The organism is Pontibacter sp. LHS2 (assembly GCF_058932845.1).
The window spans coordinates 1-115,343 of record NZ_JBZYWG010000004.1; the positions used below are offsets into that span (position 1 = coordinate 1).

Sequence of the window (115,343 nt, forward strand, 5' to 3'; positions counted from 1 at the left end):
TCTGTTTCCCCGTCCCGTTGTGCCGGGTGGGGAGTGCAAAGGTCCACAAAAATTCCGGACCCGCAAGGGGGTACATTACTCTTTAACCTAGGTTTTAGAATGGTTTCGCTTAACTATCTGAGTTGCACCATCAAAACTTTCAAAATATTTTAAAAGTTTCTGTCCTATGTTATTGTAAACTAGCCTTTGGATTTACTTTCGCTATCTGTAAGCTTCCTATGGGGCATTTCCCTCCCCCTGTTTAAAGCAAATAAGGTATAGCCTTCTATTAAGACTATACCTTATTTGCATCTATACTATTATAGTGTACTTCTATACTGTTGTTATCTCCGCATACTCCTGCAGGTACTTATACTTATCAGTTAACTCTCCTCCTTTCGCTATTGTGGCTCTTTCTAACATACCTCCTTCATCCTTATTAAAGAACTGCGGGAATACGTTATCTATAAGGTGACGTCCGAAGTCGCGGGAAGCGTTGCGCGGTAATTCGCATGGCAAGTTGTCTACGGCCATTACGGTGATGTTGTCCTTTCTACTGTAGGCAGCTTCCAACTCCCCAGTTTCTGGGTTATAGTCATAGTTAGGATCAGTGATAGTTGTTGATCGCTTGGTAGTAGGTATAGAGCCATCCACGTCGCAGGTGATGTCGGCGATGGTGTCGATCTTGAAATCCGGTTGGCGGGTGTCTTCTTCAGTGAACAGCTTCGGGGCGCGTGGGTCCCAGTAGGCGCAGGCCATCAGCAGGTCGGTTACTTTGGTAAACTTTCGGAACGTGGACTGGTATAGCTCCGGGTGCGCATAGAAATCCGGAGAGTCCCATACCTCCACGTCGGGGCGATTGTTGTAGTCGCCCGAATGCAGCTGAGCGTATACGGGTTCTTTGAATTGCTTGTACAGGTAATCGAACACGCTAACCTTTTTAATGCCCATTTTATCGAGCACTTCCATAGCGCCACCTGCTACACGGCCGCCGCCTGTCACGGCGATCTTGATCGGCGGAAGTTTCACCTTAAAGTATTCTTCCTGCATGTCTTCCATCTCGTGGCAAAGGTAAGCAGGCTTTAAGTCGAAGAGTTTCCACTTTTTTCCATAAGTAAGGATGCCATTATACGCCCCTACTATACCTGCATACCTGCCAAATGCGACTACCCGCTGTCCCTGTGCATTGGTCAGGAGTTCGTAATCTATCAGGGTGATGTTCTTATCAAGCACAGCCCGCAGGAGTTTGGCGTTGTGCGGCTGCTTCTTTATAGTATGCGAGAAGAAGAAATACGTCTTGTCCGGAATCAGCTGGTCGATGGGTACTTCCTTCACGCCCATCAGCACATCGCAATCATTCAAGTCCTGCTGCAGGTTAATCCCTAGTTCGGCATATTCTTCGTCGGTAAAACAGCGCACGTCGCTGGGCTGTATCACTACCTCTGCGCCCGGAAACTCCTGTATGGCTTCCACGCATTTTTTTGGAGTGAGCGGAACGCGTTTATCAACTGGTATTTTGCCTTCCTTGATGATCCCGATCTTAACTTTTTCCATAGGTGCGTGTTTGTGAATTGTTCTACTGGCATTTGTGTTTGAAAGACTGGGGAAAGGTGGCACTATACCTTATATATAGGCACACCTTATCTTATAGTATATAAGGCGATTGCTACCCCGAACTATTTAGCTTTCATGCTTCAATATAATAAACAATTACTATTACTTTTGTAGAAATTACTGAAAGAGAGGCTTTGGCTTGTCTTCCATAGGATTGTAAAAACCCAAATTCCCAATCAATACTTCATCGTTATGATACTTAAAACAAAACCTGCTGATACTTTTAAGGAGCGCCACAACGGTCCGGACAAAGAGCAAATGCAGGACATGCTTAAAACCATCGGGGTAGACTCGCTGGATCAACTGATTGAGGAGACCGTACCGGCCGCCATTAGACTAAAAAAGCCACTGAACCTGCCAAAGGCGCTTTCTGAAACTAACTTCCTGAAGCAATTCGGTCAGATCGCCAGAAAGAATAAGGTATACAAGTCGTATATCGGTCTGGGTTACAACGACACCATTATGCCTCCAGTGATTCTTCGTAACATTATGGAGAACCCAGGCTGGTATACCGCTTATACCCCTTACCAGGCTGAGATCGCGCAGGGCCGTTTGGAGGCGCTGATCAATTACCAAACCATGGTAATGGACCTGACAGGTATGGAGATTGCCAACGCCTCTTTACTCGACGAAGGTACTGCCGCCGCCGAGGCCATGGGTATGTTCTACGCGCAGCGCAAAGGCTCCCGCAAAATTGCGAACCGTTTCTTCGTGTCGAACCTGGTATTGCCGCAAACATTGGATATTCTGCTATCGCGTGCTATTCCGATCGGCATTGAGCTGGTAATCGGCGACCACCGCGAAGTGGATTTCAATGACGAGACTTTATTTGGTGCCCTGGTGCAGTACCCTGCTGCTGACGGTGCCATTTTTGATTATACAGACTTCATCAGCAAAGCTCACGCACAGGATATTCTGGTAGCTGTAGCTGCTGACATTCTTTCTTTGACGCTGCTGACACCTCCGGGCGAAATGGGCGCCGACGTGGTAGTGGGTACTACCCAGCGCTTCGGTGTACCGATGGGCTTTGGTGGTCCGCACGCGGCTTACTTTGCTACAAAAGACGCTTTCAAGCGTGTGATCCCGGGCCGTATCATCGGTATTTCGGTGGACGCCGCCGGTGACAGAGCTTATCGTATGGCTTTGCAGACACGTGAGCAGCACATCCGCCGCGAGAAAGCGACTTCAAACATCTGTACGGCACAGGTATTGCTGGCAGTAATTGCCGGAATGTATACCGTATACCATGGCCCACGTCGCCTGAAGTACATCGGTCTGAACACACATGCTCTTGCACAGCAACTCGAGAAAGGCCTGAAGGCACTTGGCTTCGAGCAACTGAACGAAGCTTATTTCGACACGCTGAAAATTGCGGTTGAAAGTGCTGACATGAAGAATGCCATCCGCACAGAAGCGGAAGCGGCGGGCATCAACTTCCGTTATTTCGAAGAGAACTTCATTGGTATCTCCCTGCACCAGAACACAGAATTGGAAGATGTGAAAGCGATTCTGACGGTATTCGCGAAAGTGGCTGGCAAATCGGCTGACGTGCTAGGTATAGAAGAACTGCCGGAGGAGACTGAGATCACTTGGTCAGACAAGCTGATTCGTACCAGCGACTACCTGACGCACGAGGTGTTCAACAAGCACCACTCGGAGCACGAGATCCTGCGCTACATGAAGCACCTGGAGAACAAAGACATTTCTTTGGTTCACTCGATGATTTCGTTGGGCTCTTGCACCATGAAACTGAACGCTACGGCGGAGATGATCCCGGTAACCTGGCCAGAAATTGGTCAGCTGCACCCATTCGCACCTGCCGACCAGACACAAGGCTATGCTGAGATCTTCAAGAACCTAGAAGCCTGGCTTTGCGAGATCACCCGTTTCGACGCGGTGTCGCTGCAGCCTAACTCAGGTGCGCAGGGCGAATACGCCGGTCTGATGGTAATCCGTGCCTATCACGAGTCACGCGGCGATCATCACCGCACCGTATCACTTATTCCTTCTTCTGCACACGGCACCAACCCAGCTTCGGCGGTAATGGCCGGCATGAAAGTGGTAATTGTGAAGTGCGACGAAAAAGGTAACATTGATGTGGCTGACTTGAAAGCGAAAGCCGAGCAATATAAAAATGAGCTGTCTTGCCTGATGGTAACCTACCCATCTACACACGGTGTATATGAGGAGTCTATCATCGAGATCTGTCAGATCATTCACGACAACGGCGGCCGTGTATACATGGACGGTGCCAACATGAACGCTCAGGTAGGTCTTACTTCGCCTGCGCACATCGGTGCTGACGTGTGTCACCTGAACCTGCACAAGACTTTCTGTATCCCTCACGGTGGCGGTGGTCCTGGCATGGGCCCAATCGGTGTGGTAAAAGATCTGGCTCCATTCCTGCCGGGTCACGCTGTAGTTGACTTAGGTCGCAAAGAGGCCATCAACGCAATTTCGGCTGCTCCTTGGGGTTCTGCTTCTATCCTACCTATCTCTTATGCTTACATCGCGATGATGGGTGGCGAGGGTCTGACGGAAGCGACGAAAGTGGCGATCCTGAACGCCAACTACATCAAGGCGCGTCTGGAGCAACACTACCCAGTGCTATATGTAGGCGCTAATGGCCGCTGCGCTCACGAGATGATCCTGGATTGCCGCGAGTTCAAGAAGTTCGGCGTAGAGGTAGAGGATATCGCGAAGCGTCTGATGGACTACGGTTTCCACGCGCCAACGGTATCATTCCCAGTAGCGGGTACTTTGATGGTGGAGCCAACTGAGTCTGAGGCACAGGAAGAACTGGATAGATTCTGCGAGGTGATGATTTCGATCCGTGAGGAGATTCGTGAGATCGAAGCGGGAAAGGCTGACCAGAAAAACAACGTGCTGAAGAACGCGCCGCATACCCTGAAAGTGGTGATGGTGGAGAACTGGGATCGTCCTTACTCTCGCGAGAAGGCAGTATTCCCGATGTCCTTCCTGCGCGACAACAAGGTATGGCCAACGGTAAGCCGTATCGACAGCGCTTACGGCGACCGTAACCTGGTTTGCTCTTGCGCTCCGATTGAAGCCTACAACGAAAATGAAAATGAGATGGTAGCCATCGGCTAATCCGTCCTTTCGCTTATACCTGAAAAGCCTGACCACAACGGTCAGGCTTTTTTGTTTTTGGTGGTGCAGGTATTAAGTTTATCCAGATATCTCCATTCTTTCGAGATGACAGTATAGCTATTCGCTTCTTAGGTTGATGACATTGCCCCTAGCCCTGTTCCTATACCTACTAGTTGCGTCATACCGTATACCTGTTGTAGCAACGATTCCATACCTAAACCGACAACTTTATGCGAAACGCTATACCTAACCTAAAGCATTTACTATACCTTATACCTGTTTTGCTGATCGGCCTGAGCGGTTGTATACCTTCCATGGTGGCTGACAGCACTTATGACAACAGCATCGATTTTCAGATATACCGCACCTTTGCTTTGCTGGAGCCGGAAATGGCCAATACCTCTGCAGACCCTAACCTGTACGAGCCACTTCTGGACAGGAGGATACGTGATGCTATCGCGGCTGAGTTAGTTAAGAAAGGTATGTTACTCGACGTGGAAAACCCAGACCTGCTGGTGGCTTATGATGTATCGGTGGCACAGGATGCCGCGACTGCTTCGCCTGACTTTGGCTACGCTTACTGGTTTGGGTACCGCTTTAATTATAATACGGCTGATTTCCCCGACTTTAGACCTGTCGGCCAATACATACCCGGCACGATGCTGATCGATCTGATATCGGCCAGCACCAACCAACTGGTTTGGCGCGGTGTGGCAGAAGGTAACATCATTGTAACACAGACAGACGAAAGCAGAATCAGAAGATCGATCATCAGTATCCTGTCATTATACCCACCCAACAGACCTCCCAGAAGGTAGACTATAAGCGATAAGACATACTAAAGCCACCGTAGTAGTTTCGGGGAGAAGCCGGTTGAAAGTAACGACCGCCAAATGCGTTAAGGTCATTGCCCAGGCTGTACTTCTGGTCCGTCAGGTTTTCGGATCCGGTAAAAATATCCAGCATGAAATGCTGACCGAGTTCACGTCTCAACCCAAGTCGTGTTCCTGCTACCAGGTAAGCATCGGCATACACCGTGTTCTCGTCTGTCAGCGGGATCTCGTCCACATAGTTAGCCGTCAAATTCAGGTATAGCCCGAAACGGGTAGCCAGGTCAAGGCCAGCAGTCAGTGTATGCGGGGCCACGCCGGTGAGTTGGTTGCCGCTCAAATCAGTGTCGTCTTTCTGATAATCACGGAAACGGAAGTGGCTGTAGGTATAGCTACCCCAGACTTTGAGCAAAGTCACCGGCTGGGTGATATCCTCCAGCAAAGTATAGCCCAATGCTGTTTCAAGTCCGCTTTGTGAAGTAGCCCCCACGTTTTGGAACACGGCTATGCTCGACAAATCCTGCCGACTCACAATCGTTTCGCGCAACCTGAAATGAAAAGCCACTACATCAAAGCTGAGCTTTCTGCCCAAGGTATAGCCGCGTATACCTGCCTCATAGTTTATACCTTTCTCTGCTTCCAATTCCTGATTAAGTGCGCCATCGGAAGTAAGCAACTCCTCCTCGGAAGGTGGTGAGAAGCCTGCACTCACACTGCCATGCACCGATACCTGATCAGTTAAGCGTTTCAATAAAGCCACTCGTGGCGAAAGCACTGCACTGAAATCCCGGGTATACTGATAAGGGCCGCCGCTCGGAGCCTGGTGCAGGCGTGTGATCTCATACCGGGTATCGTTCAGACTCAAAGCGGCAGTTGCGATCCAATTGCCGGGCAGCTCGAACTCAGCCTGCGTGAAGAGCAAACCGGTTTTGGCCAGTACTTCGTCATCGGTACGGAGCGAGTCGGTGCGCCCCCTGTTGTTATCGTAGGTACGGGCTGCCTCAAAACCGCGCTGGTATTCCCCTCCAAAAGTAATCGTAGTGGCTGCGGCACCGAGCTGTGTATGATAAACAAAGCGGCTCCGGGCACCATACTCCTGGTTGGTGTTACGCTCGTAGTCGGTATTGAAGGGATGATCTCTATATCGGAACAGGCCATACAGGGCAGTCGTGTTTTTCCAACTATCGCTGAAGCGGTACTCCTGCGACAAGCCGATGTTGATACCTTGCTGGTTCATCGAAGCATTTTGGGCCACACTCCCGAACATGCCGCCCCGGGCCTGCTGCGGATCCTGCTCGAATTGCTCCCGCGTCAGTCCGCCGGGCAGTTGGTAAAACAGGTCAGAATATACAAGGTTAGCCCGGATGGTGCTTTTGTCAGATGGGTTGAAGGTGGCGGTGAGCAGAAGCGTTTCGCGGTCCATACCCGACTGCTCGCGGTAGCCATCGATTTGCTGGCGGGTGTACTGCAGGTATAGGCTCTGCTTCTCACCGCCCACACTGGCACTGGCGGTATAGCGCTGCAACCCAAAGGACCCGAACGTAGTGCCCACCTGCAATACCTTCTCTCCAAGAATTGCTCTGCGAGGTTCGAGTAGCACCGTACCGCCTGTGCCTGCTCCGTAAATGCTACCTGTCGGACCTTTCAGTATTTCCATACTGCTGAAGTTGGCTGCATCGAGCAAATTGAGGTTTGTAATGCCGTTCGATTCAGTGAGCGGGATCTCCCCCAGGTATAGCTTCACATTGCGGATGCCATAAGGCGAACGCAAACTGCTGCCTCTGATCGATAGTCGATAGCTAGCCGTGGCCCGCTCCTCCATGCGCACTCCCGGCACCGTATTAACGGCCCGCACCAGCGAACTCTCATCGAAGCGCTGCATCACTTCCCGATCTATCACACTCAAGGCTCCGGCTGTTTCCAGCAAAGGTCGGTTGCTCTCATATCCTGTAACGACAACTTCTGAAAGGCTTTCTGTCAGTGGCTGCAGGTATACCTGTAGTGCCATACCTGATTGTAATCGCTGCAAGTATACAGTGTCTGGTTTGTACCCGATGTGTGAAACAAGGACGAAGGTCGCACGATCAGGTATAGACAGCGCAAAGCGTCCGGAAGGGTTGGTCAGGGTTTGTTCGCCGGTATTGGCTGTAACTGTTACGCCTTCCAACGACTGTCGGGTTTGGGCATGGAATACCTGGCCTGCCACTTGTTGCTGGGCATGACTTAGTAGTGGAAGTAGGGTCAGGATGATCAGAAAGCAGGGGCAAAAGAAGCGTATTGTATGATTCATGTGGGCAAGTTAGCTGCTATCAAAACGGGTTATACCTGGCTAGGGTTAGATTTATGCAGGAATTACTATGTTCTGCTGGTTTGTAACAATCATCGTTGGCATTCGGTTAAATCAAAATAGAATTAATCTCTGAGAACTAAACCGAACCAAAACTATGAAGAAAATACTTACGACCTCTGCTTCGCTGGCCTTAGCACTGACGCTTATCGGAGCGCCAGCCTTTGCGCAGGAAGATAAAAAACCGGTGACCGCTTCCGTAGAAGGCCACATCTTTAAGCCCGCCCGGGTGGATGCCACTGACGCACGCGTGAAGCAGCTCAAAGTGCCGGCCGGCTTCCAGATCACGAAGTTTGCCGAAAACCTGAATAAGCCCCGCATGATCGCGGTGAGTAATGATGGTGTGGTCTATGTAACCGACCGTGACAAAGGTACCGTGACCATGCTCCGCGACACGAATAAAGACGGCAAGGCCGATGAACAAAAAGTAGTTGCTACCAAAGAGCAAATGCATGGCATTGCCATTAAGGACAACAAAATATGGCTGGCGACTGTCAAGGAGCTCTACACCGCCAATATTAATAAAGACGGCAGTCTGTCGGAGCTGCAACTGCTCGCGGATGACCTGCCAGACGGTGGTCAGCACCCGAACCGTACACTGCGCATCGGTCAGGATAATAAGCTTTACATTTCCATTGGCAGTACCTGTAACTCCTGCGACGAACCTAATAAGGAGCACGCCACTATTTTACAGTCCGACTTAGATGGCAAAAACCGCAAGGTATACGCCAAAGGCCTGCGCAACACCCTCGGCTTCGACTGGCACCCGCAAACCAAAGAAATGTTCGGCATGGACCACGGCATAGACTGGCTAGGCGATGACGAGCAACGCGAAGAGCTCAATAAAATTGAGGAAGGGGCAGATTATGGCTGGCCTTACATCTATGGCGAGGGCAAAGAAAACCCCGGCGACCAACCCAAGGACATGACTTATGCGGAGTATAAAAAGAAAACCAAGTATCCGCTCCTTACCTATACCGCTCATGCCTCTGGTCTCGATATGATCTTTTACCGTGGCAACCAGTTCCCAAAAGAATATACCGGCGACGCCTTCGTAGCTTTCCACGGATCCTGGAACCGCTCTAAACCTGCCGGCTATAAAGTGTCTCGCATTCGCTTTGAAAACGGACAGCCAAAAGAGTTTGTGGATTTTGTGACTGGGTTTTTGGTAGACGATAATAAAGCGCAGTTTGGTCGTGTGGTAGGACTGGTTACTCACACAGATGGCTCACTGCTTATCACCGACGACTCTAACGGGGTAGTATACCGTGTGTCCCATGCAGCAGGCAATCAGCAGAACAACCAGCGCCAAAAGCGTTAAGATTGCCCGATACTGATACAAATAAAAAAGGCTCCGTAGAATCTGCGGAGCCTTTCCAATCTATGAAAGCTAATGAAATTTTTAAGTCTTCTTAAGGGAGTTCTTACTTGATACGGAACTCTGTTCTTCTGTTTTGCTGGTGCATCTCCTCTGGGCAGGACACGCCATCGGTACACTTGTTCACCAGCCTTGTCTTACCATAGCCTTTCGCAGTCAGCCTGTCTTTGTCTATGCCTTTCTCGATCAGGTAATTTACGGCGGCCTGTGCTCTACGCTCTGAAAGTACCTGGTTGTACTTTAGACTCTCACGGCTATCGGTATGCGAACTCAGCTCGATTTTGATCGTCGGGTTAGCCACTAGTACTTCGGCCAGTTTGTCCAGCTCTTTGGCTGCGTCCGAACGGATATCCCACTTGTCCAGGTCGTAGTAGATGTTCTCCAGCACAATGGCTACATCCTTTTCATCCCGATCAAATACCATGGCTACCTGCACCGTATCAGTAGCTGTTTTTGGCACTTCCACCTGCACGTTCTGGTTCAGGTAGCCTTGTTTGGTTCCCTGCAGCGCATAGGTGTTGCCTTTACGACCATCCATAAAGTACTGGCCCCTTGCATTGGTAGTTACCACGCTGGTATCTTTCAGGTTCAGTTGCGAAATCACAAGCTGTACCTGCGACAGCGGAAGCTGCACATTTTTCTTCTGCTCGTTCTGCTTGCGCTCCAGCGTAGTCACAGCCAGCACAACAGGCTTTTGCAGTACTTTAAAACTGTAGATGTCATCAGTCCCGTTGCTGCTTTCGCGGTTAGACGAGAGCAGACCTGTTTCTTCATCTTCGTTGAACATGATCCCATAGTCATTCTTCGATGAGTTGATCGGGTGGCCCATGTTGTTCACAGCCGTCCAGGCAGCATGTTTGCCCTCGGCAGCGAAGATATCCAGTCCGCCCATCCCCATGTGTCCGTCAGAAGAGAAGTACAGCTTGCCGTTCTGATCAACATAAGGGAAACTCTCGCGGCCCGGTGTGTTGATCAGGATACCCGCATTCACCGGCTCTCCCCAACTTCCATCAGGCTGACGCAGCGTATAGTAAATATCCGTTTCACCCACACCGCCTGGCATATCCGACACGAAGTACATGATCTTACCGTCAGGTGACAGGGCCGGATGGCCTACCGAGTATTCTTCTACATTGTTAAAAGTGAAAGGCTTGATCTCTGTCCAGGTAGCACCGCGCTTTTGGGAGGAGTAAATCTCCAGGCGGTTGATATACTCCTGCACCTGCGACTTGTCTACCCAGCTTGTCGGGTCAGCATTGCCGGACTTGCGCTTCTGCACCAATTGTGTGCGGGTGAAGTAGAGGGTCTGTCCGTCTTCCGTAGCCGATGCTGTGGCATTGTGGTATTGGTCATTGATCATCTCATGCAACGCAGTGGGTTTGCCCCAGTTGCCATTGCCGTCGCGGCTGGCCATAAAGAGCTGCAGGTATGGGCGACCAGTCCAGCCATAGGTGCCGGCGGTTTTTCCTTCCTGCGTTACGCCACGGTCTGAAGTGAAGATAATCGCATCCTTGCCATAGTTCATCGGGCTAAAATCAGAGAACCCCTGGGCGTTCAGTCCGTTCAGGCGCTGTACTTCTGCCAATGGCATTTTCTGGTTCATCCAGTTGATGGCTTTGTCACAAGACGCCATCAGGTGCTGGGCACGCTCCTCCACATCCGGCACTTCCTCGGCCCACTGCATGTACTGCTGCTTGGCCTCCTCGTACTTGCCGTTGCTGCGCAGTGCTTCAGCATAGTGGTAAATATTCTGCGGATCGCGGCCCGGCATGGCCACCACCTGCGCATACCAGCGCTCTGCCTCCTCGGTCTGACGTGTCAGGCGGTAAGAGTCGGCTATGCGCTCGGCTGTCTTGACATCCGGCTTGCGTTTCTCCGACGCTTTTTTGTACTGCTCCAAAGCCAGCGCAAACTCAAACTTTTCGTAGTGCTTGTTTGCTTTGCGAAGCTCCTGTTGTGCCTCGGCCACAGGGGCTGCGCCTAACATCAGAGCAGCAGTAAGGTATAAGGGTATATGTCTGAAATTCATATGCGGTAAGAGCTAATATTAAAAGTATTGCGGCGTCAGCATTTTCGTGTCCTGCTTCTTGAAGAAGTAGTAACCTACCGAGATCTCGTGTGATTGGAAGCCACTCAGGTCGTTGAGCATGCGGTCGTAAGAGTAACCCAGGCGCAACGCATTGGTCACTTGCAGTTCAGCGATCAGAGCCAGCGCAGTGCGCTTCGTTACAGGATCTGCCTCTTCGTTTTTGTTGAACAGGTTCATGCTCGTACGGTATGAGCTACCCAGCCACAGACGGTCGCCCAATAGCACGAATCCATTCAGGTCCACATTGGCAGGCGCATTGAAATCTTCTTTCACCAATATGCTTGGCTTCAGCTTCACGAAGTTGCTCACCTCAAACACATAACCTGTTGTGAAGTAGTAGTGGCGGATCGGCTCGATCTGGAAAACATCTTTGTACTGGATCAGGTCAGAGGCAGATACACCAGCATAGAAGCGCGGCGTGTTAAAGTAGATACCCAGTTTCACATCCGGACGGTAAAACACGTCTCTGCCTGAAGGAATGCTTGGATCATCCGGCACACCCAGTTCCGAACCGTCCAGCACACTCTGTACTACACCTGCCGCTATACCCAGGCTAAGCGTTCCGCGGGCACTCACGGATATACGTGCAGCCGCATTGGCATAAGCTGAAGTAGTAGAGTAAGCACCGATCTTATCGCGGGTAAAGTTCAGGCCCAGGCCCAAACGTTCATGACTTGTCAGGCCATCCACGCTCAGTGCCTGTGTGGTTGGTGCTCCGTCTATACCTGTCCACTGCGAACGGTGGAAGGCGTTGATGTTGAGCACACCTTTGGTGCCGGTATAGGCCGGGTTGATGGCCATACTGTTGAAGATGTACTGCGAGTACTGCGGATTTTGCTGCGCATTTGCTGCAAAGGTGAAAAGCAGCGCCAGCAGGGTATAAAGTATTCTCATGGTAATAAAATTTTCAAATGAATGCACTCGCTTATCGGAAGATGGTCACGTAGCCGCTGTAGTCCTGGTACTTACCATCGCATAGCTTCACCCTTACCTTGTAGAAGTAAGTACCTTGTTCCAGCCCTTTGGCGGCCCAATCGTTTTTGTAGTTCTTCTGCTTGAACACCTCAGATCCCCAACGGTTAAACATCACCATTTCATTATCAGGGAACTTGTCCAGGTTCTTCACCAGCCAGGTATCGTTCTTACCATCGCCGTTCGGGCTAAAGGCTTTCGGGAATTCCAGTTGTCCGTCTGCTAATCTGGCGTCCATGTCGATGCTGTATTCAGCAGAGCCTATGCAGCTGCCATTGTAGGCAATCACACTCACGCGACCTGTGGCAGTTGGACTGTTGGCTTTCACCTTGATAGTCGTAGTACCTTGTCCAGACTCGATTGTGAAGCCCTCTGTTACTGTCCAGGTATAAGATGTTGCGCCTTGCACCGGATCGGCTGTGTAGATCAGGCCTTCGCACACGCTGCTGTTATCGGTGATGCGGGTCACAGGAGCAGGAGGCATGGTAATATCAACCTGAAGCACTGACCAGTCACTGTTACCGCAACCGTTGATAGCTCTTACACGCACGGTACCGCCTGTTTCAGCAGCAGCCACTGTGATGCTTGTGCCATTGTTGGCTCCTTCTATTGTCAGGCCACCCGTCGCTTCCCACTCGTAGGCAGTAGCGCCAGGTATAGCCTGAATACTGAAGGCATTGCCTGTGCTGTTAAGGCACACATTCAGGTTACTGTTGATCGCACCAGGAGTTGCTGGCTTCAGAGAAGGTGATACAGCCAGTTTGGCTACAGCGCCCGCACCGCAGTTTTTCACGGTGTTGGTGGCGTATACTTCAATGTCACCGCTTGTCTCACCTACTGTCACGGTAATGCTGGTACCTGTCAGCGTGTTAGCACTCCAGCCCTGTGGCACCGCCCAGGTATAGGTCATGCCCGCTTCCGGCGACTGTATGCTGAATGTGAGAGTAGCTCCGATACAGCCTGTTGTTGCCGTGCTGGCAATAGATGGAGCTGCAGGTTTGCCGGTCACTTTCACTTCTCGGCTTAATGCTGCACTTGCATTACAGTCATTGGCCGCTTTCACACTGATCTGACCTCCTGTCTTACCAACTTTCACTCTGATGATTCTGCCATTTTCCTCTTCGCTAACCACTGTCCAGTCAGCTGCAGGGAAGGTCCAGGTATAGCTGCCAGCATTTGCTATTGCTGTTGTGCTGAAGGTTGTTTCCTCGCCTTCACACAGATCCAGATTACCGGTGATTTCCTGTGGTACTACTGGAGTATTGGTAATGATGATTACTTTCTCAGTTGTTTTGCTAAAGCCGCATGCATTGGTCACTGTCAGGTATACCTTGCCGCCTAGCAGACTCTGGTTTTTAGGACGAACACTCACACTTGTACCGGCATCGTTTGTTCCTTCTACAAACTCGAGGTTGCTATCCAATGTCCACTTATAAGTAAGTCCCTCTACAGAAGCTGCAGTCAGAGCTATACCTGTGCTGCTGTTGAAGCACACGTTGGCGTTACCTGATATAGCTAATCTATCTGGTTCGCCAGTTACATTCACAGTAGTTTCCTTAGTCGCTTTCACGTCCTTGCACTGCGTGTTCACAGTAACTTTAACTACCTGATTGCCCAGTGCAGTGCCAGCTTGAACCGTTATGATGCTGCCATCATCTGATTTGCTTACAGTTCTCCAGCCTGCTGGCAGTGTCCAGATATAAGTACCACCTATCACATCCGAGGTTACCTTGAACGAGAGCTCACCCGCACGGCAAACGGTGGACGGCGCCTCTACGAATGAAAGCTCAATATTCGGATTACACTTCACATCCGGAATCACAACTATATCTTCGTCGTTATCTGGGTCAGTGTCCGTGTAGTCACCTGGATCTTTTGGATCAGTCGGGTCGGTTGGATCAGTTGGATCTGTCGGATCGGTTGGGTCAGTTGGATCGGTCGGATCGGTTGGGTCAGTTGGATCGGTCGGATCGGTTGGGTCGGTTGGGTCGGTTGGGGTTGAAGAGTCTTTGCTGATGATGCGCGCAATGTTGCGTACACGGCCCGCCTTCACTAACTGTGCATTGATCACAAGTTCAGCTGTTGCTTTTGCCTCTAGCAAAGGAATTTTGAATGCTCCGGTAGCCGGATCGTAGGAAGCGCCATTGCTTACGTTGAAGTCCACCAAGCGAAGACCTTCCGGCAACTTCTCGCCTACTACTATATTCTTCTCTGATGCAGCGCCATTGTTGGTGACTACAATGCGGTATTGCACCATCTCACCGATCACATACTCTTCCTTGGCATTCACCAGTACTTTCGTCACACCCAGATCTGGCAGCAGGATTACTACTTCCTCCTCATTGTTGTCCGGATCTTTGTCATTGTCTGGTGTTCGGTCAATGATAGTAGCCACGTTGCGGATAGCACCCGTGCGCACGATTTTGGCATAGACAACGAGCGTAGCAGAAGTGTTTCCAGCCAATGTCGGGATATTGAATATACCTGTAGCGGCATTGTAAGTAGTTCCAGTAGTTGCAGTATGCCTTACATACTCCAGTTCCTGTGGCAGCTGCTCACGTACGTTTATATTGGTCTGAGGCGTAGAGGCGTTGTTTGAAACCTTGATCTCAAAAGCTATTACATCCTGCAGCTTATACTCATTCTTAGGGTCAATGAGCTTCTTTGTCACACCCAGATCAGGCAGGATGATCTCCACCTCTTCTTCATTGTCATCCGGATCTTTATCATCAGGGCGATCAATGATAGTGGCCACGTTACGGATATTGCCTGTACCAACAATCTCAGCATACACAATAAGGGTCGCAGACTTATTACCTTCCAGTGTTGGGATGTTATAGATGCCTGTAGTTGGGTTAAAGGTAGTGCCTGGGGTTTCTTCGTGACGCACATATCTAAGCCCGCTCGCCAGTTGTTCGCTAACGTTAATGTTGGTTTCTGTTTTCGATGACTTATTGTCGACTTTGATCTCGTAGGCAATTATATCTCCCAGGTTATAGCTCGACTTGGGATCTATAATGCGTTTTGTCAGACTAAGGTTTGGCAGGATTATCTCTTCATCGTCCTTATCGTCGTCCGGGTTAGGATCCGGATTATCTCCGATGATGATCACTTCGTTTAGGATATTCCCGGTTCCGGTCACTTCAAATACAAGGCGGATGCTCTGCTCCTCGAACACATCCATGTCGCCAATTACCCACTCGTTTTTCTCCTGGTCGTAATTACCTCTTGTCGCTGGCTTTACTTCCAATAGTTTCAAGCCGGATGGAATGTACTCTTTTACAACCACATTGCGGGCAATACCCGGTCCATTGTTAATAGCCGTAATGGTGTAGGTCACACGCGACCCTAGCTTTACATCTTTGTTGTCAACGTTTTTCTTTACTGTCAGGTCGGCGTTCGTCACGTTCTGCAGTACCGTTGGGTTGTTGTCAAAATAAATAGTGCCTCCTATTGAGATTGCCCGCCCGTATAAAGACACGCCTTTTCCAAAGGTGATATTGCCGGTAGCTATGATGTTACCGTACAGGCTACTCGGTGCCTGAATCTCTACGTCACCGTCTACGACCCAGTAAATATTTTTGGTTTCAACGCCTACGCCAGAAAGGCTAAGGGCACCAGGGTTTACATTGAGGTTACCCTTGATTTTGAATACGAAGATAGGAGAGCTTCCGCCTTGAGTCACCAACAGTGAAATACCACTGATAGTGGCATTGCCTGTGATGCTATATATACCGGGATAAATTTCGCGGCCATTTCCCAGATTAGGGTTTAGGTTTTCAGTTTCCTGAAGGGCCATAAACTCCTGGTAGAGTCTGTTGGCGTCAGCCATTGCTTCTGCTGCCAGCTCAGTCCCTTTTTCTTTCTTGCCTGTTACTTCCAAGTATTCTTCTCCGATTATGACCTTGCCAGGGCTGATGCCAATGTCACCGCGGATCCAGGTAGTACCCGGGCCTTTAACGACAATCTGTTCGTTGGCTAAAGCAATGAACCTATTTACGCGGCCTAAGTTGATTTCTGTCTGTGCGAAACTGAGGGTGAAGTTTGCAGTCAGAAGAAGGGTGAGAAGCAGTAAAATTCTACTCATAGGGAATATGTAAAAAAGCGTAATAAATCAGGCATAAATATAAATGTATTTTCATAATCTTTTACTATATCCTGATACTTATATATTCAAGATAAGTTTAATACAATATAAAAAATACAATATATATCTTTAAATAAAATGTTATAACAGTAATCGTATAAGATTATTCTAATGTGATTCTATCTAATTTTTTTTCTGTTAGTGTGATGATTTGGTGCAAACTTTTGAATATGGGCATATATGATTGTTATTGTACCTAAATATTTGAATATACTAATTTTAACACCCTTGAGTTGCGCAAATGCTTATTTTATACATCTTTTGTTATATCGGAGGGCAAAGGAAATGAAAAAATTCTGAATAGAATAGGGAAATTTAGGGAAGAGAAGTTGTGCAATAAAAAAGTGCTCTATTAGCCTTTTCGTACTAATAGAGCACCTCAATTACAGGTATAAACTTTCTAAATATTCTTTAAATGTTTATACAGGGTATGTATTTACACATGCACATGGCGCTCAGCGTGATAAGAAGAGCGTACTAATGGACCGGACTCCACATATTTGATTCCACGCTTTAATCCTTCCTCCCTGTAATGGTCAAATAAGTCAGGGTGAATGAATTCAGCTACCTCAATATGAAGCTTGGTTGGCTGCAAATATTGGCCCAGCGTGAGTATATCACAACCATTGGCAGCCAGGTCATCCATCGCCTGGTATACCTGCTCGCGGGTTTCGCCCAGGCCCAGCATAATGCCAGTCTTAGTGCGTTTGCCGTACTCCTTTGTGCGTCGGATTTGCTCCAGGCTGCGGTCATACTTAGCCTGTGGTCGTACACGGCGGTACAGTTCTTTTACTGTTTCCATGTTATGCGATACCACTTCCTGGCCCGGCGAGATCATGGTGATCAGTGCGTCCCAGTTGGCTTTCACGTCAGGTATAAGTGTTTCGATTGTAGTGGCAGGAGAAAGTTCTTTAACCATCCGCACGGTTTCGTGCCAGATGGCGGCACCGCGGTCTTTTAACTCATCGCGGTTCACAGAGGTGATCACAGCGTGCTTTACGCCCATCAGCTGAATTGCCTCGGCAACACGGCGCGGCTCGTCTTCGTCGTATTCATTCGGGCGACCCGTAGCCACTGCACAGAAAGAACAGCTGCGCGTACACACATTGCCCAGAATCATGAAAGTAGCTGTGCCGGCACCCCAGCACTCACCCATGTTAGGGCAGTTTCCGCTTTCACAGATGGTATGCAGCTTATACTCGTCTACTATGCTTCTTACCTTTGCATACTCTTTCCCTACCGGCAGCTTAACGCGCAGCCAATTTGGCTTGCGTGGCTGACCCAAAGCATTGAGCCCCTCGGGCTGCGCGTTGGGTTGTATTACCGGAAGTGTCATCAGTTCATCCATGCTGCAAAGATAGGTATAATGCGTTAAGACTTCAGCAAAAGCACCCGGAAATTAAGGAGATACCCCCTTATGGCCGGGTGTAGTCTTCTCAACAAAAAACGGCATGGAATTGTTCTTGGCCGGCCTTATTTACGGCGGCCGTAGTAGATGTTCAGGTATACAGACGTGAATGTGCTGTAGTTTTCAGTTTGCGGGATCATCACCATGTCTTTGAAAAACTTCTCGACCATGAAGCCCACCTCTATACCTGTAATGCTCTCCCGGTAGCGGCCATACTCAAAGCTCATTCCGACTTTTGCGTGCACGCCCAGGTTAATGTTGGTTTCACCCAAACCTGTCAGCACATTGGCATTACCCAAGGTGTTTTCGAAGCTCAAGTGCTTGTTAGGGTCATAGGCTTCAGTACGAATATCACTGCCCAGACCGCCGCCATAGTCATAGCGAATGTAGTAAGGTATAAGTAATCCGAGCGATGGTCCTACTGCCCCGAGGGCATTCACCTGCACACCGCTTTCGGCAGCTTTTCGGAACAGCACCTGCTCTAATCCATAGTGCGGACGTACTGAAAAGAAGTGATTTTGCTTTCCTGCAATGAAGTGATCACCAGAGCCCGGGTTGTAAAGGCGGTTCTCTTTGGGGTGCTTGATCTCCACGATCTCGAGTCCGCCGAAGCGGTAAAGGCGCTCCTTCATAAACCATGAGCTGCGTGCAAACACACCGCCCAACAATCCGCCGTTCGAGTTCAGGTTAATGCCATAGCTTAGCTCATTGCTAAAGTCATCTTCAGACTGGGCTGCAGCCGGCAAAACCAGCAGTAGCGTCATAGCAATTGTGAGTACCAGATTTCTTGCCACCTTTATACAATTTGGGTTAGGTAAGTTCTCTCAAAAAGCCAGATCCAAAAGCAGGCAGGTATCAGGCGTTCAAAACCATACAGACCGGTATAACATGCCGGCCAGGTATGGATGCTAAAAAGGAAAATCACAAACTAATGGTAGATCCAGGTTACACGAGTGCGTACTAGGCCACCAAGTTCTTTTTCATTGAATCAATACTGATGCTTAAATGCGAAGCATCATAAGAGCACATCCCATCCTGGATCAGCAACAGTTGGGGTGACTGGTGCTGCACCTCAAACACTTCCGCAATTTCGTTTGAAACCGGCCGGTAGCGTAGCAGGTCAAGATAGTAAGGCTTAATATGATCTATACCTGCACCACTCCATTGTCGCTCTAACCTGCTTTTGGCAGTGGAACTGATAGAACAGGATGTACTGTGCTTGAATATCACCACCGGGGTGTTTTTCGACTCTTCAATAATGGTATCTAACTGCTCTACACTCGTAAGTGGATGCCAATTCATAGATTTCTTCTTTGGTTTACTTCTCCTTTTTTCGGAAAAGCCTTAATTTCTTTTTCTCACGGTCAGCCGGGCTAGCCTGCACAGCATCTTTTGCGCTGTTGTGCTTAGACCTGAACAAACCTGAGAGCGGACGCTGCCTTACTTTGCCGGGCTCACCCTTCTTTAAGTTATAAGCCTCCATGTTGAGATGACTATCCTTGTAAGAGGTAGCCTCTACCTGGTTAGCCTCCCGCAGTGCCTGACGCATCAGGCGCCCATGCTTGTCTGTCATCGTATAGGTGATCTGACCAAAGGCAGGCCAGGCCGCCAAAAGCAGCATACCTGTCATTACCATCAAACGTTTCGTTTGCTTATCAAATCCCAGCTTCTTCATAACAGCTTTCCATCTACAGTTGTTATACTGAATTCAGGAATAGGGGTTGCTCCCCTAAAAAATTCCCATTCGCTTCTTCTTCACACGCCCGTTTTTGTCCATCTCTACCCGCACTGACTCCAGGCCAGTCGCATTCTTACCTGACACTTTAGAGGTCTTGCCCGGCTTCGGGCAAGGTATACCTTTGCGCTGACAGCCGGAACCAAACAGCAGCGCCAGACACAGTAAGCCTAAAACCCAATATCTACTTTTCTGCATCACAAGCAATATACGTGTATTTTCCTATTATCCGCTAAAACGCCATGATGCTCTCTACCTTCTCACGCAGACGCTGCTTTGGCAGGAACTCCTGCTCCAGCGGTGGCGCAAACGGCACAGCCGTGTCCAGACTGGCAACACGTGTTACTGGTCCGTCGAGCAGCTCAAAGCAGTTCTCTCCGATCCAGGCCGCTATCTCACCGCCTATACCGCCGGTCATGGTGTCTTCGTGCAGGATGATCACGCGGCCGGTACGGGCCACCGTATCACGTACGGCTTCTTTATCCCAAGGCAGTAGCGAGCGCAGGTCAAGTATATCGAAGCTAACGTCCGTCATCTCCTGTTGTAATTGCTTTGCCCAGTGCACACCCATACCGTAGGTGATGATCGAGATATCCGACCCTTCGGCCACCAGTTTGGCCTTGCCGATCTCGACAGTATAGTAATCATCCGGAATCTCCTGCGATATGGAGCGGTAGAGCAATTTGTGCTCAAAGTACATCACCGGGTTCGGGTCTTCAATGGCCGCGTTCAGCAAACCTTTGGCATCGTAGGGTGAAGACGGGTACACGATCTTCAGTCCAGGAGTGTGGAAGAACCACGCCTCGTTACTCTGCGAGTGGAACGGACCGGCAGCTGTGCCGGCGCCCGTTGGCATACGCACCACCACATCGGCGTTCTGGCCCCAACGGTAATGGCTCTTGGCCAGGTTGTTCACGATCTGGTTAAAGCCACAACTCACAAAGTCCGCAAACTGCATCTCCACCATGCTCTTCTTACCTTTCACAGACATACCCAAGCCTATACCCAGTATGGCCGATTCGCAAAGCGGGGTATTGCGCACACGTTCCTTGCCGAACTGGTCGACAAAGCCCTCTGTTATTTTGAAAACGCCTCCGTACTCGGCAATATCCTGCCCCATCAGCACCAGGTCCGGGTAGCGCTCCATGCTCTGGCGCAGACCGTCGGAAATAGCGTCTACATAGCGGCGCTCAGTTTTAGCATCCGAAGCTGGTTTGATCACCTCTTGCTCAAAAGGACGGTACATGTCCTCTATCTCTTCTTCACGGCTTGCCTCCGGCATTGGCGTCGCAAAGGCAGTCTGCAGGCCTTCTTCGATCTCAGCCTTTATCTCCTCACGTATACCTTCTATGGCTTTTGGCGTCAGGATCACTTCATCGAGCAGGTACTTCTCAAAGTTTTCCACCGGATCTTTTTTCGACCACTTCTCGAACAGCTCCTGCGGTACATATTTGGTACCGCTGGCCTCCTCGTGGCCGCGCATGCGGAAGGTAATTGCCTCGATCAGCATCGGACGCGGGTTCTTGCGCATGCTGTAGGCAGCCTGTCGCACCGTATCGTATACCTCTACTATATTATTGCCATCGATCTGCAGGGCATCTATGCCGTAAGCCGGGCCTTTGTCGATGAAGTGCTTGAACTTAAATTGCTCGCTGCTTGGTGTAGACAAACCGTAGCCGTTGTTTTCGATCATAAAAATAACCGGCAGGTTCCAGACAGCCGCCACGTTCAACGCCTCGTGGAAGTCGCCCTCGGACGCACCACCATCACCACTAAAAACCAGCGCTACTTTCTCTCTGTTATCCAGCAAGTCGGCTAAAGCTATACCATCCGCCACTGCCAACTGCGGACCCAAGTGCGAGATCATGCCCACAATGTGGTGCTCGTTGGAGCCGAAGTGGAAAGAACGGTCACGGCCTTTCGTGAAGCCTGTCTTCTTGCCCTGAAACTGCGCAAAGAGTCTGTCCAAAGGCACTTCGCGGCTGGTGAACACACCCAAGTTGCGGTGAAGTGGCAGAATGTACTCGTCCGACTCCAGCGCCATGGCCGAGCCCACCGAGATGGCCTCCTGTCCTATACCTGAGAACCACTTGCTCACTTTGCCCTGGCGCAGCAACACCAGCATGCGCTCTTCGATCATGCGGGGCTTCAGGATACCTTTATATAAGGCAATCAGTTCGTCGTCAGAGTATTCTTTGCGATTATAATTCATCTTATTGAGAAGGAAATTCGTTGTAGTCTGGCAGCATAACGTTTGCTTTGGCCGCCGATTATGGTGCTAATTTATAAATTTGTTCGGTACTTCGTGTCTTACCGGCCCCGGCATACGCAACAAGCGGCGCCCGAAAGACCGTAAAGAAAGCAAAAGCTACAGAAAACCTGTCAGGCCTGCAAGTATTTGCGGGTTTTGATTGAACAGGGCACAAGGTATACCTGTTGAAAAAGAATTGACAGGAAAGAAATCAGGCAAGGGTAACATCAGTTGCCGTCCTTTAAAGAGAAGAAGATTATGATACATTTCGAGGAATTTACGCTGGATAACGGCCTCCGTGTGATCGTGCACGAAGACCACACCTCTCCCATGGCCGTGCTAAACGTGCTCTACGACGTGGGCTCCCGCGACGAGGAAGAGCAGCACACCGGCTTTGCGCACCTGTTTGAGCACCTGATGTTCAGCGGATCCAAGCACATCCCGGTATACGACGAGCCCCTGCAGCGCGTGGGCGGCGAAAACAATGCCTTCACCAGCCCCGACATCACCAACTATTACCTGTCGCTGCCGGCCCAGAACATCGAAACCGGCTTTTGGCTGGAGTCGGACCGCATGCTGGACCTTGCTTTCAGCGATCACGGACTGGAAGTACAGCGCAAGGTCGTGGTAGAGGAGTTCAAGCAGAACTACCTGAACCAGCCTTATGGCGATGTGTGGTTGAAGCTGCGCCCGCTGGCCTACGAGCAGCACCCCTACAAGTGGGCGACCATCGGCAAAGAGATCGCGCACATCGAAGACGCGACCATGGACATTGTGAAAGCGTTCCACAGGAAACATTACTCCCCAAGCAACGGCATACTGGTCGTAGCTGGCAATGTGACGGTTGAAACAGCAAAAGAACTGACCGAAAAATGGTTCGGCCCTATACCTGCCGGAGAGAAGTATGAGCGTGCTATACCTCATGAACCAAAGCAGCAGGCACCGCGTGTGTTGGAAACTAGCGCCGACGTGCCCTTAAGTGCCATCTACAAGGCCTACCACATGCCGCACCGCAATCACGAAGACTACTATGCCGTCGACCTGATCAGCGACATACTCGGCCGTGGTAAGTCTTCGCGTTTGTATGAGCAATTGGTGAAAGAGCAGAAGCTGTTCAACTCCATCGCCGCTTCGGTGACCGGCTCCATCGAACCGGGCTTGCTCATCATCCAAGGCAAACTCAACGAAGGTGTGGACCTGCAGGAAGCCAATGCCGCCATTGAGGCTATTAATAAAGAGCTGATGGAAAAGCTGGTTGACGAAGAAGAGCTGAACAAGGTGAAAAACCAGGCGGAAACTTCTATTGTGTTCTCAGAAATCGAACTGCTGAACCGCGCCATGAACCTGGCCTATGGCAAGCTACTCGGCGATGCCAACTTTGTGAACACCGAGGGGGAGAAGATACAGGCCGTGACGCCGCAGGACATTTTGCGCTGCGCCAAGCAGGTGCTCGACCCGAACAATTGCTCTACTTTGCTTTACAAGGCGGAGAAGAAGGCCCAGCCTGTGGAGCAGGAAGCATAAACTAAGTATAGCCATCTAAATAGAAGCGGCTGCGGTGAAAACTGCAGCCGCTTCTATTTTTGCAGAAAATGTTCTCCTCTTCAGAATTCCTCCAGAATCAGCCCGTAACTGGTAATACAACCGATTTATAAAACCTAAATTAAAGAAAATGAAAAAGACTGCATTTGCTATACTTTTTATGGCAACAAGTACCCTGTTTGCGTGTGACAACAATACCAACGACGTAAACCCGGACAACGTACCTGCTGCCGTAAAGGAAACATTACTCAGCAGTTTTCCGGACGCCGCTGACATCGACTGGGAACAAATAGGAGAAGACTACGAGGCTGATTTCGATCTAAATAATACAGATTACAGTGCATTGATCAGTGCATCAGGCAACCTCCTGAAACATAAGCAAGACATACCTGAATCAGAGCTTCCAGACGCTGTACGGGAAGCCATCAACGCTGATTATACGGCCTACCGTCTGGATGACATTGAACGACTAGAGGAAGGCCAGACAATTTTGTACCAGGTTGAACTGGATAATAACACCACGGATGAAAAGCTAGTCTATTCCGCTGACGCTCAGCAGGTACAGCAGACCTACTGGGATTAATCTCTCTTTCAAGCAAAACAGAAAAACCTGGCGCACCTTGTGTCAGGTTTTCTGCTTTGATAAAGGGCTGCTTGCTTCCTTAACGCCGTGCCCGGGACCAGTCCGGCAAAATCCTTATACCTTAGCAAACAAAATTTCTGGCGCTACAAATTTTCTTCAGATTTGCTTTGTAACTTTCTGTCAGTAACTTACCAGCACTTATATTGACCAGAGGCCATATGAAGCAGCAATTTGCAGCCATCTTACTTTTAGCAGGTTTTCTTTCGGCTTGTGACGACGAAGTATTACCAGAAAAAGTACCCCTGGAGGTACGCCAAACCCTACTGAGTACATTTCCACAAGCCACCTACATTGAGTGGGAGAAAAGCGGAAAGGACTACGAAGCCGACTTTGATGTGCGTACAAGAGAGCACAGTGCCCTTTTCAGGCATACAGGTAATCTGGTGCAGTATAAGTGGGCTCTTCCTGCTTCCGAACTGCCTGAAACCGTTACGAATGCTATCACGCAACATTACGCTGGCTACAAAGTCAGCGAAGCAGAGGTTCTGGTGCGTGACACGATCACTTCTTACCAAATAGTGCTCAAAAAACAGTCAAAGGAACTAGAGCTCGTTTTTGCGGCAGATGGTCAGCAACTCCGCCAGCCTTTCTGGGATTAAAACAAGCCATATCTTGTAAGTCAGACCATAGATAAACTAATCGAAACTTTTCAGGCTCAATATTTGTATATACAAACAACGAGTTTAACTTTGCACCCTTATTCAGCCTATGCGCATAGAAGACGAAATACAACAGAAAGACTTCAAGGACGATCATCGTCGAATGGTGGTCAATCTGTTGTTTACAAATAACTGGCTGAACCAACAGTTTACACCTTTCTTTAAGCAGTTTGGGCTTACGCTGCAGCAGCATAATGTACTGAGCATTGTGCGCGGTCAGCATCCGAAGCCGTCTTGCTTCGGGGAAGTGCAGGAGCGCATGGTGGACCGAAACTCCAACGTGACCCGCCTGGTAGATAAGCTGATCGAGAAAGGCTACGTGACCCGGGACATCTGTCAGGCGAACCGTCGCATGATCGAGGTACGACTGACACCGAAGGGTGCTGATCTACTTACTCAGATTGACGAGCAGATGCCAGCCTTTTTCAAACGCTTCCATAACCTGACCCAGGAGGAAGCCGTTTTAGTGAGCAAGTTGCTTGACAAGCTCAGAGGCTGAGCTATTTTTTTATACTAATATTTGTATACACAAATAATGTACAAACCAAGATAATACATGAATAACATCATTATAAAAGACGCTTCTATCCCTGCCCTTGGCTTGGGAACTTTCCAGTTGCCTGACGATCTGGCCCGTGAAATCACTGCAGCCGCTATCTCAGAAGGCTATCGTCATATTGACACCGCTCAGATTTACCAGAATGAAGCAGGCGTCGGCGCGGCCATTAAAGATTCAGGTATAGATCGTGACAAGATTTTCCTGACCACTAAGGTTTTCCGTGAGAGTCTGTACCAGAAGGAGTTTTTGCCTTCAGTAGAGGATAGTCTGCGCAAACTCAAGACCGATTATGTAGATCTGCTGTTGATTCACTGGCCAAACCGCAACGTGCCTGTTGCCGAGTACATGGACCAATTGATGGAAGCACAGCGCAAAGGCTACACCAAGTACATCGGAGTGAGCAACCACACCACTGCCCTGCTCGACGAGGTGCTGGCTACAGGTGCCGACATCATCACCAATCAGGTAGAGTATCACCCGCTGATCAACCAGTCCAAACTCTATACCTACCTGCGGGAGCATGGCATTTCACTGACAGCCTACAGCCCTATCGCACAAGGTAAAGTGCTCGGCAATTCAGTTCTGAAAGGTATAGGCGAGAAATATGGCAAGAACGAAGTACAGGTTTCGCTGCGTTGGCTGATCCAGCAGGACGGTGTGATGGCCATACCTAGAACATCCAAGGTAGAGCGCCTAAAGGATAACATTGACATCTTTGACTTTGAGCTCTCAGCAGAGGATGTTGCGCAGATAGATCAACTCAAGAAGGACAATTTAAGGGTTGTTAACCCGCCTTTCGCGCCGGACTGGGACAATGTTTAATTAAGAATCACGAATCAATCATGAGGAAGACTGTGAAGGCAGGATAACTCCTAAACTTTCTAACTCTTTAACTTTTAACTCCAATTATGTCACAACCATTATTAAAACCGATAAAACTACAGGATTTAGAACTGAACAACCGCGTGATCATGGCACCCATGACGCGCAGCCGTGCCGCTAACGAGGGCAATGTAGCCAACGACCTGATGGCAACTTATTATGCTCAACGCGCAAGTGCTGGCCTGATCATTTCGGAAGGAACACAGATTTCAGAGCAAGCTGTAGGTTATGTCAATACGCCAGGTATACACAGCCTGGAGCAAGTGGCTGGCTGGAAAAAAGTAACTGACGCCGTGCATGCCGAAGGCGGAAAGATTTTCGCGCAGCTGTGGCATGTGGGCCGTATGTCGCATCCTGACTTCCACAATGGCGAGTACCCGGTGGCGCCTTCCGCTATCAATCCAAATGCCCAGGCTTACACTCCTGAAGGCTTCAAGAATACTGTTACTCCACGTGAGTTGACTATACCTGAGATTAAGCAGATCGTGCAGGACTACAAGGCTGCTGCCAAAAATGCGCTGGATGCGGGCTTTGACGGCGTGGAGATTCACGCTTCCAATGGCTATCTCCTGCACCAGTTTTTCAATGGCACCTCCAACATCCGCACCGACGAATATGGCGGTTCTAAAGAAAACAGAGCCCGCATCTTGTTTGAGGTGATCGAGGCGATTCAGGAAGTAATGCCAGTGGAGCGTGTGGGTGTTCGTCTAAACCCGAGCCTGCACGGCATTTTCGGTATGACATTGGACGAGGAGACCATCCCAACCTTCGATTACATCATCGAAAAGCTGAACAACTACAAGCTGTCTTACCTGCACCTGTCGGAGCCTTTCAATGACGTGAGTGCGATTCCGCATGCTGAGCAGCACATCGCCAAGCGCTATCGCCCGATTTACAAAGGCAACCTGATCATCAACGCGGGCTTTACACAGGAAAAAGGCAATGCCGTAATAGAAGCTGATGAAGCGGATATGGTAGCTTTTGGGGTGCCATTCATCGCGAACCCGGACCTACCGGAGCGCTTCCGACAGAACGAAGAACTACAGGAAGCCGATAAGAATACATTTTACTCTCCTGGCGCCGAAGGCTACATCGATTATCCTTCCCTTGCGGAAGCAAAGGCCTAAGCCAAAGGCGCTTTTTCATATATAGTCTGTCAACAGCCAGCTGCCCTAACCGGTGGCAGGCTGTTGCTTTTTAAACCTTTCTATCTGGTTTGAGTCTATTCCCTTGAAAATTGCGCCTGCTGCATAATGACAAAAGGGTAAAAGAAGCTATATTTACTTCTTGTATCTGCCGTATAAGGCATGCGCTATACCTTCAACACACTATGAAATTTAAAATAAGAACCGGCTTCGGCTACGACGTGCACCAGCTGCAGGAAGGGCTGGACTTCTGGCTGGGCGGCATTAAGATCCCGCATACGCATGGCGCACTGGGCCATTCCGATGCTGACGTGCTGATCCACGTGATCTGCGATGCCCTGCTGGGTGCCGCCAACATGCGCGACATCGGCTTCCACTTCTCTGATAGAGACCCGCAGTACAAGGGCATCGACAGCAAGATCTTACTCAAAGAAGTCGTGCACCTGCTTTCCCGCGAAGGCTACGAGATCGGCAACATCGACTCGACTATCTGCCTGCAGGAGCCAAAGGTGAACCCACATATACCTGACATGAAAAGCTGTCTGGCTAAAGTGATGGGCATACCGGAGCATGATCTTTCTATAAAAGCTACTACCACCGAGCACCTGGGCTTTGTTGGCAAGAAAGAAGGCGTGGCTGCTTTTGCAACTGTCTTGATCTATAAACAATAACAATCCATAACCTTACCTTCACCTTACACAGACATGAAGTATAACAAGTTTTATGTGTATGCGCTGGCTGCCTTCCTGACCACAGGTTGCGCCCAGACGCCTACAACCACAAGCACCACCGCCGAGGCTCCCGTAACGGAAGCAGAGCGACTGCGCGAAGCCGCACCTAAGTACGCCGCCACCATCACGGCTGCTGACCTCTCCAAGCACCTCAATATCATCGCCTCAGATGAGTACGAAGGTCGTGACACGGGGTCGAAGGGCCTGCAGATGGCTGCGGAGTATATCTCCCGCGAGTTTAAAGAAGATGGTTTGGTTGGACCTGTGAAGAACAATGCCAACCCATACTATCAGCCAGTAAACCTGGAGCGCAGCCAGTGGGGCGATGGCTACATCATGGTTGGAAAACAAAAATTCATGATGGGGCAGGACTTCTTCGTGTTGGGTGCTTCGCCATACCAAACTGAGCAAACTGCCGAGGTGGTATTTGCGGGTTACGGCATCGATGCTGACAATTACTCTGACTATGCCAACCTGGATGTGACCGGTAAAATGGTCGTTGTACTGGGCGGTGAGCCTAAAGGAGCTGATGGCAAGTACCTATTGAGCGGTACAGACAAGGCTTCTGATTGGGGCAATGACATCCGTACAAAGCGTAACGCAGCTACCAAGCGTGGTGCTAAGAGTGTACTGGTAGTGACAGGCGCCAGCGCTGATGAATTCAAGACCATGACACAGCGCTACCGCAACTACCTGACGCGTCCGTCTATCGGGTTGAAGAGCAATGGAGCACAGGGAGGCGCTACGGCTTCCATGATGGTATCGCCACAGGTAGGAGCCGCTTTGCTGGGCACAACTCCTGAGAAAATGTTTGCCTACGCCAACGCAGTAGCGAAAGCAGGTAAGCCAACTCCTGGCACTTTTACAGCTGTGAAAGACGTGAAGGTGAAAACAGAGCGTAAGAGCGAAGCACTTCCATCTGATAACGTATTGGGCTACATCGAGGGAACTGACAAGAAGGATGAAGTGATCGTAGTAACTGCACACTACGACCACGTAGGTATAGAGGATGGCGAAATCTTCAACGGCGCCAACGATGACGGCTCTGGTACAGTAGCTGTCGTTGAACTGGCAGAAGCTTTTGCGCAGGCCAAGAAAGACGGCTTTGGTCCACGTCGTAGCATCCTGTTCATGCTCGTAACAGCTGAAGAGAAAGGCCTGCTGGGGTCTGAGTACTATGCCAACAATCCGATCTTCCCGCTCGAGAACACCGTAGCGAACGTAAACATCGACATGATCGGCCGTATGGACTTCGACGCAGAGAAGACCAATGACCAGAACTACATTTATGTAATCGGTGCTGACAAGCTGTCTTCGGAGCTACACCAGATCAACGAAGAGGTAAACGAGAAGCACGTAGGCCTGCGCCTTGACTATAAGTTCAATGACGAGAACGACCCGAACCGTTTCTACTATCGCTCTGACCACTACAACTTTGCCAAGCACGGTATTCCAATCGTGTTCTACTTCAACGGTGTACACGCCGACTACCACAAGGCAACTGACACGGTAGACAAGATCATCTTTGAGAAAGCCGAGAAAGCTGCCCGTCTTGCGTTTCACGTGACATGGGAATTGGCTAACCGCGACAACCGCATCGTAGTAGACAGCAACAAAAAGTAGTACACTAAACCTGCACAAACGGCCGTTTAACATAAAAACGAGCTGCACTTATTAGCTTTGCCGAAAAACACCCTAACTTTAAGGGTGTTTTTCTTTTAAGGACACTTCCTGAAATTAGCCGTTTTCGGGAAAGACCATAGGGTTTATCTTATGAGTAGACTAAAACAGTTTCTGCAGGACGCGGAAACAAAATCATTTGACCTGGGCCACCGCTCGACCATCAAGTTCAACATCGGCAAGTACAACGCCGCTGTACAGCGTGGCCTTACCCAATACAGCGACCACGAACTTGCCCGTGAGCGAGCTTCTTTTATAAAAACGAACACCATCAATAACCTGGATAAGTACCTGATGGAGTTCGAGTCTAACTTCACGGCCCGTGGCGGCAAAGTGATCTGGGCCCGCAATGCTGAGGAGGCGCTCAAAGAGATCGGCCAGATCATGAAGCGCAAGCGTGCCCGTTCGGTGGTGAAGTCCAAGTCGATGACGACGGAGGAGATTCACCTCAACAACTTCCTGGAGAAGAATGGCATCGAGACAGTGGAGACCGACTTGGGTGAGTACATTGTGCAGCTAGCTGAACAACGGCCTTACCATATCGTGACGCCCGCCATGCACATGTCTAAAAAGGACATTGCCGACCTGTTTGTCAAAAAACTCAAGATTGCCCCGACCGACAGCGCTGAAGAACTGGTGGCCACTGCCCGTCGCCTGCTCCGTGCCAAGTACACTGAAGCTGAAGTGGGTATAACTGGCGGCAACTTCCTGCTGGCTGATATTGGCGGTGTGGCTGTAACTGAAAATGAAGGCAACGGCCGTTTGTCCACCGCTTTCCCGAAGACTCACATTGCCATTGTAGGTATAGAGAAGATCCTGCCATCAGTGATGGACCTCGATTTATTCTGGCCTTTGCTGAGCACCAGCGGTACCGGGCAGCAAGTGACTATTTACAACACGATCTTCACAGGTCCCCGCCAGCCAAATGAGAAGGATGGCCCGGAAGAGATGTATGTGGTGTTGCTCGACAATGGTCGTACAGAGCTGCTAGCCTTGCCGGAGAAGCGGGAAGCACTGAACTGTATCCGTTGCGGCGCCTGCCTGAACGTGTGCCCGGTGTACAAGAACATCGGCGGCCATACCTACGAGAGCACCTATAGCGGCCCAATTGGCTCGGTGATCACGCCGCACTACAACGGCATGGCCGAAAACAAGCACCTGAGCTTCGCCAGTTCACTTTGCGGCGCCTGCACGTCAGTGTGTCCAGTGAAAATCAACATCCACAACCTGCTGTTGCTTAACCGCCGCCAGAGTGTGGAGCAGGGCTTCGCCGAAAAGAGCGAACACACAACCTTTAAGCTGTGGCTAAAAGCTATGAAGAGCCGCAAGCTGCTGAATATGGCGCCGGCCGGAATAAAGAACTTTGTGCTGAAGCAAGTGCTAAAAGACACCTGGAGTAAGCGAAGAGAACCGCTTCAAGTAGCCCCAAAGTCGTTTAACCAGCTTTGGAAGGAGCGAGGAGGGAATTAGATTGTCTCGTGACTTACTATGGAGGGGCCAGAGGCTCCTCCATAGTAAGTCACGAGTGAGGACGCTCGCGCTATATACCTTTCATAAACGCAAAAAGGCCTGCAAACTCAGCGTTGCAGGCCTTTTATGTTCTATTACTTGCTTGGTCTCCCAAGCTACTATTATTACCTTCTTCCATACCTTATACCATTAAAAAATAGCAGGTGTACATGGCTTACGGGAGAACACCGTAACTTCATCCACATCCTTCAGGCGACAAATGAACCGCGTCATACGCTCTACCCCAAATCCGGCTCCGGCAGTCTTGGGCAATAATCCTGCTCTGGCAACTTCCAGATAATTCTTGAACGTTTCTGTGCTGGTGCCCACTTCATCCATGCGTTTCACTATCTGCTTGTATTCGTGCTCACGCTCGGCACCTGATAGTCCTTCACCGAAGCCTTCTGGCCAGATGACATCATAGTTCAGGTAAGTGCCGCGGCGGATGGGGTCTTCTTTGTCGTAAAACTCACGCTTGTGGTTGATTAACCAAAACGGCTCTGTTGCTTCTTCCGATTTCAGCTTTTCATAGTCTGGCCCAAGGGCAGCTTCCAGTTTTTCAGTGCGGTATACCAGCCACTTCTCGTACTGCGGCAGCAACTCACCACGCAACTCGATCAGGATTTCAGGGATATCTTTGTTCAACCGGGCGAAGACGAAGTTTACCAGTTCTTCCATAAATTCCATCACAAAGAAGCGATCCTTGCCACGGAATTCGAAGTCTACTTGCGTGAACTCAAACAGGTGGCGTCCAGTGTCAGCACGGTCCGAGAACTCCAGGCGCACGTTCGGCGACACAATGTAAAGGCTGTCCAGCTCTTGGTTTACCAAAGTCAGCTGCTTGTGGAAGATCATCGACTTTGTGAGACTCCAACGCTGGTCTGCATACCCAATGCTAGCATCTACCACCCCATGATTAAGCGGGTCGGTAATGGGCGAAAGCATAAGCGGCATTAGCTGCGTCAGGCCTTTCTTGAACATAAAGTCGTGCGTGGCACGAATGATTCCCTGCTGTACCTGTAGTACTTTAGGCAGGGAGGAGCGGCTTAGGTGCTTCATCGTAGCTTCCAATGCCGTCGGTTGTTCTGTGAGTGTTTGCAATTCCATTCTATCTAATTATTAATGAATTGGTGTATAACAAACATAATTATCAATTGTATACATTGAAAATTATTTAACATTTAATTACTTTTGTTAACAATCAATTAATATTGAGTTTTTAATTTTGACAAATCATTAACAGATAGGACATATACAAGGGTATGGATTCACAAATTGATAAACTTGACCGCCAGATTCTGCACCTGCTTATGCAGAATGTGAACCGCGCTTATACAGATATTGCCAAAGAATTGGGTGTTTCAGGCGGTACGATTCATGTGCGCCTCAAGAAAATGACGGAGATGGGAATCGTGCAGGGAGCACAGTTATTGATAAATCCGGCCGCTATTGGTTATGACATCTGCGCCTTTATCGGAGTATTTTTGGAGAAGGGATCGGCTTACAAAGAAGTAGTGGAAAAAATGCGTGACATACCTGAGATTGTGGAGTTACACTATACTACGGGTTCTTACAGCATGTTCGTCAAGATCGTTTGCCGCGACACGAAGCATCTGCGCGAAGTGCTCAACGTGAAGATCCAAGGTATAGCCGGTGTGCACCGCACCGAAACATTTATCTCGCTGGAGGAAAGCATCACCCGGCAGATTTCAGTGGGTGTTGAATAAGGTATAGAAACAGCAAAGCCGCCCCGAAAGAATCAAAGGCGGCTTTGCTGCTTCTATTATATTTATACCTTACTTCAGTTTCTGTAGCGCTTCTCTTAACCTACCCAGTGAGTCTTTGATACTCTCCAGCGAGGCACCGCCTACTGACAGACGGAACCAACCCAGGCTCGGCTCAGAGCCAAAGGCGGAGAATGGAACAACAGCCAGCTTGGCCTCTTCTAGTATGTAGAAGCTGATGTCTTTGCTGGTTTGCAGCACTTGCCCTGATGGTGTGGTTTTGCCCGCCAGATCGAGTTTGGCAGAAAGGTAGATAGCGCCCATCGGTTCAATGGCGTCCACGTTATACCCTTCTTTCTTCAGGTCTTTGAAGGCGTGGTACAGCACATCCAGACTTTCGCGCACATTGTATTTAAACTCGTCCAGGAACACATCTACTTCATCCGTCTGATGCAGGAAACGGGCAGTCGCCATTTGCTCAGCCTTTGGAGCCCAGGCACCTACGTGCCCTAATATGGCCTTCATCTTATCAATCACCTCAGTCGGGCCGAAAGCATAACCTACGCGCACACCTGTAGCAGCGAAGCATTTGGAAGTGCCGTCAATGTAAATGGTATAATCGCGCAGCTCAGGACGCAGGTTTACCGGATCGTAATGCTGGTGTTCGCCAAAGGTTAGCATCCAGTAAATCTGGTCGTACAAGATGTACAGCGGCTTTTCGTCGGCTCCACGGCTTTTGTTCTCAGCAATAACCAGGTCGCAGATTTCCTCCAGGTCTTTTTTGGAGAACATCGTGCCGGTTGGGTTAAGCGGTGAACACAGTGCCAACATAGTCGCGCCTTTCAGGCTTGCAGCCACGTCGTTGGCGGTCGGCATAAAGTTGTTCTCCGGGTTAGTCTCTACCATTACTGGCGTAGCACTGGATAAGTGGCAGTAGTGGTTGTTATTCCACGAAGGCGTCGGGAAGACCACTTTATCGCCTGGGTCTATAAGCGCCAGATAGGTCGCATAAATGAGCGGACGCGAACCGCCTGCTACCAGTATGTCATTCTCAGAGTAGGTCAGGCCCAACCGGTCGCGGGTGAAGTCGGCTATCGCTTTGCGAAGCACGGCCACCCCGTTGGCAGGCGGATAATTGGTATGACCTTCGGCGTAGGCTTCGGCTATGCCAGCCCGCAGTTCGCCAGGTATAGGAAATATCTTGGGGTCGAAGTCGCCGATCGTCAGGTTGCAGATTTGCTCCCCTTTGGCGATCATTGCGTTCACTTCACCGGCGAGCTTGATGATCTCGGAGCCGATGAGGTTTTGAGCCATTTTTGAAACGGTCATAAGCCTGTGTGTTAGTACGCAACAAGATACTAACTTCTGGAAAAAATATGGCGCATGCGGCGTACAAAAAGCGCATACTTTGGCTTAAGTACCTGCTTATCGACCCAAGTATGTGTTAGCTATAAAGCTTACCACTTATAGTAACTGCTTTCCTCCCCGTCATTCAGGATATCAGCGGCGGTATTCGGACTGCGGCTCACATCGGCCAGTTTGCGCTCACGCCACACAGCGGCCGACTCGCGCACTACGTCCAGATGGGCATCTGACTTTAAACGCTCCTCTTCCCGCTTGGCTTCTATTTCGAATTCCTGACGGGCGGCAAATTTGGCTTCGGCTACAGCTTGTCGGGTGTCGTACTGCTTTTGGCGCTCCTGTACCCGATGCATTTCCTGTGTCGTGCGCTCGTGCTCAAGACCTTTCAGAATATCATCATAGGGGCCTTTGCTGGTAATCAACTTGGTGAAAATCGGGGCCGTCTCCAGGCAGACAAATAGCAATGTAATGAAGAACACCGGAAGCCACGGCAGCTGATTGAGGGCATCAATTCTGGCCATCAGGCCATCGTAATTCGAGAAACTTTCCTGCCCTTCGGCCACGGTACTGTCATACTGCTTCATCAGGTCGGCGATGCGCTGCTCTTTTACCAGAATCCTGTCAGCAGCACTTGCCTGCAACAGTTTGAGTTCTTCGTCTACTTTATCGTATTGGCGCTTTTTTTCTTCATAGATAGGGCCTCTACCTATCTTGCCTGTACCGCCTGTTCCATCAGATTCAGCAGCGACCATTTCGTAGAGTTTGTTACGCTCCTGAGTTTTGGCTTCTACTTCTGCCCGTATACCTGCAATCTCCGACTTCACAGAATCCACTTCAGCAAACTGCTTGTTCACCAAGGCTTTGTGCTGAATCGCCAGTTCGGCCTGCTTCTCTTTCAGCACCGCCTGTATCTCTTTATCGAAAATCTTTAGCTCGAGCGGTTTAGAAATAACAATAGCCAGCACCAGGGCCAGAAAAATACGTGGCGTTACCATCAGCAGTTCTCGCCAGAACTTGCCTTCCTTGCGGATGGTGGAAACGATAAAGCGGTCGAGGTTGAAGATAACGGCACCCCACAACAAACCAAAGGCCATCGCCATTGGCACGGAGTCGAACACCGTGTAGAGGGCGTAGCCGCCCGATAAGCTGGCCAGCACACCTGTAAACAGAACAGTGGCGCCTACACCGGCATATTTTATGTGCTCCGACTTAGAGCATTTTTCAAGAATAGTGTCGTCGGCTCCGGCGCACCACCAAAAGAATTTCTTCATGTATAATCCTGTACAGGTTAAAACTGGCGTAAAGGCAGCCTGCAATAACAACGTGCAACTTACTGATATTAATACTTTTACCCTCCAAAATGTGACGAATCGCCCGGATAATGTGACGAACTGCTACGCTGATGGAGCAACAACCGAGTCATTCGGTTAAGTTCAACTGTTCCAGACTACTCTGTGTGTCTGTTGAGGCATCCTGAAACAGGTATAGTGAAGGGCCAAATTCTGTGCAAAGTCTGCCAACCTAAATGGCTAGCCATGAAGCAGAACTAGCAGAGCCAAAATGCAGGTATAGCAGGTATACCTAACAAAAAAAGGCAGCGACTTTTCCAGCCGCTGCCCTTCTTAAATTAGCTCAGCGTTAGACAATCAATTTCTAATGCTGTAACTTTTAAATTCCTAAACTCTCAGACTCCTAAACTCCTTCGCTGTTCTCGTCTTCATCCGGCAAAATCTCCACATCCTGTACCAGCACGAATTTTTCAATTTCGCGGGCTCTAGGTGTATTGGCTAATCCGCCGAGGGCTGTTTCTTTGTATTTGCGTTCCATGCTCTCGCCTACTTCGCCGAGGGCTGCTACGCATTGGTCGACAGGTATAACAGCGCTTACGCCTGCTATCGCTAACTGTGACGACGAAAAAGCAATAGCTGCCGCACTGGCATTACGCACAATGCAGGGCACTTCTACCAGTCCTGCCACCGGGTCGCACACCAAGCCCAACATACACTGAATGGTAATGGCCACTGCGGTGAACACTTGATCTACGTTGCCGCCCAGGCAGTATACAATCGCACCTGCCGCCATAGCTGCTGCGCTGCCTGTCTCGGCCTGACAACCACCCACGGCACCGGCCAGCGATGCGTTCTGCTCAATGATAAGCGCTATACCTGCTGCTACCAACAGGCCTTCGTGTATGCTGCGGTCATCTAGTCCGTGCAGTTCCTGCAGTGTGGTGAGTGTGCCCGGCAATATACCAGAGGCGCCCGCTGTAGGAGCGGCCACTACACGGCCCATGCAAGAGTTCACTTCTTTGGCACCCAGCGCACGCGACACCAGCATCTGAAACTCCGGCGACAATACCGTCACCGGTGATTTGGCCACTTTCTTGGCACTGTTGTTCACCATACCCGAGCGGGAAGTCATATCTTCTGTCAGACCCGTGTGCACGGCATCCTTCATCACCTCGTAGGCTTTGGCTATGTTCTCCCAGATAAATTCTTCGGAGCGCCCTTTCTGCTCTATTTCATAGTCCAGCACGGGCTGGTATAGCGGTTCGCCGGTTTCAGCGCAATGCTTTTCCCAGCTCTTAAAATCGTTGAATAGTAATGACATATCGTATGGGGTATACCTGCCCTCAAGCATCGGTTCAAGGGGGCGTTAAAGATAATCCAAATTTAAGGAAACAGCTACATGCTGCCACATATCTAACAAGCACAGTGGGCTTATTCGTTCTTTTATAGCCTTACGAAAAGAAGTCGCATACAGGGTATACCTACAAATTGCTATATTAATGCTTTGGAGCCATACATGCTCCTATACCTGATGATGCTCCGAAAACTGCTGCTTTTGTCGCTTGTACTCCTGCTTGCCTATCTGCCGGTATACCCGCAGGCAGTAGATAGCGTGGCAACAGACTCCAGCAATGTTAACCGTCGCAAGCTTATACCTGTCATAGCGGCAGAGACAGCCTTTTACGTTGCAGGTATGTCTTACCTGCAGTTTGTGTGGTACAAAGACCATGAACGCGTGCCTTTTCATTTCTACGACGACAGCAAAGGTTACCAGCAGGTAGATAAGTTCGGGCATGCTTTTGGGGCTTATGTAGAAAGCTACATTGGGTATAAGCTCCTCCGGAATGCAGGTGTACCTAAAGGCAAGGCCTTACTGTATGGCGGCACCTTAGGGCTGATATTACAGACGCCGATTGAGGTGTACGACGGACTCTACGAGGGTTGGGGCTTTTCTATACCTGATATGGTGGCCAATGCAGCCGGCTCAGCATTTGTCATCGGCCAAGAGCTCGCTTTTGATGAGCAGGTGGCCAAATTCAAGTTCACTTTCTCGCCATCTCCTTACTACAAACAGGCTAACGGTTACCTCGGCGATACCCACCTGGAGAGCCTGCTCCTGGATTACAACTCCCATACCTACTGGCTGAGTGTACCTGCAAACAAACTGGTGCCGAATCGCCATATACCTGACTGGGCCAACGTGGCAGTGGGATACAGCGCCAACGGCATGTTCGGGGAGTTTGAGAACCGGCGCTTTTACCGCGGTGTGACCTTGCCTGAAACAGAGCGCTACTGCCAATACTTGCTCTCTCTCGACATAGACTGGACCAAAATAAAAACAGACAGCAAATTTCTGAACACCGTGTTGAAGGGGATGTTCTTCATCAAGCTGCCATTCCCGGCAATCGAGGTCACATCCAAGGGCCAGGTGAAAGGGCACTGGCTTTACTATTAAGCTAGCAGCCTGTTTTCTGACTATCTCTAGCTTTAACCGTTCCTTCTTTATGTCGTTTTATAGACAAACAAACTTATGCGTATGGACAACAACAAAAAACGTGTTTCGATACGGGTGCACGGCAAGGTACAGGGTGTATTCTTCCGGGCCAGCACCCAGGAAAAAGCCGAAGAACTAGGCCTGACTGGTTTCGTTCGAAATGAAAAAGATGGCACCGTATACCTGGAAGCGGAGGGGAATTCTGAAGCATTGCAAGCGCTGGAAGCTTGGGCAAACATAGGTCCTAGTCGCGCACGGGTTGAAAAAGTAGAGGTAGAGGAGAAGGATGGATTAGAGGGGTTTAAGGGGTTTGAGCAGCGGAGGTGAGATACAAAAATTTTCCGCGGCGTTTAGACATACTTTTCTATTGAAATAATTTAATTTTATAATATAATAGGATGTGTAAATAAACCATAACTCAGCTCGTATATGTTTGATTTCGAGAATTATATTAAATCTCTTGAAGTAGAAGATAAACTTAGGTTCAAAGCTGATGTTACACATAATCAATTTCTGGCACTATCAACAAAATTGAATCAAGCCGCTCTTGAAAATGACATGGTCGATAATAGGTACTTTATGAAGTTAAAGGGAGCTAAAAATCCACCATTAAACGATATAGAAAAATGGCTTAAAAATTCTTGGAATACTGAGAAAGTGCTCGCTGAAAATAAAACTGTAATTGAAAACACAGGTCAATCATTTGCTATGCAATGGGCATTTGCTCAGGCTTATTACACAACATTTGGGTCCTTTCTCGCGCATTATAAAGCCGTTGGTCATACAGAAAATAGCCACTCTGCTGTTTTGAAAAAGTTAGGCAAATTGATGGGAGAAGGCAAATTGCCACTCTCGATGAGTTTCTATTCTACAGGGGGCAAGAACCACATTGATTTCGTCAATATCTCTAAACCATGTGGCATCAAAAATTTACACATAGAGTTGGGAAAAGAAGAAACAATTGATAATCAAATATGTCAATTCTTAAAATCCACAAGAGTACTTAAATTAAAGGAAAAGGCATTGGATTTTACCTTTATAACATCTAAAAGAAAACCTAAAAGAAGTCTTAACTTCTTAGATTGGAAAAAGGTATCTGATTCCCTAGGCCACACAACAATAATGGACTTATTGTACAGGAAAAGGATTAAGGCTAATTATGACGATATAGACACATTTAATTATAGCGGCTTCAAGGGATTAGAAGTGCTAAATAGCCTTTGCAGTATTACTAACAGATTAAATCTTGTAAATGAATGCTATATTTCTAAAGCTATTGGTATCGAGAGGTATAGCTCAATTTTAAATAGTCACTTGAAAAGTGTAAACAACACTATTGTCAACGAAAGACTAAGCACCGTTCTAGCTGTTGTAAGCGCAGTTAGCTAACCCTCCCCATGCCCCTCTCCCTCCTCAACCAAATTCCTTACCTCACCCCAGACGACATTGCTGCTTTCCTGCCGCTTTGGAAGAAAAAGGTGCAACTGAGCCGGTATGACTTCCTGATACGGCAGGGGCAGGTGGAGCAGGGTCTATACCTGGTCACGAGTGGGGCGCTGCGCATTTACTACCCGCTGCCCGACGAAGAGATTTGTGTGGGCTTTGGCTATCCGCATACCTTGCTGGTGTCGTTTCCGTCTTTTGCCGATGGCAAACCGTCGGACTACTACATACAGGCCCTCAAAAAAAGTGAACTACTCAGTATAAGCAAGGCTGATTTTATGCAGCTGATGGAGGAGCGGCCGAACATCAAACGTTTCTGGTACGAGCAACTCGAAAGAGCCCTGTTAGGCAAGATAGAGCGGGAAGTGGACCTGCTATTGCCTGAGCCGGAGCAGCGCCTGCAGCGTGTCATGCAACGTAGCCCACACCTGTTCCAGCATATCCCCAAAAAGTACATCGCCTCCTACCTGCGCATGTCACCTGAGACGCTAAGCCGCATTAAGTAAATTTGTGTAAATCTTGATTTTAATCAAGGACTGGGGTTGAGCCGTGCTATACCTTTGATGCGTACAATATAAAACGATGAACGCTATGAATGCCTTAGACCAGATCTCCCGCACCGTCGACAACCAGAAGCATACTGCTATCGCTGCCTTTGTGCCACTGGAGCTTTCCCACCTCAACTACAAACCCAGCGCTGAAAGCTGGAGCATATTGGAGTGCCTCGAACACATGAACAGGTATAGCCGCTACTATAATCCGGCGCTGGCCAAAGCAATTGCCGCCAATGCTGACGGCAAATCTGCTCAAACTATCAGCTATAGCTGGCTTGGCAAGAAGTCACTGGACATAGTGCGCCCGGGCAACAGCAAAAAAAGCAAAACTGTGCGGCACATGAATCCCAACAACAGCCAATTGGGCCGCCAAACGCTGGAGGAGTTTTTGGATCACCAGACCGAGCTGCTACAACTCCTTCACAAAGCCAAAAGCGCTAATCTGAATAAGAAGGCTATACCTGTTGAGTTCTTCAAGCTGCTCAAAATGCGCATCGGGGAGACACTGGAGTTTGTGGTACTGCACCAGGAGCGGCATATGCAGCAGGCCCTGAACGTAAAAAAGCAGCTACCCGTTCCTCAGGCAGCTGCTTAAAAATTGTCAATAAGCTTCGGGGAAACCTACAGTGAATTGTAATAGGCAACCACCTTGGCCATGTCGTTGTCGTTGCGCAGGTTCAGCGCATTTGATTTGATGTAGGTTTCCAGGTAGTCTTTCTTGTCAGGTATGGCAGAGAGCAATGAGCTTTTCGATTTCTTCACCTTTACTGCCTTGTCGGCCACTGCAATGTAGTAGTCTTCACTTTCCTGCACCTCCCTGTCGATGGTTGCCGAACTGTAGTGCTTGCGGTCAAATATCTTTTTGGAAGTGCGCTTCAGCAGCACGATCTGCCCGTCAGCCAGCACTTCCATAAAGGCATTGCTCGGCACGCCATCACCACTATACCCTGAACGGAAGGTACGCTCCAGCTGCTTGTTGTTTTCGATGTACCCGATCTTAAACTCCTGCACCGGCTCCAGCAACTCTTTTACGTCTCCGTTCTTTGCCTTAAAGATGATGGCATCTTTCACCTGGTCATACATCAATTCGATGCCTTGGTATACGGTGCCGTTTTTGAGTGTCAGGGAGCCTTTTGCCCACTCTTTGTACAGGTAAGGCGAGCCGATCATCGTGATGGTGTTGTACTCGTGCACCGGACGGGCTTCCATGTCATTGGTGTGCGTGAACTGCGCACTCGCCTGCAGGCTAAAGCAGCAGCCCACCAGCATCATTAAACCAAAACGTAAAACGACAGCTTTCATAGGCGTTTGATTAAAGTTGAAAATAAGATTTATAGACTATTATAGTATGCTACTAATTTGGCCATGTCCTGCTCCTGTCGCAGGTCCAGGCGATTGGTCTTCACGTAAGTTTCCAGTTCTCTTTGCTTATCGCCTAATGCCTGTATCAGTGACTTCTTGTCCTTTTTTAGCTTCGTAAGCTTCCCCTCCCGATTGGCCAAATAGTAATTTTCCTGCGCCAGGATAGTCTTCACTTTTGTTGCAGAACTGTAAGGCAACTCTTCATACACCCTTTTGGAAGTACGCTTCAATAGTTGGGTAGGTCCATCGGACAGCACTTCATAGTAAGCAGTTGCAGGAGTAGTGTCTATCGGATCAAATCCAGTCATAAAAAACCGTTTCATTACCTCAAATTCCACAACAGGATGCACAAACAGCTGCGCCTCTCCTTTCTGATTGCTGAACATCAGCTCATCGGACACCTGGTCATACTTTAGTCGAACGCCGGAATACTCTCTCCCGTCCTTCAGCTTGACCCAGCCTTCCTGCCACTCGTCATGCAGATAGGGTGAGCCCTTTACATCCAGATACTGCTTTGCCATGATCGGGCGGCCCATGTAGTCGACTATCTCGGTTTGGGCAAATGCCGGGGAGCCAAGAAGCAAACAAAAAGAGCACATAAACGCCCATCTCAATATCAACAATCGCCTCATCTGTTTAATAAGATTTTCTGGTGTATGAATATAACACTTATTTGTTAAACCTGATAATCATTCACTACAATCTGTAGATGACTTCCTGTCTTTGTTATTATTGCGGCCAAAATTAACTTTCTTGCGCCCGGATTTGTTCTAACCCGCCCCCTCGTACCAAAGGGCTATTTTGATCATGCGCGAAAAGGTAGTTAGCTATAGTTTCTTCTTTCTTGGGTTACTGTTGTTCGGTTTTGCCAATGCCATTGCCGTCAAGGTAAAGTACCTGGGCCTACACCCCTGGGAGGTGCTCAACGTAGCCCTTTTCCAACACCTTGGGTATACGATTGGTACCTGGAGTGTGATCGTGGGCCTCTTCTTCGTGGCTGTCTCGTGGTTCATCAACCGCAAGTACATCAACATCGGCACTTTCCTCAATGCTATGCTCGTCGGGCCCTTCATGGACATGTTCCTCTGGCTCGACATACCGCCATCGGCTACCAATACCTCCCTTGACTATGTTAATCTGCTCGTCTCGGTGGTGATAGCAGGTATAGCGGCCGGTCTGTATATAGCAGGTGGCGTAGGCGCTGGCCCACGCGACGGATTTATGCTGGCTTTGTCGGAGCGCATCAAACTGTCGGTTAGCCGCACCCGCATCCTGGTCGAGTGCGTGATCTTAGGTATAGGCTTCATCTTAGGAGGACCGATCTTCATCGCTACCTTCTTCTATACCTTCATTATGAGCCCGATCTTCCAGGTGACGCTCCGCTTCTTCCAAAAAGTGCGCAACAACCTGATCGAACAGCCTGTCAAGGTATAAGCAGATCTCGGATTAGTCGCTTAGAGTAAGACCAATCACTCGCTATAAAATCACCCTAAAAGGTGACACTTTTCTGTTGGTATTAAAATGCTGTGCACGATTTGGGCAGACTGCGATCTGTCGCTACGAATTGCCCATCCTTTTCTACCTTTTTAACTTTTTAACTAATCTTCACTTCCTCTTTCGCTCCGGTGTGCAGATCAATCTGGTAGAGTTGGTGGCTGTTGGTGCTGGTGACCCAAAGGCGACCGTTCAGGTATAGCACGTCGTTGGGTTCATGCAAGTCCTCGGCCAGGGTGCGCAAGCGGTGGCGCTCCATGTCGAGCACTTTGACTTTACCATTATAAGTGTCGGCAATGTACACGTCGCTATCGATCACTTCGAGGCCTACGCAGTGCTGCAGCAAGGCATCGTCCACGTCGCCATCCACATCCCCAAAATCAAAAAGGCCACGGCCGAGCGGGGTGAGCACCATACCTGTTTTGAGGTTGACGGTACGGATCGCACTGGCTTCGGCATCGGCCACGTATAGCACTTCGCCCCGGATAGAGAGACCACTGGGCTGATTGAAGGCGGCTTCATCCAGCAGGCCGTCGGTGAGGGCCTCCCGGCCGCTTCCGGCAAAGCGGTATACCTGCTCGGTTTCCAGGTTCATGCGCAGGATCTGGTGGTTACCTGCATTGGCAATAAACATACTGCCATCGTGTATCAACAGGTCCCATGGGCTGTTGGGGTTGACAGGCTCCTGGCGCTTATCGTCGTGGAAGTAGTACTCCAGTTCGCCAGTACCAGCCACTGTGCTCACCGTACGGTTTTGCAGGTCTACTTTGCGGATGGCGTTGTTTTTGGCATCAGCCACATACAGCACATCACCATGCAGGGCCAGTCCATGCGGTTCGTTAAAGGTGGCGTCTGCATAACCTCCGTCGTGGAAGCCTCTTTCGCCACTGCCGATCACCTCGAGTACCTTCCCTTCCTGATTTAGTTTGAGAATGCGATTGTGCCCACTGTCAGACAGGTATAAATCTCCCGCTGAGTCACTGATCATTTTAGAGGGAAAGTACAGTATACCTGTACCTTTAGCCTTAGGCTGCATAGGTATAGGCGTTTGATTGAGTTCGCCGATAAACTCCTCTTTCATGCGCTGGATGTAGGGCCGCACGGTATCGTAGACGCCCTCCCCGGCATGCTGGCCTACCACCTTGCCGTTCGGGTCGATGAGTACAGTCGTTGGCCAGGCTTTCACGCCGTACTGGTTCCAGATGGCAAAGTCTGCATCGTTTACCACCGGGTGTTCCACCCCAAATTTCTGAATAGCCTGCCGGATGGTTTCAGACTGCTTCTCAGCATCAAACTTGGCGGAGTGCACCCCAATTACGACCAGCACATCCGCAAACTCATCTTCCAGCCGTTTCAGGTCCGGCACAATGTGCTGACAATTGATGCAGCCAAACGTCCAAAAGTCCAGCAGCACGATCTTACCCCTGAAATCTTTGATAGACCAATTGCGCTCAGTGTTGAGCCAGCCGTGTGGGGTGTTGATCTCTGGTGCATTGACGCGTCCGGTAAGCATTGGCGATTTTGTTAAGGTGAAGTGGGTTTATGTGGTACAGGTATAGCCCCTGAAAAGTTGTTTGTATAACGCTGGCAAGCAACATTCAGGTATAGATATAGCAGCCTGGCTATTCCTATAATTAGGCTACACATCTAACGACACCCATGTCCATACCTGCGAGCAGGTGGTCTGGCACTGTCTTATGGGATGCTGCTATTCACCTGCTTTCATTGGGGCTGACCAAGGTATGATGTCCTAATTTATTTTATCGTAAATTTGTGTAAAACTGCTGCGGCGCTATGGAGGAAACTTACCTGTCTGATTTCGGAACAATCCTGCTTTTCCTGATTGGGGGAGCAATTTTTGTGGTGATCGGTCTGTTTACCGCCAGACTTGTTCGCCCCAGCAGGCCTAACCCCGAAAAGCTGACGACTTATGAGTCAGGCGAAGAGCCGATCGGTAACTCCTGGGTGCAGTTCAACCCGCGGTTTTATGTGGTGGCGCTTATCTTCATCATTTTCGATGTGGAGCTCGCTTTCTTGTTTCCGTGGGCCACCGTATTTGGCCGCCGCGACCTGATCGAGGCAACCGACGGCGTGTGGGGTTGGTTTGCGCTGATCGAGATGTTCATCTTCATTGGCGTACTGGCGCTAGGCCTGGCTTATGCCTGGGTGAAAGGACACCTGGACTGGATCAAACCGAAGCCTGTGGTGCCGCAAAGTCGTTCCCGTATACCTAAGGAAATGTACCAGCGCGTAAACGAGCGAAACTACGAGGTAAAGAAGTAGCTTGTCGGGTATAAGACCTGGAGAGGGCAAAATAGAATAACGGAAGGTATAGCCAGGAGCCAGTCTCGAGCGCCTTCTTTTTGATAGCATTTAATTCATCAGTTAGATTTGAACATATCACAGGACAAGACGGGAGAAGGCGGTGTAATTATCACCAAACTGGACGACCTGCTCAACTGGGCGCGACTAACCTCGCTGTTCCCGATGGGTTTTGGTCTGGCCTGCTGCGCCATCGAGATGATGGGGGCTTATGCCTCCGGTTACGATCTCGACCGCTTCGGCATTATACCACGTGCCTCGCCTCGTCAGTCCGATGTGATGATCGTGGCTGGCACCGTTACCTTCAAGATGGCTGACCGTGTGCGCCGCCTCTACGAGCAGATGCCAGAGCCGCGCTACGTAATCTCGATGGGCAGCTGCTCTAACTGCGGCGGACCTTATTGGGAGCACGGCTACCACGTAGTGAAGGGTGTAGACCGCATCATACCTGTGGATGTGTACGTGCCTGGCTGTCCGCCAAGGCCAGAGGCGCTCATCGGCGGCTTTCTGCGCCTGCAAGAGATCATCCGACAGGAAACCATCCGCGAACCCCGCGCCGTGCAGCAGATCATGGCCAGGAGATTGAATAATGCAGCAGAGAAAAATCGGGAATCAGGTATAGTGAACGAGAAGCTAGCTGCAGATGCCAAAGCACGAATGAACGATAGGGAAGAAGGCAATAGTGAAACTAAATTGAAAGACCAGCCAAACCCTATCACATAGATCTCTCAACTCTAAATCATAATTCACCCATTCGCTCAATCTATACCTCACACATTCACAACTAATATGCACTTCGGAGAGATACAGGACTTTATAGCAGCGCAGTTTGGGGCGGAGGTAATCGTTTCGGAGCACGCTAATAACATGCAGCCCTACCTGGTGCTTCAGACAGAGCGACTGGCGGAGGTATGTCTTGAGCTGCACGATAACGAAGCGACTTATTTTGACTTTCTCTCCAGTGTAACAGGTATAGACAATGGGCCAGAAGCCGGCACCATGGAGGTTGTATATAATCTCTACTCTATACCTTACGACCACCACCTGATGCTCAAAGTGATCGTGCCTCGTAACAACACTTCGGAGCAGCCCATACCTACCGTGCCGACCGTGAGTCACATCTGGCGCACCGCTGACTGGCAGGAGCGGGAAATTTTCGACCTGGTAGGCATCCTCTTCAAAGATCACCCGGACATGCGTCGCATCCTCTGTGCCGCTGATTGGGAAGGTCACCCACTCCGCAGAGATTACAAGCTACAGGATTATTACCACGGCATCAAAGTGCCTTACGACAACCACAACGAGTACAGTGGCTTCCGGGGTGAGCCTGTTCAGTTGATTTCACATGAAGATCCGTTTGGTGACAAGCGGGAGAAACCCGAAGCATAAAAGGTGGTTTAGTGCAGCACCTTCTCGAAGCACACACTGTTCCTCACCCCCGCATATTGCCCATAGTTTGGGATCAGCTGATAGCCGCTCTTTTGGTAGAGGCCAATGGCTTCCGGCTGTTTTTTGCCGGTTTCTAAAATGCATCTGTCATAGGAAAGCTCGTGTGCCCACTTTTCCAACTCAACCAAAATACGGCTAGCTATACCTTTGTTTCTTCCTTCTGGCAACACATACATGCGCTTCACTTCCATGGTGCCCGGCTCAAATTCTTTGATGGCACCGCATCCCAAAGGCTTCTCGTCTTCATACGCCAGCACGACATGCTTTATCTTGTCGATCTTATTGTACTGCGCATAAAAGGCGTGCTCATCCCCGTCCCGTACGGCCAGGTCTGCGTCGAGCAATTTGACCAAAGCTACAAAGCCGGGATCATCCGAGTCGGTTCTTTTCAGGTATAGCATGGATTGGAGGGTGTTATAGAGCGAGCAAAGAGCTTAGTTTTTTATGAAGAATCTGATCGGCATTACATACTCCACAGGTATGGCCTGCCCGTTTAAGATACCAGGCAACCAGGCATCCGGTATAGCTTTCACTACCCTCAGCGCTTCTTCGTCGCAACCATAGCCTATTCCTTTGACCACTTTATGGTCTGTTGTTTTTCCTTCGCTATCGATCTTAAAGGCGACTTTCACCTCTCCCGAAATGCCTCTTCGCTGTGCATCCCGCGGGTATCGGACGTTACTCATCACCGAGCCCAGCATCATGGCTGAGCCTCCGATGTAAAGTGGGGGTCTGTCCAGCTTGGTTTTGGTTTTACCATTGCCATCCAGCACACGGTACACTTGTTTTTTCTCTTTATCCCCGAACTTGAAGTAGGCGAGTTCGTTTTTGCTGTAATCATATTGCTGCTCCAATTCCCCTTTGGAGTTATAGAACTCCCAGATTCCAACTTTGTGACCAGCAACGTAAGTCCCTTTGGCTTTTAGCTGGGTGGTGTTCCCGTCACCTCTCTGGTATTCTACCCAAAGGCTATCTTTGAGCCCTTCCTTGTAAAAACCATCTATTAGCACTTCCCCTATATAACCTAGCTTCTGATAGCGGCCCTCCCGAATGGAGTCATCCGCTTTCAGCACATGGTATACTTCTTTGAAATAAGGGTTATGATGCTCCTTCGTGACTTCGACGGTGGTCTGTGCCAAAACAAGCGTTGGAAGCAGAAGCAGTAGGATCAATATTGATTTTAGCATTGTTAGGGTTTGATAGAAAATGCCCGGTAAAGCTAGAGTACCCACCAGCTTCTATACATCACGTCCGGCAGCGTACTTCTATAGCTCAAATTTGCATAATGTTTTCACATATTCCTTCCTTTGGTACCAGTCATTATATACCAGTTCGACTTTATGGACTGTACATGTGCCAAAATAATGCGCCTTGTGCTCCTCGACTATTCTCAATAAGGCATCCTTGTCTCTGAATTTTTCTTTGAACCTAACGATGGTCGAGTGGGCTGTTTGTATGGTATAGCGTTTATCAATTGACTGCTCTAAACCTGAGTTCCGGAAGTTACTTCTTAAGTTATTCCGAAGCTGGTTGAGTGTATCATCCCCTACAAAACCCTGCACCATCAGGGCAGACGGTGAAGCAGTAAGTCCCCTAAACTCAATTTTGAAAGGCCCCAGTCCCGCAATGCTCTTTTTAATAATCGCTATGTATTCCTCCACCCGGATCTGATCAAGATCGAACCCATTATAACATGAAATGATGGACATCACGGTCATATGCAGGTCTGAATTCCGGTAATAATACTGATTTGGTTCGATCAGCCTCAGTTTCAACAACAGCTTTTGGATCTCTCCTTTTACATTGTCATCTGGTCGCCATAAGAGGGTTATGCCAAACCGGCTGTCATGCGCAGCATCAATCAGTTCATCTACTTGGTAAGCATCAGCCTGTATACTGCGCATTGAGTCTTGATACAGTTTATGATAATGGGCTTCTAAATTCATTTTCTTACCAAATGGAAGTTTTCATTACAACGCGGTTACTAGGATCATCAGCCAAAGTATAGCAGCTATACCTCTTCCTTTGATAGGATTTTGATAAGGCTATACCTTAAACTTGAACCGTCAGCTGGTGGGTTTTCTACTTTTTCCACTTTCACCTTCAGCGTATAAACAAAGCCTTCTTCATACTGAAAGCCTATTATCTCGTCATAAAAAAGACCCCAGTCGCTGCTTCCTATCTGATCGCCTTGCTGCACCAGATAACATTTCCAATTACCTACAGCCTGGAAGGCTTGCTTGTAGTAGTTCACACGCATGGTCGTCTCGTATGTTGCTACTTTCTCTTTCGTGCAAGATGGCAATGTTATCATCAGGACAGCCAGGGGAAAGATCAGGTTTCTCATATGTTGGGCTTTTATTTGATGACCCTAAAAGAAGAACTTTGGTTGCTCCGAAAATCCAATAAATATAGCTCACTCCGTACCTTCAGGTAAAGAATTATTTTTACCTGAGGTAATGCATCTATCTTTGTATATGCCAACCCTGATTAAGCAAGTTGAGTTTAAGCCGGGACTTCCTCTGGAGATCGAAGTCATTCCGATTGCGGCCACTATCACGCGGCACAGCGCAGCTATGCGTATACCTCATAGAGCGGCTTTCTACCACATTGTGTGGGTACAAAAGGGCACGGCATCCTACTTCATCGACTTTGAACCAGTTCAGGTACAGGAAAACGCATTCCTGTTCATCAGCAAAGACAGGGTTAAGACGCTCCATACCGGTAACGGCCACGATGGTAAAATACTGCTCTTCACAGACAGTTTCTTTGCCCGATCCGAAGAAGACACGAAGTACCTGCACAGCACCATCCTGTTTAATGACCTCCTGGATATACCTGTGCTTGATGTAGCTTCCTTTCCGTCGCTGCAAACGATTTTCAACGAAATAGAAACTGAGCTGACAAAGGCTAATGATGCCTACCAGGCTGATATAGCACATGGCCTGCTACGTAGTTTGCTTTTGCTGGCAGAACGTGAAAGGATGAAGCAGGGCTTTAAAGAAATCACAAAAGGCGCCGATTTCGATTACCTCGTACTATTTAAAGATCTGCTGGAGGCACACTTTAGAACACTTAAAACGGTGGCCGGTTATGCTTCTCTTATGAAAGTAACCGAGAGAAGATTGACCAACGCAACTGCTAAGGCAGCAGGTAAGTCTCCCAAGTCGATCATCGATGAAAGAATCTTGCTCGAGGCCAAACGCTTACTCATCCACTCTAATTCCTCCATCAAAGAAATCGGTTATGAGTTGGGCTTCGAGGATCCCGCTTATTTTATCAGGTATTTTCGTAAGCGCACGCAGCATACGCCCATTGAATTCAGGGAAAGCTACCTGGCTGGCTAGCGTTCCGAAAAGTACCATGCTTAGGTCCATTATTCCCTTTCCTGCCCCTCTTTAAAGCCTGAATTTTGCGCATATCATTCATTAACTCAAAAGGAGGCATTACCATGAAAATAGGAGTAACAGGAGCAACTGGTCAGCTAGGTCGGTTAGTAGTGAACAAACTCAAGGAGAAAGTAGCAGCTGAAACGGTTGTAGCACTTGTGCGCTCGCCGGAGAAGGCAGCTGATTTTGGCGTAGAAGTACGTGAAGCCGATTACCACAAACCAGCAACCCTGGAGAGCGCCTTTAACGGCATCGATACCTTATTGCTTATATCCGGAAGCGAGATTGGGCAGCGGGCAGCGCAACATCAGAATGTAATCGATGCAGCCAAGCAGGCTGGCGTTAAGTGGGTTGTTTATACCAGCCTCTTACATGCCGACACATCGTCGCTTAGCCTGGCAGGAGAGCACCTGGCAACAGAGCAAACCTTGCAAACTGCAGGTATACCGTATACCTTACTGCGAAACGGGTGGTACACCGAAAACTATACAGGCTCTATACCTGACGCCTTGGCTGGAGGGGTATTTATTGGTAGTGCAGAAGATGGTAAAATCTCTTCTGCTGCACGAGCCGACTTTGCAGCCGCAGCGGTTGCTGTACTCACAGGTGAGGGGCACCAAGGTAAAACATATGAGCTAGCTGGTGACGAGGCCTATACCTTGAGCGACCTGGCAGCAGAGATTTCCCGACAGTCTGGGAAGGATATTCCGTACAAAAACCTGCCTGAAGCCGATTATGCGGCAGCACTAGCTAGCTTCGGCCTGCCCGAAGGTTTGGCGAAGGCCATTGCAGGCTGGGACGTATCTGCATCAAAAGGAGATCTTTACGACGAAAGCCGCCAACTTTCCCAATTGATCGGGCGACCAACAACGCCACTCGCTGCCTCTGTTGCCGAAGCGCTTCAAGGTGCTCAATAAGCTACTTAAAGCCCAATAACCATATAAAACATCAAAAGCTACCATCCTGGTAGCTTTTGATGTTTTATATGGTGTAAATCAATCAGATTCACTGGTAGTATATACTTTATTCAGCCTTGATTATATAGGTCTGGCTTTATTGGGTATTCAGCTCTCTATACCGACTATCCCGATGTACTTGGCATTCTGAAAAAATGTGCTGCAGGACTTCGTATCTTGATTTTCACAAAGTGAGTTGCCCTCACAATCGGTTGGATTGATCGCTATGTCAGCGCAATTATTTCCTAACACATAGTATTGCTTATTTTGGTATTCATATAAGCTCAGATAGTTCTTACACCCTAATTCTTCGCCCTTGTAACTAACCATCTGCTTTTGTTTCAGGTAAGTGTCTAAGCAATCATCAATACAGGAAACATTTTCTTTGTCACAGCCCAGACTGAAAAGCATCAGGGTAACAAAAGCTAAATTCAGGACAATACTTTTCATAAAATTCTGGTAGCGTTTATATGCTTTATCAGGTATAACGGTTTTGTATAGAAACAGTACAAGCAGGCGAACTTAATTTTTCGCTGGATAATCAGGGCAACTAGCGAGTAAGGACTTCGGAATTGAGAGCGAATTAAGTATTGCCCTATAATTCTGCTGGGCGAATATTTATTTATTCGTACATCTGGAAAGTTACCGTGCTGCTAGTTTTAGCAACCCCATAATTTTCTTCATCCCGAAAATTCACCACACCTGATTTTATCTCTTGCTTGTCTTTTCTAAGTTCCTGCGCTAGCTTTCCGATTTCTCGGGAAATTTGTTCTTTTTTCGCTGGCGTGTAATCATCAAATTTTGAATCAGTGAGTGATACAATCAATTCATTATTGTTTTTGATGTTTACTTCAACTTCCTCAGTTCCATATTTCTCAGCTATAGATTTTTTCAGCTGATTCATATACTCAAATTCTCCGGTCACCTGTGAGCAGCTGAATAAGGCAATTAGAAAAATCGTCAGGATTGCGGAAGTACACGTTTTCATTCTTTTGGTTTTGAGTTTGTTATTTAAAATTTTGTGGAATGTTCCACATACCGGGCGTTGGGCATTTGACGGCACCCCAGTTTCCAGATATAGTTCAATTGGCTAATGGATATAATGCCTGACTATTCAATATAGTCCTATTGACTTGTTTGCAGTGTTTTAAGCTGTTCTTTATTCTGCCATCTTCCTGAGCACTTCTATACCCTTCTCCAGTGTTTCGTCTTTTTCAACAGTTGTCTGCTTCACATAAACATCCGGCACATATCTTTCTCTTGGCGTGCCGTTGATGTGAAATAGTTTAGCTGTTGAAAGCCTGAAACCAAAGTTTTGGTTCTTTAATTGAAACCCGCTCATTTCGCCTGCTAATCTCTCCATTTCTGACCCAACCACTTTTGCACGCCCCATTCCATCAAATCCAATCGCTAATCCTTCTCCCATACTTCCAGTCCATCGGCCAACTAATACAGCTACTGGTTTCTCATAGCGCTGAGCCCTTGGACTCACATATTCCAACCAGCTCCTTTCGACTTGTGGGTTGCCACCATACTGCTCTATCACGAAGTGCTTTTGGTATGGGAGCTGTTTATCTATAAACCTACCCATTATTCCACGGGCTACATAAGAGTTTCCGCCGTCTACGGTATTTCGCAAATCAATGATCAGTCCTTTTGTGTTCATCATACCATCTAAGGACTTATCAAATTCTTCAATGAGGTTGTTATCACCTAGAGAGTTATTAATTCTGATAATTCCGAACCCCTCCCTTGTTGTACTGGTCAATAAGCTCTTGTCACTCTTATATTCAATCTCGTCCAGATCGAACTCAATGTTTTTTCTATTGGCTAGCTTTAGAGTCAAGACCCTCGGTTGATTGTAACGACCTGCTATGATTTTATTGACGATCCATTCTCTTACTATGTGAGCGTTTTTATCATGGCAATGTGTTGGAAATTCCTCAATTGCCTTATTGACATCAACTCCGTTTACTTTTAATAATTCTGCTCCAATTAGGTTTATGGTGAGATTTTTAATCTGAGTTTGCCAAACATTAGAGATGATCAGTTTCCCATTTTTGATAGTCACATAAATCGGAGAGAATAGCCGAAACGATGATTTTCTATTTGTATTTAAGATAAGGTGACTATCATAAAATTCATCCAGAAGGTACTCAAAGAAAAGAACTGTTTGCTCCTCTGTTTTTATAGTAGGAATTTGACTTTCATAAAACTGACGGATACAGTTTAAGTCTACATTTTTTTCGTGCAGGTAAGCATAATTATCCGATATATCATTTAAGATTTCGTCTAGGTCTTCTTTGATTTTAGCTTGGTCTATTACCTTTTCTTGTGAATACACACAGTGAAATCCCAAGACAATTGCCAAAGTCAAAATCAGTTTTTTCATTTGAGTTTAGATGGTCTTTTAGATTGGGTGGAACGTTCAGTGCCTAGTCGAGGCATAGCGGAAGTATGCCTTATTAGTCAATTTTATTTTATGGTAAGTCTAAGGTAAGAAAAGTCCTTCTGCTTTGGCTCGCCTTGCAACAGCTCATACTGTACTGTTGGAATCACTTTCAGAATGATTGCCTGTGGAGATTCCCAGTACATTTCAAAGGGCTTCCATTCCTGCTGCTTTATTTCAAGATACTTCTCAATAGCTTTTCCTGTTCCCTGTTCTACCACTTTCCAAAGTTGTATCCCATTAGGTGAAGACTCCAGCATAGTTGGAATAGAAATGTTTGCCAAGTGTTTTTTGTCTGGTGATACAACTGGCTCTGTCCATGTTGTTGCTGCAACTTCACCATTAGTCATGTCAATAAGGTAGGTCTGATAATCTTCGTAAAAGATGCCAGCAACGAGGTATTTGTTCAGGTTTTTATGCTGCCCCAGATACTTATATTCTCTCATGGCAGGGTCATCCGTATTCAGAAGCGTATCACCGAAAGCTTCTATTGGTTTCCACTCCCCATTTATTTTCAAATTCATTACACCGTTCACCTTGCGAGCTTCATCTTTCCCCATGCGAAAGCCAGTGCTATGCTTTGCCGCCGCTTTTCTGAAATCTTCTTCTGATACTTGCTCAATAGTATACTGTGAAGAAGGTAATTCATTTCCCTCTTCGCCTTGGGAAATAGCTTCGACTAGAGTCGTTTCATCTGTTAAAGCCTGCTCTCCAGTTTGACTGGTGCAGCTAAGTATAAATAGCGTTAAGGGCAGAAGAAAGGCCTTTTTCATTGATTGTCAATTTTGAGTGACGGTCTTGTATAAAAGGCAGACGAGGCATAGCCAGAGAGCGGCTTTTATGCCTTGTTAGCATTTCGTTGTTTATTTCTTGATACCGAATAGTCTTGACCATTTTGATTTATTTAACCCAAAACAAACGGCAGCTACAAGCATTATTATAACAAATGAAATTCCAACCATTCCGAAAAATGAAGATTCAGCTATTCTTGTTAAAATTTCCGCTGCAAATGCTGAGTACAACCCTATTACTGACCAATACATAAATGAAAAATGCATGAATTTCCACTTATTGATTGGTTTTCTAGTCCATATGGGTATCATTCCTAAGCTTATTGTTATAAGACTGAAGACAGTGGCATAATGAAACACTCCCCACCCGTTAAACAATCTATAAATCATAAATGCAGTTAGTAATAACAAAAACATACTAATTACATAACCGTATCCTACTCGCTTATGTAGAATAGTTCCTTTTTTCATTAATAGGACTAAAGTCCCAGTTACTAAAGCAACTAGTGAAGCAAGTAAATGAATTAACCCGTATACATCTCCGACTAAGTGCTCCATTTTTTATTATTAATTAATAATGAATACTAACGTCTTGTGTGAGGCCATCAGCCGAAGCATAGGGTATAAACCTTGTTGTATGAAGTTATTTTATTTTTCTTAGATACTTTTCATACTCACCTGACTCAACAGCTTCTTTTACACTTCCATACTTCAAACTTGGTAAAGAATTGTATAAAAGGTTCAAATCATCTCTAGTCCACCAATAGCCAACTTCTAAATGTTTCAATTTCTTCAGTTCAGAAATAGGTGTAATATCTTTTGTAATAACCTCTGTTCCGTCCAATGATAAATACTCTAAGTTGCTCAGATTATCTAATCCGGAAATCGAATCTAAAAATTGTTTCTCCCACATATCACCTAGAATATGCAAGCCCTTCAGCGATTTGATTTTAGTTATAGGGGTTATGTCTCTTATTAATTTCAAGCCTCTGATTTGAAGAGTTATTAAATTTTTCAAGGCTGACAGCCCATTCATATCTGTCAGTTTGCTTGAACTTTCTATTTTTAAATGCTTTAGTTGTTTCAGATTAGAAATAGAATCTAGGTGCTTGATAGCTATTTTTCCTTGTAAGTTCAGAGCTTCTAACCACTCCATTTTGCAGATTACATTAAAAAAGTCTTGATTAATTGACCCTTTTACCCAAAGGAACCTGATATTTTTTAAACCGGGTAAAATCTCAATCCAGTCTTTCCTGTGTCTTTTAAACTCTTTCTCAGACAGTCCGGTCCAAGCACCAACATTAATCCACAACCTATCTAGCTCATAAATATTTTCAGGGATACTATTAAGAGAACTAGAAGGTACATTTTTCTCGGTATTAACATCCCCATAGGTCCACACACCAATCCTAATATCTTTGTCAGTCAACTCAACTCTATCCATGTCTATCTCTGCCATATATTTATTGGGTTTGGTAATTGCATACAACGGATTTGGCTATGGTGCATTTTAATGCACTATAGGTTTTGTTGTGTGAAGAGTTTTTACCATTTATTAGAGTTACAAACTATTGTTCTGCCGTCCTCCATAAATAGTATTTCATAATTTTTATATCCATAGTCTTTAACCAGAATGTTTGCTATTCCAACATTAGAAACCTGCGAAAGAAGGAAATCATTTTCCGAGGTTTTCAAGTATGTTTTATTCTCTTGAAATCCCCTTTCTAGGAGTTTGTTGTATGTCAATTTATAGTCACTTGGACTTAATCTAACTGTATATGAGATGTTATAGTCACCAAATGAACTAGTGCCCCGCTTATTAATCAATTCAGCCGAATCAGGAAGCTTTATACTCGTATTTTCCTTGTAGTCGTCGAGGTAAAATTTGTTAGTTGGGTAAAAATCTGTAAACAAAAAGTAAGATAGAATCAGGATTAGAAAACTAGTTGTGATTATAGAGGTCCTATTGCTCGTAGTCTTTCTAAGGATTCTGTAAGCTGCCCAAACCAAGATTAGCGTAATACAGACAAATATGAGAGTTATCATGATGGTAACATCAAAGTAAGTTTAATCTATTCTATTTATTCGTTTTCATTACACACAACTACTGTATAAACGGAATAAACATCCGGTTTTTTGTCATTTTCAACAGATAACCGGAACCGGACTACCGAATATACTATATATCTGTTAAACTATACCTCCCTTTCTCTATTATCTCTACCTTGCAAACCCTCCATTATTCCCCCATTTTTCCGAACTTTGCTTAACTAAGAACATTTAACTCTTAACTAAATCTCCTCCTTGTCTACCACGCACAAAGAATACCTGCTACAGTCGGAGCCGAACAAGTTCAGCCTGGATAACTTGCGGGCGGGCGAGATGATCGTGAACATGGGACCGCAGCATCCAAGCACACACGGTGTACTGCGCCTGGAGGTAGTCACAGACGGGGAGATTGTGCAGGAAGTGGCGCCACACATTGGTTATCTGCACCGCTGCTTCGAAAAGCACGCCGAGAGCATGGCCTATAACCAGACCATCCCTTACGTAGACCGCATGGATTACCTGGCCGCCATGAACTCCGAACACGTATGGTGCATGGGTGTGGAGAAGTTATTAGGTATAACCGATCAGATTCCAAAACGGGTAGAGTACATCCGGGTGCTGGTGGCGGAGCTTAACCGACTTGCTTCTCACTTTCTGGCTATTGGCACTTACGCCATCGACATTGGAGCTTTTACACCGTTTTTGTGGCTGCTGCGCGACCGCGAGCACATCCAGCGTCTGCTTGAATGGACAAGTGGAGCCCGCATGCTCTATAACTACATCTGGGTAGGCGGCCTTTACTATGACCTGCCTATCGGATTTGAAGAGCGCTGCCGTGAGTTTATCAACTACCTGCAACCCAAATTAGATGAGCTGGACACCATCCTGCTCACCAACAAGATTTTCGTTGACCGCACCGCCAACGTAGGCGTGCTGCCGCTGGATGTGGCCATCAACTATGGTTGCTCCGGCCCGATGCTGCGTGGCTCCGGACTGCGCCATGACCTGCGCCGCGTCGACGGATACAGCGTATACCCGCAGCTGGAGTTTGACGTGCCAATCGGCAAGGGCATGATGGGCAGCACCGGCGACTGCTGGGACCGCAACTATGTGCGGGCGCTCGAATGCCGAGAGTCTGTCAAGATCATCAGCCAGTGCCTTGATGTGTTGCTCGGCGAGCAGAAGCGCACCCCTGATTTTGACCCACAGGCAGCTTGCCCCAAGAAGATGCGCATGACCGGCACACAAGAGCTTTACTTCCGGGCCGAAACACCTCGCGGCGAATTGGGCTACTTCTTCCGCACCACCGACCGCAGCGACGTGCCTTTCCGCTGCCACGGCCGTGCTCCAAGCTTTGTAAACCTCTCCGTACTGCCCGAAATCAGCCGTGGCTGCATGGTAGCCGACCTGATCGCTATCGTAGGCTCCATAGATATTGTGTTGGGCGAAGTAGACAGGTAAACTCCCTGCTGCTTCGGGCTGAAGTACATGCTATAGCATGCAATGAAGCACCCTCTCAAAACTCATGCTAATCGTAATCGTTAAAAATTAAGAATGTGTTAATTTTCGCACTTCAGAATGCCAGATGAATTTCCTATAGCAAGTATATGAGACTAAACCAGCTATTCACTGTACACTTACTTTGGATCACAATCCTGCTAGGTCCTACCATGGCAACTGCCCAGGTAAAGCCTTCCAAAAAACCGGGCCCTGACACACTAAGGGCTATTTCCGTAGACCCGCGTTTCTTCGTACCCCCTGCCGACACGGTACTTCCCGGTCAGAAAAACCCTTTCACAAAGTCGCAGCGACTGGAAGGCGACAACAAGCGTTACCTGAAGCGAGCGGTTATACCTGCCGTAGCACTGATCGGTGCCGGTATCTATACCATGGGAGGACGCGGGCTGTTGAGCAGCGATGATGTTTTCAATTACAGAACCCGGGTTTTTCCGAAGTTTGCGACCAATGCAGATGATTTTGCCATGCTGGCTCCTTTGGCAGGCCTCTACGGCTTCAATATTATTTCGTCTCAGAACAGGCACGAACTCGGTCGCCAAACAGTGCTACTCCTTTCTTCCGGCGCATTGGCATCGGCTATCGTGTGGCCCACCAAGAAACTCACCGACAGAGACAGGCCGAATGGCAAACCCTACGCCTTCCCCTCGGGGCATACGGCTTACGCGTTTACGATCGCCACATTCATGGACAAAGAGTTCCGACACAAGAGCCCTTGGGTGAGTGTGGTGAGTTATGGTATAGCCGGTGGCACCGGGGTGCTGCGTGTGCTGAATAATGCGCATTGGTTTTCTGATGTGCTGGCCGGTGCAGGTGTAGGGATACTGTCCGTGAACACGGTCTATTGGGTACAAGCCAAACTCACCAAGGGGGGCGGCCTGAACACAGCCATGTATCCTGTTGTGTTGCCGAACGGGCAGATGGGCATGGCCATGGCTGTTACCTTCTAATCCTCTCTTATTTCACACAAGGTATAGTCTGGCGTCTTCCGCTCTGTGAGGAGGCGCCAATTCTTTTTATATCTTTACCATATGCCCATAAAAAGCCTGTTCTTTTTCTTGTGCCTGTTCCTGCAGGTGCGCCTTGTCACTGCACAGGTATACCAGGTGCAGGGCACGGTGCGTGATGCCAACACCCGGGAACGGTTGCCCTTTGTGAGCATCGTCGTGAACGAAGGGGAAACAGGCACAACCTCCAACCTGGACGGCCAATACCTGCTCCGGCACAACCGCCCCATTACCAGCCTGCGATTCAGCTATGTGGGTTATACCCCTCAAGTGGTACCAGTTGATTCGCTGTCGCAGCTTGACATCGCCTTGCGTCCTTCGGCTGCTCAATTACGGGAAGTCGTGATTCGCTCCGGCATCAATCCGGCACACCGCATCATTCAGCTGGCGAACCAGCACCGCGACCGCCACCGCCCCGACAATATCCCGGCTTATACTTACCGCACTTACAACAAGTTCATCCTGACGGCCAATGCTCCTGAAGACCTGAACCTGAGCGATACCCTCCGCCTTTCAGAGCAGGACTCATCGGTGTTGCGCATGCGCGACCTGCTGGCCAAGCAGCATCTCTTCCTGATGGAGAGCATCACCGACTATGCCCAATTGGGCAAAAACCTTTCAAAGGAAACCATCCTGGCAACCCGGGTATCAGGACTGCAACAGCCGAGCTTTGGCGTAGTGGCAGCTGAGGCACGGGAGTTTTCGGTGTATGATGACATGCCGGTGTTCTTCGGTAAGCGCTACCTGAGCCCCCTAAGCAATGGCAGTATCAGGCGCTACGACTTTGTGCTCCAGGAAACGGCTGTAGTGGGAGCCGATACGGTTTTTATCATTTCTTATGCGCCGCAGTCTGGCAAGAACTTCAACGGCCTGAAAGGCTTGCTTTACATCAACAGCGATGGCTGGGCTGTGCAAAATGTGGTGGCCGAGTCGCATGCTGATGATAAGCGCGGCCTCAAGCTGCAGCAGCAATTTGTGAAAGTTGATAACCGGCAGTGGTTCCCTTCGGAGCTGGATGTGGAGATCACCGTGCAGCAGATTTACATGCGGGGCCACCAGCCCTACGCGCATATCCGCACCTATATCACCAATGTGAACCTGGATCCGCCGCTGCGCCGCAGTGATTTTGGCGTGATTGCTCTGGAGCAGCGACCCGATGCCTGGCGTCAGCAGGAGCAGCTCTGGCAACAGTACCGCCCCGACTCCCTGTCACTTAAAGAGCAGACCACTTATCAGCGCCTCGACAGTGTAGGCAAGGCGCAAAAGCTCGACCGCACCATCCGCACCATGGAGTATCTGATGGCCAAACAACTGCCCATCGGCCCCATCAGTCTGGATCTGAACCGGTTGCTAAAGGTAAGTCGCTTCGAAGGTCTTCGGCTAGGTATAGGCGCTCATACCAATGCGCTTCTTTCTGAGCGCTTCACGGTGGGCGGTTACTGGGGGCATGGCCTGCGTGACCAAGAGCACAAATATGGGGCTGATGCCGCCGTCAAGCTGCATAAACCGTCTGAACTCACCCTTTCGGCTGCCTATGCCGAAGACGTAGAGGAGCCGGGAGGACGTCGTTTGCCTTTCCAGGAGCGTGCACTGCTCCGTGACCTGCGCCCTGCCTTACTGCCTTACCTGGACTACAGTACTCAGCGAAGTGCCGGCCTGAGTGGGCGCATGCTGCGCTATGTACAGTGGCAGGCAGGTATACGGCAGGAACAACGCCGGCCAACACTGCCGCTTTACACGCCCGAGCCAGGTATAGGAACGACAGAGTTTAATATCACAGAGGCTACGGCAGGTATACGTTTTGCCTTTGGCGAACAGTATATGCATCTCTTTAACCGCATGATGCCCATGCCAAATCGCTATCCTGTGCTTTGGTTACAGTATACCAAAGGGATTGACGGCCTGGAAAGTGATGGCTATACCTATAACAAAATAGATTTGCGTGCCGAAGGCTCCTTTAGGCAGCGCAGCCTCGGCGAAACCAATTTTGTGCTGGCAAGCGGCTGGGTGCAGGGCGATGCACCTTTTGTAAGCTTATACAATGGCTACGGCAGCTACAGCTCCAACTACAACGTGTATGCCGGCGAAGGCTTTGAAACGATGCGCCCCTATGAATTCTTTTCTGACCGCTACGTGGCCCTTTTTCTCCGCCAGGATTTGGGCAAGCGCCTGCTCAACACAAAACTCTTCAAGCCCGACCTGGTACTTGTGCAGAACATGGGCATCGGTGATCTGCAGCAGGTTATACCTGGGCTACAGTCAATGGAGTATAGCAACATGCGAAAAGGATTTTTTGAATCCGGCCTGATGCTCAACAATATCATCAGCTCTGCTTTCTCTGGTGTAGGAGTCGGTGCTTTTTACCGCTACGGCCCCTACGCTTTGCCACAAGCTAAAGACAACCTCAAGATCAAACTGACGGCAACTCTTGCGTTTTAAATAGGAAAAACTGGTATTGAACAAGCTGAAGAGGTGGTCTGTACCTTGTCGCGTCTACTGTTATACCTTTGATAAATTGGACTACTAGGTATAGGCATCTAAATGCGCACAACTATCTCTGGATTCAGAAGTATAAAAATAACGTATGAAAATCCTATCCGCCCAACAAACCCGTGAAGCTGATGCGCAGACCATCCTTGAGGAAGGCATTGCTTCAGAAGAATTGATGGAACGTGCAGCTCGGGCCTTTGCAGGTTGGCTGGAAAACAAGTTTACACCGGAACACCCTGTTTGTATCTTCTGTGGGCCCGGCAACAATGGGGGTGATGGTTTGGTGGTAGCCCGGCTCTTGCACCAGCGCCTCTACGATGTGCAGCTATACCTGGTCAACGATGGCGGCCAGACATCCCCGGATTTTCAGGTCAATCTGGAGCGCCTGCCGCATGAAGTGCCTCCACACCAGATCAGCAGTAAAGACGACCTGCCTGCTATACCTGACAAAGCCTGTGTGATCGACTCCCTGTTTGGCACTGGCCTTTCCAGACCCGTTACCGGACTTTACGCCGATGTGATCCACTGGCTAAACGAACACAGCAACTGTACCGTCGCTGTTGATATTCCTTCAGGCTTGTTTGCTGACAAGCAAACACCTGCCGAAAGTGCCATTATACAGGCAGATCATACTGTGAGTTTCGAGCTGCCAAAGCTTGCTTTTTTTCTGCCGCAGCATGCGCACTATGTTGGCGACTGGCACATTGTCTCCATTGGTCTGAGCCCGGCATACCTGACAAGCGCAGAGTCGAACTTTCATTACGTGACACAGCATCAGATACAGCAACTGATCAAGCCACGTACCAAATTCTCGCACAAAGGCACCTATGGGCATGCATTGCTACTTTGCGGAGGCTACGGCAAAATAGGCGCGGCAGTGCTTGCCGCCAGGGCATGCCTGCGTAGCGGCATAGGGCTCCTCACTGTGCAGGCTCCTGCCATTGGCTATGATGTGCTGCAGACGGCTGTGCCGGAGGCTATGCTGCTACCTGACAATAACCGCAAACACTTGTCCCGTCTTCCGGAATCACTGGAGAAGTTCAATGCCATAGGTATAGGCCCGGGCATTGGCACTGAGCGAGTCACCAAAACCATGTTGGGCCAACTGCTGGCTACCTGCGACCTGCCACTCATCATCGACGCCGATGCCATCAACCTGATCGCCAGCAGCGACAAACTCAAGGCTCAGCTGCCCAAAGGCAAGGTCATCTTCACGCCTCACCCCAAAGAGTTTGAACGGTTGGTCTGCAAAAGCAACAATGAATATGAAAGGCTGGAGGAACTGCGGGAATTCTGCCGGGTATACCAATGCTATATGGTGCTCAAAGGAAGTCATTCGGCTATCGCCACACCGGAGGGGGACATTTATTTCAACACGACTGGCAATGCAGGTATGGCTACAGGCGGAACCGGTGACGTGCTGACCGGCATCCTGACAGCTCTGGTTGCGCAGGGCTATACCTTAAAAGAGGCTTCCTTACTGGGTGTATACCTGCACGGTCTTGCCGGCGACCTGGCTGCAGCGCTAGTTGGAGAGATCGCCCTGATCGCGTCCGATGTGATCCAGCATTTGCCTCAAGCTTATCAGCATCTGAGCCGTTCTTAGCTGACGGCCAGGTATACTAAAGCAAAATGCACCAGCATAGCGCCATCAGCCAGCAAAGCATAATAGATGCGAGGCTTCTTCTCGGATGCGTTCCAGACGATCAGGCCGGCTACTAAGACAGCACTTAGCAAACTGACCAGCACAGCTCCTTCTTCTGTGAGCAGCACCAGCAATAGGTATAGCGTTAATAGCCCAAGCGACAAAAACCGGGTATAGTTCTCGCCCAGCAGCCCCGGGAAGGTCAGCGTGCGGGTACGGCGATCGTAGGTATAGTCGCGGATGTCGAACAGGAGGGCCAGCGCCAGAATAAACAGGAAGCGCCGCAGCCACAGCAGCATCACCTGCCCATCCAACTCAACCGCTGAGTCGATCAGGGGAAACAGAACAGTGACGGCAGACCACACCAGGGCAATCAGAAAAACCTTCAGCAAGGGTATACTCCGGAAAGGCTTGAGCCGGTTGCTCCCCAAGGGGATGGTGTAGCCGACCGAGATCAGTGCCAACGCCAGCACAAACCACAGGCTGATCCGAAGCTCATAGAGAAAGAACAGGACAATAGCCCCTGTCAAACTAAGCAATGCCAACACGGCCAATTCCCGTTGATAGCGGATACCCCAGGGCTGCGCTGCATCGGCTGCACGCCATCCGCGCAAAGTCCGTTGCAAGCTGCTCGTATTATATGTAAAGAGTGTCGCCAGAAACACAAAACCCGCCATCGGAAGTGATACTTCATTCCCTGTCAGCAGGTAGGTTTCTACTGTTAGCCCGAAAGCGCACAACGAGATAAACACACTGCTGTAGAGGAAGGCTTCTATGCCTGCTCTAAGCCAGTCTGCCAACGGTGGCTGGCGCCTTATCCCGGTGTATTCTTTTTCTAGCATCCCTATCCGCAAGTTCGCAATTCAGGACTGGCTTTCAAACTCCGGCCTGCTGTAAATAAAAAAGCCTGACACAGGTTTTACCCCACATCAGGCTTTACAGGAAAAGTAAAAATTTAGATTGTGCTTTTTGGTTCTGTTTCGCCAAAGGTAGCGTCATACAGTCTGATGCTCTCCTTGATGATCTCGTAAGCTGGCTCACGACCCAGGAATTGCTCCACAATTACTTCTTTGTGCTCGAGCTTCTTGTAGTCTTCAAAGAAACGGCGCATCTCCAGCAAGGTATGTGGAGGAAGTTCTGAGATATCGTTGATGTGACGTACAGACATATCGTTGTTTGCCACCGCGATGATCTTGTCGTCTTCTTCGTTGTTATCGATCATACGCATCACACCGATCACCTTCGCATCGATCAGGCACATTGGCACCACGTCAAGCGAACAGATCACCAGTATATCAAGCGGGTCTTTGTCGTCGCAGTAAGTTTTAGGTATGAAGCCGTAGTTGGCTGGGTAGTTCACTGAAGAGAAAAGTACACGGTCCAGTTTCAGCATGCCACTCTCTTTGTCCAGCTCGTACTTTGCTTTCGAACCTTTCGGGATTTCAATAATAGCAGTAACGACTGCCGGGGCCTCTTCACCATAGCTCACACTATGCCATGGGTTATTTTTTTCTAAATTCTCCATCATATATTCTTTCTTAAAAGCTGTCGTATACTTCGTCCCGACAGGTATTGTTACTTCATTAATTCTTGTAATGGGCGCCCCACACTTCCATTCGGTTCCTGTATGTACAGCCACGATGCAATAGTAGGGGCAATATCTGCTACGGCTGTTTCAACTGAGCTCTCGCCCGGCTTTACTTTCCAGCCATACCATACCAGCGGCACATGGGTGTCATAGTTACCGTAGGAGCCGTGTGTGGTTCCTTTTTGCGGTCCGCTTCCGTAGCCTTCGAACCAGCCTGGCTGCAATACTACGATCACATCGCCGGAGCGCTGTGCATTGTAGCCGCTCTCAATGCGTGACATCATACCGCTTGCCCAGCCAGCTCGCTGTATAGCTTCAGCTGTTACGGCTCTCGCTACGCCATCAAAACGCATGACATAGTTAGCCGCCGCTTCCTGTACCTCAATTCTCGTCAGCTTCTTGCCTTCAATTGTCTTACGATCCAGGTATACCTGCTGGTTAGTATAGCGTTCCACCCAGCGGCCTTTGCCAAACTGCTTATTCAGGTGACGCTCTAGTGAGTCGCGCAGCATGCCTGAGTTAGCTATACCTGCCGGAATTTTCAGCGATTCCATATAAGCCGGAACGTGTGCCGCTCCGTGGTCAGCAGTCAGGAAAATCAGAACATTATCTTTGCCAATCTCTTTTTCGAGCAGGTTGATCAGCTCTTCGATCTCCCGGTCGAGGCGCAGGTACACATCCTGCACTTCGATTGAGTTGGGGCCAAATGAATGCCCTACATAGTCAGGTGTTGAGTAGCTCAATGCCAGGAAATCAGTGAAATTGCCTTTGCCTAAGTTCTCGCCACGCAAAGCAGCTTTTGCAAACTCCGTTGTGAGTGTGTTGCCTGCAGGTATAGAGCGGATCAATTCGTAATCTTTGCCACGGATGGCAGGTATGTTATGCGGAAACACAGGCCTTTCTTCACCTGGCAGTGCTCGTTCCCAATCCATGTCATCTGCTGTGCTTTCGGTGTACTGCTCTATCGGCAGCAGCGTATTCCATACCTCACCTAACAGCTTATCCGGATGCTTTTGATTATTAAACTCCTGTACCCAACTTGGTAAGGTGTTCGCATAAAACGTGCTCGTGATCCAGTTGCCGGAAGGAGAGTCAAACCAGTAAGCTCCGTTTCCGGTATGGCCAGCCGGCAGAATAGATCCTCTGTCCTTCAGCGCTACACCAATTACTTTTGACTGCATGTTGTTTGATAGTCGCAGTTCATCAGTGATGGTGGTAGTTAACAGATTTCGAGGGGACATCAGGCCCGCATCTGACGTACTCCCCACAGTTTTGACGCTCGTGTCCTCCACGCAGTACATGGATTTCCCTGTGGTTCTATCATACCAGGAGTTACCAACAATACCGTTTAAGGCAGGTACACTGCCGGTATACACCGAAGCATGACCTGGCCCCGTGTAAGTGGGTACGTAGCTGTATTGATTGTTTTTGAAGTTGAAGCCCTGCCTTACGAGTCTTTTAAAGCCCCCTTCGCTATACTTGTCCCAGTAGCGGTACAGAAAATCGTAACGCATCTGATCTACTACAATACCAACGATCAGTTTTGGACGGCCTTCTACGCCAACAACAGGTTGATTTCCCTGCTCTCTTGCTACGCTTGGGCTGTTGGTTGTAGTACAGGCCTGTACTGCAATCAAAAGTACTGCCGCTACTATAGTTTGTATGCCGGATCTAAGACCGCTTAACTTCATGTGTATGTTGTTGAGTTTCTCAAATATAGGGAACACTTTCCAACTAATCGGCTAGCATACAATCCTGTATTTGATGTTTTAACAAAAATATAACACACTGTATTATATCCCCAAAAAAAGAACGCCCACCTGGTGTGATGGGCGTTGCTTCTATATTTGGTATTTGCTTTTATTTTGCAGCAAGCGCCTCTGCACCACCCACGATCTCAAGGATCTCTTTGGTGATGGCCGCCTGACGCGTCCTGTTGTAGGTAAGCTTCAGCTCTTTCAGCAGTTCACCTGCGTTTTCTGTCGCTTTGTCCATGGCAGTCATACGGGCACCGTGCTCGGAGGCATTAGACTCCAACACCGCTTTGTATACCTGAATCTTGAGTGACTTAGGTATAAGCTCCTCAATGATCTGCTCTTTTGATGGTTCGAAGGTATAATCAGCTACTACATTGCTGGCTGTCTCTTCTACTGGCTTATCTTCTATCGGCAGGAACTGCTCGTTACGCACAATCTGCGTCGCTACGTTTCTGAACTCGTTATAGATAATGTCTACCTGATCAAACTCACGAGCCACAAAACCATCCATGGCACGCTCCGCGGCAATGCGAACGGTGTCAAATGAAAGGTTTGCGAAAGTGCCGGTGAAGTCACCAATCACTTTGTAGCCTCGCTTGCTCAGCGCTTCAGCACCTTTACGGCCAATGGTCAGGAAGGTAAGGTTACCGGCCTCTAGCTGGCTGCGGTATTTACCTTGTGCCAGTGTATTGGCTGCTTTAATGATGTTTGAGTTAAAAGCACCCGCCAGACCACGGTCAGACGTTACCACGATCACCAGCACTCTGTTAGCTTCACGCTTCTCAGAGTAGATGTTCGACACAGAACCTTCTGTTAGCTGAGACAGGTTGGCTAGGATACCACTCAAACGCTGCGCATAAGGGCGCATACGCAGAATGTTGTCCTGAGCACGTCTCAACTTGGCAGCCGCCACCATCTTCATGGCTTTGGTGATCTGCTGTGTCGACTGTACCGATGTGATGCGGCTTCTAACCTCTTTTAAACTTGCCATATTCTATATGTTATGAGCATAAAGTTAGAGACCGCCTTTGTCAGCAGTCTCTAACTCATAACTAAATATTACTTTTTGTAACGGGCAGAAAGCTCTCTGGCTACCTGCTTGATAACACCTGTCGTCTCGTCGTCCAGCTTACCGGCCAACAGTGCGTTCAGTGTGTCCTGGTGCTGAGCACGCATCGTGCGCAGGAAGTCTTTCTCGAAAGTTCTAACTTCATTCACAGGCACGTTGTCCAACAGACCGTTTGTAGCGCAGTAGATAATAGCTACCTGCTCTGCAACTGATACTGGAGAGAACTGTGGCTGCTTCAGGATCTCGAGGTTACGACGACCACGCTCAATTGTCAGCTTAGTCGCAGCATCCAGGTCAGAACCGAATTTCGCAAACGCTTCCAGTTCACGAAACTGCGCCTGATCCAGCTTTAATGTACCAGATACTTTCTTCATCGCTTTGATCTGAGCGTTACCACCCACACGCGATACAGAGATACCTACGTTGATCGCAGGACGGATACCTGAGTTGAAAAGGTTTGTTTCCAGGAATATCTGACCGTCAGTGATCGAGATCACGTTCGTTGGGATATAAGCAGAAACGTCACCAGCCTGCGTCTCGATGATCGGAAGTGCTGTCAAAGAACCACCACCTTTTACCAAGTGACGGATAGACTCTGGCAAGTCGTTCATGTTACGAGCGATCTCGTCAGAAGCGTTTACCTTAGCGGCACGCTCCAATAAGCGAGAGTGCAGGTAGAATACGTCACCAGGATAAGCTTCACGCCCTGGAGGACGACGCAGCAGCAGAGACACTTCACGGTAAGCAACAGCTTGCTTAGAAAGGTCATCATAAACAACCAGTGCAGGACGGCCGGTATCGCGGAAGAACTCACCGATTGCCGCACCTGTAAATGGCGCGAAGAACTGCATTGGAGCCGGATCAGAAGCAGAAGCCGAAACAACTACTGTGTAATCCATAGCGCCACCTTCAGTCAAAGACTTCACTACCTGTGCTACAGTAGAAGCTTTCTGACCAACGGCTACATAAATACAGAACACTGGCTGTCCTTTTTCGAAGAACTCGCGCTGGTTCAGGATGGTGTCAATTGCAACGGCAGACTTACCTGTCTGACGGTCACCGATGATCAGCTCACGCTGGCCACGGCCGATTGGAATCATGGAGTCGATCGCCTTGATACCAGTCTGCATTGGCTCGTTTACTGGCTGACGGAATACTACACCTGGTGCTTTACGCTCCAGTGGCATTTCGTACAGTTCGCCTGCAACAGGACCTCTACCGTCGATCGGCTGACCCAGTGTGTTAACCACACGGCCAATGATGCCGTCACCTACTTTTACAGAGGCGATGCGGTTGGTTCTTCTTACAGTGGCGCCCTCTTTGATTTCGCTGTAGTCGCCAAGCATTACGGCACCTACGTTGTCTTCTTCCAGGTTCAGAACAAGCGCCTGAAGTCCGTTCTCAAACTCTAATAGCTCACCAGACTGTGCTTTGGAAAGGCCATAGATACGAGCGACACCGTCACCCACTTGCAGTACTGTACCTACTTCTTCCAATTCTGCCTCAGAACGGAAGCCAGATAGCTGCTCTCTTAGTATGGCTGATACTTCGTCAGGTCTTACTTCTGCCATGATTATAATTTATTGATATAGGGGTTGTCTTTAAATTTATTTCTCAGCTTGTTCAGGTTATACTTCACAGAGCTGTCAATCTGCTGATCGCCAACACGGAGTACGAAACCACCGATGAGTGACGGATCAATCTTTTCTTCTAATTCTACGCGCTGACCTGTCTGGGCTACCAGACGCTGACCCAGCTCGTTGCGCAGTTCTTCTGTCAATGGCACTGCTGTTGTTACACTTGCAGTCGTGATGCCTTTGTACATATTGTACTGCGTTGTGAACTCCGTTGCCATAAACTCCAGCACTGACTCACGGCCTTTGCGGGCCACAATGCTAAAGAAAGCAAGGGTAAGGTTGTTCATTTTGCCTTTGAACAGTGCATTGATCACTGCCAGCTTCTTGTCTGACTTCACAATTGGGTTGCGCATCAGGAGTTGCAGGTCTCTGTTCTGGTGAAGTACTTTGGCGAACAAATCCATGTCCTCCTTTACTTGTTCCAGAACACCTTTTTCCTGTGCCAGCTCAATCAGTGACTTTGCGTATCTCGAAGCAATTCTAATTTCTGACATATTGCTTTATTATGGCCTTCTCACTTAAATAGTGTTGGGGCTATGTGATACGATTAGTTAAGCGTTACTTCGTTGATGTAATCTTTAGCCAGCTCCTGCTGTGCCTGCGGGTTGCTCAGTTCCTTGCGCAGGATACGCTCAGCGATATCTACAGAAAGGGCAGCTGCCATGTTCTTCACTTCCGTGATAGCGGCACGCTTCTCGTTTTCGATAGACTCACGCGCCTGGGCGATCATGCGAGCACCTTCTTCGTTTGCTTTTTGTCTGGCATTCTCAACAAGGGCGTTACCAGCATCAGAAGCTTCCTTCAGGATCTTGTCACGCTCCATACGGGCTTCAGCCAGCAGTTTTTCATTTTCAGCCTTCAAGCCTTGCATCTCCAGCTTTGCTTTTTCAGCAGCGCTCAGTGCATTTTCAATAGAAGTCTCACGTTCGTGCAGCGCAGTCATGATTGGCTTCCAGGCGAACTTGGAAAGCAGGAACAGCACGATGATGAAAGTCACCAGCTGCCAGAAAATTAAACCTATACCTGGGGTTACTAATTCCATTGTGTATGAATTTGAATAATTAGGTTCTAATCAGTTTACCAGCTTAGCGCCGGCATTGCTTTTAACTATTTAACTATTTTGATCTCTCCGTCCGGACCATGCGTCCGGACGAGAGATCAATACAAAGGATATTAGCCTTTGAAAGAGATTAGCAAGCAAACTACCACACCGAAAAGTGCAACACCTTCGATAAGGGCAGCCGCGATAATCATAGCAGTCTGGATTTTACCACCAGCTTCTGGCTGACGCGCGATAGACTCCATGGCTGAACCACCGATTCTACCGATACCCAAACCAGCGCCAAGGGCAACCAGACCAGCACCGATACCGGCACCCATGATAGCCAAACCGAAGTCGGTTGTAGCTGCTACTGCTTGAAGCAAAATTGCTAACATAATTATAGTTATATATAGTTAAAAAATAAAAAACAGATTAATGATGCGCACCGTCTCCGTAACCGTGGTCACCTACGTGGTCATGCTCTTCTACCGCGCCACCGAAATACATCGCTGAAAGCAGAGTAAAGATGTAAGCTTGCAGCAGAGCTACGAACAACTCCAGGAAGTTCATGAAAGTAGCAAACGCCACGCTCAAAGGACCTACCGCAATGCTCTGGAAAATAAAGATCAAGCTGAACAGGGAAAGAATGATAATGTGACCTGCTGTGATGTTGGCAAAAAGACGAACCATCAGGGAGAACGGCTTGGTAATGATACCAATCAATTCAACCGGGATCATGATCGGAGCCAACCACATCGGCACGCCTGGTGTAGCGAAGATGTGCTTCCAGTAGTTTTTGTTACCGCTAAACACCGTGATCAAAAGGGTCATAGTAGCCAGCACAAGCGTAACAGCAATGTTGCCTGTCAGGTTAGCGCCACCTGGCATCAAACCAAGCAGGTTGTTGAACCAGATAAAGAAGAACACGGTCAGCAGGTATGGCATGTAGCGCTCATACTTAGGACCGATGTTCGCCTTAGCGATTTCGTCACGGATAAAGATGATGATCGGCTCAAAGAATGACTGAATGCCTCTTGGCGCTTTGCCGTTATTTGTCTTGTAGCTTCCAGCAATAGTAAAGAACACTGCAAAAAGCAGGGCCACACTAAGGAAAAGAGAAGCAACGTTCTTGGTAATAGAGATATCAATCAGAGAAGACTGATCAGCTGCTGGCTGTCCATTGGCATCAGCACGGTAGATGTGACCGTGGCTCACCATGTAGCCTTCATAAGGCACCAACTCATGATTCTCGTCATAGAAGTTACTTGATGAAAAAACCTTCGGACTACCGTTATCAATCAGGATAACAGGCAGGTAAAGCGTCAAACCATCGGCAAAATGCCAGTTGTAATCATCCGCGATGTGATGGGTGATCATATCGCCTGGCTTAAACTCGCCGCCTTCAACCGGAGCCTCTGCATGCGCAGTGATCGTCAGGAAGGAAAACAGTAAAATAAATAACTTCTTCATTAAGAGAGATTTAGAAGCAAATTTAAAATCCGCAAATGCTATTCTTAGTTTTGCTTTTTCAATTGCGGTGCGAAGTTAGTTATTAAGCTGTAGATTTCAAACCCGGTAAATAGAAAATATAACGCGAAGAAGTTGAAAACGAACTTCAGCTCATTTTCAGAGTACATGAAAACGTAAATAAAAATAACGGCTATACTGAGGATCATCCGGAAACCCATAGAGCCAAAGTAGTACAACTGAAAGTTATCCGGGTCATAGCCCACACCCAATCGCGACACATAATAGGCCAGCGCCGTTACCACGACCATAAATCCTAAAATATACCAGATTAGCGGGTGAAGCAGTGCGGTGCCTGTATAAAAGGAGAGCAAGCCGATGCCAATGCTCACGACACCTGTGAAAATGAGTAGGTTTCTGAAGAATTTCAATGTGGTTACTTTTTATTTAATGATACTATTACCAACACCATAGAAGCCACAACAGCCACCACCAGCAGCACGATCGTCATCCAGGGATTCTTGTTGCCCATGTACTCGTCTAGCTTGGAACCTGCCCAGGCGGCCAGCACCATCGCCCCGATCATCTGGAAAGCAAGCCCTGAATACTTCATGTATGGCTTATAAGAATCTTCGCCTTTCGGCTTCTGTTCATCTGGCTGTGACATGCGCTGGGTTGTTTTTCAAGGATTTGCAAAATTACGCTTTTTTCATGGGCTTATCTGCAAGTTGATTTCAATTAGCGAGGTTTTTAAAGTCTCCTTAAAGCCTTCTGAGGGCTGAAACCATTTCTTATTTTCTATAGTTCAATAGCGGGCTTCAGGCTTTATCCACAGACTCTTATATAATTGGCATATTATTGTATTTTTGTAGATGGCTTACGGCCTGCGCCTTGTTCCAGTCCGGATACTTTCAGGTATAGCCGGGCCGTTATATTGGAATAGGTGGCCAGGCTGCCCTTTTTATGCTGCACACAACCGATACTTTGAGCAAAAACTCCTCATATATCTTCTTCATTCTGGCCTGCCTTGTATTGGCTGGCTGTTCTGCTGAGCGCAATAACCCGCTTAGCAAAGCCTATCATAATACCACTGCCCGATACAACGGCTATTTTCTGGCAAAAGAGAAACTCGATGCGATTGAGAAGAGTGTGAAGGACCAGACGGTGTATGATTACAACCGCCCACTGCCTATTTTCCCGCCCATCGACTCTGCTACTTATAAGGCACATGCCGCTGATTTGGAGGATGTCATCAAAAAGGCCTCTTTCCCGATCCAGTACCACCCTAATAGCAAGTGGATTGATGACAGTTATTTGGTGATTGGCAAAGTACGTTTTTATGAGCTCAACTTTCCGGAGGCCGCGCAAACATTCCGCTATGTGAATTCCACAGGCAAGGACCGCCATGTGAAACATGAAGCACTGGTATGGCTGATGCGTTCTTTTCTGAAGCTGGGCGAGACAGACAATGCCTGGCAGGTGTCGGAGTTTCTGCGCAAGGAGCGTCTGAACCGCGACAATGCCCGGGAGCTATACCTGGCCCGCGCCGAGTATCATCTTATGCAAGGTGATACCGCCGCTGTGATCGAGAACCTGGACTTATCGCTGCCAAACTTTACGGAGCGGGATGACCAGTCACGCGTTCGTTTCTCCTTGGCGCGGCTATACCAGGATCGCGGCCAAACCAAAGAAGCCTACCAGCAGTACAGCCGTATCCTGCGCCGCAATCCGCCTTACGACCTGGGCTTTTTTAGCAGGCTATACCTGGGCCAGGTGTCAGAACTGGACGATGCCCAGGACCTGAACCGCATCACAGGCTATTATCAGAAAATGCTGCGCGATGAGAAGAACACAGAGTATCGCGACAAGATCTACTACGAAATGGCCGTGTTTGAGCGTCGCCAGCAGCACTATGACAAAGCGCTACAGAACATTGAGCAGTCGCTGAAAACCCCAGGCTCCATACCTAACCAGAAAGCCTATACCTACTTGCTGGCCGGTGAGATCTATTTTGAGAACCTGAACAAATACGACCTGGCACAGGCCTATTATGACAGCGCGGTGCAGGTATACCCGCAGCAAGCGATCGAGTATGAGCAAGTACTGGAGCGTCGCAACGTCCTCGCTGACTTTACGAAGCAATACAACACGATACAGCTGCAGGACAGTCTGCAACAACTGGCCGCTATGAGCGAAGGCGAGCGGCTGGCCTTTGTACAAAACATAGTGCAGCAGGAAGAGCAAATGCGGCAGCAGGAGCAAGCCCGTCAGTTGGAACAGGATAAGCAGCGCAAAGCCCGCCGCGCACAGGAGCAGCAGGCAGCCGTGACTGTTGGAGGCCGCAATAACCCGAACTCAGCCGTAGGTGGCGGTAATACAGGAGGGGTATTCTATTTTGATAACCCGGCAGCCATGGCAACCGCCCGTTCTGAGTTTGTGAGGCGCTGGGGTGACCGTCCGTTGCAGGACAACTGGCGACTGCTGAGCCGAGGCGAAGCCGTGGGAGGACGGGAAGAAGCGATTGCCATGGAGCAGCCAACTGAAGCGACCGAAGCTGAAACCGAAGAGAATCGGTCCGCTCGACTTCAGACGCAGGTTGAGACCTATCTGCAAAACATCCCTACGACAACCCTCGCATTACAGCAGTCAGAGAAATTACTAGAGGATGCCATGTTCCGCCTGGGCAACATCTATGCCCAGAAGCTGAACTCGCCAGACCAGGCCACTGCGACCTACGAAAAGTTTATACAGCGTTTCCCGCAATCAGAGTATGCAGCCGAGGCCCATTATAGCCTATATCTGATCTATAGTAGGGCAGATAGTGAACAGAAGAACACTTATTACGCCAAGATCAAGCAGCATTACCCGAACACGATCTATGCTAAGCTGATAGATGACCCGAACTATTTAAGTCAGAATGCCCTCGACAACATTAAGGCGCATGCTCTGTATGACTCTGCCTATGCACAGTATGAGCAAGGCGAGTATCAGCAGGCCACTGCGCTGCTCACATCGCTGAGCCAGGTATACCCGCTGAATGACATACCTGATAAAGTTGCCTTCCTGCATGTAATGATCACCGCACGCTCTGAAAGACCGGAGTTGCTTCGACAGCAGCTGCTTGCTTTTAAGCAACAGCACCCGTCTAGTCCGCTGACTCCCCGTGCCGATGAATTGCTGAAGCGGTACCAGGACCTGGAGAGTAAACAACAGCTCCGTCAGGAGGCACCAACGCCACCTACAGCGCAATTGTCAGACGAGCGAACGCCAGAGCAACGGGTTAATACTAATATTGCATTGGCATCAGCACGTGAGCGAAACGCAGCCATGCAGCCGCAGCGACCTGCCACAACGCTTCCTATACCTGATACCGCGTCAGTTAATCGTGCTGATACGACAGCCGCTGCTCAGATTGGCACGCCTTTGGATGCGGCCTCTACAGCACAGGACACCGCTACAGCTCAGACGCCAGAGGTAAAAGCTCCGGCAGTTGACCCATTGGCCTTTACCAGCGCTCCTGACTCGGCTTATTATTATGTGATGCTATACCCTACAGAGCATGCTGCTTTCAAAGACATCGTGGCGAAGTATGAAAAGTATAACAACACTTACTTCCGTAACCAGAAGCTAGCTCTTGAGCAACAGCCCTTCGATGGGAGTAGAGGCATGCTGCTGCTGCGGGCTTTCCCTAACCTGAAAGAGGCACAGGCTTATAACATTAAACAAAAAGCGCCGCAATCCCCGATCGGCAGAATTCGGGGCGTAGAATTCATTACCTTTGCAATATCATCCGCCAACTGGCAGAAGTTGCTTCAGAAGAAGGATGTAGAAGAATATCTGAATTACTTCAGAACGAATAATTAACATGGCAACAACCACTCGCCCAAAACCAAAAACGGTATTCCCTAAGATCATTTCCACACTCTGGCTGCTTTTCCTGAGTGGCTTGGCTGTGTTTATACTTTACATCTATGCGGTCAGCGTCAATTTTCTGAATCTTTTCGGAGACCTGCCCAACATGCGCACGCTTGAGAACCCGAAAAGCGCCCTTTCCTCCGTGCTTTACTCAGCCGACAATAAGGAACTGGGCAAGTACTTCCGCGAGAACCGTACACCGATCGATTATACAGACCTGCCCGAGAACTTTGTACATGCCTTGATGGCAACAGAGGACATCCGCTTTGAAGAGCACTCAGGTATAGACCCTGAAGCGATGGCACGTGTGGCGGGCTCCCTGATGATCGGCAGTTCCAAAGGTGGCGGTAGTACCCTGACCCAGCAGTTAGCCAAAAATCTGTTTCGTACCCGTGGCGAAGAGCTGAACAACGGTTATCTGAATGACAAGCCGGGCTTCCGTACGCTTATCCACAAAACGAAGGAGTGGATCATGTCTGTGAAACTGGAGCAGTCTTATACCAAGCAGGAGATCATGATCATGTACCTGAACATCTTCGAGTTTGGTAGCAATGCTTTTGGTCTGCAGTCAGCCGCTAAGACTTTTTTCGGAAAAGATGCCAGTGATCTGGAAGTGCAGGAATCAGCTGTATTGGTCGGCCTCTTTAAAAACCCGAACTTCTACAGTCCGAAATTCAACCCTGAAAACTCCAAGCGTCGCCGCAATGTGGTCATGTCGCAGATGGTGAAGTACGGCTATATGACACAGGCCGAGTATGACAGCTTGAAAGAGACCGATATCAAACTGAATTACCGTGTTGAGAACCAAAACGTAGGCCTTGCCCCTTACTTCCGTACCGAAGCCAGCAAATTTTTGCTGAAATGGTGCCGTGAAAATGGCTACGACCTGTATGCGGATGGTCTGAAGATCTATACCACCATCGACTCACGCATGCAGACTTATGCTGAGCAGGCCGTAGAAGAGCACATGAAAGACCGCCAGAAAGAGTTCTTCTCTCACTGGAAAGGCCGTAACCCGTGGATTGATCGTCAGGGAAAAGAAATACCAGATTATTTGCAGACCGCTATTAAGCGCACCGACCGCTACCGCAACTTGCAAAGACAGTTTGATGGCAATCAGGACTCTATTAATTACTATCTCAACAAGAAGATTCCGATGACCATCTTTACCTATGATGGTGAGAAAGAAGTACAGATGAGCCCGCTTGACTCGCTCAAGCACTATAAGCACTATCTGCAAACGGGCTTTATGGCTATGGAACCGCAGACTGGTCACATTAAGGCATGGGTTGGAGGTATCAATTACAAGCACTTCAAGTATGACCACGTGAAACAGGGTGCTCGTCAGCCAGGCTCCACCTTCAAGCCCTTCCTGTACACAGCCGCTATCGAGAATGGTTACTACCCTTGCTACGAAGTGCTCGACACGCAGGTATGTATACCTTTGGGTGATGGTACGATGTGGTGCCCGAACAATGCTGACAATAAGTTCTCAGGAGAGAAGTTTACGCTCCGCAAAGCCATGGCACAGTCTGTTAACTCAATTTCTGCTTTCCTGGTGAATAAGCTCGGAGCCGAGACATTGGTTAAGACTGCTAAGCGTATGGGTATATCAACGCCGCTTGAGGCGAATCCATCGCTTGCACTGGGTGTAAATGATGTGACGCTTTATGATATGGTAGGCGCTTACGGTACTTATGTGAACAGCGGTACCTGGATAGAGCCTAACTTTATTACCCGCATAGAAGACAAGCACGGCAATGTGCTACACGAGTTTGTACCCAAGACCGTTGACGCCCTTAGTGAAGAGACTGCTTACATGATGGTGCATATGCTCAAGGCTGCAGCTGAGCCGGGCGGTACAGCTTACTATGGCCTGCGCCACCGCAACGGACTTAAGAACGAGATCGGCGGCAAGACTGGTACTACACAGAACTACTCTGACGCCTGGTTCATGGGTATTACACCTGATCTGGTAGCTGGTGCCTGGGTTGGAGGTGATGACCGTTCAATTCACTTCCGTACGATCGCACTGGGTCAGGGTAACAAACTGGCCATGCCGATCTATGGTAACTTTATGCAGAAGGTATATGCTGACAAGTCATTGGAAAGATCAAAAGACCCATTCCCTAAACCTTCTACGCCTTTATCGGTAGAATTAGATTGTTCTAAGTATAATAACGGCATGACGGTAGACTCCCTGCAACAGGATCAGTTTTACCAAACACCTGCCCCGATCGACTTAGATGCTTTCTAATGAAAATTAAGCATGGCTGCAAACGAGAAGCTACGGGAGAAGATATCCCACTTACCACATAAACCAGGCATATATAAGTTTTTTGATGATGATGGCATCATCTATGTAGGCAAAGCGATTGATATCAGGAAGCGGGTTAGCTCCTATTTCAATCGCTCTGCACAGCATAACAAGAAGACCCTCAAACTCATCTCCAAGATCAAGGACATCGAATTCACGATAGTTGATACCGAGGCCGATGCCTTTTTGCTGGAGAACAACCTGATCAAGCAGTATCAGCCTAAGTATAATATCCTGTTGAAAGATGGGAAGACTTATCCTTACATCTGTATTGTAAATGAGCGCTTCCCGAGGGTTATCAGTACGCGCAATAAGATCAACGATGGCTCCCGCTATTTCGGTCCATACCCCAGCGGTACGACCATGCACATTGTGTTGGACCTGATCCGTACCTTGTATCCCCTGCGCACGTGTACCTATAACCTATCTCCTGAAAATATCGCAGCCGGCAAGTTCAAGGTATGCCTCGAGTATCATATCGGTAATTGCAAAGGCCCGTGCGAGGATTTGGTTGATGAAACTAACTATAACCAGTACATCGCGCAAATCAAGAATATCCTTTCAGGTAATCTCTCCATCGCCAAAAACTACTTCAAAGAGCGAATGGCTGTTGCGGCAGCTGATTATCAGTTTGAGCAGGCTCATCGCTACAAACAAAAGCTTGATATGCTGGAAGACTACCAGGCAAAGTCTACAGTAGTTAGTAACACACTCTCTAATATTGACGTTTTTTCGATCACGTCGAATGAAAAGTGTGCTTTTGTGAACTACCTGAAAGTCATGAACGGCTCTATCATCCAAACGCAGTCATTGGAGCTGCATAAGAAGCTGGATGAATCTGATGAAGAGTTGCTGGCTTCTGTGATCGTGCAGTTGCGGCACGAGTTTGAGAGCACTTCACGTGAGATTATTACAAACATAGAGCTTTCCTTGCCGCTTGATAATATCACGATTACACAGCCTCAGATAGGTGATAAGCGCAAACTGCTTAATCTATCTATGAAGAATGCCATGTACTTGCGCAAAGAGCGTGAGGGTCGACAGGAGCAAAATAAAAATCTGGGAGAGCAACGGGAGGTCCGTGTATTGGAAACCATGAAGAAGGACCTTCGATTAACTGAGCTCCCGCGTCACATTGAGTGCTTTGACAACTCTAACTTCCAGGGTGATAATCCGGTTGCATCTATGGTATGCTTCAAAAACGGAAAGCCTAGCAAAAAAGACTATCGTCACTATCATATTAAGTCTGTCGTCGGCCCCAACGACTTTGAGTCGATGTATGAGGTTGTCTCTCGTCGTTACAAACGATTGCTTGAAGAGAAACAGTCATTGCCTCAGTTGATCATCATTGATGGTGGTAAGGGGCAGCTCAGCTTTGCTGTACAGGCATTAAAAGACCTTGATCTGTGGGGCAAGATTGCCATCGTAGGTATAGCCAAGCGATTGGAAGAGATTTTCTATCCCGGAGATAAGCTTCCGCTATACATTGACAAAAAGTCGGAATCCTTGAAGCTGATTCAGCGCTTGCGTAATGAAGCGCACCGGTTTGCCATTACCTTCCACCGCTCCCGCCGCGATGCTGGCACTCTGAAGACAGAACTAACTGACGTAAAAGGCATTGGCCCAAGCACTGCTGACGCTTTACTTCAGAAATTCAGATCCGTAAAGAAACTTAAAGAGCTAACTTTGGCAGAATTGACAGTTGAGGTTGGGCAGCGAAAGGCTCAGATACTCTATGACTATTTCCATAGTAACGAAGGAGCTGCTTAAGGCTATAATCTTCCTCGTTGCCTAAATTTAGGCCTTATCGCTCTTCTTCTTTTGTTGCTCTTTTACTGATTACTACTGCAGTCCTCATCTCATTATTTATCTACTAACTGATCAAATCAAACTTTGAGATAGGTATACTTGATTTTAGTGCAGCTTACACCTGCCTTGGATAGATCATTTACCAGTTCAGCCTATAATAAAAAAGGGGAGATCTTTTCAGATCTCCCCTTTTTTGTAGTTGTCTTATAACTAGTAGCTCCAGAGGCTGTATTCGTACTCGATCAACGCTTCAAGCGCTTCCTGAGCAGCTAACAGGCCTTTCTTACCACCACCATAGATATCTCCTAATGCTCTGTCATTCGGGTTAGATATCTTCGTGATATAAGAGCTGAATAACCACAGATCGAACGCATCAGCCAGGTTCTTATGCTGAGCATCATTCTGAGCGTTGTACCAGATAGCATTTTCAGGATTGTTTCTGAAAACCTTCACCAGATCGCTCATCTTAAAGCTACCTACTGTCTGCTCAAAACCAAGTGGGTTAAGCGTGGAAGGTACTTTAATACTGATTGTCTGGATATCATGGTACATACGAGAACGCTTCTTATCGAAAACTACGTTCTCTTTCAGTTCCAGGAGATAAAGTTGTTTTGCAAAATATTCGTTGCTTACAGGAGCAGCATCTTTTGTAGCCGTCGTACCCAGAGCAGCTCCCCAGGCATCTTCCTCTTCCTCTTGTTGACCGAAACCAGCTGCGATTTCTTCCTCTGTCAAACCGCCGCCCATATCTTTTGCGGTCATGTTCTCCAGGAATTCCTCTCTTGATAGCGGTACATTAACTGAGTCTGACTTATAAGCCACCAATTCGCCGCTTTTTACAGCATCGATCAAAATTTTGGTGATCTCTCTGTTTTCAGAAAACAATGGTCTGTTTTGTTTCTCACGCAAATCAATTTTGCGCCATACCGTTTTCTTAAACAGAACATCTGACTCCGGAATAGGTCTTGCTGATGGATTGCTAGACTGTGTGGTAGACACTTGCTGCGCCACTGCTCCGAAAGAGAACAATATACCAGCTGCTACACCTATTGCTTTTATAAGTTTCATATTCCTTGTAAGCTTCTAATCTTTTTAGTTAAGTGGTATAGTGAAGATACCGTCACCAGATGCGTTAGCAGATACTGGTGTCCCCTGGTAGTTCAGGCGTTTTACTTCCATCACCTCGATCGTAACACGGTCGCCTTTACCAGCTTTCGCTGCAAAACGGCTCAGGTCACCAGTTGGGCTAGAGAATTCAGCCTGATCTACTGGCTGAGAACCTCTTACCAGGAATGCTCTCCACTTTGTTACTCTATAACGAGCTTCGTTTGGCAAAAATTGCTTGAAGCCTTCTTCAGGTATAGCCTGGATTTCAACCGCTCTGATAGATTGAGCAGGTATACCACGTTTCTGGTCAACTGGTCTGCCATTTACCAAAGTAGCTAGTGTAGGACGGGGGATCGGACGAACTTTGAAAGTTTCTGAACCAATTGCATTACCGCCGCTGCTTACATTAAGCTTCACTTCAGTAGCATTCGGAATAACCGTTACCTGACCTTTTTTAGCGCCTTTTACAGCACTAGCACCTGTTGCTGAGAAGCTAGGATCGTAAACTGCACCAAGTGCTGGCACCTGGATGTTCAGTTCGTTAGCGCACTGGAAATAAAGTGCCTGAACTGAAGCAGACTGTACCTGAATCACTGGCTTCGCTACGATGTACTCTTCTGTTACGTCCAGTACTTCCTGCTCACCGTTCTTGTCAATGATAACCTGACCTTTCCAAGTTTGCTTTGAGTTACCATCAGCGTCGTAGTTGTTCGCTGCAGCTGTAAATTCGATGATACCTTTACCGTCTACTACATTGATCGGCTTACCCTGGAACGTCATCTTTGGAGTGATAGCGTCAGATGAAGCGGCGATAAACATATCAGCCTTGTATTTGGTACCAGCAGCTACTGTCTTAGACTCAGCGCGTGCCATTGCAAAGATCTTCTCGAACTTGATGATGTCTGCACCTACTCTTTGAGCAAGGTTCTGCAGGGCATCAGCTTCATACTTCAGGATCTCTGCTTCTTTCTGTGAAAGGGTTGCAAGCGCAGCTACCAGTGGAGTAGCTTCAAAGTTCAGCTGTGCAAAGTCCTTATTACGCTGAGCGCGGTCTTTAGCAGCCATCGGGTCAGTCTTTCCGTCACGAGCCAGAATCTCTGGCATGCCTGGGTTGTACTGCTTCATGAACTTAGCGTAGTTGTTCAAACGCTGCTCTAACTCGTAGGCCGCACCGTTTTTAGCACTTGCAGGTCCGATCATCGTCATAGCAACCAGATCTTCAGCACTTGGGTTAGCATATCCGGTTTTCTCTTCGTTCTCACCACCTGTTTTCTGGATCAGTGTTGCACGAAGGCCACGAATATACTCTACTAGTTCACCTGTTTCTTTTCTAACAGCATTGGCGCTCTCGAGAACAGTTTTGTCCTTTTCTCGGTTACCACCTTCGCTGACCTTGGATTTAATATTCGTTACAACTCCGCTATTGTCAGTTTGCGTTTTATTGTTGACGTCCATAAGACTCTCATCAATAAACTGAAACTTTAACAGGATAGCAGAGTTCACTTGCAGGGCGAGAAGTGCGGTCAGTACCAGGTACATCATACCGATCATCTTCTGCCGTGGTGTCTCTTTTCCTCCAGCCATTTTCTACTTAGTTACTGTTGTTTTCTTGTTGATTTAGGAAATGATGCGCAATTAGCCTTTCATAGCTGTCAGCATGTTACCGTACACTGTGTTCAGTGAGTGTAGGTTATGCGTCAGTTTAGAAACTTCTTGCTTGAACTGCTCAGTGTCTTTGCTGGCATCGGTCAGGTTTTCCATGGCCATGCTCAGGTTTCCGTAGAACTTGTTCATTGCTTTCAGGTGGTTGTTAGCATCCTGAAGCTCCATCTCGTAAACAGCATTCAGAGCACCTAAGTTTCTTGTCATGCCTTGTACTTGTGCATGGTACTCCTGTGCGTCGTTAGTAGCAACAGCCATTTTAGACAGTGCATCTGCTGTTGTAGCATAAGCTTGTGTAATACGGCCCAGCTCGTCACCGGCTGCTTTCACACGTACACCGTACTCGTTAGTAGCAGCAGTTGCCTGGCTTAGGTCAGCCATTTGAGCTGCTGTTTCACTTAGTCTGTTCAGACCAAGACCTAGTGTGTTGATTGTAGCTGGCGTAATGTCAGCGTCACGCATCATCTTGTCAAGTTCTTTTGTAACTGATGTGTTGTTGTTTGAAGCTGTAGTTGGGATAAGTCCTTCTCCTGCGTAGTCATCAGCCAGTTGTGGGTATACTCTTGCCCAATCTGGATCATGTGGCTGCGGCTGGAATGCACTAAGTGCAAAGATTACGGCCTCTGTACCAAGACCTACGATCAGCATGATGTCGGCACCTGGCCAGTGCTGAATTTTAAACAATGCTCCGATAATTACGACTGCGGCACCAAGACCATACACTTTGGGCATCAACACGTCGTACAAGAAACTGCGACCTCTAGCTTTGCTCATTTTGTTTTCAAAAATTAAATGTGAACGATTGGGTATTAAATTGTTTAGTTTTTAACTGTTAGAAGACTTCTATTGACTATCTGAACTCTCTTCCTGAAGAGCGTCCCAGGTAGATCATCGCGTTGCGGAAACCAACATAAGATCTGGCTGAGTCCTGATATTCGAAGTTACGAGTGCCTGTTTCGAGGAAGTATGCAATATCTTTCCAAGAGCCGCCTCTCACTACTTTGCGAGGCTCGTTATCATCATAGTAAACTGGGTTCAAGTCCCAGGTAATCGGCACAGTAGCATCAGCGTAGGCATCTTCGCACCACTCGGCTACGTTACCAGCCATGTCATACAGGCCAAAGTCGTTCGGGAAGAACTGGGCTACAGGAGCCGTGTAAGTAAAGCCATCACTGTAGTAGTCACCACGGCCCGGCTTAAAGTTTGCCAGCAGACAGCCTTTGGCATTGCGCAGGTATGGACCACCCCAAGGGTATGTTGCCATATCGCGGCCGCCTCTGGCAGCGTATTCCCACTCAGCCTCAGATGGCAGACGGAATTTCGGCATTGGCGCCATGCCGTTGTCAGCATTGGCTTGGTTTTTATGCTTTGTTCTCCAGTCAGAGAAGTACTTGGCAGCAAACCAGTTCACACCCACCACCGGATACTCATCGAATGCAGGATGAGAAAAATAGTACTCCATTAATGGATCACCCATGTGGTAAGTGAAGTCGCGCACCCAAACAGTTGTGTCAGGGTATAGGCTTGTCATCACAAAGTCTTCACCAAGAATATCAATCGAGTCATTGATCATTACTTCAATGAACTGACGGTACTCGTTGTTCGTGATCTCGGTTTCGTCCATATAGAAGCCGCCTATCGTCACCTGCTTGTTCAGGTTCGCCATAGTTGCCGCTATATCCTGATCTGCCTGGCCCATATGGAAAGTTCCGCCCGGGCAGGCAACCATGCCGTAAGGTACAGCCTGTGGATTGTAGTCTGGTCGATCCTCTGCGCCTACTAGGTCGCCTTGCGGTCCTCTTCTTAACCCACAACTCGCAAGCAGTACCACCGCCAAAGCGAAGGAAGACAGCTTTAATAGTTTGTTCATGATGACTTTGGAAAAAGTAAATTTTTTAGCAATTATTTATGCACACTATTTCTGGTGTAGCAAATATATTGAGAATTAGAAATAAAACAAAAACAATTAAAATTCTCACTTATTAATAATTTTCAAACGGTATTATATCAAGATTATTATACCATACGAGAATTATTTTAACTGTATTTTTTCAAGAATACAGCTTTTCCGTGATAAATACAATATCACGAAAATTTATTTAGTGAAATTATAGCGTGGGGTTCGCACTGGCGGTCTGAACCGAACAACTGGCTCAGGTAATCGATAGGAAACCATCACTTCATGTGATGTTGGGGCCTTGGCCTCTCTGTTAAATGTTGTCAGATCTAATGCATATCCTACCCGCAGCGCGTTATCCTGCAACATCGCTATACCCACAAGCGCACTAACAGCTTCTTGATGCCGAAAATTCAATCCGCCCCAATATTTTTCATCAAATGTTATGCGGGCTCCTGCATCAAATGAAAACGTCTCAGTATCATGCTTTAGAAGGGCTGTTGGGGTAAGTACCAGTTGGTTCGTCAACGGCAAATGGTAGCCGCCTGTCAGGTATATATGGTTCTCGCCAACTACGCGTCCGCCTCCTGTGTTATCAACATCCATAAACTGGTAACTGGAGCGCAGCAAATTGGTCACGCCACCGCCTGCATAAAAGCGCTCTGACTCATACCATACGCCAGCTCCCATATCAAATTTGGAGTCTGAACTGTTGAACGGGATATTAGGGTCTCCTTCGTCGATGAAGCGGTAGCTGCCTTTTCTTATATTATTTATATTACCCTGCACACCTATACCTAATTTGCCTTCGCCCACATTTAAATGGAAAGAGTAAGAGATGGCCGCTTGCTGTATCCGGGTGTTAGCAATCTGGTCTTGCACCAAGGTTATACCTACACCACCTTTCAGCAGGCGCACCGGGGTATGGGCTGTTAGCAGCAAGGTACGCGGAGATCCGCCATCGTCAAACGAGGCGTCGTAGTTCAACCACTGGTAACGATAGATGGATTGTATTTCAGGACGGTTGGTTATACCTGCATAAGCTGGGCTGATATACATGCCGTTGAATCCATAATGGGTAAATTGAGGCTGTTGCTGCGCCCAGGAGTTGAGGTGGCAGATGAACAGCAACAAAACGGCAGGTATTATCTTTTTCATAGAATGTTGCAGCTAAGCAAGCGTTAACTGGACGTTAAAGAGCCAGAGTTGAACCAAATATATATATTAAACAGTAAAACGCAAAAGCAAGCAGATGGTTGATTCTACTTGCTTTTGCGTTTTACTGTTTTAATCTGGCCTTAAATTGAGGCTATTTATTTCTTCTGCCCCTGTATATACACCTCAATAGCTCCGGTCATGGAAGGGGCATTTGGCATTGGCGCCTCTATGTCCAGCTCCAGCCCTGCATCACGCACCGCTTTGGCTGTGGTTGGGCCAAATGCCGCGATGCGGGTATTGTTCTGTTTGAAATCAGGGAAGTTGATAAACAGTGAAGTGATGCCTGATGGACTGAAAAAGGCAATGCAATCGTAAGTCACATCGTCCAGATCCGATAAGTCGGCAGCCACCGTTTTGTAGATAACAGCTTCTGTGTGCTTTATCTTGTTGGCTTGCAGAAAACCAGGTATATCGTCCTTGCGGATGTTGGAGCAAGGATACAGGAACTTCTCGTTCTTGTGCTTCTTGATGACTTCAAAAAGATCCTTGGCTGTCTTCTCACCTACAAACAACTTGCGCTTGCGCAGGGTAATGTATTTCTGCAGATAGTAAGCCGTCTGATCTGAAATACAGAAGTACTTCATGTCGGCTGGCATCTCGATTTTACTCTCCTGGCAGATTCTGAAGAAGTGGTCTACAGCGTTGCGGCTAGTAAAGATCACAGCCGTATGCGACAGGATGTCTACCTTGTCTTTGCGGAATTCTTTGTAGGAAACAGGCTCTACTTCGATAAACGCCCTGAAATCTACCTTAATACCATATTTCTCAGCGATAGAGAGATAGGGAGAGTTGTCAGTAGTAGGCTGTGGTTGCGTTACAAGTATACTCTTGATCGGAACACTGTGTCTTTCAGGATTTGCCCAAGCCTTTTCTTTACTTTCAGCCATAGAGTATGGAAGTCTGTTTTTATATTATAAGCCGCCTGTCGAAACCTTCTTTTTTGTGTTTTTAAAAGTTAAACACAATAAATTTCAACATGATGGCTAACGGAATCACTTCTGTGGCGCAAAGGTAAGAAAATAAATGCAAATTTATCACAGAAGTCTGCTTATTTACTGTGACAAACACACGAATAATCGTGATAACCAGCAGTAAGAGCACCGCCATGCTCGAAACGGTGAGTACGGTATCAGGAGCTACCTGGTTCAGGGAAAGATAGAGTAGCATGACTACTGGCAGAAAAAGACCCAAAAACAGCAGAGAGCGCAGAAACTCACTGAATTGCACCTGTACAATCTGTTCTAATCCGAAAATATAGCCCATGACTTTCAGGAAAAGGTACTTTAACAGGATAACTGCAAAGATCAGAAAGGTATAGAACAATATTTTGGTGGTGATATCTGACTCTGAAACAGGAAAGAGCCGATTGAAGATACGCACGTGCTGCACATTGGTATGAATAGCCGCGATCAACAGCGCCATAGACATCGAGAAAGCGACGATAAACAGTACACCGGACCAGGTGCTCAGCGGCTTGGTCAGGAGGCCATCGTCGAGGGTTCTGGTTCGCCAAAAGGATTGCGCACCAAACACGGTATGAAAGTCTGAGGGGAAAGTGGTCTTGAGGCTGCCATACAATAACCCGATCAGCAGCATGAAAATAATGAAGGCATTCTGGTTGACGTACTCCCGCAGCCTAACTGAGAAGCTGCCCTGCACGGTTTCGTTTTCGTTGCGTTCTGTCTGCACCCGGTTGCGGAAAGACCCTACATTCGGGTGCTGCGACGGATGCCATACTGACAGCAGGTAACGCCCGTTCACTGGCTTTACCCGGCTGTTCCAGGTGGTCAGATCGAAGGTATAGTTGGAAGTAGAGTCCGCCGTAAAGATCAGCTGGTTGTTCAGGAAAAGGCACAGGTCCTTCTGGGCTGTAAAGTCAATCACAAAGGGCTTTGAAGGCGCCATGGTCACCCACTGATGCACCGCACTGTAGCCACCGTGCAGGTTCACAGCATAGGGCACCAGGTTACTGGAACCGGCGTCGTATACCTGCCAGTTGCCATTCAGGGTGTTTTTCTGGTCCAGTGGCAGCACTTGTGCCTGTAACGGCCAGGTCACCACCAAGAGCAGCAGCACGAGCCCGAAACTATACCTTATGCGGTTTATCAAATACACGGTCAGGGCGAAAAAGATTAGATTGCTATACCTTAAGAGTGGAGCACACCCTGCATTTGCAACATGCTGATCTCGATCAGATGCTCGTCTGTGATGGAATCAGGCACGAAAACAAAGCGCTTATCATAGATTTTGCCATCGATGTAGTAGCTTACCCAATACTCGTTGTTGAGTTTGAATACGGACGGGTCGATCAGCTCTACCTGCACAAAGCTTTTGGCCTCTACACGCTCAAACATGTGGCGCAGCACAGATGTCTTCACTTCTTCGTCTTTTATAGTGCCGTATCCCTTCGATGTGACAAACACATTGTCAAGCGCCATGCTATTGTTGTTGATCAGGTATACGTTCCAGGTGCGCTTGTCCGCCGACTCACCTGTGAAAGCAATGGCAATGGCCACACCCTGAACCGGGGTGAAATCAATATCCTTTTTCATTTAATCTGTTGTAATGCTCGCCTCAAAAAGAGTAGCCAGGTGGCTCTGTAGTTTTTCTTCTACCTCTGCCATTGGCAGTTCGCGGCCCAGCTCTTTGGCCAGCGAAGTAACCTGCTTGTCGGTGATACCGCAGGGCACGATGTTATTAAAATAGTCTAAATCAGTGTTGATGTTGAAGGCGAAACCGTGCATCGTAACCCAGCGGCTGCACTTTACGCCCATGGCGCAGATCTTGCGCGGGTTCTTTTGTTCCACGTGGTCCAGCCAAACGCCGGTGAGGCCAGGTATACGGCCCGCTTCTATACCATAGTCTTTCAGGGTCAGGATGATCGCCTCTTCCAGAAAACGCAGGTACTTGTGAATGTCGGTGAAGAAGTTATCGAGGTCCAGAATCGGATAGCCCACGATCTGCCCCGGACCATGGTAAGTAATATCACCGCCACGGTTGATTTTGTAGAACGTGGCTCCTTTCGCCTTAAGCCCCTCTTCGTTAATGAGCAGGTTGGATTCGTGACCGCTCTTGCCCAAGGTATACACGTGCGGATGCGAGCAGAAAATCAGGTAGTTTGGCGTCACCTCCTGCGCCTCGGGAGCGGCAGTGCGGTTGCGGGCCTTCATCTCCAGTATACCTGTAAAGAGCTTATCCTGATAATCCCAAGCTTCCTTGTAATCGATCAGTCCCAGGTGCTCAAACTGTATGGTCTTGTTCTGTGACACGTTTATTCTCCCTTCTTTCAAGGTATAGCTTCTCAGCAGACGGTAGTGCCGGCCGGGCTTATACCCTTCGTTCTCAGCAAAGATACGCCCGCCCGGGGGTATACGCAAACGGCAACTCCGACCACTGCCATAAAACCACCTGGCGCTATTCTAAGTTTAAATCATTTATGATGACACCGCAAGCACCTCATCTATCTACAGGAGCCAACGGCGAAGACCTGGCCTGCGAACTGCTTCACCAGAAAGGGTACAGCATCCTGCAACGCAACCTGCGCATGGGCAAAGCCGAGATCGACATTATTGCTCGCCAAAATGGAGTACTGGTATTTGTAGAAGTGAAAACCCGAACCAATGATGATTTTGGCTATCCGGAAGAGTTTGTGAACCGCCGAAAGCAGCGCATGATTCTCAATGCAGCTGATTCTTATATCCTAAAAACAGGCTGGCAGGAAGACATTCGCTTTGATATCATTGCCATCACGATGAGTAACCCACCGGAGCTGTTTCACATCGAAGACGCCTTTCATTAGCGAGCCGAGGCCCGTTTGTCCAGTTTGTCCTTTTCGTAGATCAGAGTGCCGTGGCGATCATACTGCTTCACCAAGAACGGCTCCATGGCAGGCTCGTAAGGTGTTTTCGGATACTGGTACTCGTACTGGCGACGGGCTCTGAAATCGAAATGCTTTACCCATACGCCTACTTTACGGCCTTTCTGGTACTGCCCGGTCCACTCCAGCTGTCCGTTCTCGTAGAAGCGGTAATACGTGCCCTGCACCTCGCCGTAAGCATACGGTATAACCTCTTTTATCTTTTTGGTGCCTTCATAGTAAATCACCTTAGCATCACGCACGAAGCCCTTTTCGAAATGCTCTTTTGACAACAGGATCCCATCACGGTTGTAACGTTCCCAGCGCAGGTGCTTCGTTCCTACATAAAAATAACCCTCTTCCACTACTTCACCGCCAAGTTCTTTTTTGTAAGGGCCATGCAGTACCCTGTGCTGCTCCGGATTCAGTTCGCTGCGACTTTTATAAAGTTTGCGCCGCTTGGTATCGTAGTAGTATTTTTCGGGAGCGTAAGGGTCAGGCTGCTGAAACTCGACCAGGTAGCTGAAAGATTCGATCACCTCCCGGTCGCCACGGCCACCGGACTTCACGAAGCCACGGGACACCCTGTCGCCCATGAAATAGCGTTTGTCAGCTTTCCGCTTGCGTTTTTTCTGATGCTTTTCTTCTACCTCTTCCACCTCACCAGTCTCCATAGATGGCTTCGCGGTATCAGCCAAAGCTATCGCTTCAGCTTTGGCACTCTGCTTCAGGGCAGCACGGCTCAGGTTATAGTCACTGTTGTAGGCTTTTGGTTTGCAGCCTGCAAGCCCTACAACCAGCAAAAAACCAAGCCAGACAAGATGAAGAAGGTGCTTCATGGAATAAGTTTGAATCAATGCGCTTTTGAATGGTGATTGGACAGAACCTTATCTAAGCAACGTAAATATGCTTAAAAATCATATACCGGCCAACACGCCAATGAGTTTAGCCCCTATAACTTTTCGTCGGGCGGCTTAGTTCACAAGTAAACCCGCCACAAAGCAAAAAGCGGCGCCCAACCGGGTGCCGCTTTTATGCTGTTAAGTGTAATTATGAAAAGGTAATCTTACTCTTTGTCGATCAGGTCCACGCTGCGCTTCACGAAGGCAGTCAGGGCTGAGCCGGAAAGCATGTTCTGTGACAACAGCGCCAGGTCGAATGCCTGACGGGCAATGCGCTCCTTATTGTCATCCTTTGCCTTCAGAATACGCTGGTTGATGCTGTGATTCGCATTGATGGTCACGTTGTAAGTGTCCGGCATGTTGCCCATGAACATCATACCGCCACCGCCTGCTTTGCTCATGTCCTTCATGCGACGCATAAACTCTGGCAGGGTGATGATCACCGGCGCATCGTCCGGGGCCATCGGCGCTACTTCCACCTGCATGTTCTGGTTGCTGATGGCCGCCTCATAGATCTTCTTCAGATCTTCCTTCTCGGTATCGTTCAGCACACTGTCGGTAGCCTCCTCTTTCTCGATCAGCTTGCCAATCGTCTCGGAGTCTACACGCTTCAGGGTAGTTTTCTCGAGTTTCTGCTCCAGCATACCGATGAAGTGACTGTCGATTACTGAGTCCAGCTTAAGCACGTCATAGGAGCGGTTCTGAGCTGATTCTACGAAAGCGTGCTGCTTGTCGGCATCGGTAGTATAAAGCAATACCAGCTGATCATTTTTATCAGTTTGGTTGGCCTGAGTCAGAGCCTTATACTCTTCCATGGTATAGTACTTGCCCTCGGTGTTCTGCAACAGCACAAAATCCTTGGCCTTTTCATAGAACTTGTCGTCGCTCAACATACCATACTTGATGAACACATTGATGTCATCCCAATTCTTCTCAAAGGTCTCTCTGTCCTTCTTGAAGATGTCGTTCAGCTTGTCGGCTACCTTCTTGGTGATGTAGGTGTTGATCTTCTTCACGTTAGAATCCGCCTGCAGGAAGGAGCGGCTCACGTTCAGCGGGATGTCCGGCGAGTCGATCACACCATGCAGCAGCATCAGGAACTCCGGTACCACGTCCTTCACCTCATCGGTGATAAACACCTGGCGGGAGTAGAGCTGAATCTTGTTGCGCTGAATCTCAAAGTCGTTCTTCAGTTTCGGGAAGTAGAGTATACCTGTCAGGTTGAACGGATAGTCCACGTTCAGGTGAATCCAGAACAGCGGCGCTTCTGAGAACGGGTACAGCTCTTTATAGAAGTTCTTATAGTCCTCGTCCGTCAGTTCAGATGGCTGCTTGGTCCAGATCGGGTTCGGGTTGTTGATGATCTCACCTTCAAACTCTACTGGAACCGGCAAGAATTTGCAATACTTGTCCAGGATGTTTCGGATACGGGCTGTCTCCAGAAACTCCTCAGAATCAGCAGCCACATTCAGGATCACGTTTGAACCCTGATCTTCTTTGTGGGCAGGCGCTATGGCAAACTCCGTGCTGCCATCGCAGGTCCAATGGGCTGCTTCCGTGCCTTCTTTGTAAGATTTGGTCACGATCTCCACACGATCGGCCACCATAAAGGCAGAGTAGAAGCCCAAACCGAACTGACCGATGATCTGGTTCTGCTCACCAGCGTCTTTGTAGCGCTCCACAAACTCCGTGGCACCCGAGAAGGCGATCTGGTTGATATACTTCTTGATCTCCTCGGCCGTCATACCGATACCATTGTCCGATATGGTAATGGTGCGGGCGTCTTTGTCCACCTTCACGACCACTTTCAACTCGCCCAGATCGCCTTTGTACTCGCCAATGGCGGACAGACGCTTCATTTTCTGGGTGGCGTCCACGGCATTACTCACCAGCTCACGCAGAAAAATCTCGTGGTCGGAGTAAAGGAACTTCTTGATGATCGGGAAAATGTTTTCGGTGTGAATCGAAATATTACCTCTTTCTTCCATGTGCTATACTTTTAAAATCTATATTTTAACAAGTGATGTCTTCTTAACTGGCAGTGACCTGTCTGCGCAAGCGCTTTCAAATCTTGTTCCACAGGTATAGCATTGGTCTATATGTGACAGGTTGTCAGAAAACATCCGCTATACCTTGCACGTTAAGCATCACACAGGCATAAAACTTGTTGTTTTGGCATGATAACCCCAGGCCTATTGCCACCAATGCGAACCCAAACAGGCGATAAGTTTGTTTGTAAAGGCAACATTGGTAAAAAAACTTTATCTTTGTTTTGATCGACCGACTATAGGTGCACCGTTTTACGACATATATCGCCCTCTTTCTGCTGCTGCTGTTCACACGCGCCATGGTGCCGGATCAGTTGCTGCTTAGCCTGCACAGCCATGCCCACACCGAGCATAGCCACCTAGTAGGTGACCACAACAAGGCGCACGTCGAGAAAAAGCACAATCACTGTCCGGTCGAAGATTTGTTCGGAGCGCCTTACCAAGGCCTGACCGAAATATATACCTTTCAAGAACCTGTTTTTTTGCCGGAGCATACCGCCCGGTATATCGCTTATCAGGCGTTTTCCTCTAACACACGCTTAACGCTGCGCGGACCTCCCGCTGTGGCTTAATGATCCTATCCTTTTAAATCAGCTCAGCGTACCGCTTGCCATTCTCTCTTTCTGGCTTTCGTGTACGGCATACTGGTTTTCCATTAATTTCATTGACCTAAGTAAGTCCGCTACCTGTGTTTGCAAATTTGCAGATATAGCAGATAGCGCTTACTGTACATTAAACTTATACAGTGTTCAAAACCGCTTTATTCCACACGCTGTTGGCGTGGCTGTTGCTGCTAGTGGCCGTTCCAGCCTTGGCGCAAGGGCAGCTCTTCACGGACGGGGACGATCCTGTTCAGGACTGCGGCCTCACGCTCTCGGGCAAAGTGCTTGACCACGATACACGTGAGCCACTTATCGGTGCGACTATCTATATAGAAGAGCTGCAGCGGGCTACTTTGTCGGATGAGTACGGCAATTACCACTTCCACCATCTGTGCCGTGGTAGCTATACTTTGAAGATCACTTACATCGGGTACACGCCGGAGCAGTCAGCTTTCAGGATGGCCGTCTCTACGGTCCGTAACTTGACCCTGCATGCCGATGCGAAGCAGCTGCAGGCTGTGGAGATAACTGGAAGCCGACTGCAGGAGCAGGCGCAGGCAACCGAAACGCTGCAGGGACGCGAGCTGGAAGAAACCCGCGGTCTTTCGCTGGGCGAGTCACTGAAGAAGCTGACCGGCGTGAGCTCGGTGCAAACCGGACCTACTGTTTCGAAACCTGTTATTCATGGGCTCTTTGGCAACCGGGTGGTCATTATAAATAATGGCGTGCGCCATGAGTCCCAGCAATGGGGTAATGAGCACGCGCCTGAAATAGACCCGATGAACGCGCAGCAGATGCAAGTGGTGAAAGGCGCTGCAGGGGTACGCTACGGCTCCGACGCCATTGGCGGCATTGTACTGGTAGAGCCCAGAGCGCTACCGGACTCTGCCGGTATAAATGGCGAGCTAACGCTAATCGGTAGCACCAACAATCGCATGGGCACGGTGGCCGGCATGGTAGAAGGCAAATTGCGCCAACTGCCGCTGAGCTGGCGCCTGCACACTTCTGTTAAGAAAGCAGGCAGTGCACAGGCCCCCAGGTATAACCTGAACAACACGGGCTTTGAGGAGCAGAACTTAGCAGCAACGCTAGGCTATCGGCAACAGCGATTTGGAGCGGAGCTGTACTACAGTTATTTCCACAGCAAGCTAGGTTTTTTATCGTCGGCTCACATTGGCAACCTGACCGATCTGGCTAATGCCATAGGCCGGGAGCGGCCGGAGGAGGCAGGCAGTTTTACCTATACTATTGCCCGCCCTTACCAGGACGTGACTCACCACTTGCTCAAGGCCAAAGCTTTTTACAAAACAGGCGATGCCGGTGAATTGCAATTCACGTACGGCTTGCAAGAAAACAGACGACAGGAGTACGATCGTCATCGCAATACCGGTGACCGTCCGCAACTGGACCTGGACCTGCAAACGCACACAACCGAACTGGTATGGGAGCATACGCCAATTGCTAATGTTACGGGTAGCATAGGAGCCACCACCATCTGGCAGAATAATTCCTATGCCGCCAACACAAGGCCATTGCTTCCTTATTTTATCAATACCACAATAGGCGCTTTTGTAAACGAGAAATGGAGAAAGGACAACCTGCAACTGGAGGCAGGTATACGCTATGACAACAAGTCGCTTGACATAAAACGGTGGAACCGTACAGAAGGCGTGCTACGCCCATCCTATACCTTTCACAACTTTTCCGGCAGCCTCGGCGCATTGTATGACCTGGGCTACCACTTTACGTTGAGTGGCAATGTTAGCTATGCCTCCCGCGCACCGCACTCCTACGAGCTATTTGCCAACGGACTGCATAACAGCGCGGCCTCCTTTGAACGCGGAAACCCCGAGTTGGTGTCGGAAGATGCCTGGAACACTGTCGCCACACTGGGCTATCATTCTAACCTTCGGCTAAACGGAGAGATTAGTCTCTATTACAATACCATCAACAATTACATTTACCTGCAGATAGCGCCGGACTATGCTCTGGGCATAGGCGGTGCCTATCTGCAGGCCGACTACATGCAGGCCGATGCTCGCTTCTGGGGAGCGGATATCAGCTTCGACTATGCTTTTACCAACCGTCTTATGCTTAACAGCAAGACGTCGTTAGTATATGCTCAAAACAGGGAGACAGGCAACTACCTACCATTTATTACGCCTGGCCGCACCGACAACACCCTTCGCTACAGTTTCGGAAATGAAAGCGCCTCTAAGCTTTCTGATAGTTACCTGGCGTTGGGAGGGTTGTATGTAGGGCGCCAGAACCGCTCTGATGAACAGTCAGATCCTGTTTTGCCGGCACCAGCTGCTTACTTTCTGCTGCATGCTGAGGCTGGTACCCATGTACAGTTTGGGAAGCAGCAGGTGGAGTTGGGCATTGTGGGCAGCAACCTGCTTGACACCAGCTACCGCGATTACCAGAACCGCCTCCGGTACTTCGCCGACGAGCTTGGCCGCATGGTCATGTTCCGCATCAAGGTTCCGCTGTAGTCACACTTATCTTAAGAATTCAATTATTTAAACCTAAAACAGTTTATTTATCATGAAGAAATTATTCAGACCTTACCTCGCTTTTTTACTAATGGGCAGCTTACTTACTTTTTCAGCCTGTAAAGACGAGGAAGATCCAGAGCCAGATCACGAGCACGATGTTGTTACGACGGTAACACTAACTCTGACACCAGCTGGTGGTGGACAAGCAATAACAGCTACCTGGGAAGACCTTGATGGCCCAGGCGGCAATGCTCCTGAAGTAGATGAACTGGTGCTTAGCGCCAATACAAGCTATACTGGAACTTTAACTTTTGCCTCTGAAGAGGAGCATGGTGACCACCACCACGAACACGACCTGACAGAAGAAATTCGTGAGGAAGGAACTTCGCATGAGGTTTTCTACCTGGTAACACCACAGAACCTGGTTTCTTTCGCGAAGACGGATAGAGACGCAAATGGTCGCCCAATAGGTTTGGAAACGACAGCGACTACCACTTCTGCCGGAACTGGCAAGGTTCGTATTGTACTGAAGCACCAGCCGGGCACTAAGAGCAATACCAGCAATGAGAACACGGGCGAGACAGACGTAGACATTACGTTCGACACCAGAGTTCAATAGTTTATTTACAGATTAACATTCCAAAAAGCGGGCGCCAGGTGGTACCCGCTTTTTTTATAGCTTAGCTCAAATTGTCTCATTAATCCATACAGCATTTGTTAGCAGTCCATTACAGCAGACAACTACACGCATACAATCGGCGTAGATCCGGTTACTTGTAGGTATAGTCACCACGGTCTTAGGAGCGCGTTGCCTTAATTATTAAAACTTCTTTATATTTACACTTCTATTAAAATAAAGTATCATTACTAAACGTAACTATTGTATGAACAAGCTTTTCAGGCCATACCTTACTTTTTTATTGATGGGCACCTTGCTAACTTTTGCGTCTTGCAAGGATGATGATGATCCGGGTCCGGACGATGAGCAGGAGGTAATAACGGCTGTGACTATTTCACTGACTCCAACCGGTAAAGGCCAGAATACAGAAGCAACTATCAGTACTTTATCCGGTACGCCGGTGCAGAACGCTCCACTTACTCTACGCCCAGGCACTGAATATACAGCCGTAGTTACGTTCACTGACGAAAGCAAAACGCCTGTGGAAAACAGGACTACTGAGATCTATGAAGAGCGTGACGAACACTTGCTGGTTTATACCTTTACGCCAACTGCAGGTGGCAATGCAACCTTGACTGTAAATATCACAGATAGAGATCAAAACAACCGCCCTGTGGGTCTGGAATCAACTGTGACTACTGGTCCGGGTACCGGCAACGGGAAGTTGAAAGTGGTCCTGAAGCACCAGCCAGGTGGCCTGAAAACAGGTACTAACACCACTGCCGGCGAAACAGATGTAGATGTTGACTTTAATGTTATAGTGGCTAACTAAGCTACGCTAGCATAGGACATAAAAAGCCCGCAACAGGTATAGCCTGTTGCGGGCTTTTGCTTTTATACCTGTTTAGCGGCCGAGCAGCTGTTGCCCCATCAGCATCTGGATGGTCTTGCCAATACGGTTCGCCCTGGTTTCGGGTCGCTTGGCTTCCTGTATGGCCAGCACGTGCTCTTTGCGGTGTGTAAAAGCCAGCTTCTCAAAGGTCTCCAGCAGTCCCGCAGATTCCAATGCCTCCCGTAAGTCTTGCGGTATCTCCACCGTCCTGTTCTTGCGGTCTATACCTAGGGCATCTACTCCAAACTTTGAAGGGGCGCTGCGCTCCGACTCATGCTTGTAACGCAATGAGGACCACGTGTCATCCACCGCCACCTGTCTTACCGCAGCATAGCCAAGCTCTGATACAAGCGTCCAACCCGTATCGCGGGTGAGATCAGATTTTATACCTGAAGACTTTTTGGGATAGGCTATCCAAAGCTGTCCAGCAGGTTTTAGCGAGGGCACAGCTAGTGGTACATAGTAGTTGAGCTCCTGACTATTAGTGGCAAACACCTGCGCCGCATCGTACAACACACCTATTTCAGGACTTTTGTGCACCTGCACGCCACCGGCTTCTAGCGCTTCCACTATACCTGCCTGCGCATTGAGCACGAGCACCTGCCACCCTGATTTTAAATTTAGCTTTTTGGCTATACCCTGCATGGTTCTCTCTAATTGAATAATAATCCCTAATCTAATAGAAATCACTAAAAGATTACACCTCTAACGTTCAGTCTTTCACAATTATCAGCAAAATACTATATTTAAAGCTGTCATACCCTGAACCTTATGCCGACTGTACAACAATCTCCTCAAAAACATTACCTCTTCAACACAGCCGTGATCGTGGCGGCCCTCGGTTATTTTGTGGACATCTATGACCTTGTCCTATTTAGCATCGTGCGCATACCCAGTCTGCAGTCGCTGGGCGTGACAGACCCCGATGCATTGCTAGACGATGGCGTGATGCTGCTGAATGTGCAGATGGCAGGTATGCTGCTCGGCGGTATTGCCTGGGGTGTGCTTGGCGATAAAAAGGGCAGACTTTCGGTGCTCTTCGGCTCTATCTTTCTCTATTCTGTTGCAAACATCCTGAATGGCTTTGTAACCACCATCCCCATGTATGCGGTCCTGCGCTTTGTGGCAGGCGTGGGGTTAGCGGGTGAGTTGGGTGCAGGTATCACGTTGGTTTCGGAAGTACTTCCTAAGGAGAAACGCGGCTATGGCACGATGGTAGTTGCCACCATTGGTATATCAGGGGCCATACTGGCAGGTATAGTGGGCGAGTACTTTGGCTGGCGCACGGCTTATTTCATTGGCGGCGGACTGGGCATGCTGCTGCTCTTGCTGCGGGTGGGGGTGTATGAGTCAGGAATGTTCAACAACCTGAAACAGACCAATGTCACGCGGGGCAACTTCCTGTCGCTCTTCACCAATGCCAAGCGCTTCTGGAAGTACCTGAAGTGCATCCTGATCGGTGTACCCATTTGGTATGTGGTGGGCATTCTGATCACCTTCTCCCCTGAGTTTGGCATTGCGCTGGGTGTCACGGATACGGTGTCGGCAGCGCGGGCTGTTTCTTTTTGCTACCTAGGCTTGGTATTCGGCGACTTCGCGAGTGGTTTCCTGAGCCAGCGCTTCCAGAGCCGACGTCACATTGTGCTGGCTTTCTTGCTGCTCACCGGTATTTTTGTGGGCGTATACCTGTTGGGTAGGGAGTTCAGCCTGACCGCATTTTATACCTTGTGCGTGGCGTTGGGATTTGCCGGAGGGTATTGGGCTGTGTTTGTCACCATTGCAGCAGAGCAGTTCGGTACCAACATACGAGCTACCGTCACTACCACTGTGCCCAATTTTGTGCGGGGTGCCGTTGTGCCGCTTACCATCACCTTCACATACCTGAAAGACGGTGTAGGGCTGGTGCCGGGCGCCATATTGCTTGCCGTACTTTGTCTGGCCATTGCGATCTACTCCATCCTGACACTAAACGAAACCTACGGCAAAGACCTCGACTACATGGAGCCGCTGTAGTGGAAAGGTTAACTACCTATTGCCTGAGGAGCTTTTGAGAATGCCTGTGACTACCGTGGTTAGATCGATAGAATTACTGGTCAGACCGCTTATATCAACCTCCTTTTCCAGTGAATTAAGTGCTTTGCTTCTTTCCCTTTTCCATGACATCTCCTTATTATGATGTAGGATCTACAAGGTATACGCTCAATTTTTCTGGTCTATACCTGACAAAAAGCTCCTGAAATCGTAATTTTGAGTATGATTATATACAACGTAACCATCAACATCGACAACAGTGTGGCCGAAGAGTGGCTAGCCTGGATGAAGAGCACACACATACCAGAGGTAATGGCTACCGGCTATTTCCTGAACAACCAGATAGCTCGCCTGCTGCACGAAGAGGACAACGGCGGCACTACTTATGCTGTGCAGTATATCTGCCGCAACCTGGAGGATCTGGAAGAATACCAACGTGACCATGCGCCGGGTTTACAGGCAAAGGTGCTGGAGCGCTATCCTGAAAAATTCGTCGCTTTCCGTTCTTTGCTCGAGATTGTAGGCAAAGATGTGGAGCGTGATTAGTAAGCATATTCACTAAAAACCGGGTCCTGCTAAGGTATAGCAGGACTCGGTTTCTTCATAAGCTGCGTCCAGTTTTTGTATCAGTCAAGGCTGATTGTCTGGCTAATCTGCCGTGTAGGCGTTTATCTGCTCTTCGGTCATATTGCAGTTGATCCACTCTCCGTCCAGGTTAGCGCCTATCTTTTTATAAAACGTGATAGCCGGCTCGTTCCAGTCCAGTACCTGCCACTTCATTCGTTTAGCTCCTATTTCCTTTGCTTCGCGAGCTACGGCATTAAACAGCATTTTGCCGATGCCACTTCGGCGAAGACGCTCGGTTACGATCAGGTCTTCCAGGAAAAGCATCTTCCCTTTCCACGTGGAATAAGCGATATAATAAAGCGCTATACCGACCACACCCTCTTCTGTTTCGGCCACGAAGAATTTAAAGATCGGGTTTTCGCCGAATCCATCCCAATGCATATCCTCTAAGGTATTGGTCACTTCATCGGGTGCATTTTCGTACACCGCCAACTCTTTGATCAACTCATGTACCTGTGGCAGGTCGTCTATATTTCCTTTTCTGATCGTTAGCATAATCTCAATTATTGATTGCTGATAGTTAATTGTTATTCCATCCTTTTGAGATGCAGTACTGAGCACGGCCCCAACCTTCTAGCTACTCCAGTTCGTCTTTGCCTGCACTAACTCCTTGCCTGACTCGATGCTGGTGAGTTTGTGCAGGAAAGCGTCAGGCTCCTTGGCTAATCCGGCTGTGGCCATCACCGTGTCACCAAGGGTGCTTTCGGCTTTGAAGATAATGTCTATTTCTTTTAGCTGCTGCTTTTCGAGTAAATCCGCGGGAAGTGTTTCGAGTACCCATTGCAGGTAGCGGGTGTTGGTAACATGGCGGTTCAGGTCGATGTCGTGCCAGCGCACAGGCATTTGCTCTTCGTATATTGTCTCCTCTTGTGGTGGCAGCTTGCCCTTAGCAAAGGGCAATGGTTCCTGACCGGGCACCACTTCCACGGCTGTTATAAAATCAGGCACCGATACCATCTGGCGCTTCACCACATCCATCACCAGCCACACACTCGTCGCCTGCCCCAGCAGCTCACGATCGGCACTATATACCCTGAAGTCGCGGTGCAGGAACACGCGTTCACGTCCTGAGGCCCAAGTTTCGACCGTGATTTTTTCACGGTGCTTCGGGTAGCGGAACATCTCAACTCGCATGCGCTGCAATATCCATGTCAGGCCACGGTCCAGTAGCTCGTACATGGAGATGCCCATGGTAGCTGTGTTGTCCCAGGCGGCTTCCTGCATATAGCTTACCAGGGCCGGCAAAGTGGCTTGGCCGTTTTGGTCTGTCTCGGTAGAGCGCACGGTAAAGGCGCTTTGCCCAGTTACTGATTTCATAGCGTGTGGTTTGGTTCGTGTTGCAAGGTACGCAAGAATCAGGTGTGGGGCTTTCAGGTATAGGGATAAAAAACATACCTATTATAGGTATACACACACGCTTAAAACCAAGAGTGCCTTATAAAAAGACACGCATAAATGCGTCAAAAGGCATAAAAATCAGTCCTAGCACGTAGAACGTTAATGCAATTAAAGTCAGGATCCCCATAAAGTTGAAAAGCAACTTGAGATTCCTGAAAGACTCCGAAATCAACTCTTCGCTATTCGATTCAAGCCCTGACAGCATTTTAGTCGAGAACCTATACAGGTATAATGCAGGGAAAAAGTATAGAAGAGCACCTAAGAAGTAAAGAAACCCCAATCCTATACCTACAGTGGCACTGTTCAGGAGGTTTGAAGCAGAAATACTACCCATACCTCCCCAAAAAACAACTGACATAAATAGTCCTGCTACTCCCATAAAGCCAACGACGATAAAACCTATAATGGCCAGCAACCGACCCCACTTAGCTATATTTCGCAGGAAGTTTCTGGAATCAAAGTTAATACTTAGTCGCTCAGTTGGTTCATTGAAATAATCTGATCCCATTCGCTAGATAATTAAGGATACTAAATTACTTAATCTTATAAGTGTTGCCCTATTCAAATGTTATTAGGGCTGCATAAAAAAGCCAGCACCGCATTGTTGCAGCACTGGCTTTCCCTAATTTCAAACTTCAGCTGTACCTATTACGGCTGCTGCTTTTTAGCATAAGGGTTTACGCCCATGTTCTTATAGAGGAACGCCCACGTATCAGCCCACTCCTGGATAACGAGTGACGTTGGCTTACCGGCACCGTGACCTGCACGCACGTCGATGCGAATCAGGTATGGGTTGCCCGGTGCGCCTTTGTCCTGCAGCTCAGAGATGAACTTGAAAGAGTGCGCTGGCACGACACGGTCGTCGTGGTCAGCGGTTTTCACCAATGTGGCCGGGTATTTCACGCCTTCTTTGAGGTTGTGCAGCGGAGAGAAGGTATACAGGTTCTTGAACTGTGCTTCGTCTTCAGAAGAACCGTATTCCGGTACCCAAGCCCAACCGATGGTGAACTTGTGGAAACGCAGCATATCCATTACACCCACAGCAGGAACAGCTACCTTGGCCAGCTCAGGGCGCTGCGTCATAAAGGCACCCACCAGCAGACCGCCATTTGAGCCACCGCCTACAGCCAGTTTCTCGCTAGAGGTATACTTGTTGTTGATCAGGTACTCGGCTGCCGCGATGAAGTCGTCGAACACGTTCTGCTTGTTCGGGGTCATACCCGCTTTGTGCCAGTCTTCGCCATACTCACCACCACCACGCAGGTTTGGCATCGCATACACACCGCCATTCTCGAGCCACAGCATATTGGCAATGCTAAAGCTTGGTGTCAGGGAAATGTTAAAGCCGCCATAAGCGTATAGGTAAGTAGGGTTGTTACCATCCAACTTCAGGCCTTTTTTGTGCACGATGAACATCGGCACTTTAGTACCATCCTTAGAGGTATAGAAAACCTGTTTGGTTTCGTACGCTTCGGTATCCACGTCCACTTCGGTCTTGCGGAACAGCGTTACCTTGTTACTAGCCACTTCGTAGCGATAGATGGTTGGCGGGAAGGTAAAGGACGTGAAGGTGAAGAAGGTCTCTTTATCGTCTTTCTCACCAGTGAAGCCACCTACGGTACCAATGGTTGGCAGTTCTACTTTATTCAGTTGCTTGCCGTTAGTGTCATATACCACCACTTCGCTCGATGCGTCTTTCATGTACGAGGCAATAATGCGGCCACCTACCAGCGACACGACGTTCATCACATTCTCGTTTTGCGGCACAATCACTTTCCAGTTCTGCTCCTGTGGCTTTTTCGGGTCGATGAGCACCAGGCGGTAACGGGTAGCATTCTTGTTTGTGCGCACCAACAGCTTATCGCCTACATTATCTACCACATTGTACTCTGACTCAAAATTATCGATAATCGGCTTGATGGTAGATTTCGGATCTGTCAGGTCGCGGTAGTACAGGGCGTTGGCACCGCTGGCACCTTCCGACACGTTCAGAATCAGGAAGCGCTCATCATCAGTGGTCTGGCCGTAGAAGTTGCGGAGTGGCTTGGTTTTGTCTTCGTACACCAATTGGTCCTGGCTCTGTGGCGTACCTATTTTGTGGTAGTATACCTTGTGGTACTCGTTCTTGTTAGCCAGTTTGTTGCCTTCTGTAGGGGCATCGTAACGGCTGTAGAAGAAGCCGTCTTTGTGCCAGCTTGGGCCTGAGAACTTTACCCACTCCACTTTGTCGTCGAGCTTTTTGCCGGTGGCCACTTCCATTACTTCGTACGTGTTCCAGTCAGAACCGCCGCTTGACGTACCGTAGGCTACATACTTCGCGTCTTTGTCAAAAGACAGCGCAGTCAAGGCTACAGTACCGTCATTAGAGAATTTGTTCGGGTCAAGGAATACTTTCGGCTCGCTCTCCAGCGTGTTCTGCACATAAAGCACGCTTTGGTTCTGCAGACCGTCGTTCTTATAGAAGTAGTATTTGCCGCCCTTCTTAAACGGTGCGCCATACTTCGGATAATTCCAGATCTTGGTCAGGCGCTCCTTGATCTGGTCACGAAACTCAATGCCATCCAAATAGTTGAAGGTCACTTTGTTTTGTGCCTCTACCCATTGGTCTACTTCCTCGTTGTGAGTTTCGAGCCAGCGGTACGGGTCGGCCACCTTTGTTCCGAAGTAATCATCGGAGTGGTCTACTTTCTTGGTTTCAGGATAATTCAGTTGGGTTTCAGCCGTTGCAGTGGCTGCGGTAGTCGTTTCGGTATTCATGCCTGTGGCGGTACTCTCGGTTTGGGTGGATTTGCAGGCCGAGACAGCGGTCAGGCCGCCTGCCAGCAAAAGAACAGTTGTCTTTTTCATAATAGCTTTGCCTATTGATTTGTTTGGTTTAGGTATAGCAAGGAACTAAGATACGCATTTTATACAAATTACAGCAAAAGCCACTTTGAGAGCGCATACGGGGGTACTTATCTTCTTGCTTTATTATCAGCCGGTTCCGGCCAAAAAATCTTTATGGGCAACGTATACAAGCGATGCGTCTGCGACTTACATTTGCTGGCTTTTTACACAGAGGTTTTTATTCAGATTTAGATGATAGAAGAAGTAGAAGAGGAGAAGTTGTTACAGAAGTTCGAACAGATAGCCGACCGCCTATCTGATAAGGGCTATGCGATCATCGATAACTTTCTGGAGCCCGAAGAGGTGCGCAATTTGCTGGAGGTGCTGCAGCACCATCAGGAACAGGGCACCTTCAAAAAAGCAGGTATAGGCACCGCCGACCAGTTCACGGTAGACAAGCAGGTGCGCGGCGACTATATCCGCTGGATTGAGCCATCGCAGGCGCTACCACCCACGCAGGTGTTTCTGGACCGCATGCACGAGGTGATGCGCTACATTAACCGTACCTGCTTTCTGGGCCTCAAAGACTTCGAATTTCATTTTACGGTATATCCGCCGGGCACTGTATACCAGCGCCACCTCGATCAGTTCCAGACTAACGATCACCGGCGCCTGTCATTTATCTGCTACCTGAACGAAGACTGGAAGCCTGAGAATGGCGGCAACCTGCGCCTATACCTGCCCAAAGAAGATGGCTCAGAAGAAGAGGTGGATGTGCTGCCCATTGCCGGCCGTCTCGCCTGTTTCCGTGCCGATATCATTCCGCACGAGGTGTTGGCTGCCAACCGCCATCGTTACAGCCTCACCGGCTGGATGCTGGACCAGCTCAATGAACTGACGTTTTTGTAGGAGAAGCAACGCAGTTACTGCGCAAAGTTAATCTCTGTGCTGTCGCCGATGTTAAGACTGTGGCTAAGTCCTTTGAAACTGGCGTCGCTCCCTATAATGGAATCGTGCATCACAGCATTCTGGAGCTCAGAATAAGCCCCAATGATAGAGTTGCTCAGCGAAGAACGTGAGATGGTGGTATTATCACCGATTGCCACGTTAGGTCCGATGATAGAGTGTGTGATGTTGCAGTTAGCGCCAATGCTCACCGGCGGAATGATAATGTTGCCTGGGTATACGGTAGAATAATCCAGCTCGCGGAAGCGGGGGTGGCGCAGCAGTTTAGCATTGGCTTCCAGCAATGTCTCTTTGCGGCCGCAGTCAAACCAGTTGTCCACGTTCCAGGTAACCATTTTCTCGCCCTGCCGGATCATGTGCATCAAGGCATCCGTGAGGTGGTACTCGTTATGCGTGCGTATACCTTCGGTGATGATATGCTCCAGGGAGCTGACCAGCTTTTCAGGCTTCATGATCTTATAGAGCCCCACTAACGCAAAGTTAGACTTCGGAATTTTCGGCTTCTCGACCAGCTTCACGATGTATTCGTCATTACCGACCTCCGTCACTCCAAACAGCGAAGGCTTGGCTACTTTCTTGACACCTAACACCGATTGAGGAGTTGCGATGATGGCGGGCAAATCAGCCTCTACAATATTGTCACCGAGCATGATGAGCACGCTGTCTTCGTGGCGATACGTTTCGCGCGCGATCCAGAGGGCGTGCCCTAAACCTTCACGCGGCTCCTGCACTACAAACTGAGCCTTGATCTCCGGATATTTCTGCCGCACGTAGTTTTCCACCTTGTCGCCGAGGTAGCCGATGATGAACACATAATCCTGAACGCCAGCCTGAATCAGCCGTTCCACAATGTGCCCCAGTATAGTATTATCAGCCACCGGCACCAACGACTTAGGCTGGGTATGCGTGTGCGGACGGAGTTTAGAACCAACACCAGCAACAGGAATAACGACTTTCATACACTACACTTTTTCAGCAATATAGTGATTTCTGATTAGAATTTTTAGGATCAGGAGCTGCTGAATGGCGTTTTAACGATTTCACAACGTCATTACATGTTTTCCGTAATCATATCGCCTAGCAATTTGTACATTGCAACGTATACAAACCATACCCTTCCATAAACATGAAAAAAATCTTCTTTTACCTGATCGGCTTCATCGTGCTAGCTTCACAATCATCTTGTGGTTACAATACGATGGTGCAAAAAGACGAGACTGTAGAAACCGCCTGGGCTAACGTGCAGAACGCCTACCAGCGCCGCGCTGACCTCATACCGAATTTGGTAAATACTGTGAAAGGCGCTGCCAACTTCGAGCGTGAAACACTTGAGAGCGTAATCAACGCCCGCGCAAAAGCAACCAGCGTACAGCTCAGTGCCGATGATTTGACCCCGGAAAACCTGCAGCGTTTCCAGGCTGCGCAGAATGAACTGGGAGGAGCGCTGAGTCGCTTGCTCGTTTCAGTGGAACGCTATCCGGAGCTTAAAGCCAATCAAAACTTCCTGGAACTACAGGCACAGCTTGAGGGCACAGAAAACCGCATTTCAGTGGAGAGGCGGAAATTCAACGAAGCTGTACAGGACTATAACACAACAGTACGCTCCTTCCCGAACAACCTGATGGCCGGTATCTTCGGCTTCGAACGAAAAGGCCATTTCCAAGCCGACCCAGGCGCTGAAAGAGCGCCTACGGTGCAGTTTTAGAGTTATAAATTGCTGATTGTTAGTTGTTGGCTGCTTTCACTGTGAGCGTAAGAACAATTGACAATCAGCAATAAACCATCAACAATTCTAGTCATGCCTAAAGATACCATAACTGACGCGGATGAGAAGGTCATCATGGAGGCCATTCAGGAGGCGGAGCGCAATACATCCGGCGAGATACGTGTGCACATTGAGAACCACTGCAAAGGCGATGTGCTCGACCGTGCTACCGAAGTATTTGCGCAGTTACACATGCACCTGACCAAGCAGCGCAACGGCGTGCTGTTCTATGTGGCCATCAAAGATCATCAGTTTGCTGTGTTAGGTGATGCCGGCATCAATGCGATCGTGCCTGACCATTTTTGGGAAGATATCACCGCCGAGGTCATTGCCCACTTCAAGAAAAACGAGTATGCCGCCGGTCTGGCCAAAGGCGTCATTATGGCTGGCGAACAACTCAGATCACACTTCCCTTACGACGACAAAGGTGACCTTAACGAACTGAGCGACGATATTTCGTTCGGAAAATAACACATCATGAAACGACCCATTCTGTTCCTATACCTTGTACTGATCACCACCTTGGCTGTAGCCCAAAGCAGCGATTTTCCACCGCGACCTAACCCACCGCGTTTGGTAAACGACCTTGCCGGCATACTAAGCCAGGGAGAAATAGAGTCATTGGAACAGAAACTGGTCAACTACAACGACACCACTTCTACTCAGATCGCAATTGTCACAATCAAATCCATTGGCGACTACGACGCAAACCAATACGCCGCAGAGCTCGGGGAGCGCTGGGGTGTAGGTGGTAGCAAAAACGACAACGGCCTGGTTATACTGGTTGCCCTGAACGAACGCAAGGTAGCCATCCAGACTGGCTATGGCATGGAGCACATTATACCGGATGCCATCGCCAAACGCATTACAGAACGCACTCTCAAACCCAACTTTCAGCAAGGCGAGTTCTACAAAGGACTTAATGAAGCGACCAACCTGATCATCAGCCTGGCTAGTGGCGAATACCAGGCCGATCCGCAAGCCAGCAGCGGTGAAGACGATGGCCCTTCTTTACTTACAATCATCATCATTGTCATGGTACTGGTGTTTGTTATGTCACGCTTCAAAGGCGGTGGCGGCAGAGGAGGCCGCGGTGTACGTACTTTGGGCGGCCCTATACTTGGACCTGGCTCGTTTGGCACTTTCCGCACCGGTGGTGGCATGTTCGGAGGCGGTGGCGGCGGAGGCGGCTTCGGCGGCTTCGGAGGTGGCTCATTTGGCGGCGGCGGAGCAAGCAGCAGCTGGTAAGCAAGTTATACCTACGGGTGGCTCCTCCCAGATACAAGCGAAAGATTATTTGCAAAAATTCGCTAGAGCAGCACCTCAAAGAGCATATGAATCTGACTTTCTTGTCGTTACAGAAAGTATAGCTCCCCAAAAATCTCTATCTTTGCGAGTAGAGGGGAATCTGCGCGTATGAAAATAAACAACGAAAACATTAAATCGAAGGTAGTCATCGGCTTCACGCTGGCACTTTCGGTGGTGGTTTTTGCCATTTACCTGACTTATAACAGCTTCACCCAGCTGCTCACTTCTGTGAATGTACTGGCCGAGCCGAATGCCAAGCTAGCCAAACTGCAACACACCCTCGCCGACATTGCCACGGCAGAAAGCGCCATCCGCGCTTATACCCTGACTACTGAAGACAAGCACTTCCGGGAGTACCTCGATAACCTGGGCAACATCAACAGTCAACTCGACTCGCTTTGCAGCCTGATGCAGGATAACCCCAACGAACTGGCTCAGATTGACTCGGTTTCTACGTTGTTACTGGCTCAGAAAAAGAGCCTGGAGGAACACGTAAGTAAGAAAAGACAACAGCGCGGCAACAATGCCTATACTGACAAAGCGCTGAAGAAAATCGCCTCTGCGGCTTCCCAACAGTCTGCGACTACCACCATCAACCAGCGCACTAAAACTACCATATCGGACAGGCTGGCCTATAATACAGACTCTGCTCAAAGCAGTCCTGCGCAGCCTGAAACAAAGAAAGGAATACTGAACAAACTCTTTGGAAAGCGCACCGAGACGAAGCAGCAGGAATCCCCTCAGCCCGTTGTAGTACCACAGATTAATGTAAAGCAGGAATATAGCGCAGATACTAACAAGGTAGCTTCCACGAATGTAGCATCCATCGCCAAAGTGCGTGTCGTACTTAAAGATGTGGAGCGGGAGTTGCAGCAACAGCAGGAAGCCATGGTAGCCAAAGAACTGGCACTACTCCAGAAGGATAAGCAGATCATGGATCAGGTGCGTCGCATGGTCTATGACCTGGAACGCTATGAGCTGCAGCAGGCCCGTTTAAATGCAGCAAGGGCACAGGAAGTCGCCAAAGAAACATCGCTTGTTTTATTGCTGGTCGGCATCTTCGGTTTGGCCAGCGGCATTGCCTTTATTTTGATAATTCTGCGCGACCTCACCCGAAGCAGCAAGTACAAGGCGGAGCTGAAGCGCTCCCGAAAGGAGGCCATTCAGCTGGCTCGTGCCAAAGAGGCTTTTGTGGCCAACATCAGTCACGAGATTCGTACGCCCCTTAACGTGGTGCTGGGCTTTTCTGAACAGCTCGGCCATACCCAGCTACAGGACCAACAGCATGAGCACCTGCAAGCCATACACGGGGCAGGCCAGCATTTGCTGCATATCGTAAACGACGTTCTGGATCTTTCGAAGCTGGAAGCCGGCAAGCTACACTTGCACATGGCGCCTTTCGAGATGAAACAACTCCTGACAGAAGTAGAACGCACCTTCCGACTTAAAGCCAGCACCAAAGGCATAGGCTTCAGCTGCTCCATTGACGACGAATTGAACGGCCACCTATTGGGTGACCCGCTGCGGCTTCGTCAGGTACTTTTCAACTTAGTAGATAATGCCATCAAGTTCACCCACGATGGGGAGGTACAGGTAATCTGTAAGCTTAAGTCGCAACGCCGTGGTCGCGTTGTAGTGCTGATCGAGGTTTCTGATACAGGTATAGGTATACCGATGGAGCAAACTGCGCATGTGTTCGGGGAGTTCAATCAGGCCGATGACTCCATTATCCGGAAGTACGGAGGTACGGGACTGGGGCTGTCTATCAGCAAGAAGCTCGTGGAGATGCAGGAAGGCTCGCTAACTCTTCGCAGCGTACCTAATCAGGGTACCACGTTCAGCATCGTACTTCCGATGCAGCGGGTAGCCGCCCCTGAACTTGAAGCTATACCTCAATCGCAACTATCTGCTACCGATGTATTGGCTAACAAAGCGGTACTGGTGATCGACGACGATGCTTACAGCCGCACCTTGTGCCAGCTGATACTGACCCGAAGAGGAATGCAGGTCACACTGGCCAACGACGGACAGGAGGCTTTGCAATTGATCAAAGAGAAGAAGTTTGACATTGTGCTTACCGACATCCAGTTGCCGGGCATGAGCGGAAAGGCCGTAGCCAGAGCGATCCGTAAAGAGAATGCCACGATACCTATCATGGCGCTCACGGCCAACATCATGAGCAGCAACAAACGCTTCTTTGCTAAAACAGGTATCTCAGAACACTTACTCAAGCCCTTCACCGAACAGGACCTTTACCTGAAGCTCAGCAAAGCGTTGTCGGCTCAGGCTATACCTGAAACAGCAACTGCAACTGAGGACACTATTGAAACTGAAGGTATAGGTATAGGTATAGGTATAGGTATACCTAATAACGAAGACATAGCAGGAACAGAAGGTATAGCTGCCAGAGAAGAGATAACTGAAACAGAAACTTCAGCGACAAAACAGGTAAACGAGCCTATACCTGCTATCTATACCTTAGACGAGCTGCGTACTTTTGTGGGAGATGATCAGGAGGCACTATGGGATATTGTAGAGGTGTTGATAGCGGATAATCGCCGCAACCTGGCGCAACTGGAAAGCGCAGCGGCAGCTTCTGAATGGAATCAGGCAGGTGAACTGGCCCATAAGATGAAAACCGCTTTCCGACATCTGCAGGCCCATGCCGTGCTGCCCTCTATTGATGCACTCGAGCAAGTCCTGCACCAGCCGGGCCTGCCAACTGACAGCCTCCCATCTATAGCCAAAGAACTGCAGTACGAAGCTACCCTTGTGCTCACAGCACTAGAAAAAGAACTAAGCCAACGCCAAAAGCCCGAAGAAGCCGCCGCTTAGGCTTCAATGTTATACTGGCGCATTTTGTTGTAGAGCGTCTTGCGGTCTATGTTAAGTAGTCGGGCTGCTTTGGATTTGTTGTACTTGACACGCTCCAGCATTTCGAGGATCAGCTCTTTCTCGCTTCGCTCCGTTGCAGTGCGCAGATCTGTGACAGGCAGTACCACCTGTGTAGCATCTGGTTGCGCTACGATACCAGTTGGTTCAGGTATGTGGTAGGCAATCTCAGGTGGCAGATCATCAAGTGTTATTTCGTTGCCTTTAGCCAGCAGCACAGCCCGCTTCACCACATTCTTCAATTCACGCAAATTTCCCGGCCAGCTATACCTCTCCAAAGCCATGATCACACCGGTATCAAAACCTGCTATGGTTCGCTCTAGTTCATGGTTAGCTACCTGCAAAAAGTGATTGGCAAACTGCATGATATCCGCAATGCGGTCGCGGAGTGGGGAAATGTTGATCTTGAATTCGTTGAGGCGGTGGTATAGGTCTTCACGGAACTCGCCCTTGCTCACGGCCTGTACCAAGTCTTCGTTAGTGGCCACGATGATGCGCACATCTACGTCGAGGTCAGTGTTGCTGCCGATCTTGCGCACTTTGCGCTCCTGTATGGCCCGGAGTAGTTTCACTTGTATCTCATAAGAGAGGTTGCCGATCTCATCCAGGAAGAGTGTGCCGCCATTGGCTGCTTCAAATTGCCCTTCCTTATCACCCATGGCGCCAGTAAATGAGCCTTTCACATGGCCAAACAGTTCGCTACCGGCCAGTTCTTTAGATAAAGCACCGCAATCGATGGCCACAAACGGCTTATCGTGGCGCTTGCTGCGCTGGTGTATCTTTCGGGCCACATACTCCTTGCCGGTACCACTCTCGCCTTCTATGATCACCGACATACTGGTAGGCGCAATCAGGGCGATGTACTCTTCCAGCTGGGTAGACTGCGGACTGGCACCTTTCACGAAAGTAAATCCGCCTTGCGCAGGTATAGCCGGTTTCGTCGCAACGCTGCCTTCACGGCCGTATGTCAGGGCTTTGCGAATGGTCAGCAACGTCTCATCCGGGTTGATCGGCTTGGCCAGGTACTCGAATGCCCCCATCTTAATGGCCTTCACGGCTGTGCGGATGTCGGCATAGTGCGTCATCAGAATAACAGGCACGTTGGTATCCAGCACCCGGATCTGCTCGAGCAGTTCCAGTCCATTTTTGTCGGGTAGTCTGAAGTCGGTCAGAATCAGATCGAAGGTATCGGCTTTAATCTGATGGAGGCCTTCACCGGCGGTAAAGGCAGTTTTGACCTCGTACTGCTGGCGCTTCAAAAACGTGCTCAGCATGAGGCAAAAGGTAGGATCGTCGTCGATTAAGAGAATCTTGGGCATAATCTTTAGCAATATACACAACCGGAGGGCAGGGGGGAAATTTTGCCTCGAAAATCGTATTCCGGCGAGCATTCCGACTGTTTACCGAAAAGCAGCTGCCAAGGTTAGGTATAAATACAAAGGGCAAGGTATAAAACAGAAGAGCCCCCGCATGGCGGAGGCTCGTTCCATGATATTAGGGTCGCTAATATCTAATCTATGTGGCTTATTTTTGGTCGCGGATAACGTTGCCTTGTTCATCAATACGCACTTTAGCACTTTGCTGCTGTTCGTTAGTGAAGAAGACCTCGTACATTGTTTTGGCACCCTGGCCTTGCGCATTTGCCTGTGCAGTGGTGTTCTGCGCGTTTTGGTTAGCCTGCTCAGCACGGTTTTCCATACCTTGCGCATTGGCACCACCAGCGTTTGCATTAGGTGTTAAGCGGAACACTTCCACAATTTGCCAGCTGCTGAAAGTAGCTGCTGAGAGCGTCTGCTTAACTGGCTCCGGAAGTTCTTCCTGTGTAATAGCTTCACGCTTCACATTTTCTTCCTTTGCTTCAGGCTGAGTTTGAGTCTGCGTTTCAGTAGTTACTTGCGTCTCAGTCTGTACTTGCTTTTCATAGTTTACCTGATTTTCAGTTTCAGCCTGCGTTTCAGTTTCCACTTCAGTAGTTTGCTCTACTTTCTGCTTATTCTTTGACTTCTTCTTGTTCTTATCAGTCTGTGCACTGGCGTCAAGTGAGGCAAAGCCAAACAAAGCAATGGCTGCTGCCAGGTAGGTTATTTTTTTCATAGTTTTATTCTGTCGCTCAAATTTACTTTTTCATCAAGCCTATTAGTCAAAACTATGCCAAAACCATATATTCTATCTAACAGCCTAATATACAGTTAATTACACAATATACAGAAACTCCCCAACCTGTGGAATTCGCAGTGAGGTGTAGCGAAAATTCCACAGGTTGGGGAGTGAAACTGGGTAATCAGGTATGTACAGCGATTAAGATGCCCCTAGTAGCAGAGCCAACACGATCAGGGAGCCGAACCCTATGCCAAAGCCAGTCGCAGCTTTTCCAACTTTACGTTTGTGAGCCTGCTTTTTGAATGACTCTCGGTATACCGGCTCTTTCATCATTTGATAGTTCGGGTAAAATATGTCATCTACATTGGGAGGAACAGCAGCTGTTACGATACCTGTCACCAGGCCTACAGGAGGAAAAAGGAAAGTAGTACCGGCTGTAGCCCAAAGCGGCCCCTGTCCTTTGTAATACAAAAGTGCATCGTGACGCCCCTGGTACATCAGCTCTTCAGCCGTGTACTTGCGGGTCGACGTTGCACCTGAAGGAGAAACAGATGCTGAGGCATACTCGTCGTTGCTATGCGGCAGCTGATTGAGCTGTTGCTGAGATGGGGCGGTAGCCAGTTGCATAGAGGCGACCTCGTTCCGGAGCACAAATCGCAAAGGCCCTCTTTCTTCGCTTAGCATACGGTAGTGGATCGTGTCTTCCCCCACCTTCACAATTTTTCCGATTACTTCTTCACCGCTTTTTTTAACGATCAGATCCTGGCTGTAGCCAAGCATGGCGGTCAGTAAGAAACATACACTTAGTACCGCTCTTTTCCATGTCAGATGCATTATCACTCTCTTTTGGTTTTAATTAAGTTTATTTTCAATTCTGGAAAAGGAAGATACAAAGACTATTCCATTTATTGTTGAATCACTATATTTTATTTTCATAATCAAAAACAAATCTCGATAGTGAAATCGCCGATAGCGTATAAAGCCGGTACAACATGAAGTTGGTGCCCGCACGCTGTAAGAAATTTGCAAAGCAGGACGGCAGCCTATACCTTTATAATATGAGCGAACCACGTAAAAAATTATTCCTGTTAGACGCAATGGCCCTGATCTATCGGGCGCATTTCGCCTTCAGCAAAAATCCACGCATTAACTCCAAAGGCATGAACACCGGTGCTGTGCTGGGCTTTACCAACACACTGGTGGAGGTGCTTCAAAAAGAAAGACCGACCCACATTGGCGTCGCGTTTGACTCCGCCGCCAAGACCTTCCGCCACGACAGCTTCGCAGAATATAAGGCCAACCGCCAGGCTATGCCCGAAGATATTTCGCTGGCTATACCATACTGCAAAAAGATAGTCGAGGCCTTCAACATACCTGTGCTCATCATGGATGGCTACGAAGCTGATGACATCATCGGCACCATGGCCTGCCGTGCCGAGAAACAGGACTTCGACGTGTACATGATGACGCCTGACAAGGACTATTGTCAATTGGTGACTGAGCACGTCTTCCTATACAAACCGGCTTTCCTGGGTAATGCCGTAGAGGTATGGGATATCGCTAAAGTACTCGAGAAGTGGGAAATTGAGCGTGTAGAGCAGGTGATTGACATACTCGGTCTCCAGGGCGATGCCGTGGATAACATACCAGGTATACCGGGCATCGGCGAAAAAACTGCCAAATCACTTATTCAGCGATTCGGCTCTGTGGAGAACCTGATTGCCAACGCTGATCAGCTCAAAGGCAAGCAGAAAGAGAACGTGGTGAACTTTGCAGAACAAGGTATGATGTCCAAAGAGCTGGCCACGATCCACTGCGACGTGCCCGTGCCGTTTAGCGCCGAAGCCCTGCACTACGATGGCCCCAACGAAGAGCAGCTAGCTGAGCTGTTTGCTGAACTGGAATTCCGTCAGCTGATGCAGCGTGTTCTGGGTATCTCCATGGCAGAAGCGCCAGCCGCTAAAATAGCCACCAGACGCGGCAAGCCCGCTAACCAGCAGCAAACCTCATTGTTCGATATGGCAACTGCTGCGGACTCCACTGTGGCCGACGACAACGGTGCAGCCACTACAGAGCAGGTTCCGTTTGAGCGCTTTAACAATACGCTGCAGGACTATCACCTGATCGACACCCCAGCGCTGCGCCAAAGCCTGATCCGTTACCTGCAAAAGCAACAGGAGATTTCCTTTGACACCGAAACAAGCAGCATCGATCCGATTACGGCCAAGCTGGTAGGTATGTCTTTTAGCTACCTGCCAGGAGAAGCCTATTATGTGCCTGTGCCCCTCGATAACGAAGAAGAGGCCATGCGTATAGTTGCTGAGTTTAAAGATGTATTAGAGAATACTAACATTGCCAAAATTGGTCAGAACATCAAGTACGACATATTGGTGATGAAGAATTACGGCGTTGAGGTGAGCGGCCCGATATTCGACACCATGCTGGCACACTACCTGCTGGAACCCGAAATGCGCCACGGCATGGATGTGCTGGCCGAAACGTACCTGAACTACAGCCCTATACCTATTACTGA

At 48.7% G+C, this 115,343-nt stretch carries 104 protein-coding genes (1 of these 104 running past the window's edge); 45 read left to right on the plus strand and 59 right to left on the minus strand.

Going from position 1 to position 115,343, the window contains the following annotated elements:
* Positions 1–312 precede the first annotated feature (312 nt).
* Positions 313–1,533, minus strand: coding sequence for an NAD(P)-dependent oxidoreductase (locus AC5FX6_RS17920; protein ID WP_493598335.1), 1,221 nt, complete (start codon positions 1,531–1,533; stop codon positions 313–315).
* Between the two features lie 252 nt (positions 1,534–1,785).
* On the opposite strand from AC5FX6_RS17920, the gene gcvP reads away from it, so the two are divergent.
* The gene (gene gcvP / locus AC5FX6_RS17925; RefSeq protein WP_493598336.1) at positions 1,786–4,704 is read left to right on the plus strand and encodes an aminomethyl-transferring glycine dehydrogenase; all 2,919 of its coding nucleotides are present in this window, start codon (positions 1,786–1,788) and stop codon (positions 4,702–4,704) included.
* Positions 4,705–4,934: 230 nt separating this feature from the next.
* Positions 4,935–5,522, plus strand: a complete 588-nt coding sequence (locus AC5FX6_RS17930) for a DUF4136 domain-containing protein (protein WP_493598337.1) — start codon at positions 4,935–4,937, stop codon at positions 5,520–5,522.
* A 1-nt stretch (position 5,523) separates the two neighbouring features.
* Here AC5FX6_RS17930 and AC5FX6_RS17935 read toward each other — a convergent pair whose 3' ends face one another.
* Positions 5,524–7,824, minus strand: coding sequence for a TonB-dependent receptor domain-containing protein (locus tag AC5FX6_RS17935; protein ID WP_493598338.1), 2,301 nt, complete (start codon positions 7,822–7,824; stop codon positions 5,524–5,526).
* Positions 7,825–7,978: 154 nt separating this feature from the next.
* Here AC5FX6_RS17935 and AC5FX6_RS17940 point away from each other — a divergent pair, with 154 nt between their 5' ends.
* On the plus strand, positions 7,979–9,202 hold the full coding sequence (locus tag AC5FX6_RS17940) for a PQQ-dependent sugar dehydrogenase (RefSeq protein WP_493598339.1): 1,224 nt from the start codon (positions 7,979–7,981) through the stop codon (positions 9,200–9,202).
* 103 nt (positions 9,203–9,305) lie between these two features.
* Here AC5FX6_RS17940 and AC5FX6_RS17945 read toward each other — a convergent pair whose 3' ends face one another.
* From AC5FX6_RS17945 to AC5FX6_RS17985, 9 genes are all read right to left on the minus strand, one after another.
* Complete coding sequence (locus AC5FX6_RS17945; RefSeq protein ID WP_493598340.1) at positions 9,306–11,288, minus strand: OmpA family protein; 1,983 nt, start codon at positions 11,286–11,288, stop codon at positions 9,306–9,308.
* 18 nt (positions 11,289–11,306) lie between these two features.
* Positions 11,307–12,242 (minus strand): PorP/SprF family type IX secretion system membrane protein, encoded by a 936-nt coding sequence (locus AC5FX6_RS17950; protein ID WP_493598341.1) that lies wholly within the window; start codon positions 12,240–12,242, stop codon positions 11,307–11,309.
* Between the two features lie 31 nt (positions 12,243–12,273).
* Positions 12,274–16,407: an ice-binding family protein gene (locus AC5FX6_RS17955; RefSeq protein WP_493598342.1), complete on the minus strand. Its 4,134-nt coding sequence runs from the start codon at positions 16,405–16,407 to the stop codon at positions 12,274–12,276.
* 496 nt (positions 16,408–16,903) lie between these two features.
* Positions 16,904–17,806 carry a lipoyl synthase gene (gene lipA / locus AC5FX6_RS17960; RefSeq protein WP_493598758.1) on the minus strand — a complete coding sequence of 301 codons (903 nt, stop codon included), beginning with the start codon at positions 17,804–17,806 and terminating at the stop codon, positions 16,904–16,906.
* 134 nt (positions 17,807–17,940) lie between these two features.
* Positions 17,941–18,669, minus strand: coding sequence for a hypothetical protein (locus AC5FX6_RS17965; RefSeq protein WP_493598343.1), 729 nt, complete (start codon positions 18,667–18,669; stop codon positions 17,941–17,943).
* A 166-nt stretch (positions 18,670–18,835) separates the two neighbouring features.
* Positions 18,836–19,177, minus strand: a complete 342-nt coding sequence (gene ytxJ, locus AC5FX6_RS17970) for a bacillithiol system redox-active protein YtxJ (RefSeq protein WP_493598344.1) — start codon at positions 19,175–19,177, stop codon at positions 18,836–18,838.
* A 16-nt stretch (positions 19,178–19,193) separates the two neighbouring features.
* Positions 19,194–19,550: a hypothetical protein gene (locus AC5FX6_RS17975; RefSeq protein WP_493598345.1), complete on the minus strand. Its 357-nt coding sequence runs from the start codon at positions 19,548–19,550 to the stop codon at positions 19,194–19,196.
* 54 nt (positions 19,551–19,604) lie between these two features.
* Positions 19,605–19,808, minus strand: coding sequence for a hypothetical protein (locus AC5FX6_RS17980; RefSeq protein WP_493598346.1), 204 nt, complete (start codon positions 19,806–19,808; stop codon positions 19,605–19,607).
* Positions 19,809–19,842: 34 nt separating this feature from the next.
* Positions 19,843–21,822 carry an alpha-ketoacid dehydrogenase subunit alpha/beta gene (locus AC5FX6_RS17985; protein ID WP_493598347.1) on the minus strand — a complete coding sequence of 660 codons (1,980 nt, stop codon included), beginning with the start codon at positions 21,820–21,822 and terminating at the stop codon, positions 19,843–19,845.
* Positions 21,823–22,119: 297 nt separating this feature from the next.
* Between AC5FX6_RS17985 and AC5FX6_RS17990 the strand changes: the two genes are divergently transcribed.
* From AC5FX6_RS17990 to AC5FX6_RS18030, 9 genes are all read left to right on the plus strand, one after another.
* A complete protein-coding gene (locus tag AC5FX6_RS17990) occupies positions 22,120–23,385 on the plus strand; it encodes a M16 family metallopeptidase (RefSeq protein WP_493598348.1) in 1,266 nt (421 codons plus the stop codon).
* A 148-nt stretch (positions 23,386–23,533) separates the two neighbouring features.
* On the plus strand, positions 23,534–23,986 hold the full coding sequence (locus AC5FX6_RS17995; protein ID WP_493598349.1) for a PepSY-like domain-containing protein: 453 nt from the start codon (positions 23,534–23,536) through the stop codon (positions 23,984–23,986).
* A gap of 218 nt (positions 23,987–24,204) precedes the next feature.
* Positions 24,205–24,645, plus strand: a complete 441-nt coding sequence (locus tag AC5FX6_RS18000) for a PepSY-like domain-containing protein (RefSeq protein WP_493598350.1) — start codon at positions 24,205–24,207, stop codon at positions 24,643–24,645.
* Positions 24,646–24,754: 109 nt separating this feature from the next.
* Positions 24,755–25,204, plus strand: a complete 450-nt coding sequence (locus AC5FX6_RS18005; protein WP_493598351.1) for a MarR family winged helix-turn-helix transcriptional regulator — start codon at positions 24,755–24,757, stop codon at positions 25,202–25,204.
* Between the two features lie 57 nt (positions 25,205–25,261).
* Positions 25,262–26,086 carry an aldo/keto reductase gene (locus AC5FX6_RS18010; RefSeq protein WP_493598352.1) on the plus strand — a complete coding sequence of 275 codons (825 nt, stop codon included), beginning with the start codon at positions 25,262–25,264 and terminating at the stop codon, positions 26,084–26,086.
* Between the two features lie 86 nt (positions 26,087–26,172).
* The gene (locus AC5FX6_RS18015; RefSeq protein ID WP_493598353.1) at positions 26,173–27,273 is read left to right on the plus strand and encodes an alkene reductase; all 1,101 of its coding nucleotides are present in this window, start codon (positions 26,173–26,175) and stop codon (positions 27,271–27,273) included.
* A gap of 203 nt (positions 27,274–27,476) precedes the next feature.
* Positions 27,477–27,962 (plus strand): 2-C-methyl-D-erythritol 2,4-cyclodiphosphate synthase, encoded by a 486-nt coding sequence (gene ispF, locus AC5FX6_RS18020; protein WP_493598354.1) that lies wholly within the window; start codon positions 27,477–27,479, stop codon positions 27,960–27,962.
* Positions 27,963–27,995: 33 nt separating this feature from the next.
* The gene (locus AC5FX6_RS18025) at positions 27,996–29,645 is read left to right on the plus strand and encodes a M28 family peptidase (protein WP_493598355.1); all 1,650 of its coding nucleotides are present in this window, start codon (positions 27,996–27,998) and stop codon (positions 29,643–29,645) included.
* Between the two features lie 150 nt (positions 29,646–29,795).
* Complete coding sequence (locus AC5FX6_RS18030) at positions 29,796–31,172, plus strand: LutB/LldF family L-lactate oxidation iron-sulfur protein (RefSeq protein WP_493598356.1); 1,377 nt, start codon at positions 29,796–29,798, stop codon at positions 31,170–31,172.
* 189 nt (positions 31,173–31,361) lie between these two features.
* Here AC5FX6_RS18030 and AC5FX6_RS18035 read toward each other — a convergent pair whose 3' ends face one another.
* Positions 31,362–32,318, minus strand: a complete 957-nt coding sequence (locus tag AC5FX6_RS18035) for an asparagine synthetase A (protein ID WP_493598357.1) — start codon at positions 32,316–32,318, stop codon at positions 31,362–31,364.
* A gap of 155 nt (positions 32,319–32,473) precedes the next feature.
* Between AC5FX6_RS18035 and AC5FX6_RS18040 the strand changes: the two genes are divergently transcribed.
* On the plus strand, positions 32,474–32,938 hold the full coding sequence (locus AC5FX6_RS18040; RefSeq protein ID WP_493598358.1) for an Lrp/AsnC ligand binding domain-containing protein: 465 nt from the start codon (positions 32,474–32,476) through the stop codon (positions 32,936–32,938).
* Between the two features lie 69 nt (positions 32,939–33,007).
* On the opposite strand, the gene AC5FX6_RS18045 is transcribed toward AC5FX6_RS18040, so the two are convergent.
* Together AC5FX6_RS18045 and AC5FX6_RS18050 are read right to left on the minus strand one after the other, a co-directional pair.
* Entirely contained in the window at positions 33,008–34,264 is a 1,257-nt protein-coding gene (locus AC5FX6_RS18045) for a pyridoxal phosphate-dependent aminotransferase (protein WP_493598359.1), read from the minus strand.
* Between the two features lie 128 nt (positions 34,265–34,392).
* Positions 34,393–35,568 carry a DUF4407 domain-containing protein gene (locus AC5FX6_RS18050; RefSeq protein WP_493598360.1) on the minus strand — a complete coding sequence of 392 codons (1,176 nt, stop codon included), beginning with the start codon at positions 35,566–35,568 and terminating at the stop codon, positions 34,393–34,395.
* On the opposite strand from AC5FX6_RS18050, the gene AC5FX6_RS18055 reads away from it, so the two are divergent.
* Entirely contained in the window at positions 35,567–35,728 is a 162-nt protein-coding gene (locus AC5FX6_RS18055; RefSeq protein ID WP_493598361.1) for a hypothetical protein, read from the plus strand. The two genes, AC5FX6_RS18050 and AC5FX6_RS18055, sit on opposite strands and share 2 nt — an antisense overlap.
* A 261-nt stretch (positions 35,729–35,989) precedes the next feature.
* Here the strand turns inward: AC5FX6_RS18055 and sdaAA are convergent, their stop codons facing one another.
* Positions 35,990–36,907, minus strand: a complete 918-nt coding sequence (gene sdaAA, locus AC5FX6_RS18060; protein WP_493598362.1) for an L-serine ammonia-lyase, iron-sulfur-dependent, subunit alpha — start codon at positions 36,905–36,907, stop codon at positions 35,990–35,992.
* 183 nt (positions 36,908–37,090) lie between these two features.
* Here sdaAA and AC5FX6_RS18065 point away from each other — a divergent pair, with 183 nt between their 5' ends.
* The 5 genes from AC5FX6_RS18065 to AC5FX6_RS18085 all read left to right on the plus strand — a co-directional run bounded on the left by AC5FX6_RS18065 (position 37,091) and on the right by AC5FX6_RS18085 (position 40,672).
* Positions 37,091–38,041 (plus strand): DUF2279 domain-containing protein, encoded by a 951-nt coding sequence (locus tag AC5FX6_RS18065; RefSeq protein WP_493598363.1) that lies wholly within the window; start codon positions 37,091–37,093, stop codon positions 38,039–38,041.
* An 81-nt stretch (positions 38,042–38,122) separates the two neighbouring features.
* Positions 38,123–38,407, plus strand: a complete 285-nt coding sequence (locus AC5FX6_RS18070) for an acylphosphatase (RefSeq protein ID WP_493598364.1) — start codon at positions 38,123–38,125, stop codon at positions 38,405–38,407.
* A gap of 102 nt (positions 38,408–38,509) precedes the next feature.
* Entirely contained in the window at positions 38,510–39,469 is a 960-nt protein-coding gene (locus AC5FX6_RS18075; RefSeq protein WP_493598365.1) for a hypothetical protein, read from the plus strand.
* Between the two features lie 8 nt (positions 39,470–39,477).
* A complete protein-coding gene (locus tag AC5FX6_RS18080) occupies positions 39,478–40,029 on the plus strand; it encodes a Crp/Fnr family transcriptional regulator (RefSeq protein ID WP_493598366.1) in 552 nt (183 codons plus the stop codon).
* Positions 40,030–40,114: 85 nt separating this feature from the next.
* Positions 40,115–40,672, plus strand: coding sequence for a DinB family protein (locus AC5FX6_RS18085; protein ID WP_493598367.1), 558 nt, complete (start codon positions 40,115–40,117; stop codon positions 40,670–40,672).
* Positions 40,673–40,698: 26 nt separating this feature from the next.
* On the opposite strand, the gene AC5FX6_RS18090 is transcribed toward AC5FX6_RS18085, so the two are convergent.
* Positions 40,699–41,379, minus strand: a complete 681-nt coding sequence (locus tag AC5FX6_RS18090) for a hypothetical protein (RefSeq protein ID WP_493598368.1) — start codon at positions 41,377–41,379, stop codon at positions 40,699–40,701.
* A gap of 29 nt (positions 41,380–41,408) precedes the next feature.
* Entirely contained in the window at positions 41,409–42,023 is a 615-nt protein-coding gene (locus AC5FX6_RS18095; RefSeq protein ID WP_493598369.1) for a hypothetical protein, read from the minus strand.
* A 223-nt stretch (positions 42,024–42,246) separates the two neighbouring features.
* Between AC5FX6_RS18095 and AC5FX6_RS18100 the strand changes: the two genes are divergently transcribed.
* Positions 42,247–42,873: a YczE/YyaS/YitT family protein gene (locus AC5FX6_RS18100; RefSeq protein WP_493598370.1), complete on the plus strand. Its 627-nt coding sequence runs from the start codon at positions 42,247–42,249 to the stop codon at positions 42,871–42,873.
* A 160-nt stretch (positions 42,874–43,033) separates the two neighbouring features.
* On the opposite strand, the gene AC5FX6_RS18105 is transcribed toward AC5FX6_RS18100, so the two are convergent.
* Entirely contained in the window at positions 43,034–44,446 is a 1,413-nt protein-coding gene (locus AC5FX6_RS18105) for a thioredoxin-like domain-containing protein (protein ID WP_493598371.1), read from the minus strand.
* Between the two features lie 281 nt (positions 44,447–44,727).
* Here AC5FX6_RS18105 and AC5FX6_RS18110 point away from each other — a divergent pair, with 281 nt between their 5' ends.
* The 3 genes from AC5FX6_RS18110 (at position 44,728) to AC5FX6_RS18120 (ending at position 46,644) form a co-directional block, all read left to right on the plus strand.
* Positions 44,728–45,216: an NADH-quinone oxidoreductase subunit A gene (locus AC5FX6_RS18110; protein ID WP_493598372.1), complete on the plus strand. Its 489-nt coding sequence runs from the start codon at positions 44,728–44,730 to the stop codon at positions 45,214–45,216.
* A 108-nt stretch (positions 45,217–45,324) separates the two neighbouring features.
* On the plus strand, positions 45,325–45,978 hold the full coding sequence (gene nuoB / locus AC5FX6_RS18115) for an NADH-quinone oxidoreductase subunit NuoB (RefSeq protein ID WP_493598373.1): 654 nt from the start codon (positions 45,325–45,327) through the stop codon (positions 45,976–45,978).
* A gap of 66 nt (positions 45,979–46,044) precedes the next feature.
* Positions 46,045–46,644, plus strand: coding sequence for an NADH-quinone oxidoreductase subunit C (locus tag AC5FX6_RS18120; RefSeq protein ID WP_493598374.1), 600 nt, complete (start codon positions 46,045–46,047; stop codon positions 46,642–46,644).
* Positions 46,645–46,652: 8 nt separating this feature from the next.
* Here the strand turns inward: AC5FX6_RS18120 and AC5FX6_RS18125 are convergent, their stop codons facing one another.
* The 4 genes from AC5FX6_RS18125 to AC5FX6_RS18140 form a co-directional block, all read right to left on the minus strand.
* On the minus strand, positions 46,653–47,105 hold the full coding sequence (locus AC5FX6_RS18125; RefSeq protein WP_493598375.1) for a GNAT family N-acetyltransferase: 453 nt from the start codon (positions 47,103–47,105) through the stop codon (positions 46,653–46,655).
* Positions 47,106–47,138: 33 nt separating this feature from the next.
* Positions 47,139–47,891, minus strand: a complete 753-nt coding sequence (locus tag AC5FX6_RS18130; protein WP_493598376.1) for an energy transducer TonB — start codon at positions 47,889–47,891, stop codon at positions 47,139–47,141.
* 78 nt (positions 47,892–47,969) lie between these two features.
* Complete coding sequence (locus AC5FX6_RS18135; RefSeq protein ID WP_493598377.1) at positions 47,970–48,608, minus strand: 2'-5' RNA ligase family protein; 639 nt, start codon at positions 48,606–48,608, stop codon at positions 47,970–47,972.
* Between the two features lie 107 nt (positions 48,609–48,715).
* Positions 48,716–49,051 (minus strand): DUF4377 domain-containing protein, encoded by a 336-nt coding sequence (locus AC5FX6_RS18140; RefSeq protein WP_493598378.1) that lies wholly within the window; start codon positions 49,049–49,051, stop codon positions 48,716–48,718.
* 130 nt (positions 49,052–49,181) lie between these two features.
* Here AC5FX6_RS18140 and AC5FX6_RS18145 point away from each other — a divergent pair, with 130 nt between their 5' ends.
* Together AC5FX6_RS18145 and AC5FX6_RS18150 are read left to right on the plus strand one after the other, a co-directional pair.
* Complete coding sequence (locus AC5FX6_RS18145; protein ID WP_493598379.1) at positions 49,182–50,051, plus strand: helix-turn-helix domain-containing protein; 870 nt, start codon at positions 49,182–49,184, stop codon at positions 50,049–50,051.
* Positions 50,052–50,155: 104 nt separating this feature from the next.
* Positions 50,156–51,010, plus strand: coding sequence for an SDR family oxidoreductase (locus AC5FX6_RS18150; RefSeq protein ID WP_493598380.1), 855 nt, complete (start codon positions 50,156–50,158; stop codon positions 51,008–51,010).
* Positions 51,011–51,157: 147 nt separating this feature from the next.
* Here the strand turns inward: AC5FX6_RS18150 and AC5FX6_RS18155 are convergent, their stop codons facing one another.
* The 6 genes from AC5FX6_RS18155 to AC5FX6_RS18180 all read right to left on the minus strand — a co-directional run bounded on the left by AC5FX6_RS18155 (position 51,158) and on the right by AC5FX6_RS18180 (position 55,748).
* Complete coding sequence (locus AC5FX6_RS18155) at positions 51,158–51,499, minus strand: hypothetical protein (RefSeq protein WP_493598381.1); 342 nt, start codon at positions 51,497–51,499, stop codon at positions 51,158–51,160.
* 172 nt (positions 51,500–51,671) lie between these two features.
* Positions 51,672–52,037 carry a hypothetical protein gene (locus AC5FX6_RS18160; protein WP_493598382.1) on the minus strand — a complete coding sequence of 122 codons (366 nt, stop codon included), beginning with the start codon at positions 52,035–52,037 and terminating at the stop codon, positions 51,672–51,674.
* 171 nt (positions 52,038–52,208) lie between these two features.
* Positions 52,209–53,441, minus strand: coding sequence for a S41 family peptidase (locus AC5FX6_RS18165; RefSeq protein ID WP_493598383.1), 1,233 nt, complete (start codon positions 53,439–53,441; stop codon positions 52,209–52,211).
* An 83-nt stretch (positions 53,442–53,524) separates the two neighbouring features.
* The gene (locus tag AC5FX6_RS18170) at positions 53,525–54,271 is read right to left on the minus strand and encodes a hypothetical protein (RefSeq protein WP_493598384.1); all 747 of its coding nucleotides are present in this window, start codon (positions 54,269–54,271) and stop codon (positions 53,525–53,527) included.
* A 90-nt stretch (positions 54,272–54,361) separates the two neighbouring features.
* Positions 54,362–54,847 (minus strand): DUF2306 domain-containing protein, encoded by a 486-nt coding sequence (locus tag AC5FX6_RS18175; protein ID WP_493598385.1) that lies wholly within the window; start codon positions 54,845–54,847, stop codon positions 54,362–54,364.
* Between the two features lie 85 nt (positions 54,848–54,932).
* A complete protein-coding gene (locus AC5FX6_RS18180) occupies positions 54,933–55,748 on the minus strand; it encodes a leucine-rich repeat domain-containing protein (protein WP_493598386.1) in 816 nt (271 codons plus the stop codon).
* A gap of 845 nt (positions 55,749–56,593) precedes the next feature.
* Between AC5FX6_RS18180 and AC5FX6_RS18185 the strand changes: the two genes are divergently transcribed.
* The 4 genes from AC5FX6_RS18185 (at position 56,594) to AC5FX6_RS18200 (ending at position 62,956) form a co-directional block, all read left to right on the plus strand.
* Positions 56,594–57,799 carry an NADH-quinone oxidoreductase subunit D gene (locus AC5FX6_RS18185; protein WP_493598387.1) on the plus strand — a complete coding sequence of 402 codons (1,206 nt, stop codon included), beginning with the start codon at positions 56,594–56,596 and terminating at the stop codon, positions 57,797–57,799.
* A gap of 146 nt (positions 57,800–57,945) precedes the next feature.
* The gene (locus tag AC5FX6_RS18190; protein ID WP_493598388.1) at positions 57,946–58,803 is read left to right on the plus strand and encodes a phosphatase PAP2 family protein; all 858 of its coding nucleotides are present in this window, start codon (positions 57,946–57,948) and stop codon (positions 58,801–58,803) included.
* Between the two features lie 81 nt (positions 58,804–58,884).
* Positions 58,885–61,299, plus strand: coding sequence for a DUF5686 and carboxypeptidase-like regulatory domain-containing protein (locus AC5FX6_RS18195; protein WP_493598389.1), 2,415 nt, complete (start codon positions 58,885–58,887; stop codon positions 61,297–61,299).
* Between the two features lie 145 nt (positions 61,300–61,444).
* On the plus strand, positions 61,445–62,956 hold the full coding sequence (locus AC5FX6_RS18200; RefSeq protein ID WP_493598390.1) for an NAD(P)H-hydrate dehydratase: 1,512 nt from the start codon (positions 61,445–61,447) through the stop codon (positions 62,954–62,956).
* On the opposite strand, the gene AC5FX6_RS18205 is transcribed toward AC5FX6_RS18200, so the two are convergent.
* The 11 genes from AC5FX6_RS18205 to AC5FX6_RS18255 all read right to left on the minus strand — a co-directional run bounded on the left by AC5FX6_RS18205 (position 62,953) and on the right by AC5FX6_RS18255 (position 72,222).
* Entirely contained in the window at positions 62,953–63,837 is an 885-nt protein-coding gene (locus AC5FX6_RS18205; RefSeq protein WP_493598391.1) for a UbiA family prenyltransferase, read from the minus strand. The two genes, AC5FX6_RS18200 and AC5FX6_RS18205, sit on opposite strands and share 4 nt — an antisense overlap.
* 113 nt (positions 63,838–63,950) lie before the next feature.
* Entirely contained in the window at positions 63,951–64,523 is a 573-nt protein-coding gene (locus AC5FX6_RS18210; protein WP_493598392.1) for an inorganic diphosphatase, read from the minus strand.
* Between the two features lie 47 nt (positions 64,524–64,570).
* Positions 64,571–66,274, minus strand: a complete 1,704-nt coding sequence (gene pafA / locus AC5FX6_RS18215; protein ID WP_493598393.1) for an alkaline phosphatase PafA — start codon at positions 66,272–66,274, stop codon at positions 64,571–64,573.
* Between the two features lie 169 nt (positions 66,275–66,443).
* Entirely contained in the window at positions 66,444–67,331 is an 888-nt protein-coding gene (gene atpG, locus AC5FX6_RS18220; protein ID WP_493598394.1) for an ATP synthase F1 subunit gamma, read from the minus strand.
* A 68-nt stretch (positions 67,332–67,399) separates the two neighbouring features.
* Entirely contained in the window at positions 67,400–68,980 is a 1,581-nt protein-coding gene (atpA, locus tag AC5FX6_RS18225; RefSeq protein ID WP_493598395.1) for a F0F1 ATP synthase subunit alpha, read from the minus strand.
* A gap of 2 nt (positions 68,981–68,982) precedes the next feature.
* Positions 68,983–69,540, minus strand: a complete 558-nt coding sequence (gene atpH / locus AC5FX6_RS18230) for an ATP synthase F1 subunit delta (protein ID WP_493598396.1) — start codon at positions 69,538–69,540, stop codon at positions 68,983–68,985.
* 53 nt (positions 69,541–69,593) lie between these two features.
* Positions 69,594–70,088: a F0F1 ATP synthase subunit B gene (locus AC5FX6_RS18235; RefSeq protein WP_493598397.1), complete on the minus strand. Its 495-nt coding sequence runs from the start codon at positions 70,086–70,088 to the stop codon at positions 69,594–69,596.
* 131 nt (positions 70,089–70,219) lie between these two features.
* Positions 70,220–70,483: an ATP synthase F0 subunit C gene (atpE, locus tag AC5FX6_RS18240; RefSeq protein WP_007653345.1), complete on the minus strand. Its 264-nt coding sequence runs from the start codon at positions 70,481–70,483 to the stop codon at positions 70,220–70,222.
* Between the two features lie 37 nt (positions 70,484–70,520).
* On the minus strand, positions 70,521–71,558 hold the full coding sequence (atpB, locus tag AC5FX6_RS18245; RefSeq protein WP_493598398.1) for a F0F1 ATP synthase subunit A: 1,038 nt from the start codon (positions 71,556–71,558) through the stop codon (positions 70,521–70,523).
* Positions 71,559–71,602: 44 nt separating this feature from the next.
* Positions 71,603–71,986: a hypothetical protein gene (locus AC5FX6_RS18250; RefSeq protein ID WP_493598399.1), complete on the minus strand. Its 384-nt coding sequence runs from the start codon at positions 71,984–71,986 to the stop codon at positions 71,603–71,605.
* Between the two features lie 5 nt (positions 71,987–71,991).
* Positions 71,992–72,222: an AtpZ/AtpI family protein gene (locus tag AC5FX6_RS18255; protein ID WP_493598400.1), complete on the minus strand. Its 231-nt coding sequence runs from the start codon at positions 72,220–72,222 to the stop codon at positions 71,992–71,994.
* Positions 72,223–72,518: 296 nt separating this feature from the next.
* On the opposite strand from AC5FX6_RS18255, the gene porW reads away from it, so the two are divergent.
* Genes porW through uvrC form a run of 3 tightly spaced genes read left to right on the plus strand, consistent with a single transcriptional unit; the run spans position 72,519 to position 79,557 of the window.
* A complete protein-coding gene (gene porW, locus AC5FX6_RS18260; protein WP_493598401.1) occupies positions 72,519–75,419 on the plus strand; it encodes a type IX secretion system periplasmic lipoprotein PorW/SprE in 2,901 nt (966 codons plus the stop codon).
* 1 nt (position 75,420) lies between these two features.
* A complete protein-coding gene (locus tag AC5FX6_RS18265) occupies positions 75,421–77,727 on the plus strand; it encodes a penicillin-binding protein 1A (protein ID WP_493598402.1) in 2,307 nt (768 codons plus the stop codon).
* Between the two features lie 12 nt (positions 77,728–77,739).
* Entirely contained in the window at positions 77,740–79,557 is a 1,818-nt protein-coding gene (uvrC, locus tag AC5FX6_RS18270) for an excinuclease ABC subunit UvrC (RefSeq protein WP_493598403.1), read from the plus strand.
* 249 nt (positions 79,558–79,806) lie between these two features.
* On the opposite strand, the gene porN is transcribed toward uvrC, so the two are convergent.
* The 9 genes from porN to lipB all read right to left on the minus strand — a co-directional run bounded on the left by porN (position 79,807) and on the right by lipB (position 88,755).
* Positions 79,807–80,664: a type IX secretion system ring subunit PorN/GldN gene (gene porN, locus AC5FX6_RS18275; protein ID WP_493598404.1), complete on the minus strand. Its 858-nt coding sequence runs from the start codon at positions 80,662–80,664 to the stop codon at positions 79,807–79,809.
* A gap of 24 nt (positions 80,665–80,688) precedes the next feature.
* Entirely contained in the window at positions 80,689–82,287 is a 1,599-nt protein-coding gene (gene porM, locus AC5FX6_RS18280; RefSeq protein WP_493598405.1) for a type IX secretion system motor protein PorM/GldM, read from the minus strand.
* A gap of 51 nt (positions 82,288–82,338) precedes the next feature.
* Complete coding sequence (gene porL / locus AC5FX6_RS18285) at positions 82,339–83,139, minus strand: type IX secretion system motor protein PorL/GldL (RefSeq protein ID WP_493598406.1); 801 nt, start codon at positions 83,137–83,139, stop codon at positions 82,339–82,341.
* Between the two features lie 76 nt (positions 83,140–83,215).
* Positions 83,216–84,235: a T9SS ring complex lipoprotein PorK/GldK gene (porK, locus tag AC5FX6_RS18290; protein ID WP_493598407.1), complete on the minus strand. Its 1,020-nt coding sequence runs from the start codon at positions 84,233–84,235 to the stop codon at positions 83,216–83,218.
* A gap of 225 nt (positions 84,236–84,460) precedes the next feature.
* The gene (locus tag AC5FX6_RS18295; protein ID WP_493598408.1) at positions 84,461–85,420 is read right to left on the minus strand and encodes a PorP/SprF family type IX secretion system membrane protein; all 960 of its coding nucleotides are present in this window, start codon (positions 85,418–85,420) and stop codon (positions 84,461–84,463) included.
* A gap of 155 nt (positions 85,421–85,575) precedes the next feature.
* On the minus strand, positions 85,576–86,367 hold the full coding sequence (locus AC5FX6_RS18300; RefSeq protein ID WP_493598409.1) for a uroporphyrinogen-III synthase: 792 nt from the start codon (positions 86,365–86,367) through the stop codon (positions 85,576–85,578).
* Between the two features lie 61 nt (positions 86,368–86,428).
* Positions 86,429–87,589, minus strand: coding sequence for a DUF4271 domain-containing protein (locus tag AC5FX6_RS18305; RefSeq protein WP_493598410.1), 1,161 nt, complete (start codon positions 87,587–87,589; stop codon positions 86,429–86,431).
* Between the two features lie 38 nt (positions 87,590–87,627).
* Positions 87,628–88,032, minus strand: coding sequence for a hypothetical protein (locus tag AC5FX6_RS18310; protein WP_493598411.1), 405 nt, complete (start codon positions 88,030–88,032; stop codon positions 87,628–87,630).
* On the minus strand, positions 88,033–88,755 hold the full coding sequence (lipB, locus tag AC5FX6_RS18315) for a lipoyl(octanoyl) transferase LipB (protein WP_493598759.1): 723 nt from the start codon (positions 88,753–88,755) through the stop codon (positions 88,033–88,035). It lies immediately after the preceding gene.
* 161 nt (positions 88,756–88,916) lie between these two features.
* Between lipB and AC5FX6_RS18320 the strand changes: the two genes are divergently transcribed.
* The gene (locus AC5FX6_RS18320) at positions 88,917–89,279 is read left to right on the plus strand and encodes a YraN family protein (protein ID WP_493598412.1); all 363 of its coding nucleotides are present in this window, start codon (positions 88,917–88,919) and stop codon (positions 89,277–89,279) included.
* On the opposite strand, the gene AC5FX6_RS18325 is transcribed toward AC5FX6_RS18320, so the two are convergent.
* Both AC5FX6_RS18325 and htpG read right to left on the minus strand, forming a co-directional pair.
* On the minus strand, positions 89,276–90,175 hold the full coding sequence (locus AC5FX6_RS18325; RefSeq protein WP_493598413.1) for a toxin-antitoxin system YwqK family antitoxin: 900 nt from the start codon (positions 90,173–90,175) through the stop codon (positions 89,276–89,278). The two genes, AC5FX6_RS18320 and AC5FX6_RS18325, sit on opposite strands and share 4 nt — an antisense overlap.
* A gap of 227 nt (positions 90,176–90,402) precedes the next feature.
* A complete protein-coding gene (gene htpG, locus AC5FX6_RS18330; RefSeq protein WP_493598414.1) occupies positions 90,403–92,226 on the minus strand; it encodes a molecular chaperone HtpG in 1,824 nt (607 codons plus the stop codon).
* A gap of 302 nt (positions 92,227–92,528) precedes the next feature.
* Here htpG and AC5FX6_RS18335 point away from each other — a divergent pair, with 302 nt between their 5' ends.
* The 4 genes from AC5FX6_RS18335 (at position 92,529) to AC5FX6_RS18350 (ending at position 96,837) form a co-directional block, all read left to right on the plus strand.
* The gene (locus tag AC5FX6_RS18335; RefSeq protein WP_493598415.1) at positions 92,529–92,858 is read left to right on the plus strand and encodes a hypothetical protein; all 330 of its coding nucleotides are present in this window, start codon (positions 92,529–92,531) and stop codon (positions 92,856–92,858) included.
* Positions 92,859–93,031: 173 nt separating this feature from the next.
* Positions 93,032–95,383 carry a TonB-dependent receptor gene (locus tag AC5FX6_RS18340; protein ID WP_493598416.1) on the plus strand — a complete coding sequence of 784 codons (2,352 nt, stop codon included), beginning with the start codon at positions 93,032–93,034 and terminating at the stop codon, positions 95,381–95,383.
* 52 nt (positions 95,384–95,435) lie between these two features.
* Complete coding sequence (locus tag AC5FX6_RS18345) at positions 95,436–96,005, plus strand: hypothetical protein (protein WP_493598417.1); 570 nt, start codon at positions 95,436–95,438, stop codon at positions 96,003–96,005.
* A gap of 265 nt (positions 96,006–96,270) precedes the next feature.
* A complete protein-coding gene (locus AC5FX6_RS18350; RefSeq protein WP_493598418.1) occupies positions 96,271–96,837 on the plus strand; it encodes a hypothetical protein in 567 nt (188 codons plus the stop codon).
* Positions 96,838–96,909: 72 nt separating this feature from the next.
* Here the strand turns inward: AC5FX6_RS18350 and AC5FX6_RS18355 are convergent, their stop codons facing one another.
* Positions 96,910–97,542: a YdeI/OmpD-associated family protein gene (locus AC5FX6_RS18355; protein WP_493598419.1), complete on the minus strand. Its 633-nt coding sequence runs from the start codon at positions 97,540–97,542 to the stop codon at positions 96,910–96,912.
* Between the two features lie 126 nt (positions 97,543–97,668).
* On the opposite strand from AC5FX6_RS18355, the gene AC5FX6_RS18360 reads away from it, so the two are divergent.
* Positions 97,669–98,910: an MFS transporter gene (locus AC5FX6_RS18360; RefSeq protein WP_493598420.1), complete on the plus strand. Its 1,242-nt coding sequence runs from the start codon at positions 97,669–97,671 to the stop codon at positions 98,908–98,910.
* Between the two features lie 240 nt (positions 98,911–99,150).
* The gene (locus tag AC5FX6_RS18365; protein WP_493598421.1) at positions 99,151–99,474 is read left to right on the plus strand and encodes a DUF4286 family protein; all 324 of its coding nucleotides are present in this window, start codon (positions 99,151–99,153) and stop codon (positions 99,472–99,474) included.
* 102 nt (positions 99,475–99,576) lie between these two features.
* On the opposite strand, the gene AC5FX6_RS18370 is transcribed toward AC5FX6_RS18365, so the two are convergent.
* From AC5FX6_RS18370 to AC5FX6_RS18385, 4 genes are all read right to left on the minus strand, one after another.
* The gene (locus tag AC5FX6_RS18370; protein ID WP_493598422.1) at positions 99,577–100,050 is read right to left on the minus strand and encodes a GNAT family N-acetyltransferase; all 474 of its coding nucleotides are present in this window, start codon (positions 100,048–100,050) and stop codon (positions 99,577–99,579) included.
* Between the two features lie 78 nt (positions 100,051–100,128).
* Positions 100,129–100,872, minus strand: coding sequence for an acyl-[acyl-carrier-protein] thioesterase (locus tag AC5FX6_RS18375; RefSeq protein WP_493598423.1), 744 nt, complete (start codon positions 100,870–100,872; stop codon positions 100,129–100,131).
* Between the two features lie 118 nt (positions 100,873–100,990).
* Positions 100,991–101,461 carry a hypothetical protein gene (locus tag AC5FX6_RS18380; protein WP_493598424.1) on the minus strand — a complete coding sequence of 157 codons (471 nt, stop codon included), beginning with the start codon at positions 101,459–101,461 and terminating at the stop codon, positions 100,991–100,993.
* Positions 101,462–101,601: 140 nt separating this feature from the next.
* Positions 101,602–103,800, minus strand: coding sequence for a prolyl oligopeptidase family serine peptidase (locus tag AC5FX6_RS18385; RefSeq protein WP_493598425.1), 2,199 nt, complete (start codon positions 103,798–103,800; stop codon positions 101,602–101,604).
* Positions 103,801–104,031: 231 nt separating this feature from the next.
* On the opposite strand from AC5FX6_RS18385, the gene AC5FX6_RS18390 reads away from it, so the two are divergent.
* Positions 104,032–104,688 (plus strand): 2OG-Fe(II) oxygenase, encoded by a 657-nt coding sequence (locus AC5FX6_RS18390; RefSeq protein ID WP_493598426.1) that lies wholly within the window; start codon positions 104,032–104,034, stop codon positions 104,686–104,688.
* A 14-nt stretch (positions 104,689–104,702) separates the two neighbouring features.
* Here AC5FX6_RS18390 and AC5FX6_RS18395 read toward each other — a convergent pair whose 3' ends face one another.
* Positions 104,703–105,704: a sugar phosphate nucleotidyltransferase gene (locus AC5FX6_RS18395; RefSeq protein ID WP_493598427.1), complete on the minus strand. Its 1,002-nt coding sequence runs from the start codon at positions 105,702–105,704 to the stop codon at positions 104,703–104,705.
* Positions 105,705–105,871: 167 nt separating this feature from the next.
* Between AC5FX6_RS18395 and AC5FX6_RS18400 the strand changes: the two genes are divergently transcribed.
* The 4 genes from AC5FX6_RS18400 to AC5FX6_RS18415 all read left to right on the plus strand — a co-directional run bounded on the left by AC5FX6_RS18400 (position 105,872) and on the right by AC5FX6_RS18415 (position 110,653).
* The gene (locus AC5FX6_RS18400) at positions 105,872–106,450 is read left to right on the plus strand and encodes a LemA family protein (RefSeq protein ID WP_493598428.1); all 579 of its coding nucleotides are present in this window, start codon (positions 105,872–105,874) and stop codon (positions 106,448–106,450) included.
* A 93-nt stretch (positions 106,451–106,543) separates the two neighbouring features.
* A complete protein-coding gene (locus AC5FX6_RS18405; protein WP_493598429.1) occupies positions 106,544–106,981 on the plus strand; it encodes a TPM domain-containing protein in 438 nt (145 codons plus the stop codon).
* 6 nt (positions 106,982–106,987) lie between these two features.
* Complete coding sequence (locus AC5FX6_RS18410; protein ID WP_493598430.1) at positions 106,988–107,758, plus strand: TPM domain-containing protein; 771 nt, start codon at positions 106,988–106,990, stop codon at positions 107,756–107,758.
* Between the two features lie 168 nt (positions 107,759–107,926).
* The gene (locus AC5FX6_RS18415) at positions 107,927–110,653 is read left to right on the plus strand and encodes an ATP-binding protein (RefSeq protein ID WP_493598431.1); all 2,727 of its coding nucleotides are present in this window, start codon (positions 107,927–107,929) and stop codon (positions 110,651–110,653) included.
* Here the strand turns inward: AC5FX6_RS18415 and AC5FX6_RS18420 are convergent.
* From AC5FX6_RS18420 to AC5FX6_RS18430, 3 genes are all read right to left on the minus strand, one after another.
* Positions 110,650–112,029 (minus strand): sigma-54-dependent transcriptional regulator, encoded by a 1,380-nt coding sequence (locus tag AC5FX6_RS18420; RefSeq protein WP_493598432.1) that lies wholly within the window; start codon positions 112,027–112,029, stop codon positions 110,650–110,652. The two genes, AC5FX6_RS18415 and AC5FX6_RS18420, sit on opposite strands and share 4 nt — an antisense overlap.
* A gap of 205 nt (positions 112,030–112,234) precedes the next feature.
* Positions 112,235–112,804, minus strand: coding sequence for a hypothetical protein (locus AC5FX6_RS18425; RefSeq protein ID WP_493598433.1), 570 nt, complete (start codon positions 112,802–112,804; stop codon positions 112,235–112,237).
* A gap of 204 nt (positions 112,805–113,008) precedes the next feature.
* Entirely contained in the window at positions 113,009–113,644 is a 636-nt protein-coding gene (locus tag AC5FX6_RS18430; protein ID WP_493598434.1) for a hypothetical protein, read from the minus strand.
* 224 nt (positions 113,645–113,868) lie between these two features.
* Between AC5FX6_RS18430 and polA the strand changes: the two genes are divergently transcribed.
* Positions 113,869–115,343, plus strand: partial view of a DNA polymerase I gene (gene polA, locus AC5FX6_RS18435; RefSeq protein ID WP_493598435.1) — the 5' portion only. It continues 1,375 nt past the right edge of the window; only the first 1,475 of its 2,850 coding nucleotides appear in the window; its start codon is at positions 113,869–113,871; the stop codon falls past the right edge of the window.

Excerpts from the sequence above, each read along its gene's own strand:
- AC5FX6_RS18135 (WP_493598377.1), bottom strand. The coding sequence starts at position 48,608 with ATGCGCAGTATACAGGCTGATGCTTACCAAGTAGATGAACTGATTGAT.
- AC5FX6_RS18375 (WP_493598423.1), bottom strand. The coding sequence starts at position 100,872 with ATGAAATCAGTAACTGGGCAAAGCGCCTTTACCGTGCGCTCTACCGAG.
- AC5FX6_RS18075 (WP_493598365.1), top strand. The coding sequence starts at position 38,510 with ATGTTTGATTTCGAGAATTATATTAAATCTCTTGAAGTAGAAGATAAA.
- sdaAA (WP_493598362.1), bottom strand. The coding sequence starts at position 36,907 with ATGTCATTACTATTCAACGATTTTAAGAGCTGGGAAAAGCATTGCGCT.
- AC5FX6_RS18070 (WP_493598364.1), top strand. The coding sequence starts at position 38,123 with ATGGACAACAACAAAAAACGTGTTTCGATACGGGTGCACGGCAAGGTA.
- AC5FX6_RS18420 (WP_493598432.1), bottom strand. The coding sequence starts at position 112,029 with ATGCCCAAGATTCTCTTAATCGACGACGATCCTACCTTTTGCCTCATG.
- pafA (WP_493598393.1), bottom strand. The coding sequence starts at position 66,274 with ATGAAGTTAAGCGGTCTTAGATCCGGCATACAAACTATAGTAGCGGCA.
- AC5FX6_RS18265 (WP_493598402.1), top strand. The coding sequence starts at position 75,421 with ATGGCAACAACCACTCGCCCAAAACCAAAAACGGTATTCCCTAAGATC.
- AC5FX6_RS18405 (WP_493598429.1), top strand. The coding sequence starts at position 106,544 with ATGCCTAAAGATACCATAACTGACGCGGATGAGAAGGTCATCATGGAG.
- atpA (WP_493598395.1), bottom strand. The coding sequence starts at position 68,980 with ATGGCAGAAGTAAGACCTGACGAAGTATCAGCCATACTAAGAGAGCAG.
- AC5FX6_RS18150 (WP_493598380.1), top strand. The coding sequence starts at position 50,156 with ATGAAAATAGGAGTAACAGGAGCAACTGGTCAGCTAGGTCGGTTAGTA.
- gcvP (WP_493598336.1), top strand. The coding sequence starts at position 1,786 with ATGATACTTAAAACAAAACCTGCTGATACTTTTAAGGAGCGCCACAAC.
- AC5FX6_RS18210 (WP_493598392.1), bottom strand. The coding sequence starts at position 64,523 with ATGATGGAGAATTTAGAAAAAAATAACCCATGGCATAGTGTGAGCTAT.
- AC5FX6_RS18145 (WP_493598379.1), top strand. The coding sequence starts at position 49,182 with ATGCCAACCCTGATTAAGCAAGTTGAGTTTAAGCCGGGACTTCCTCTG.
- AC5FX6_RS18100 (WP_493598370.1), top strand. The coding sequence starts at position 42,247 with ATGCGCGAAAAGGTAGTTAGCTATAGTTTCTTCTTTCTTGGGTTACTG.
- AC5FX6_RS18005 (WP_493598351.1), top strand. The coding sequence starts at position 24,755 with ATGCGCATAGAAGACGAAATACAACAGAAAGACTTCAAGGACGATCAT.
- AC5FX6_RS18010 (WP_493598352.1), top strand. The coding sequence starts at position 25,262 with ATGAATAACATCATTATAAAAGACGCTTCTATCCCTGCCCTTGGCTTG.
- AC5FX6_RS18050 (WP_493598360.1), bottom strand. The coding sequence starts at position 35,568 with ATGAAGAAATTCTTTTGGTGGTGCGCCGGAGCCGACGACACTATTCTT.
- AC5FX6_RS18355 (WP_493598419.1), bottom strand. The coding sequence starts at position 97,542 with ATGCAGGGTATAGCCAAAAAGCTAAATTTAAAATCAGGGTGGCAGGTG.
- AC5FX6_RS18175 (WP_493598385.1), bottom strand. The coding sequence starts at position 54,847 with ATGGAGCACTTAGTCGGAGATGTATACGGGTTAATTCATTTACTTGCT.
- AC5FX6_RS18410 (WP_493598430.1), top strand. The coding sequence starts at position 106,988 with ATGAAACGACCCATTCTGTTCCTATACCTTGTACTGATCACCACCTTG.
- AC5FX6_RS18350 (WP_493598418.1), top strand. The coding sequence starts at position 96,271 with ATGAACAAGCTTTTCAGGCCATACCTTACTTTTTTATTGATGGGCACC.
- AC5FX6_RS18390 (WP_493598426.1), top strand. The coding sequence starts at position 104,032 with ATGATAGAAGAAGTAGAAGAGGAGAAGTTGTTACAGAAGTTCGAACAG.
- AC5FX6_RS18105 (WP_493598371.1), bottom strand. The coding sequence starts at position 44,446 with ATGCTTACCGGACGCGTCAATGCACCAGAGATCAACACCCCACACGGC.
- AC5FX6_RS18080 (WP_493598366.1), top strand. The coding sequence starts at position 39,478 with ATGCCCCTCTCCCTCCTCAACCAAATTCCTTACCTCACCCCAGACGAC.
- AC5FX6_RS17940 (WP_493598339.1), top strand. The coding sequence starts at position 7,979 with ATGAAGAAAATACTTACGACCTCTGCTTCGCTGGCCTTAGCACTGACG.
- AC5FX6_RS18025 (WP_493598355.1), top strand. The coding sequence starts at position 27,996 with ATGAAGTATAACAAGTTTTATGTGTATGCGCTGGCTGCCTTCCTGACC.
- atpE (WP_007653345.1), bottom strand. The coding sequence starts at position 70,483 with ATGTTAGCAATTTTGCTTCAAGCAGTAGCAGCTACAACCGACTTCGGT.
- AC5FX6_RS18415 (WP_493598431.1), top strand. The coding sequence starts at position 107,927 with ATGAAAATAAACAACGAAAACATTAAATCGAAGGTAGTCATCGGCTTC.
- AC5FX6_RS18155 (WP_493598381.1), bottom strand. The coding sequence starts at position 51,499 with ATGAAAAGTATTGTCCTGAATTTAGCTTTTGTTACCCTGATGCTTTTC.
- AC5FX6_RS17935 (WP_493598338.1), bottom strand. The coding sequence starts at position 7,824 with ATGAATCATACAATACGCTTCTTTTGCCCCTGCTTTCTGATCATCCTG.
- atpG (WP_493598394.1), bottom strand. The coding sequence starts at position 67,331 with ATGGCAAGTTTAAAAGAGGTTAGAAGCCGCATCACATCGGTACAGTCG.
- AC5FX6_RS18300 (WP_493598409.1), bottom strand. The coding sequence starts at position 86,367 with ATGGCTGAAAGTAAAGAAAAGGCTTGGGCAAATCCTGAAAGACACAGT.
- AC5FX6_RS18110 (WP_493598372.1), top strand. The coding sequence starts at position 44,728 with ATGGAGGAAACTTACCTGTCTGATTTCGGAACAATCCTGCTTTTCCTG.
- AC5FX6_RS18125 (WP_493598375.1), bottom strand. The coding sequence starts at position 47,105 with ATGCTATACCTGAAAAGAACCGACTCGGATGATCCCGGCTTTGTAGCT.
- AC5FX6_RS18200 (WP_493598390.1), top strand. The coding sequence starts at position 61,445 with ATGAAAATCCTATCCGCCCAACAAACCCGTGAAGCTGATGCGCAGACC.
- AC5FX6_RS18385 (WP_493598425.1), bottom strand. The coding sequence starts at position 103,800 with ATGAAAAAGACAACTGTTCTTTTGCTGGCAGGCGGCCTGACCGCTGTC.
- AC5FX6_RS18325 (WP_493598413.1), bottom strand. The coding sequence starts at position 90,175 with ATGAAGCACCTTCTTCATCTTGTCTGGCTTGGTTTTTTGCTGGTTGTA.
- AC5FX6_RS18140 (WP_493598378.1), bottom strand. The coding sequence starts at position 49,051 with ATGAGAAACCTGATCTTTCCCCTGGCTGTCCTGATGATAACATTGCCA.
- AC5FX6_RS18295 (WP_493598408.1), bottom strand. The coding sequence starts at position 85,420 with ATGAAAAAGATAATACCTGCCGTTTTGTTGCTGTTCATCTGCCACCTC.
- porM (WP_493598405.1), bottom strand. The coding sequence starts at position 82,287 with ATGGCTGGAGGAAAAGAGACACCACGGCAGAAGATGATCGGTATGATG.
- AC5FX6_RS18425 (WP_493598433.1), bottom strand. The coding sequence starts at position 112,804 with ATGAAAAAAATAACCTACCTGGCAGCAGCCATTGCTTTGTTTGGCTTT.
- AC5FX6_RS18360 (WP_493598420.1), top strand. The coding sequence starts at position 97,669 with ATGCCGACTGTACAACAATCTCCTCAAAAACATTACCTCTTCAACACA.
- AC5FX6_RS18195 (WP_493598389.1), top strand. The coding sequence starts at position 58,885 with ATGCCCATAAAAAGCCTGTTCTTTTTCTTGTGCCTGTTCCTGCAGGTG.
- AC5FX6_RS18000 (WP_493598350.1), top strand. The coding sequence starts at position 24,205 with ATGAAGCAGCAATTTGCAGCCATCTTACTTTTAGCAGGTTTTCTTTCG.
- uvrC (WP_493598403.1), top strand. The coding sequence starts at position 77,740 with ATGGCTGCAAACGAGAAGCTACGGGAGAAGATATCCCACTTACCACAT.
- AC5FX6_RS18045 (WP_493598359.1), bottom strand. The coding sequence starts at position 34,264 with ATGACCGTTTCAAAAATGGCTCAAAACCTCATCGGCTCCGAGATCATC.
- AC5FX6_RS18205 (WP_493598391.1), bottom strand. The coding sequence starts at position 63,837 with ATGCTAGAAAAAGAATACACCGGGATAAGGCGCCAGCCACCGTTGGCA.
- AC5FX6_RS18190 (WP_493598388.1), top strand. The coding sequence starts at position 57,946 with ATGAGACTAAACCAGCTATTCACTGTACACTTACTTTGGATCACAATC.
- AC5FX6_RS18035 (WP_493598357.1), bottom strand. The coding sequence starts at position 32,318 with ATGGAATTGCAAACACTCACAGAACAACCGACGGCATTGGAAGCTACG.
- AC5FX6_RS17950 (WP_493598341.1), bottom strand. The coding sequence starts at position 12,242 with ATGAGAATACTTTATACCCTGCTGGCGCTGCTTTTCACCTTTGCAGCA.
- AC5FX6_RS18090 (WP_493598368.1), bottom strand. The coding sequence starts at position 41,379 with ATGAAAGCTGTCGTTTTACGTTTTGGTTTAATGATGCTGGTGGGCTGC.
- AC5FX6_RS17995 (WP_493598349.1), top strand. The coding sequence starts at position 23,534 with ATGAAAAAGACTGCATTTGCTATACTTTTTATGGCAACAAGTACCCTG.
- AC5FX6_RS18395 (WP_493598427.1), bottom strand. The coding sequence starts at position 105,704 with ATGAAAGTCGTTATTCCTGTTGCTGGTGTTGGTTCTAAACTCCGTCCG.
- ispF (WP_493598354.1), top strand. The coding sequence starts at position 27,477 with ATGAAATTTAAAATAAGAACCGGCTTCGGCTACGACGTGCACCAGCTG.
- AC5FX6_RS18180 (WP_493598386.1), bottom strand. The coding sequence starts at position 55,748 with ATGGCAGAGATAGACATGGATAGAGTTGAGTTGACTGACAAAGATATT.
- AC5FX6_RS18235 (WP_493598397.1), bottom strand. The coding sequence starts at position 70,088 with ATGGAATTAGTAACCCCAGGTATAGGTTTAATTTTCTGGCAGCTGGTG.
- atpH (WP_493598396.1), bottom strand. The coding sequence starts at position 69,540 with ATGTCAGAAATTAGAATTGCTTCGAGATACGCAAAGTCACTGATTGAG.
- AC5FX6_RS18030 (WP_493598356.1), top strand. The coding sequence starts at position 29,796 with ATGAGTAGACTAAAACAGTTTCTGCAGGACGCGGAAACAAAATCATTT.
- AC5FX6_RS18165 (WP_493598383.1), bottom strand. The coding sequence starts at position 53,441 with ATGAAAAAACTGATTTTGACTTTGGCAATTGTCTTGGGATTTCACTGT.
- AC5FX6_RS17985 (WP_493598347.1), bottom strand. The coding sequence starts at position 21,822 with ATGAATTATAATCGCAAAGAATACTCTGACGACGAACTGATTGCCTTA.
- AC5FX6_RS18255 (WP_493598400.1), bottom strand. The coding sequence starts at position 72,222 with ATGTCACAGCCAGATGAACAGAAGCCGAAAGGCGAAGATTCTTATAAG.
- porK (WP_493598407.1), bottom strand. The coding sequence starts at position 84,235 with ATGAACAAACTATTAAAGCTGTCTTCCTTCGCTTTGGCGGTGGTACTG.
- AC5FX6_RS17975 (WP_493598345.1), bottom strand. The coding sequence starts at position 19,550 with ATGAAGAAGCTGGGATTTGATAAGCAAACGAAACGTTTGATGGTAATG.
- porN (WP_493598404.1), bottom strand. The coding sequence starts at position 80,664 with ATGAAACTTATAAAAGCAATAGGTGTAGCAGCTGGTATATTGTTCTCT.
- AC5FX6_RS18380 (WP_493598424.1), bottom strand. The coding sequence starts at position 101,461 with ATGGGATCAGATTATTTCAATGAACCAACTGAGCGACTAAGTATTAAC.
- AC5FX6_RS18015 (WP_493598353.1), top strand. The coding sequence starts at position 26,173 with ATGTCACAACCATTATTAAAACCGATAAAACTACAGGATTTAGAACTG.
- AC5FX6_RS18310 (WP_493598411.1), bottom strand. The coding sequence starts at position 88,032 with ATGAAAAAGGATATTGATTTCACCCCGGTTCAGGGTGTGGCCATTGCC.
- AC5FX6_RS18055 (WP_493598361.1), top strand. The coding sequence starts at position 35,567 with ATGTATAATCCTGTACAGGTTAAAACTGGCGTAAAGGCAGCCTGCAAT.
- AC5FX6_RS17980 (WP_493598346.1), bottom strand. The coding sequence starts at position 19,808 with ATGCAGAAAAGTAGATATTGGGTTTTAGGCTTACTGTGTCTGGCGCTG.
- AC5FX6_RS18400 (WP_493598428.1), top strand. The coding sequence starts at position 105,872 with ATGAAAAAAATCTTCTTTTACCTGATCGGCTTCATCGTGCTAGCTTCA.
- htpG (WP_493598414.1), bottom strand. The coding sequence starts at position 92,226 with ATGGAAGAAAGAGGTAATATTTCGATTCACACCGAAAACATTTTCCCG.
- AC5FX6_RS18430 (WP_493598434.1), bottom strand. The coding sequence starts at position 113,644 with ATGCATCTGACATGGAAAAGAGCGGTACTAAGTGTATGTTTCTTACTG.
- AC5FX6_RS18345 (WP_493598417.1), top strand. The coding sequence starts at position 95,436 with ATGAAGAAATTATTCAGACCTTACCTCGCTTTTTTACTAATGGGCAGC.
- AC5FX6_RS18320 (WP_493598412.1), top strand. The coding sequence starts at position 88,917 with ATGATGACACCGCAAGCACCTCATCTATCTACAGGAGCCAACGGCGAA.
- AC5FX6_RS17945 (WP_493598340.1), bottom strand. The coding sequence starts at position 11,288 with ATGAATTTCAGACATATACCCTTATACCTTACTGCTGCTCTGATGTTA.
- AC5FX6_RS18170 (WP_493598384.1), bottom strand. The coding sequence starts at position 54,271 with ATGAAAAAGGCCTTTCTTCTGCCCTTAACGCTATTTATACTTAGCTGC.
- atpB (WP_493598398.1), bottom strand. The coding sequence starts at position 71,558 with ATGAAGAAGTTATTTATTTTACTGTTTTCCTTCCTGACGATCACTGCG.
- AC5FX6_RS18130 (WP_493598376.1), bottom strand. The coding sequence starts at position 47,891 with ATGCTAAAATCAATATTGATCCTACTGCTTCTGCTTCCAACGCTTGTT.
- AC5FX6_RS18040 (WP_493598358.1), top strand. The coding sequence starts at position 32,474 with ATGGATTCACAAATTGATAAACTTGACCGCCAGATTCTGCACCTGCTT.
- ytxJ (WP_493598344.1), bottom strand. The coding sequence starts at position 19,177 with ATGAATTGGCATCCACTTACGAGTGTAGAGCAGTTAGATACCATTATT.
- AC5FX6_RS18120 (WP_493598374.1), top strand. The coding sequence starts at position 46,045 with ATGCACTTCGGAGAGATACAGGACTTTATAGCAGCGCAGTTTGGGGCG.
- AC5FX6_RS17990 (WP_493598348.1), top strand. The coding sequence starts at position 22,120 with ATGATACATTTCGAGGAATTTACGCTGGATAACGGCCTCCGTGTGATC.
- AC5FX6_RS17955 (WP_493598342.1), bottom strand. The coding sequence starts at position 16,407 with ATGAGTAGAATTTTACTGCTTCTCACCCTTCTTCTGACTGCAAACTTC.
- AC5FX6_RS18160 (WP_493598382.1), bottom strand. The coding sequence starts at position 52,037 with ATGAAAACGTGTACTTCCGCAATCCTGACGATTTTTCTAATTGCCTTA.
- AC5FX6_RS18365 (WP_493598421.1), top strand. The coding sequence starts at position 99,151 with ATGATTATATACAACGTAACCATCAACATCGACAACAGTGTGGCCGAA.
- porW (WP_493598401.1), top strand. The coding sequence starts at position 72,519 with ATGCTGCACACAACCGATACTTTGAGCAAAAACTCCTCATATATCTTC.
- AC5FX6_RS17930 (WP_493598337.1), top strand. The coding sequence starts at position 4,935 with ATGCGAAACGCTATACCTAACCTAAAGCATTTACTATACCTTATACCT.
- AC5FX6_RS17920 (WP_493598335.1), bottom strand. The coding sequence starts at position 1,533 with ATGGAAAAAGTTAAGATCGGGATCATCAAGGAAGGCAAAATACCAGTT.
- porL (WP_493598406.1), bottom strand. The coding sequence starts at position 83,139 with ATGAGCAAAGCTAGAGGTCGCAGTTTCTTGTACGACGTGTTGATGCCC.
- AC5FX6_RS18370 (WP_493598422.1), bottom strand. The coding sequence starts at position 100,050 with ATGCTAACGATCAGAAAAGGAAATATAGACGACCTGCCACAGGTACAT.
- AC5FX6_RS18085 (WP_493598367.1), top strand. The coding sequence starts at position 40,115 with ATGAATGCCTTAGACCAGATCTCCCGCACCGTCGACAACCAGAAGCAT.